109 protein-coding genes, 7 tRNA genes and 2 pseudogenes (2 of these 118 only partly in view) are annotated in these 113989 nt (G+C 59.7%); 70 read left to right on the top strand and 48 right to left on the bottom strand.

Going from position 1 to position 113989, the window contains the following annotated elements; translation table 11 throughout:
• Positions 1-188, bottom strand: partial view of a transglycosylase family protein gene (locus ACLI1O_RS07430; RefSeq protein ID WP_370657795.1) — the 5' portion only. The gene continues 142 nt to the left of window position 1, outside the view; 188 of the gene's 330 nt are visible here — the first part of the coding sequence; it begins with the start codon at positions 186-188; its stop codon lies off the left edge, out of view.
• Between the two features lie 178 nt (positions 189-366).
• Complete coding sequence (locus tag ACLI1O_RS07425) at positions 367-1215, bottom strand: DUF4439 domain-containing protein (RefSeq protein ID WP_239269499.1); 849 nt, start codon at positions 1213-1215, stop codon at positions 367-369.
• 38 nt (positions 1216-1253) lie between these two features.
• Here ACLI1O_RS07425 and rimP point away from each other — a divergent pair, with 38 nt between their 5' ends.
• From rimP to ACLI1O_RS07380, 9 genes are all read left to right on the top strand, one after another.
• Positions 1254-1793, top strand: a complete 540-nt coding sequence (gene rimP, locus ACLI1O_RS07420) for a ribosome maturation factor RimP (RefSeq protein WP_239269500.1) — start codon at positions 1254-1256, stop codon at positions 1791-1793.
• Positions 1794-1816: 23 nt separating this feature from the next.
• Positions 1817-2833, top strand: coding sequence for a transcription termination factor NusA (nusA, locus tag ACLI1O_RS07415; protein WP_239269501.1), 1017 nt, complete (start codon positions 1817-1819; stop codon positions 2831-2833).
• A gap of 84 nt (positions 2834-2917) precedes the next feature.
• Positions 2918-3280 carry a YlxR family protein gene (locus ACLI1O_RS07410; protein ID WP_239269502.1) on the top strand — a complete coding sequence of 121 codons (363 nt, stop codon included), beginning with the start codon at positions 2918-2920 and terminating at the stop codon, positions 3278-3280.
• 107 nt (positions 3281-3387) lie between these two features.
• The gene (infB, locus tag ACLI1O_RS07405; RefSeq protein WP_239269503.1) at positions 3388-6255 is read left to right on the top strand and encodes a translation initiation factor IF-2; all 2868 of its coding nucleotides are present in this window, start codon (positions 3388-3390) and stop codon (positions 6253-6255) included.
• A 219-nt stretch (positions 6256-6474) separates the two neighbouring features.
• Positions 6475-6918: a 30S ribosome-binding factor RbfA gene (gene rbfA, locus ACLI1O_RS07400; RefSeq protein ID WP_005278773.1), complete on the top strand. Its 444-nt coding sequence runs from the start codon at positions 6475-6477 to the stop codon at positions 6916-6918.
• The gene (locus tag ACLI1O_RS07395) at positions 6919-7887 is read left to right on the top strand and encodes a DHH family phosphoesterase (protein WP_239269504.1); all 969 of its coding nucleotides are present in this window, start codon (positions 6919-6921) and stop codon (positions 7885-7887) included. It abuts the gene before it with no gap.
• Positions 7877-9187, top strand: coding sequence for an MATE family efflux transporter (locus tag ACLI1O_RS07390; protein ID WP_239269505.1), 1311 nt, complete (start codon positions 7877-7879; stop codon positions 9185-9187). Before ACLI1O_RS07395 ends, ACLI1O_RS07390 begins: the two co-directional genes overlap by 11 nt.
• Before the next feature lie 100 nt (positions 9188-9287).
• Positions 9288-10094, top strand: coding sequence for a metallophosphoesterase family protein (locus ACLI1O_RS07385; protein WP_239269506.1), 807 nt, complete (start codon positions 9288-9290; stop codon positions 10092-10094).
• Positions 10094-10768 (top strand): 4'-phosphopantetheinyl transferase, encoded by a 675-nt coding sequence (locus tag ACLI1O_RS07380; RefSeq protein WP_239269507.1) that lies wholly within the window; start codon positions 10094-10096, stop codon positions 10766-10768. The genes ACLI1O_RS07385 and ACLI1O_RS07380 overlap by 1 nt, the downstream gene beginning before the upstream one ends.
• 47 nt (positions 10769-10815) lie before the next feature.
• Here the strand turns inward: ACLI1O_RS07380 and truB are convergent, their stop codons facing one another.
• Positions 10816-11709 (bottom strand): tRNA pseudouridine(55) synthase TruB, encoded by an 894-nt coding sequence (truB, locus tag ACLI1O_RS07375; protein ID WP_239269508.1) that lies wholly within the window; start codon positions 11707-11709, stop codon positions 10816-10818.
• A gap of 23 nt (positions 11710-11732) precedes the next feature.
• Between truB and ACLI1O_RS07370 the strand changes: the two genes are divergently transcribed.
• The 4 genes from ACLI1O_RS07370 to ACLI1O_RS07355 all read left to right on the top strand — a co-directional run bounded on the left by ACLI1O_RS07370 (position 11733) and on the right by ACLI1O_RS07355 (position 16575).
• On the top strand, positions 11733-12755 hold the full coding sequence (locus ACLI1O_RS07370; RefSeq protein ID WP_239269509.1) for a bifunctional riboflavin kinase/FAD synthetase: 1023 nt from the start codon (positions 11733-11735) through the stop codon (positions 12753-12755).
• Positions 12756-13697 (top strand): nucleoside hydrolase, encoded by a 942-nt coding sequence (locus ACLI1O_RS07365; protein ID WP_239269510.1) that lies wholly within the window; start codon positions 12756-12758, stop codon positions 13695-13697.
• A 149-nt stretch (positions 13698-13846) separates the two neighbouring features.
• Positions 13847-14116, top strand: a complete 270-nt coding sequence (gene rpsO / locus ACLI1O_RS07360) for a 30S ribosomal protein S15 (RefSeq protein WP_005278802.1) — start codon at positions 13847-13849, stop codon at positions 14114-14116.
• 212 nt (positions 14117-14328) lie between these two features.
• Positions 14329-16575, top strand: coding sequence for a polyribonucleotide nucleotidyltransferase (locus ACLI1O_RS07355; protein ID WP_239269511.1), 2247 nt, complete (start codon positions 14329-14331; stop codon positions 16573-16575).
• 86 nt (positions 16576-16661) lie between these two features.
• Here the strand turns inward: ACLI1O_RS07355 and ACLI1O_RS07350 are convergent, their stop codons facing one another.
• Positions 16662-17393, bottom strand: a complete 732-nt coding sequence (locus ACLI1O_RS07350) for an AMIN domain-containing protein (RefSeq protein ID WP_239269512.1) — start codon at positions 17391-17393, stop codon at positions 16662-16664.
• A gap of 118 nt (positions 17394-17511) precedes the next feature.
• Positions 17512-17901 carry a VOC family protein gene (locus tag ACLI1O_RS07345; RefSeq protein WP_239269513.1) on the bottom strand — a complete coding sequence of 130 codons (390 nt, stop codon included), beginning with the start codon at positions 17899-17901 and terminating at the stop codon, positions 17512-17514.
• A 124-nt stretch (positions 17902-18025) separates the two neighbouring features.
• On the opposite strand from ACLI1O_RS07345, the gene dapB reads away from it, so the two are divergent.
• From dapB to ACLI1O_RS07310, 7 genes are all read left to right on the top strand, one after another.
• Positions 18026-18772 carry a 4-hydroxy-tetrahydrodipicolinate reductase gene (dapB, locus tag ACLI1O_RS07340; protein WP_239269514.1) on the top strand — a complete coding sequence of 249 codons (747 nt, stop codon included), beginning with the start codon at positions 18026-18028 and terminating at the stop codon, positions 18770-18772.
• A 4-nt stretch (positions 18773-18776) separates the two neighbouring features.
• Entirely contained in the window at positions 18777-19523 is a 747-nt protein-coding gene (thyX, locus tag ACLI1O_RS07335; RefSeq protein ID WP_239269515.1) for an FAD-dependent thymidylate synthase, read from the top strand.
• A gap of 54 nt (positions 19524-19577) precedes the next feature.
• Complete coding sequence (gene dapA / locus ACLI1O_RS07330) at positions 19578-20486, top strand: 4-hydroxy-tetrahydrodipicolinate synthase (RefSeq protein WP_239269516.1); 909 nt, start codon at positions 19578-19580, stop codon at positions 20484-20486.
• Between the two features lie 2 nt (positions 20487-20488).
• The gene (locus ACLI1O_RS07325) at positions 20489-22645 is read left to right on the top strand and encodes a ribonuclease J (protein WP_239275485.1); all 2157 of its coding nucleotides are present in this window, start codon (positions 20489-20491) and stop codon (positions 22643-22645) included.
• 65 nt (positions 22646-22710) lie between these two features.
• Complete coding sequence (locus tag ACLI1O_RS07320; RefSeq protein ID WP_239269545.1) at positions 22711-23349, top strand: TIGR03085 family metal-binding protein; 639 nt, start codon at positions 22711-22713, stop codon at positions 23347-23349.
• Between the two features lie 272 nt (positions 23350-23621).
• On the top strand, positions 23622-26843 hold the full coding sequence (locus ACLI1O_RS07315; RefSeq protein WP_239275498.1) for an FtsK/SpoIIIE family DNA translocase: 3222 nt from the start codon (positions 23622-23624) through the stop codon (positions 26841-26843).
• A 169-nt stretch (positions 26844-27012) separates the two neighbouring features.
• Positions 27013-28134 (top strand): TerC family protein, encoded by a 1122-nt coding sequence (locus ACLI1O_RS07310; protein ID WP_023017338.1) that lies wholly within the window; start codon positions 27013-27015, stop codon positions 28132-28134.
• Positions 28135-28144: 10 nt separating this feature from the next.
• Here the strand turns inward: ACLI1O_RS07310 and ACLI1O_RS07305 are convergent, their stop codons facing one another.
• Entirely contained in the window at positions 28145-28435 is a 291-nt protein-coding gene (locus tag ACLI1O_RS07305) for a YciI family protein (protein ID WP_239269518.1), read from the bottom strand.
• A 59-nt stretch (positions 28436-28494) separates the two neighbouring features.
• Between ACLI1O_RS07305 and pgsA (ACLI1O_RS07300) the strand changes: the two genes are divergently transcribed.
• The 4 genes from pgsA (ACLI1O_RS07300) (at position 28495) to ACLI1O_RS07285 (ending at position 30975) form a co-directional block, all read left to right on the top strand.
• Complete coding sequence (gene pgsA / locus ACLI1O_RS07300; RefSeq protein WP_239269519.1) at positions 28495-29079, top strand: CDP-diacylglycerol--glycerol-3-phosphate 3-phosphatidyltransferase; 585 nt, start codon at positions 28495-28497, stop codon at positions 29077-29079.
• Between the two features lie 3 nt (positions 29080-29082).
• The gene (locus tag ACLI1O_RS07295) at positions 29083-29598 is read left to right on the top strand and encodes a CinA family protein (protein WP_239269520.1); all 516 of its coding nucleotides are present in this window, start codon (positions 29083-29085) and stop codon (positions 29596-29598) included.
• A gap of 8 nt (positions 29599-29606) precedes the next feature.
• Positions 29607-29984 carry a helix-turn-helix domain-containing protein gene (locus ACLI1O_RS07290; RefSeq protein WP_005278839.1) on the top strand — a complete coding sequence of 126 codons (378 nt, stop codon included), beginning with the start codon at positions 29607-29609 and terminating at the stop codon, positions 29982-29984.
• Positions 29985-30117: 133 nt separating this feature from the next.
• On the top strand, positions 30118-30975 hold the full coding sequence (locus ACLI1O_RS07285) for a PspA/IM30 family protein (RefSeq protein WP_126319241.1): 858 nt from the start codon (positions 30118-30120) through the stop codon (positions 30973-30975).
• Positions 30976-31099: 124 nt separating this feature from the next.
• Here ACLI1O_RS07285 and ACLI1O_RS07280 read toward each other — a convergent pair whose 3' ends face one another.
• Genes ACLI1O_RS07280 through ACLI1O_RS07270 form a run of 3 tightly spaced genes read right to left on the bottom strand, consistent with a single transcriptional unit; the run spans position 31100 to position 32992 of the window.
• Positions 31100-31723: an energy-coupling factor transporter transmembrane component T family protein gene (locus ACLI1O_RS07280; RefSeq protein ID WP_255716860.1), complete on the bottom strand. Its 624-nt coding sequence runs from the start codon at positions 31721-31723 to the stop codon at positions 31100-31102.
• 13 nt (positions 31724-31736) lie between these two features.
• Positions 31737-32429 (bottom strand): energy-coupling factor ABC transporter ATP-binding protein, encoded by a 693-nt coding sequence (locus ACLI1O_RS07275; RefSeq protein WP_284771450.1) that lies wholly within the window; start codon positions 32427-32429, stop codon positions 31737-31739.
• The gene (locus ACLI1O_RS07270; RefSeq protein WP_239269522.1) at positions 32429-32992 is read right to left on the bottom strand and encodes a biotin transporter BioY; all 564 of its coding nucleotides are present in this window, start codon (positions 32990-32992) and stop codon (positions 32429-32431) included. The genes ACLI1O_RS07275 and ACLI1O_RS07270 overlap by 1 nt, the downstream gene beginning before the upstream one ends.
• 130 nt (positions 32993-33122) lie before the next feature.
• Between ACLI1O_RS07270 and ACLI1O_RS07265 the strand changes: the two genes are divergently transcribed.
• The 5 genes from ACLI1O_RS07265 (at position 33123) to ACLI1O_RS07245 (ending at position 37654) form a co-directional block, all read left to right on the top strand.
• Entirely contained in the window at positions 33123-33338 is a 216-nt protein-coding gene (locus ACLI1O_RS07265; RefSeq protein WP_023017347.1) for a DUF3046 domain-containing protein, read from the top strand.
• Between the two features lie 181 nt (positions 33339-33519).
• The gene (gene recA / locus ACLI1O_RS07260) at positions 33520-34656 is read left to right on the top strand and encodes a recombinase RecA (protein WP_023030598.1); all 1137 of its coding nucleotides are present in this window, start codon (positions 33520-33522) and stop codon (positions 34654-34656) included.
• Between the two features lie 39 nt (positions 34657-34695).
• A complete protein-coding gene (gene recX / locus ACLI1O_RS07255) occupies positions 34696-35295 on the top strand; it encodes a recombination regulator RecX (protein WP_239275489.1) in 600 nt (199 codons plus the stop codon).
• A gap of 183 nt (positions 35296-35478) precedes the next feature.
• On the top strand, positions 35479-37005 hold the full coding sequence (gene miaB / locus ACLI1O_RS07250) for a tRNA (N6-isopentenyl adenosine(37)-C2)-methylthiotransferase MiaB (protein WP_284771451.1): 1527 nt from the start codon (positions 35479-35481) through the stop codon (positions 37003-37005).
• Positions 37006-37027: 22 nt separating this feature from the next.
• Positions 37028-37654 carry a hypothetical protein gene (locus ACLI1O_RS07245; protein ID WP_239269524.1) on the top strand — a complete coding sequence of 209 codons (627 nt, stop codon included), beginning with the start codon at positions 37028-37030 and terminating at the stop codon, positions 37652-37654.
• On the opposite strand, the gene ACLI1O_RS07240 is transcribed toward ACLI1O_RS07245, so the two are convergent.
• Together ACLI1O_RS07240 and ACLI1O_RS07235 are read right to left on the bottom strand one after the other, a co-directional pair.
• A complete protein-coding gene (locus ACLI1O_RS07240) occupies positions 37651-38751 on the bottom strand; it encodes a GNAT family N-acetyltransferase (RefSeq protein WP_239275492.1) in 1101 nt (366 codons plus the stop codon). The genes ACLI1O_RS07245 and ACLI1O_RS07240 overlap by 4 nt on opposite strands.
• Positions 38751-40055 (bottom strand): DUF349 domain-containing protein, encoded by a 1305-nt coding sequence (locus ACLI1O_RS07235; RefSeq protein WP_239275494.1) that lies wholly within the window; start codon positions 40053-40055, stop codon positions 38751-38753. The genes ACLI1O_RS07240 and ACLI1O_RS07235 overlap by 1 nt, the downstream gene beginning before the upstream one ends.
• Before the next feature lie 136 nt (positions 40056-40191).
• Between ACLI1O_RS07235 and ACLI1O_RS07230 the strand changes: the two genes are divergently transcribed.
• From ACLI1O_RS07230 to dapF, 3 genes are read left to right on the top strand one after another with little or no spacing between them, the layout of a single operon-like run.
• The gene (locus ACLI1O_RS07230; protein WP_239269527.1) at positions 40192-40812 is read left to right on the top strand and encodes a hypothetical protein; all 621 of its coding nucleotides are present in this window, start codon (positions 40192-40194) and stop codon (positions 40810-40812) included.
• Entirely contained in the window at positions 40794-41693 is a 900-nt protein-coding gene (gene miaA / locus ACLI1O_RS07225) for a tRNA (adenosine(37)-N6)-dimethylallyltransferase MiaA (RefSeq protein WP_239269528.1), read from the top strand. The genes ACLI1O_RS07230 and miaA overlap by 19 nt, the downstream gene beginning before the upstream one ends.
• 10 nt (positions 41694-41703) lie before the next feature.
• A complete protein-coding gene (dapF, locus tag ACLI1O_RS07220; protein WP_239269529.1) occupies positions 41704-42549 on the top strand; it encodes a diaminopimelate epimerase in 846 nt (281 codons plus the stop codon).
• A gap of 5 nt (positions 42550-42554) precedes the next feature.
• On the opposite strand, the gene ACLI1O_RS07215 is transcribed toward dapF, so the two are convergent.
• Together ACLI1O_RS07215 and ACLI1O_RS07210 are read right to left on the bottom strand one after the other, a co-directional pair.
• Positions 42555-43103, bottom strand: a complete 549-nt coding sequence (locus tag ACLI1O_RS07215; RefSeq protein WP_284771454.1) for a hypothetical protein — start codon at positions 43101-43103, stop codon at positions 42555-42557.
• 11 nt (positions 43104-43114) lie between these two features.
• Positions 43115-43924 (bottom strand): hypothetical protein, encoded by an 810-nt coding sequence (locus tag ACLI1O_RS07210; protein WP_239269531.1) that lies wholly within the window; start codon positions 43922-43924, stop codon positions 43115-43117.
• A gap of 75 nt (positions 43925-43999) precedes the next feature.
• On the opposite strand from ACLI1O_RS07210, the gene hflX reads away from it, so the two are divergent.
• From hflX to ACLI1O_RS07195, 3 genes are all read left to right on the top strand, one after another.
• Positions 44000-45508 (top strand): GTPase HflX, encoded by a 1509-nt coding sequence (hflX, locus tag ACLI1O_RS07205; protein ID WP_023030607.1) that lies wholly within the window; start codon positions 44000-44002, stop codon positions 45506-45508.
• Between the two features lie 32 nt (positions 45509-45540).
• Positions 45541-46821, top strand: coding sequence for a uracil-xanthine permease family protein (locus ACLI1O_RS07200; protein ID WP_239269532.1), 1281 nt, complete (start codon positions 45541-45543; stop codon positions 46819-46821).
• A gap of 126 nt (positions 46822-46947) precedes the next feature.
• Positions 46948-47667 carry an HNH endonuclease gene (locus ACLI1O_RS07195; protein WP_411706791.1) on the top strand — a complete coding sequence of 240 codons (720 nt, stop codon included), beginning with the start codon at positions 46948-46950 and terminating at the stop codon, positions 47665-47667.
• A gap of 438 nt (positions 47668-48105) precedes the next feature.
• On the opposite strand, the gene ACLI1O_RS07190 is transcribed toward ACLI1O_RS07195, so the two are convergent.
• The 5 genes from ACLI1O_RS07190 to ACLI1O_RS07170 form a co-directional block, all read right to left on the bottom strand.
• Entirely contained in the window at positions 48106-48393 is a 288-nt protein-coding gene (locus tag ACLI1O_RS07190; protein ID WP_239269534.1) for a hypothetical protein, read from the bottom strand.
• Positions 48394-48428: 35 nt separating this feature from the next.
• A complete protein-coding gene (locus tag ACLI1O_RS07185; RefSeq protein WP_239269535.1) occupies positions 48429-48947 on the bottom strand; it encodes a hypothetical protein in 519 nt (172 codons plus the stop codon).
• A gap of 157 nt (positions 48948-49104) precedes the next feature.
• A complete protein-coding gene (locus tag ACLI1O_RS07180) occupies positions 49105-49443 on the bottom strand; it encodes a hypothetical protein (RefSeq protein WP_239275891.1) in 339 nt (112 codons plus the stop codon).
• Between the two features lie 497 nt (positions 49444-49940).
• Positions 49941-50315: an excalibur calcium-binding domain-containing protein gene (locus tag ACLI1O_RS07175; protein WP_239269536.1), complete on the bottom strand. Its 375-nt coding sequence runs from the start codon at positions 50313-50315 to the stop codon at positions 49941-49943.
• A 124-nt stretch (positions 50316-50439) separates the two neighbouring features.
• The gene (locus ACLI1O_RS07170) at positions 50440-50712 is read right to left on the bottom strand and encodes a hypothetical protein (RefSeq protein ID WP_239269537.1); all 273 of its coding nucleotides are present in this window, start codon (positions 50710-50712) and stop codon (positions 50440-50442) included.
• 221 nt (positions 50713-50933) lie between these two features.
• On the opposite strand from ACLI1O_RS07170, the pseudogene ACLI1O_RS07165 reads away from it, so the two are divergent.
• Positions 50934-51341: pseudogene (locus tag ACLI1O_RS07165) on the top strand (solute carrier family 23 protein); the annotation flags it as partial.
• 126 nt (positions 51342-51467) lie between these two features.
• Positions 51468-52499, top strand: a complete 1032-nt coding sequence (locus tag ACLI1O_RS07160) for an HNH endonuclease signature motif containing protein (protein ID WP_302519308.1) — start codon at positions 51468-51470, stop codon at positions 52497-52499.
• 221 nt (positions 52500-52720) lie between these two features.
• On the opposite strand, the gene ACLI1O_RS07155 is transcribed toward ACLI1O_RS07160, so the two are convergent.
• From ACLI1O_RS07155 to ACLI1O_RS07145, 3 genes are read right to left on the bottom strand one after another with little or no spacing between them, the layout of a single operon-like run.
• A complete protein-coding gene (locus ACLI1O_RS07155) occupies positions 52721-52990 on the bottom strand; it encodes an HPr family phosphocarrier protein (protein ID WP_239269539.1) in 270 nt (89 codons plus the stop codon).
• A 55-nt stretch (positions 52991-53045) separates the two neighbouring features.
• Positions 53046-55142 (bottom strand): fructose-specific PTS transporter subunit EIIC, encoded by a 2097-nt coding sequence (locus tag ACLI1O_RS07150; RefSeq protein ID WP_284771456.1) that lies wholly within the window; start codon positions 55140-55142, stop codon positions 53046-53048.
• Positions 55143-55160: 18 nt separating this feature from the next.
• Entirely contained in the window at positions 55161-56123 is a 963-nt protein-coding gene (locus ACLI1O_RS07145) for a 1-phosphofructokinase family hexose kinase (RefSeq protein ID WP_239269845.1), read from the bottom strand.
• A 209-nt stretch (positions 56124-56332) separates the two neighbouring features.
• Here ACLI1O_RS07145 and ptsP point away from each other — a divergent pair, with 209 nt between their 5' ends.
• The gene (ptsP, locus tag ACLI1O_RS07140) at positions 56333-58021 is read left to right on the top strand and encodes a phosphoenolpyruvate--protein phosphotransferase (protein ID WP_239269844.1); all 1689 of its coding nucleotides are present in this window, start codon (positions 56333-56335) and stop codon (positions 58019-58021) included.
• Between the two features lie 79 nt (positions 58022-58100).
• Here ptsP and ACLI1O_RS07135 read toward each other — a convergent pair whose 3' ends face one another.
• Together ACLI1O_RS07135 and lexA are read right to left on the bottom strand one after the other, a co-directional pair.
• The gene (locus ACLI1O_RS07135) at positions 58101-58883 is read right to left on the bottom strand and encodes a DeoR/GlpR family DNA-binding transcription regulator (protein ID WP_239269843.1); all 783 of its coding nucleotides are present in this window, start codon (positions 58881-58883) and stop codon (positions 58101-58103) included.
• Positions 58884-59366: 483 nt separating this feature from the next.
• Complete coding sequence (gene lexA, locus ACLI1O_RS07130) at positions 59367-60077, bottom strand: transcriptional repressor LexA (RefSeq protein ID WP_239269842.1); 711 nt, start codon at positions 60075-60077, stop codon at positions 59367-59369.
• 254 nt (positions 60078-60331) lie between these two features.
• Here lexA and ACLI1O_RS07125 point away from each other — a divergent pair, with 254 nt between their 5' ends.
• Together ACLI1O_RS07125 and nrdR are read left to right on the top strand one after the other, a co-directional pair.
• Positions 60332-60736 carry a hypothetical protein gene (locus ACLI1O_RS07125; RefSeq protein WP_239269841.1) on the top strand — a complete coding sequence of 135 codons (405 nt, stop codon included), beginning with the start codon at positions 60332-60334 and terminating at the stop codon, positions 60734-60736.
• 219 nt (positions 60737-60955) lie between these two features.
• Positions 60956-61414 (top strand): transcriptional regulator NrdR, encoded by a 459-nt coding sequence (gene nrdR / locus ACLI1O_RS07120; RefSeq protein ID WP_023017363.1) that lies wholly within the window; start codon positions 60956-60958, stop codon positions 61412-61414.
• A 281-nt stretch (positions 61415-61695) separates the two neighbouring features.
• Here the strand turns inward: nrdR and hrpA are convergent, their stop codons facing one another.
• A complete protein-coding gene (hrpA, locus tag ACLI1O_RS07115) occupies positions 61696-65598 on the bottom strand; it encodes an ATP-dependent RNA helicase HrpA (RefSeq protein WP_284771457.1) in 3903 nt (1300 codons plus the stop codon).
• Between the two features lie 121 nt (positions 65599-65719).
• On the opposite strand from hrpA, the gene ACLI1O_RS07110 reads away from it, so the two are divergent.
• The gene (locus tag ACLI1O_RS07110; RefSeq protein ID WP_239269839.1) at positions 65720-66652 is read left to right on the top strand and encodes a hypothetical protein; all 933 of its coding nucleotides are present in this window, start codon (positions 65720-65722) and stop codon (positions 66650-66652) included.
• Positions 66653-66716: 64 nt separating this feature from the next.
• On the opposite strand, the gene ACLI1O_RS07105 is transcribed toward ACLI1O_RS07110, so the two are convergent.
• Entirely contained in the window at positions 66717-67664 is a 948-nt protein-coding gene (locus tag ACLI1O_RS07105) for a LysR substrate-binding domain-containing protein (protein WP_411706790.1), read from the bottom strand.
• Between the two features lie 162 nt (positions 67665-67826).
• On the opposite strand from ACLI1O_RS07105, the gene ACLI1O_RS07100 reads away from it, so the two are divergent.
• On the top strand, positions 67827-68420 hold the full coding sequence (locus tag ACLI1O_RS07100; RefSeq protein ID WP_023017366.1) for a peroxiredoxin: 594 nt from the start codon (positions 67827-67829) through the stop codon (positions 68418-68420).
• A gap of 104 nt (positions 68421-68524) precedes the next feature.
• Positions 68525-69049, top strand: a complete 525-nt coding sequence (locus tag ACLI1O_RS07095; RefSeq protein WP_239269837.1) for a carboxymuconolactone decarboxylase family protein — start codon at positions 68525-68527, stop codon at positions 69047-69049.
• Positions 69050-69169: 120 nt separating this feature from the next.
• On the opposite strand, the gene ACLI1O_RS07090 is transcribed toward ACLI1O_RS07095, so the two are convergent.
• Both ACLI1O_RS07090 and ACLI1O_RS07085 read right to left on the bottom strand, forming a co-directional pair.
• Complete coding sequence (locus ACLI1O_RS07090; RefSeq protein ID WP_284771459.1) at positions 69170-71713, bottom strand: DEAD/DEAH box helicase; 2544 nt, start codon at positions 71711-71713, stop codon at positions 69170-69172.
• 34 nt (positions 71714-71747) lie between these two features.
• Positions 71748-72767 (bottom strand): PAC2 family protein, encoded by a 1020-nt coding sequence (locus ACLI1O_RS07085; protein WP_284771460.1) that lies wholly within the window; start codon positions 72765-72767, stop codon positions 71748-71750.
• 260 nt (positions 72768-73027) lie between these two features.
• Between ACLI1O_RS07085 and ACLI1O_RS07080 the strand changes: the two genes are divergently transcribed.
• On the top strand, positions 73028-74113 hold the full coding sequence (locus ACLI1O_RS07080; protein ID WP_284771461.1) for a DUF4192 domain-containing protein: 1086 nt from the start codon (positions 73028-73030) through the stop codon (positions 74111-74113).
• Positions 74114-74122: 9 nt separating this feature from the next.
• Here ACLI1O_RS07080 and galE read toward each other — a convergent pair whose 3' ends face one another.
• The 9 genes and pseudogenes from galE to ACLI1O_RS07035 form a co-directional block, all read right to left on the bottom strand.
• Entirely contained in the window at positions 74123-75106 is a 984-nt protein-coding gene (galE, locus tag ACLI1O_RS07075; RefSeq protein ID WP_411706789.1) for a UDP-glucose 4-epimerase GalE, read from the bottom strand.
• A 3-nt stretch (positions 75107-75109) separates the two neighbouring features.
• Positions 75110-75787 (bottom strand): metal-dependent transcriptional regulator, encoded by a 678-nt coding sequence (locus ACLI1O_RS07070; protein WP_023017369.1) that lies wholly within the window; start codon positions 75785-75787, stop codon positions 75110-75112.
• A gap of 234 nt (positions 75788-76021) precedes the next feature.
• On the bottom strand, positions 76022-77035 hold the full coding sequence (locus ACLI1O_RS07065; protein ID WP_005278926.1) for a sigma-70 family RNA polymerase sigma factor: 1014 nt from the start codon (positions 77033-77035) through the stop codon (positions 76022-76024).
• A gap of 193 nt (positions 77036-77228) precedes the next feature.
• Positions 77229-77993: a transcriptional regulator gene (locus ACLI1O_RS07060; RefSeq protein WP_023022681.1), complete on the bottom strand. Its 765-nt coding sequence runs from the start codon at positions 77991-77993 to the stop codon at positions 77229-77231.
• 128 nt (positions 77994-78121) lie between these two features.
• Positions 78122-79495, bottom strand: coding sequence for an L-serine ammonia-lyase (locus ACLI1O_RS07055; RefSeq protein ID WP_284771463.1), 1374 nt, complete (start codon positions 79493-79495; stop codon positions 78122-78124).
• A gap of 37 nt (positions 79496-79532) precedes the next feature.
• The gene (locus ACLI1O_RS07050) at positions 79533-80927 is read right to left on the bottom strand and encodes an HAAAP family serine/threonine permease (RefSeq protein ID WP_411706788.1); all 1395 of its coding nucleotides are present in this window, start codon (positions 80925-80927) and stop codon (positions 79533-79535) included.
• A gap of 360 nt (positions 80928-81287) precedes the next feature.
• The gene (gene dtd, locus ACLI1O_RS07045) at positions 81288-81731 is read right to left on the bottom strand and encodes a D-aminoacyl-tRNA deacylase (RefSeq protein ID WP_126319197.1); all 444 of its coding nucleotides are present in this window, start codon (positions 81729-81731) and stop codon (positions 81288-81290) included.
• A 51-nt stretch (positions 81732-81782) separates the two neighbouring features.
• A pseudogene (locus ACLI1O_RS07040) lies at positions 81783-83359 on the bottom strand (methyltransferase).
• A 48-nt stretch (positions 83360-83407) separates the two neighbouring features.
• Positions 83408-83791, bottom strand: a complete 384-nt coding sequence (locus ACLI1O_RS07035; RefSeq protein WP_023028868.1) for a DUF3099 domain-containing protein — start codon at positions 83789-83791, stop codon at positions 83408-83410.
• A gap of 138 nt (positions 83792-83929) precedes the next feature.
• On the opposite strand from ACLI1O_RS07035, the gene ACLI1O_RS07030 reads away from it, so the two are divergent.
• Both ACLI1O_RS07030 and ACLI1O_RS07025 read left to right on the top strand, forming a co-directional pair.
• Positions 83930-84181, top strand: coding sequence for a DUF3039 domain-containing protein (locus ACLI1O_RS07030; RefSeq protein ID WP_005278940.1), 252 nt, complete (start codon positions 83930-83932; stop codon positions 84179-84181).
• Positions 84178-85941: a DEAD/DEAH box helicase gene (locus tag ACLI1O_RS07025; RefSeq protein WP_239269828.1), complete on the top strand. Its 1764-nt coding sequence runs from the start codon at positions 84178-84180 to the stop codon at positions 85939-85941. The genes ACLI1O_RS07030 and ACLI1O_RS07025 overlap by 4 nt, the downstream gene beginning before the upstream one ends.
• Positions 85942-86089: 148 nt before the next feature.
• Here the strand turns inward: ACLI1O_RS07025 and ACLI1O_RS07020 are convergent, their stop codons facing one another.
• Together ACLI1O_RS07020 and ppgK are read right to left on the bottom strand one after the other, a co-directional pair.
• Positions 86090-87568, bottom strand: a complete 1479-nt coding sequence (locus tag ACLI1O_RS07020) for an RNA polymerase sigma factor (protein ID WP_239269827.1) — start codon at positions 87566-87568, stop codon at positions 86090-86092.
• Positions 87569-87765: 197 nt separating this feature from the next.
• Complete coding sequence (gene ppgK, locus ACLI1O_RS07015; protein ID WP_239269826.1) at positions 87766-88524, bottom strand: polyphosphate--glucose phosphotransferase; 759 nt, start codon at positions 88522-88524, stop codon at positions 87766-87768.
• Between ppgK and ACLI1O_RS07010 the strand changes: the two genes are divergently transcribed.
• Together ACLI1O_RS07010 and ACLI1O_RS07005 are read left to right on the top strand one after the other, a co-directional pair.
• The gene (locus ACLI1O_RS07010; protein WP_239269825.1) at positions 88523-89410 is read left to right on the top strand and encodes an inositol monophosphatase family protein; all 888 of its coding nucleotides are present in this window, start codon (positions 88523-88525) and stop codon (positions 89408-89410) included. The genes ppgK and ACLI1O_RS07010 overlap by 2 nt on opposite strands.
• Before the next feature lie 111 nt (positions 89411-89521).
• Positions 89522-89812: a DUF4193 domain-containing protein gene (locus ACLI1O_RS07005; RefSeq protein ID WP_005278945.1), complete on the top strand. Its 291-nt coding sequence runs from the start codon at positions 89522-89524 to the stop codon at positions 89810-89812.
• A gap of 190 nt (positions 89813-90002) precedes the next feature.
• On the opposite strand, the gene ACLI1O_RS07000 is transcribed toward ACLI1O_RS07005, so the two are convergent.
• Both ACLI1O_RS07000 and ACLI1O_RS06995 read right to left on the bottom strand, forming a co-directional pair.
• On the bottom strand, positions 90003-90245 hold the full coding sequence (locus tag ACLI1O_RS07000) for a cell division protein FtsW (protein ID WP_239269824.1): 243 nt from the start codon (positions 90243-90245) through the stop codon (positions 90003-90005).
• Between the two features lie 95 nt (positions 90246-90340).
• Complete coding sequence (locus tag ACLI1O_RS06995; RefSeq protein ID WP_005278947.1) at positions 90341-90802, bottom strand: DUF3093 domain-containing protein; 462 nt, start codon at positions 90800-90802, stop codon at positions 90341-90343.
• 103 nt (positions 90803-90905) lie between these two features.
• On the opposite strand from ACLI1O_RS06995, the gene dut reads away from it, so the two are divergent.
• The 5 genes from dut (at position 90906) to dxs (ending at position 96355) form a co-directional block, all read left to right on the top strand.
• A complete protein-coding gene (gene dut / locus ACLI1O_RS06990) occupies positions 90906-91379 on the top strand; it encodes a dUTP diphosphatase (RefSeq protein ID WP_284849651.1) in 474 nt (157 codons plus the stop codon).
• Between the two features lie 13 nt (positions 91380-91392).
• Positions 91393-92364, top strand: a complete 972-nt coding sequence (locus ACLI1O_RS06985; protein WP_284849652.1) for a DUF3710 domain-containing protein — start codon at positions 91393-91395, stop codon at positions 92362-92364.
• 29 nt (positions 92365-92393) lie between these two features.
• Positions 92394-93101 (top strand): DUF3159 domain-containing protein, encoded by a 708-nt coding sequence (locus ACLI1O_RS06980; protein ID WP_284849661.1) that lies wholly within the window; start codon positions 92394-92396, stop codon positions 93099-93101.
• Positions 93094-94350, top strand: a complete 1257-nt coding sequence (locus ACLI1O_RS06975; protein ID WP_284849653.1) for a class I SAM-dependent RNA methyltransferase — start codon at positions 93094-93096, stop codon at positions 94348-94350. Before ACLI1O_RS06980 ends, ACLI1O_RS06975 begins: the two co-directional genes overlap by 8 nt.
• Positions 94351-94456: 106 nt before the next feature.
• Complete coding sequence (dxs, locus tag ACLI1O_RS06970) at positions 94457-96355, top strand: 1-deoxy-D-xylulose-5-phosphate synthase (protein ID WP_284849654.1); 1899 nt, start codon at positions 94457-94459, stop codon at positions 96353-96355.
• Here dxs and ACLI1O_RS06965 read toward each other — a convergent pair.
• Entirely contained in the window at positions 96352-97572 is a 1221-nt protein-coding gene (locus ACLI1O_RS06965) for an HRDC domain-containing protein (RefSeq protein WP_411706787.1), read from the bottom strand. The genes dxs and ACLI1O_RS06965 overlap by 4 nt on opposite strands.
• Position 97573: 1 nt before the next feature.
• On the bottom strand, positions 97574-98248 hold the full coding sequence (locus ACLI1O_RS06960; protein ID WP_284771470.1) for a DUF3000 domain-containing protein: 675 nt from the start codon (positions 98246-98248) through the stop codon (positions 97574-97576).
• 150 nt (positions 98249-98398) lie between these two features.
• Here ACLI1O_RS06960 and hemQ point away from each other — a divergent pair, with 150 nt between their 5' ends.
• Entirely contained in the window at positions 98399-99100 is a 702-nt protein-coding gene (gene hemQ / locus ACLI1O_RS06955; protein ID WP_284771471.1) for a hydrogen peroxide-dependent heme synthase, read from the top strand.
• 86 nt (positions 99101-99186) lie between these two features.
• Here hemQ and msrB read toward each other — a convergent pair whose 3' ends face one another.
• From msrB to ACLI1O_RS06930, 5 genes are all read right to left on the bottom strand, one after another.
• Entirely contained in the window at positions 99187-99603 is a 417-nt protein-coding gene (gene msrB / locus ACLI1O_RS06950; RefSeq protein WP_005278963.1) for a peptide-methionine (R)-S-oxide reductase MsrB, read from the bottom strand.
• A gap of 10 nt (positions 99604-99613) precedes the next feature.
• On the bottom strand, positions 99614-100765 hold the full coding sequence (locus ACLI1O_RS06945) for a glycosyltransferase family 87 protein (protein WP_284771472.1): 1152 nt from the start codon (positions 100763-100765) through the stop codon (positions 99614-99616).
• A 6-nt stretch (positions 100766-100771) separates the two neighbouring features.
• Complete coding sequence (locus ACLI1O_RS06940) at positions 100772-101470, bottom strand: pyrimidine reductase family protein (protein WP_284771473.1); 699 nt, start codon at positions 101468-101470, stop codon at positions 100772-100774.
• 45 nt (positions 101471-101515) lie between these two features.
• Positions 101516-102418, bottom strand: coding sequence for a DMT family transporter (locus tag ACLI1O_RS06935; RefSeq protein ID WP_411706786.1), 903 nt, complete (start codon positions 102416-102418; stop codon positions 101516-101518).
• 87 nt (positions 102419-102505) lie between these two features.
• Positions 102506-102580: transfer RNA gene (locus ACLI1O_RS06930), tRNA-Val, on the bottom strand.
• 257 nt (positions 102581-102837) lie between these two features.
• Here ACLI1O_RS06930 and ACLI1O_RS06925 point away from each other — a divergent pair.
• The 15 genes from ACLI1O_RS06925 (at position 102838) to ACLI1O_RS06855 (ending at position 112010) form a co-directional block, all read left to right on the top strand.
• Positions 102838-102913, top strand: a tRNA-Gly gene (locus ACLI1O_RS06925).
• Positions 102914-102966: 53 nt separating this feature from the next.
• Positions 102967-103038, top strand: a tRNA-Val gene (locus ACLI1O_RS06920).
• Positions 103039-103076: 38 nt separating this feature from the next.
• Positions 103077-103152: transfer RNA gene (locus tag ACLI1O_RS06915), tRNA-Gly, on the top strand.
• 30 nt (positions 103153-103182) lie between these two features.
• Positions 103183-103253: transfer RNA gene (locus ACLI1O_RS06910), tRNA-Cys, on the top strand.
• A gap of 26 nt (positions 103254-103279) precedes the next feature.
• A tRNA-Val gene (locus ACLI1O_RS06905) sits at positions 103280-103351 on the top strand.
• A gap of 38 nt (positions 103352-103389) precedes the next feature.
• A tRNA-Gly gene (locus ACLI1O_RS06900) sits at positions 103390-103465 on the top strand.
• 223 nt (positions 103466-103688) lie between these two features.
• Positions 103689-104261, top strand: coding sequence for a copper resistance protein CopC (locus ACLI1O_RS06895; protein ID WP_239268297.1), 573 nt, complete (start codon positions 103689-103691; stop codon positions 104259-104261).
• On the top strand, positions 104261-104932 hold the full coding sequence (locus ACLI1O_RS06890) for a copper chaperone PCu(A)C (RefSeq protein ID WP_239268296.1): 672 nt from the start codon (positions 104261-104263) through the stop codon (positions 104930-104932). Before ACLI1O_RS06895 ends, ACLI1O_RS06890 begins: the two co-directional genes overlap by 1 nt.
• Before the next feature lie 2 nt (positions 104933-104934).
• Complete coding sequence (locus ACLI1O_RS06885) at positions 104935-106161, top strand: Dyp-type peroxidase (protein WP_239268293.1); 1227 nt, start codon at positions 104935-104937, stop codon at positions 106159-106161.
• Between the two features lie 77 nt (positions 106162-106238).
• On the top strand, positions 106239-108302 hold the full coding sequence (gene thrS / locus ACLI1O_RS06880; RefSeq protein ID WP_239275209.1) for a threonine--tRNA ligase: 2064 nt from the start codon (positions 106239-106241) through the stop codon (positions 108300-108302).
• Positions 108289-108858: an HIT family protein gene (locus tag ACLI1O_RS06875; protein WP_005283324.1), complete on the top strand. Its 570-nt coding sequence runs from the start codon at positions 108289-108291 to the stop codon at positions 108856-108858. The genes thrS and ACLI1O_RS06875 overlap by 14 nt, the downstream gene beginning before the upstream one ends.
• A complete protein-coding gene (gene pgsA, locus ACLI1O_RS06870; protein ID WP_239268287.1) occupies positions 108851-109459 on the top strand; it encodes a phosphatidylinositol phosphate synthase in 609 nt (202 codons plus the stop codon). Before ACLI1O_RS06875 ends, pgsA (ACLI1O_RS06870) begins: the two co-directional genes overlap by 8 nt.
• Positions 109460-109543: 84 nt before the next feature.
• Positions 109544-110446, top strand: coding sequence for a phosphatidylinositol mannoside acyltransferase (locus tag ACLI1O_RS06865; RefSeq protein ID WP_239268284.1), 903 nt, complete (start codon positions 109544-109546; stop codon positions 110444-110446).
• Positions 110446-111549 (top strand): glycosyltransferase family 4 protein, encoded by a 1104-nt coding sequence (locus ACLI1O_RS06860; RefSeq protein WP_239268282.1) that lies wholly within the window; start codon positions 110446-110448, stop codon positions 111547-111549. The genes ACLI1O_RS06865 and ACLI1O_RS06860 overlap by 1 nt, the downstream gene beginning before the upstream one ends.
• Positions 111549-112010, top strand: a complete 462-nt coding sequence (locus ACLI1O_RS06855) for a hypothetical protein (protein WP_239268307.1) — start codon at positions 111549-111551, stop codon at positions 112008-112010. Before ACLI1O_RS06860 ends, ACLI1O_RS06855 begins: the two co-directional genes overlap by 1 nt.
• A 4-nt stretch (positions 112011-112014) precedes the next feature.
• Here the strand turns inward: ACLI1O_RS06855 and ACLI1O_RS06850 are convergent, their stop codons facing one another.
• The gene (locus tag ACLI1O_RS06850) at positions 112015-113409 is read right to left on the bottom strand and encodes a DUF2029 domain-containing protein (RefSeq protein WP_411706785.1); all 1395 of its coding nucleotides are present in this window, start codon (positions 113407-113409) and stop codon (positions 112015-112017) included.
• Between the two features lie 143 nt (positions 113410-113552).
• On the opposite strand from ACLI1O_RS06850, the gene ACLI1O_RS06845 reads away from it, so the two are divergent.
• Positions 113553-113989, top strand: the 5' portion of a protein-coding gene (locus tag ACLI1O_RS06845; RefSeq protein ID WP_239268278.1) for an acyl-CoA thioesterase. 442 nt of this gene lie beyond the right edge of the window; 437 of the gene's 879 nt are visible here — the first part of the coding sequence; it begins with the start codon at positions 113553-113555; its stop codon lies beyond the right edge, outside the window.

Genomic DNA, 113989 nt, shown 5'->3' with positions numbered 1-113989 from the left:
GTTTGCTGGGAGAACTGCAGTCCGCCGTGGTAGCCGTTGCCGGTGTTGATGTGCCAGTCACCGCCGGACTCGCACGCGGCGACTTGGTCCCAGGCGCTCGCCGGGGCTGCATTGGCGGCTGGTGCGGCAATGCCGGCGATGCCCAACGTAGCTGCGGCCATAGTAAGCAAGGTCTTCTTAGTACGCATTGAGAAAGCACTCCTTCTCATTGTGTTTTGGGCTTGTGGAATCTCCATCAAGCACGTAATCCACCAAGTTACGTAGGGGTTGGACGAATTATCAATGAATATCGGCCTATAATTCGCTGATTTTTCGCTGCCCACCGGACAGTGAATGTTCAGGTAGGCGCGGTGGGAAAAACGGGAACTATGCGGCCTTGGCTTCGGCGGCGGTGCCGATTAACCAGTTCAGCCACTCCTGGTTTGGGCTTTCTTGTTGTGCGGCAGCCACCGCGGCCGCGTGCCATTTGTCGGCGTCTCGTTCAACCAAGGTATCGAGGAAGGTGGCAGCGGAGTCCGCATCGCTGGGAAGCGTGGCTGCGCCGGAGGAATAGGCAGGCTCCGGCTGGGGAGCCTCGCCATTTTGGCTAAGCGCCTCTTGCAGTTGGTCGATGCGGCGATGATGGAGGCTTAAAAGCGTATCGATGCGCCCCTCGGCAGCAGGTTCGCTATAAGCCCGAGCGAAATCCAGGCCAAAGACCTGCTCGTATTCCCACTGCAACAAATCAGCCGCGCTCTCGCGGTGCGGCTGGGAGAGCGTGGGGATATCGGGGGCATCGCCAGGCAGCCAAGCATTAAGCGTGATGGCCTGTTGGGTAACTATCGGCCGCGACTCAGAGCTGACTTCATCGGCGGCTTCCGTGGTGGCCGAGGCGGCTTCTTCTAGTACCTGGGAGGAATCTGGGGCCGGCGGTGCCTGCGTGGGCCGTTCCACCTCACAGCTGTGCGGGAGGTTTCCTTGGTCATCGGTGCCGCAGAGGCGCGCGATCTCCTCATACAGCGCATCGGCTTGGGAGCTGCGCATATCCGCGGCCGCATCATCGACGCCCTGGAGGGCGAGGCTATCGCTAGCGGCGGCCACGGCAAGGCGCTCGAGTGCGTCTTCTGGGCGCGGGCCAAAATAGTCGACGACGGAATCGACCGCGGAACAGCCCGCGAGTGCGGGCAGGGCGGCAGTCGAGGCTACACAGGTTAAAGCAATACGTCGGCGGTTCACCCAAAAGACTGTACCTTGAAGGACGTAGGCTAGTGGGCATGGCTTTCCCAGATGCACAACAATTAACTGATTTGCTCCAACCTCGCCTAGAAGCCCGCGGGCTCGACGTGGAGGATATTAAAACCACCAAGGCGGGAAAGAAATCACAGGTCATCATCCGCATCGATGGCGATAGGCGTCCCAGCTCCGACGTATTAGAGGAAGTCTCCGACGATATTTCGGCCTTCTTCGATGAACTAGAGGCTGTGGGCGAGCTGAATTTTGGTGCTGGATATACCTTGGAGGTCTCCACCCCCGGTGTGGATTTGCCGTTGACTGCACCGCGCCACTGGCGCCGCAACAAGGGGAGGAAGGTGACCTTTAATCGCGGCGACGACAAGAGCCATACCGCGCGCATCGGCGCACTCAACGCGGACGAAGATGCCGTTGTCCTTATCACCTCTGAGAAAAACGAGGTTCATACAGAAGTGGAGCGATTGGAAAACATTGCCCACGCAGTGGTAGAAATTGAGTTTGCACAGCCATCACAACGTGAGCTAGACGCCGTGCACCAGCCATTTGCAGAAGCCGAGAGCTAACCGGCAATCGAGAGGATAGACAAGTGAATATTGATCTTGAGGCACTTCGCACCATCGAATCCGAACGGCAGGTCCCAGTCAATGACCTGTTGGAGTCGATTGCAAGTGCCTTGTTGTATTCCTACCTGGATTACCGCGAATCCACCGCGGAGGGCAAGGCCGAAGGCGCCAAGTCCCGGGTAGACATCGATACCACTACCGGTGCCGTCAGCGTCATCGTTACCGAGCGCGACCCCGAAACCGGGGAAGTAACCAGTGAGTACGATGACACCCCGGATAACTTTGGCCGCGTGGGTGCACGTGCCGTGCGCGAAGCCATTTTACGCAAGCTGCGCGAGGCCGAAGCTGAGCGCACTTTTGATTCCTATTCGGAGCTGAGCGGGCGCGTTGTCAGTGGCATCGTCCAGCGCGATGCGCATGCCAATGCCCGCGGCATCGTCGTGGTCCAGCTCGGCTCCGAGCTGGAATCGCAGGACGGCATCCTGCTTCCCGCAGAACAAATCCCCGGGGAAAAGCTGCAGCACGGTGACCGCATCAAGGCTTATGTGGTGGGAGTAAACCGCAATGGTGCCAATGTGCAGATCAACTTGTCCAGGACCCACCCGGAGCTGGTGCGCGGGCTTTTTGAACTGGAGGTTCCGGAAGTTGCGGATGGCAGCGTGGAAATGATCGCCATCGCCCGCGAAGCTGGGCACCGCTCGAAGGTCGCCGTCATCGGCCACGCGAAGGGCCTGAACGCCAAGGGTGCGTGCATCGGCCCGCGCGGCCAGCGCGTGAATAACATCATGCGTCAGCTGGGTGGCGAAAAGATCGACATCATCGATTACAGCGAAGATCCCACCGTGTATGTGGGCAATGCCCTGGCTCCTTCAAAGGTGATCAAGGTGACCGTGCTCGATAGCGAGGAGCAGGTGGCGCGCGTCATCGTCCCTGACTACCAGCTGTCCCTTGCCATTGGTAAAGAAGGCCAGAACGCGCGCCTAGCCGCCCGTTTGACCGGATGGAAGATCGATATTCATTCAGACGCGGACGCGAATTAAGGGAATGCGGATATATAGCGTAGGCTAGTAAACGGCCCAGATGCAGAAAGGGACATGTAGACGCAGCGAAAGTTAAGGAGTTGGATGTCGCAGACTCAACGGCTTCGTACTTGCATCGCTACGCGTCGCCGCATGCCCGATACGGAGCTGCTGCGGGTGGTCATTGATGCCAATGATCCTCACGGCAGCCGCGCGGTGGCGGATCCATTCCGGCGGCTTCCTGGCCGTGGCGCATGGATTAGCCCCACGCTTTCTGCACTCGAGCTAGCTGAGCGCAAACATGCTTTCAAGCGCGCGCTCCGCACGTCCGCATCCGTGGACACAGGTCAGGTACGTAGGTACTTGGAAGCACAGTGCGAAAATGTACAGGGCGAAAAAGTACCGTGTGCGGAACAAGCTGCACAAGATTCGTACACACCAGAGTTAAAAAGGAAGACCGAACACTGATGAGCGCACAACGATGAAGCATCAGCGATGAAAGTCCAGAACGTTTAACTAGGAGTCAGGCCAGTTTTTCGCGGCCTTGGCTCCTAGGCGATACCAAGAGGAGACAAGTGCCCGGAAAGCTACGTGTTCACGAGTTGGCAAAACAGCTCGGAGTAACCAGCAAGGAACTGCTCGCCACCCTGAAGGAACAAGGCGAGTTCGTCAAAACCGCATCCTCGACCATCGAACCACCGGTGGTCAAGAAGATGCGTGCTCACTATGAAGCACAGTCCGGTGGCGATGCCACCGAAGGCAAGGCAGACAAGACTGAGAAGGCTGCCAAGCCCGCTAAGCCCGGCCAGGGCAACGCCAAGAAGCCGGCATCGCCTGCGCCGAAGCCAGGTCAAGGTGCACAGGGCGGCGCGAAATCCGCTGCGCCAAAGCCCGGCGCCCCTAAGCCAGGTGCACAGGCACCGAAGCCATCCGACGCTGCGCCGAAGCCAGGTGCAGGGTCCGCTAAGGCTGCCCCCAAGCCAGGTCAGGCAGCACCAAAGCCAGGCGCCGCTGCTTCCAAGCCAGCACCTAAGCCCGGCCAAGGTGCACCGAAGCCAGGCCAGAACGCAGGTCAAGGCGATGCCAAGAAGTCGGGCGAGCGCCCGACCCCAGGCAACGCCATGCCGCGACCGATGCCTAAGCCCGGCGGATCCCGCCGCGTGGCCAATAACCCATTTTCCACGGGTGGGGGAGACAACCGCCCAGGCCCACGCCCCGGTGGCTCTAAGGGCCAGCGCGGCAACCGCCCCGGCGATAACCGCGGTGGAAAGCGCGGCGGCCGCAATGAAGGTGGCAATAACCGTCAGGGCCAGGATCAGAACCAAGGCCAGGGTGGCGGCGGACGTCGTCCATCGCCTGCCATGATGCCTTCGCATCCAAACCCAGCCTCGATGCCGTCCAAGGCACCGAGCGGTGGGGGACGCGGTGGCCGCGGTCGCGGTGGCCACGGTGGACCAGGAGGCCCAGGTGGCCCAGGCGGCGGTCGTCCCGGCGGCTTCCGCGGTGGACGCGGTGGACGTCGCGGCGGTACCGCTGGCGCATTCGGCCGTCCAGGTGGCGCACCACGCAAGGGCAAGAAGTCGAAGCGACAAAAGCGCCATGAGTTTGAAGAGCAGCAGAAGCACGTCGTAGGCGGCGTCCGCTTGCCAGATGGCAAGGGGCAGACCGTCCGCCTGCGCCGCGGCGCTTCGCTGTCTGACTTCGCGGAGAAGATCGGTGCCGATCCAGCAGCATTGGTGCAGGCACTGTTCAACCTTGGTGAAATGGTCACCGCAACCGCATCCGTATCGGAAGATACGCTGCAGCTGCTCGGTGACGAGATCAACTACAAGGTAGAAGTCGTCTCCCCAGAAGACGAGGACCGCGAGCTGCTCGAGTCCTTCGACCTGCAATTCGGCGAGGACGAAGGCGGCGAAGAAGCCCTCGAACACCGCCCTCCAGTCGTCTCCGTCATGGGTCACGTTGACCACGGTAAGACCCGCCTGTTGGATACCATCCGTAAGACCAATGAGGCAGCCGGCGAGGCCGGCGGTATTACCCAGGGAATCGGCGCTTACCAGACCACGGTTGACGTGGATGGCGAACGCACCATTACCTTCCTGGATACCCCTGGCCACGAGGCGTTTACCGCCATGCGTGCCCGTGGTGCGAAGTCCACCGACCTGGCCATCTTGGTTGTCGCCGCCGATGACGGCGTCATGCCACAGACGGTTGAGGCCATCAACCACGCCAAGGCTGCCGATATCCCGGTTGTCGTGGCTGTGAACAAGGTGGATAAGCCGGAGGCCCAGCCGGAGAAGATCCGTGGCCAGCTCACGGAGTACGGCCTGGTGCCTGAAGAGTACGGCGGCGACACGATGTTCGTTGATATCTCTGCTAAGCAGGGCCAGAACATCGACCAGTTGCTGGAGTCTGTCATCCTGACTGCCGATGCCGCCCTTGAGCTCACGGCTAACCCAGAGATGGATGCCCAGGGTGTGGCCATCGAAGCCCACCTGGACCGCGGTCGCGGCCCTGTGGCTACGGTCATCGTCCAGCGCGGTACGCTGCACGTCGGCGATTCCATCGTGGTAGGCGATGCGCACGGTCGCGTGCGCCGCATGCTCGATGAATTTGGCGAGGACGTTAAGGAAGCCGGTCCTTCCCGCCCGGTACAGGTACAAGGCCTGTCCGGCGTGCCGGGTGCTGGCGATAACCTGCTCGTGGTCGATGATGACCGCGTGGCCCGCCAGATTGCCAACCAGCGCGATGCTCGTAAGCGTTCTGCCTTGCAGGCAAAGCAGCGCAAGCGCGTGTCCTTGGAGGATCTGGACAAGGTATTGCAGGAGACTTCGACTCTCAACCTCATCCTCAAGGGCGACAACGCCGGCTCCGTCGAGGCGCTGGAAGATGCCCTGCTGGATATCAAGACCGAGGACGAAGTCGAGCTCAACATCATCGACCGCGGTGTTGGTGCCGTAACGGAGACCAATATTTCCTTGGCCGCCGCTTCCGATGCCGTCATCATTGCGTTCAATGTGCGCTCGGAAGGCAAGGCCACGGAGATTGCTACCCAAGAGGGCGTGGATATCCGCTACTACACGGTTATCTACAAGGCCATCGAGGAAGTCGAGGCCGCTCTCAAGGGCATGCTCAAGCCGATCTACGAGGAACGCGACACCGGTGCGGCCGAAATCCGCGCCCTGTTCAAGTCCTCCTCGGTGGGTACTATCGCAGGCTGTATGGTCACCGATGGCAAGGTTGTCCGCAACGGCAAGGTTCGCTTGCTCCGCGATAACAACGTCATTACTACCGATGCCAAGATCGAGTCCCTGCGTCACGAGAAGGACGACGCGACCGAGATCAAGGCCGGCTATGAGTGCGGTATGGTGCTGTCCTACCCGGATATCCAGGTAGGCGATATCATCCAGGCTTATGAAGAAGTCGAGGTACCGCGCGACTAGTCGCTGCTAGTGTCGGCCCGCTGTACGTGCCCACCTTGAGGGCCTTTCTCCTTGGAGTTAGGCCACGAGGTGCGGCAGGTAGAGCGGGCCGTTTAGCGTTTTCGCGGTGAGGTTTTCAAGCGGTTTCCATTGGGTGCGGTGAGTAACTAAACTGGTAGTTTCTGATACCGCGACACGGTAATTTAGGAATAAATTTTCCCCTTTAGCTTGGAGGTTCTCATGGTCGATCACGCACGCGCGGCGCGGCTAGCAAAACGAATTCAGGAAATCGTGGCTAGTGCCATTGAGCTGCAGATTAAGGATCGCCGCCTGGAGATGGTCACCGTGACCGATGCTCGCGTCACCGGTGATTTGCATGACGCTACCGTCTTTTACACGGTGCGTGGCCACGATATCGAGGCAGAACCCGATTATGACCAGGCTGAGGAAGCACTCAAGCGCGCGAAGGGGCAGTTGCGCAAGATCGTTGGCGATCAGCTCTCCGTCCGCTTTACCCCAACCCTGACGTTTGAGCTCGATACTGTCCCAGAGGCCTCCGCGCACATGGAAGAACTCTTGGCGCGCGCTCGTGCTCGCGATGAAGAGCTAGCAAAGTTGAAGGAAAACGCTCAGCCCGCGGGCGAGGCGAATCCGTATAAGACCTCCGATGAAGACGAGGCTTAAGTGACCCGCAAGGAATATCAGGGCGCCGTCGACGCCATTTCTGGCGCGCAGAGCATCTGTATTATTACCCACTTGCGCCCGGATGCCGATGCCATTGGGTCGGCCACGGCTTTGCTCTTAGCCGTACAACAAAGTGGGAAAGAAGCCTGCGCGGTCATCGGCCAGGATAGGGACTTTGCGCCTAATCTTTACTCCATTCCCGGCGCAGACCAGGTTAAGGTCATGCGGGAGTTACCGCAGGGCTATGACCTTTATGTCACCGTGGATTGCGGGTCGATCGATCGCACCGGTCTATTTTCCGCAGATATCGCCCAACTGGTGACGGCAGGGCGCGTGCTGTGCATCGACCACCACTCGTCCAATCTCGGATTTGGCTCAGTAAACTTGGTTGACTCAGAGTGCGAGTCCACCACGGTGGCCATATTGACCATCCTGGATATGCTGTCGGTGCAAATCGAAAGCAGCATCGCACACTGCCTGTACGCTGGGCTTTTGACCGATACGGGTAGCTTTCGTTGGGGCAGGCCCGCCATGCACGATGTGGCTACGCGCTTGATGCGCTATGGCCTGGATACCAAGCAGATTGCCACGGACTTACTCGATGCCACGACTCCCGATGATCTACAGATGGTTGGCCGCGTGCTCGCAGGGCTGCGCATTGAACATGCTGGTGAAATGGGCGTGGGCATCCTCGTCGCGGGCTTGGCCGATATCGAAGGTCATTCGGACTCTGCAGTGGAATCCCTGGTGGATTTCGTGCGCGCCCTTGAGGGCACGCAGTTGGGTGTGGTCTTTAAGGAACAGTCGCCCGGGATCTGGGCGGTATCGCTGCGTTCGACCACGATCAATTGCGCGGCCCTGGCAGCCCAATTCGGCGGCGGCGGGCATATTCCCGCTGCCGGGTACATGACACAAGGAAGCGAAGAAAGCATCGTCGCGGAGCTGGTGAGTGCCATCCATGAGCACTAGGCAGTCAACCCCCACGACAGTAAGCGCACGCGAGGTCTTTGGCCTCGCGTTTCCTGCGCTTGGCGTCCTGGCCGCGATGCCGCTCTACCTCCTGCTCGATACCGCAATGGTGGGGCGCTTGGGTGCCCAGGAATTGGCTTCGCTCGCCGCGGCAACCACGATCCATACCGTGGTGACCACGCAGCTGACCTTCTTGTCCTACGGCACCACGGCCCGCTCGTCCCGCCTGTTTGGCGCTGGAAAGCGCGCCGAGGCCGTAGCAGAAGGCGTGCAAGCAACCTATGTGGCTGTAGGCGTCGGCGGGCTTTTGGCCATTATTATGTGGATCTTCGGCGGCGTATTTGCCCGGTGGCTTACCGGAGATCCCACCACGGCGGCCGGCACCGCGCTGTGGCTGCGGATCGCCGCGCTGGCCATTCCCGTAACACTCGTGGAAATGGCCGGAAATGGCTGGATGCGCGGCGTACAAAATACCAAGAAGCCGCTCTATTTCACCCTCGCCGGAATGATTCCCGGCGCCATTGCCGTGCCTGCATTCGTGTACTGGTGGGGCCTTGCCGGGTCTGCCATTGCCACCGTCTTGGGAATGAGCATTATCGCAAGTCTTTTCGTGCGCGAGCTGTATAAACAGCACGAAGGTTCGTGGAAGTTCCGGTGGGACATCGTGCGTAAACAGCTGATCTTGGGACGTGACCTTATCTTGCGCTCCGCTAGCTTTCAGGTGGCCTTTCTTACCGCAACGGCCGTGGTGTCCCGCGTGGGCACGGCCGCGTTGGGCGGCCACCAAATCATGATGCAGCTGTGGAACTTCATGTCGCTGATTTTGGATTCCTTGGCCATTGCTGCTCAGGCCTTGACCGGAGCGGCCTTGGGCGCCGGCTCGGCCCGCCACGCGCGCAGCGTGGGAAGCAAGGTAGTGATGTATTCCACCATCTTCTCAGCCTTCCTCGCCTTGGTTTTCGCCGCCGGGGTCGGGGTTATCCCGCGCGTCTTTACATCCTCGCAGGAGGTCATCGATGCCATGAGCCAACCGTGGTGGATCCTGGTCGGCATGGTCATCGCCGGCGGCGTGGTCTTTGCCCTTGACGGCGTCCTATTGGGGGCAGGGGATGCGGCATTCTTGCGCAGCCTGACCATTGCCTCTGTGCTTTTGGGATTTTTGCCCGGCGTGCTCCTCGCACATGCCATGGGCACGGGCCTTACCGGTGTGTGGTGCGGCTTGGCCGCATTCATTACTTTCCGCCTCATCGGCGTGGTCTACCGCTTCTATTCCATGAAATGGGCCGTAGTAGCAGAGTAATAGCTGCGCTACAGTGACTATGACGAGTAGCAACAGCACTACAGATTTAACTACAGCGGAAACTCCGTAACGATGATGAGCAAGGCGGGTGGGAGCGGTAATGCCAACGTTATGGGCAGTTGCAGACTTGCACGGCGCGATCCGTGAAAATTTTGCGCGCATTGCAGAGCTAGCCCCACCAGATCCCGCCGATTGGCTCATTGTGGCAGGCGATGTCGCAGAGCGCAGCGAGCTCATCGTGCGCATCTTGCGCGATTTGGCCGCGCGCTATGACACCGTTATTTGGGCGCCGGGCAATCACGAGTTATTTTCCCGTTCCCAAGACCAGTACAAGGGGCGCGAAAAATACGACCACCTGGTTGCCGCCTGCCGGGAAATCGGCGTTATCACCCCGGAGGACCCTTACCCGGTCTTTAACGGGATAACGATCGTGCCGCTTTTTACCCTGTATGACTACAGCTTCCGCCCACCGGGGACCTCGGTGGAAGAAGCGGTGCAACAGGCGCGCGCCAAAAAGCTTGTCATGACCGATGAGGTAGCTATCGCACCTTTTGTAGATGTGCGCGCCTGGTGTTGGGACCGCTTGGCGTATTCCATTAAGCGTTTATCCCGAGTGCAGGGCCCAACCATCTTGATCAACCACTGGCCGCTGGTGCAAGAGCCCACGATGGTGCTGCGCTTCCCGGAAATCGCCCTGTGGAGCGGCTCGCGGCATACGCGCTCGTGGCCGCGGCGGTACAAGGCAGAAGCGGTCATCTACGGACACCTGCACACGCCCTCCAAGATGAATGTGGATGGGGTAGACCATATCGAAGTCTCTTTGGGCTATCCGCGCGAGTGGCGTAACCAGCCCCACCGTATCCCGTGGCCATACCCAGTTACCTCGACGTTTGGTGAGGTGGACTAATGCTGTATCCCGACCTATTCCCAGAAACTACCCGGTATTGCTATGTGCGCACGGATGCTCGCGAGTCCGACCTGCTCAATTATGAGCAGCTCGACCCAAAAGAACAGTCCATAGTCTCGCAGGCGGTCGATATCCGGAAGTCCGAATTTGGCGATGCCCGCTGGTGTGCGCACCAGGCCCTGCGCGAGCTGGGCTTTACAGGTACTAACCCGATTATGCGCGGCGAGCGGGGCATGCCGCTGTGGCCCGAAGGATTTATTGGATCCATGACCCATACGGAGGGCATGCGCGCAGCAGTGGTAGCCTCCACTACGGATTTTCGCTCCATTGGCCTTGATGCGGAGCCGGCGCAGCGCCTGCCCGAACACGTGTTGACCATGATCGCCCGAGCCGGGGAAATGCAGCAGCTGCCCCGCCTAGAAAAGGCGGGGGTGCACTGCCCAGACCGCCTGCTATTTTGCGCCAAGGAGGCTACCTATAAGGCGTGGTTTCCCATGACGCATCGGTGGCTGGATTTCGATCAAGCGGAGATCGATATCCGCGAGGATGGCACCTTCATTTCCTATATCCTGGCCCGCCCCACGCCAGTGCCGTTTATCACCGGCAAGTGGATCCTAGAAGGCGGTTATGTCGTGGTTTCCACGCTGGTTCCGGCCCTTGATTTTTCAGCCTGACCGGAAACCCGCTCAGATCGCCTCGATCAATGCCCTCAGCCACTGACTTAGAGGGTGGACGGCCGTGCCACAAAGACCGTAGCCAACCTTTTTCCCTTCTCCTTAATGAGCGCGATGGCCTGGCCATTGGGGGCTACCGCCGCATGAACCCCGGACAGCCCGCGCGGCTCTAACCATTTGCCCATCGCTAAGGCGGCGGCCTCGTCCTCGGTGACGGGCAGGACGGGGAAACTGCGCTTGAGCGCCTCATCGAGGCTTAAGGAGAGGCGGGGGTTTTCGGCAAGATCGGCGAGCAGGTGGGCATCGGCAAGCGCGAAGGGCCCCACCGTTGTGCGGCGCAGGGCGGTTAAATGCCCGCCGACGCCCAAGGCTTCGCCCATATCGCGCGCCAAGGAGCGGATATAGGTGCCGGAGGAACACTCCACGGATACATCGAGGTCAACAAAATCGCCCTCGGTGCGCAGGTCATGAATGTCAAAGCTGTGGATGGTGACCGGGCGGGCGGGAATATCTACCTCTTTGCCCTCGCGCACCAATTCATGCGCCCTTTTGCCCTTGATCTTGATGGCGGAAACCGCGGCGGGCTTTTGCATAATATCGCCGGTTAACGCGGCAACTTCGGCCTCGATGGCGGAACGGTGCAGCGCGGCCGCAGGCTTGCCCCAGCGAAATTCGCCCTCAGCATCATCGGTGGTGGTAGAAGCGCCGAGGCGGATGGTGGCTGAATAGGACTTGGTGGAGGCGACCATGTGCGCGAGGAATTTGGTGCCGCGTTCGATGCCGAGGACTAGCACCCCTGTCGCCATGGGATCCAGGGTGCCGGCATGGCCGACCTTTTTGGTGTGGAAATACCTGCGTAGGCGGCTAACAACATCGTGGGAGGTCATGCCGGCAGGCTTATCAACGATGACAAGTCCGGAATGTGCGAGCGCATCAGTCATAGGGTACAAGTCTATGCTCTACGATGGATTCCGTGGATATTTGTTACGGAATCGATGACATCCCCGCGGATGTGGGGCCGACCTCGGTAACCATTGGCGTCTTCGATGGCTTGCACCGCGGCCATCAGCAGCTCGTTTCTGCCTGCGTGGAGCATGCGCGGGCGAATAATCAGGTCCCCGTCATGGTGACTTTTGACCCGCACCCGGTCTCCGTTTTCTTGCCGGAGCGCGCCCCGCTATCCGTGGTGAGCTTCGAGCGCAGGCTAGAGCTCGCGGAAGAAATGGGCATTGAGATGGTACTTGTCATTGACTTCACCAAGGAACTCGATGGCGTGGAGCCACGGCCTTATGTGCGCGACCTCTTGGTGGGAAAACTCCATGCACAGCACGTGGTGGTGGGGGAGAACTTCACCTTCGGCGCAGGGGCCAGCGGCACCGCGGAAGCCATGCGGCAGCTGGGCGAGGAGTTTGGGTTTAGCGTCGATATCATCCCGCTGCTGGATGAAGACGGCGTGCAGATTTGTTCCACCTACATTCGCCAGAGCCTGTCCCGGGGCAATATAGAATCGGCGAATTGGGCGCTTGGCCGGCACTTTACCGTGACCGGACCCGTGGTGCGCGGCGCGGGGCGCGGCGGCAAGGAGCTGGGTTTTCCCACGGCCAACCAGTACTTTCCAGATACCGTAGCCATTCCCGCGGATGGGGTGTATGCGGGGTGGTTCATTGTGCATTCCGAATCGCCCCTCGACGGGGACATGCAACCTGAAGTGGCCTACGCCGCGGCGATTTCCGTGGGCACGAATCCCACCTTTGGTGATGAAGAGCGCTCCGTGGAGTCCTTTGTCTTGGATCGCGATGCCGATCTTTATGGCTATGAGGCAACCGTGAAATTCGTGGGCCACCTGCGGGATATGGTGAAGTTTCACTCCGTCGATGAGCTTTTGGAGGCCATGGCCCAGGACGTCGCTGCCGCCCGCACGGTGCTGGCTGCCGATGCCCGCGCGCAGGGCTGCAATAGCGAAGACTATTTCTTAAAGGAGAAGTAAATGAAGGCGATCCTCGATCTTGATACCGGTATTGATGATGCCCTGGCCTTGGCGTATGCCCTAGCCCACCCAGAGCTTGAGCTCATTGGGGTGACCTGCACGTATGGCAATGTCACCGTCCCACTGGCGGTGCGCAATACCCTGGCGCTGCTGGAGCTGCTGGATAGGCCCGATATCCCGGTCTTTGCTGGCCCCAGCCCGGACGGTTTCCAGCCCAGCGAGATTTCGGCCTTCATCCACGGCCAGAATGGCGTGGGTGAGGTCGCGCTTAGCCCGTCCGATAAGACCGAGGACACGCAGCCGGCCGCGGATTTCCTCGTGCAGGCCGTGCGCGATTACGGCGATGAACTCGTCATTATCCCCACCGGCCCGTCCACGACCATCGCCCAGGCCATGCTTGCCGATGCCTCCTTTGCCACCAACGCCCACATTGTCATGATGGGCGGGGCGCTGACCGTTCCCGGCAATGTTTCCGCGTGGGCAGAGGCCAATATTTCCCAGGACCCGGATGCCACCGATTACCTCTTCCGCCACAGCCAAGATGTCACCATGGTGGGCCTTGATGTCACCCTGCGCACCCTCTTGACGGAAAAGGAAACCGCGCGCTGGCGGGCAACCGGAACGGCCGCGGGCGAGATTTTCGCCGATATGGTGGATTACTATATCCGCGCTTATGCCACCACGGCTCCTCACCTGGCCGGCTGCGGTCTGCACGATCCGCTGGCCGTGGCGGTAGCCGCAGATCCTTCCTTGGTGGAAGTCATCGAGACCAATATGAAAACCGATACCGAAGGCCCCACCCGCGGGCGCACCATCGCGGATGAAACTAGGCTGAGCCAGGAACCGACCGCGAAGGTCGCCGTGGGCGTGGATAACGAGCGGTTTGTCAGTGAATTTGTAGACCGCCTCGAAGAACTTTTCCGCACGGTGGGCGCCAAGTAGCGCAGCGTTTTGATTTGCCGTGCTAATTGGCTGTAAGATGACCAGTTGGCTTAGCGACTGTGGTTCACGACAGTTGCGGCACGCGGAGCTCGCAACGGCGGCGCTGCGCGTTGAAGAATAGTGTGGACTGAAATAAAGGAGAAATACTCATGGCATTGACCACTGAGAAGAAGGCCGAAATCCTCAAGGAGTACGGCCTGCACGAGACCGACACCGGTTCCCCCGAGGCACAGGTTGCCCTGCTGACCTCCCGCATCAACACTTTGACGGAGCACCTGAAGTTCCACAAGCACGATCACCACTCCCGTCGTGGTCTGCTGCTGATGGTTGGTCGTCGTCGTGGCCTGCTGAAGTACTTGGCAGAAAACAACGTGGATCGTTACCGTGACCTGATTTCCCGCCTGGGCCTGCGCCGCTAATTGCGACGCGGCTGCGGCCGAATTTTTCCCCTTGCCCTGTGGCAAGGGGAATTAGTGGTTTTATACCCTCTTAAACCTTGTAGGGAGCAGGGGCGATTGCGGTCGCCGTAGCTCAAAAGTGCGGAATCTCTGTTAGAATTTTCACCGTTGTCAAAACAATGTGGAAAAGGCGGCACCGACGATCGCCTAAAGCACTCAAGGAGAATTACTAGATGAGCGTTCAGAACTCCGTAGAGTTCAATATCGATGAAGAATTCGGTATTACCGAAGCTATCGCTGTCCTCGACAACGGGGACTTTGGCACCCGCACGGTACGTTTCGAAACCGGCCAGTTGGCCCGCCAGGCAGATGGTTCCGTAACCACGTACCTCGACGATGACACGATGCTGCTGGCCACCACGACCGCCTCGAACCAGCCGCGCGAGAACTTTGACTTCTTCCCGCTCACTGTGGACGTGGAAGAGCGCATGTACGCAGCCGGCAAGATCCCCGGCTCCTTCTTCCGCCGCGAGGGGCGTCCCTCCACCGAGGCCATCTTGGCCTGCCGCCTCATCGACCGCCCGCTGCGCCCCACCTTTGTCAAGGGCCTGCGCAATGAAGTGCAGGTGGTCATCACCGTCCTGTCGCAGGACCCGGAAGAGTACTACGACGTCGTAGCCATCAACGGCGCGTCTGCGGCAACCCAGCTTTCCGGTCTGCCGGTCTCCGGCGCCGTCGGCGGCGTGCGCATGGCGCTCATCGCCGATGACAAGCACCCTGGTGGCCAGTGGGTGGCGTTCCCGAACCACGAGCAGCACGAGCGCGCGCTCTTTGAGATGGTCGTGGCCGGCCGCATCGTTTCCAAGGGGCGTAAAGAAGACGTCGCCATCATGATGGTGGAAGCTGGCGCCGGCACCAACGTTGCAGAGCGCATTGCCGATGGCGCCCCGGCACCGCAAGAAGCCGCCGTCGCCGAAGGACTTGAGGCAGCCAAGCCGTTCATTAAGACCCTGTGTGAAGCCCAGAACGGCCTGGCAGAGCGCACCGCCAAGGAGACCCAGGAGTTCCCGCTCTTCCCGGCGTATGAAGACGATGTCTTCGCCGCCGTGGAAAAGGCCGCTTCCAAGAAGCTGGAGAGCTTGCTGACCATTCCGGGCAAGCAGGAGCGCGACGAGGCCACGAACGAACACATGGAGCAGGTCGAACAAGATCTGCTGCCGCAATTTGCTGACCTGGAAGAGGCAGTGGCTTCCAAGCAGATTCGCGCTGCGTATAACGAGGTCATGAAGAAGATCGTGCGCCGCAAGATCTTGACCGATGGTTTCCGCATCGATGGCCGCGGCCTGACCGATATCCGCGATCTGTCCGTCGAAGTTGACTTGGTTCCACGCGCACATGGTTCTTCCTTGTTCGAGCGCGGCGAGACGCAGATCCTCGGTGTCACCACCCTGGATATGTTGAAGATGGAGCAGCAGATCGACTCGCTTACTCCGATTGAGTCCAAGCGCTATATGCACCACTACAACTTCCCGCCATTTTCTACCGGTGAGACCGGCCGCGTCGGCTCGCCCAAGCGCCGCGAAATCGGCCACGGTGCGCTCGCCGAGCGCGCCCTGCTTCCGGTCATCCCGTCGCGCGAGGATTTCCCGTATGCCATCCGTCAGGTCTCTGAGGCGCTCGGTTCCAATGGTTCTACCTCCATGGGCTCTGTCTGTGCGTCCACCCTGTCCCTCTACAACGCGGGCGTTCCGCTCAAGGCGCCGGTAGCCGGCATCGCCATGGGCTTGGTCTCCGGTGAGGTCAAGGGCAAGGAAAAGTTCGTCGCACTGACCGATATCCTCGGTGCCGAGGACGCCTTCGGCGACATGGACTTCAAGGTTGCGGGCACCTCCGAATTCATCACCGCGCTGCAGCTGGACACGAAGCTCGATGGCATTCCGTCTAAGGTCTTGGCCCAGGCACTCGAGCAGGCCCGCGATGCCCGCGCCACCATTCTGGAAACCATGGCAGAGGTCATCGATTCCCCAGATGAGATGTCTGGCCTGGCCCCGAAGATCACCTCGGTGAAGATTCCGGTCAACAAGATCGGTGAGCTCATCGGCCCTAAGGGCAAGACCATCAACCAGATCACCGAAGATACCGGTGCTGATGTCTCGATCGAAGACGATGGCACGGTCTACATCTCTGCGGTCACCGGCGAAGCCGCAGACGCTGCGATTGAAAAGGTTAACTCCATTGCCAACCCACAGTTGCCCAAGGTGGGCGAGCGCTTCCTCGGCACGGTAGTCAAGACCGTTCCATTCGGCGCCTTCGTTTCCTTGACCCCTGGCCGCGATGGATTGATCCACATCTCCAACCTGGGTGGGGACGAACGCATTGAGAAGGTCGAAGATGTCGTTAACGTTGGCGATAAGGTACAGGTAGAAATCGCGGATATTGATAACCGCGGCAAGATCTCCCTAGTGCCCGTTGAGGACTAATCCCTCAGGCGCCCTTTAGAGCAGTGGCCCTGTTTCCCGAATATGGTGGGAAACAGGGCCATTTTCTATGCCTGCGCCGTGATCACTCAGTTCTGGAAATCAAGCACAAGGCGTTTGGGGTTTTGCAGGAAGGTCACGGAATAAGGCGTTTGCTTCTTTAGCCCGATGACCAACTGCGTTTGCGCCTCGAAGGTGGTGGTGTAGTTGATCTCTTGCACGACACCGGCACCTGGTGTGATGCCAGTATCCATAAACCTTTGTTCTAACTCCGGCGTCGATGGCCACGGGGTGCCCTCGATACCAAGGTTGAGGAAAGTGGCGCCTTTGACCTCGACCGGAAGCCCCGATGCTTGGTGGGCGGGCTGATCCGTATAGGTAGTAAACCACCCTGCTTCTCCGTCGCCTTCAAGATCAACCACGACGCGGGTAAAAGAGTCATGCGCGGCTACTCGGATCCCGGTGGGGACGAGGCCACCCAATCCAGGAGGTAGGTGGCGCTGATCCTCGAGGGAGGGCGTGCCCATACCGCCAAAAGCAGGTTTTGGATCATTGCCCTGCGCTTGTTGCTGATGATGGCTTAACGGGGCGGTGTCTTCTACCGTCTTGGTTGGGTCATCGGCAGTGGTCGTGGTGGTAGGCTCTGATTTCTTTGCCGCAGACGTGGTCGACTCAGCGGTGGAACTGGTTGATTCCTCCTGCGTGGCAAATGAGGCATCGGCGGCCTCGTCATCGCTGGGGCTAGCGCAAGCAGCCAGCGAGAGCATGCAGCTTATACCGGCGCCAGCAGCGATAGCGCGGGTGAGAGTAGATCGAGACATTCTGACCACTTCCTAGGTTGTCTACCTTGTTGTCTCTTCCAATTCTACCGGTACACAAGTGGCCTAACTGGGGAAGTGATGCAATTGTTGTATAAGGGAAAGTAGCGAAGGCGTGGGCCTAGCGCTTCAACTGGACGAGCTGGATGAGGTTACCCACGGTATCGTCAAAGACTGCGGTAATGGAGGGGCCAACGTCGGTGGGCTCCATGGTAAAGTCCACGCCCTTGTCCTTGAGTTCGGCGTATTCTTTCTCCACATCCTGCGACAAGAATTGGGTGACCGGGATATTATCCGCCTTCAGCGCCTCGGTGTACGTTTTGGCGGCTGGGTGACCCTTGGGTTCAAGCAGCAATTCAACGCTGCCGTCGCCGTCCGCGTTGGTGACCGTTAGCCACCGGAAATCGCCGTGCGTGACGTCATCTTTTACCCGGAAACCTAGGACATCGACATAAAAATCGTGGGCGCGAGCAACGTCATCTACTGGAACGGACGCAATATAAATCTGCATGACGCCCAGTCTAGCAGTGGTATTTTTGCCGTTCGGAGGCCCGCCCGCCGCGGATGGGCGAGCGCGATAGGATGGGAAAGAAACAAAGGTTTAACTCAAAGTTGTTAAGAAAGTGAGGCCCGCAATGGCGATCAAAGTAGGAGTCTTGGGAGCGCAGGGGCGCGTCGGCAAAGCGATTGTTGAAGGCGTTCATGCCGAAGATGATCTAGAGCTCGTAGCGGAAATTAGCCGCGGGGATGACCTGCAGCACTTGGTTGATAATCACGCAGAGGTCATCGTGGACTTCACCCAGCCTGATTCGGTGATGGGAAACCTGGAGTTTTGCATCGCGAACGGCATTCACTGCGTGGTGGGCACCACTGGCTTTGATAAAGAGCGCCTGGACCAGGTGGAGCAGTGGACCCGCCAAGAAGGTGCTGGCAACGTGCTGATCGCACCGAATTTCGCCATCTCTGCCGTGATGACCATGGTGCTTGCCAAGCAGGCGGCGAAGTTTTTCGAGACCGCAGAGGTCGTTGAATTTCACCACCCCACCAAGCTGGATGCGCCTTCCGGCACCGCCATCCACACCGCAGAGGCCATTGCCCAGGCGCGCCGCGATGCCGAATTGGGCGAGATGCCGGATGCGACGGAAAAGTCCCTCGAGGGCGCGCGCGGTGCGAATGTAGACGGAATCCCGGTGCATGCCGTGCGTACCCGCGGCATGGTGGCCCACGAAGAGGTCATTTTCGGTGCGCAGGGGCAATCCCTGACCATCCGCCAGGATTCCTACGATCGTTCCTCCTTTACCCCTGGCGTTTTGGTCGGCGTGCGCGAGATTGCGCAGCACCCGGGATTGGTTGTCGGGCTAGACAAGTACCTGGGGCTGTAGCGGTATGGCCACTGCGAGTGAGCTAAATATCCAGCTCATTGCCGCCACCGAGTTTCACCCGCCACAGGGAACGCAGTGGCGTGCCGATGAGACGGCGACCGATGGCGAGGCCCTCGTCGAATTCGCAGGACGGGCGTGTTATGAGTCTTTTGACAAACCCAACCCGCGCACCGCGACGAACTCCGCCTACCTGCACCACATCATGGAGGTAGGCCATACGGCGCTATTGGAACACGCCACGGCCACGATGTACATCACGGGGCTCTCGCGCTCAGCCAGCCATGAATTGGTTCGCCACCGGCATTTTTCCTTTTCGCAGCTATCCCAGCGCTTTGTGCACCCTAATGAGATGCACGTAGCGCTGCCCAAGCTGGTGGAAGAAGATGAGCAATTACGCCGATTGGTCATGCAAGCCGTGGATGAAACCCGTTTTGTCTACGATGAGCTGCTAGAGGCCTTGGAAGAAAAGCTGGATGAGCCGAATGCGCTGCTGCGAAAGAAGCAGGCGCGGCAGGCGGCGCGCGCAGTATTGCCCAATGCGACGGAAACCAGGCTCGTCGTTACCGGCAATTACCGCGCGTGGCGCCACTTCATTGGGGCGCGGGCGGCTGAGCATGCTGATACGGAATTGCGCGAAGTGGCGGTGGAGTGCTTGAAGCATTTGCAGGAGCAAGCACCAGCGCTTTTCGATGACTTCCATATCACCACGTTGGCCGATGGAACGCAGATGGCCGCAAGCCCTTACGCTTAACACGCGCCACCCCGATGCGGCCAAAAGGTGCACTAGCGGGTAACCTTGACGGCTATGAGCACAGGTATGACAGCAAAGACTGGCGTTGACACCTTCGGTCGCATTGGCGTCGCCATGGTCACTCCGTTTGATCGTGACGGTGCGCTGGATGTAGAAGCGGGTCGCCGCCTGGCAGCTCATCTCGTAGACAACGGCGTGGATTCACTCATCTTGGGTGGAACGACGGGCGAGTCTCCTACCACGTCCTTGGACGAAAAGTTGGAGCTGCTCAAGGCCGTAAAAGAGGAAGTGGGAGACCGCGTCCGGATCTGTGCGGGCGCCGGAACGAATAACACCGCAACCTCGATTGAGGTTGCCCAAGCTTCCGCCGCCGCAGGAGCCGATAGCTTGCTCGTTGTGACTCCGTATTACTCCAAGCCCTCCCAAAAGGGCGTCTACGAGCATTTTGCCGCAGTTGCTGATTCTACGGATCTGCCGATTTGCGTCTATGACATCCCTGGCCGCTCGGGCATCCCAGTGGCGTCGGATACGCTCCGCCGCCTTACGGAATTGCCGACTATCCAAGCCGTGAAGGACGCTAAGGGCGATCTTTCCGCGGCCGCAGAACTCATCCAAGAAACCGACTTGGCGTGGTACTCCGGTGACGATCCGATTAACCTGCCGTGGCTATCCCTCGGTGCTTCGGGTTTCATCTCCGTCATCGGGCACGCTGCGCCGCGTGCCTTGGTAGAACTCTATGAAGCTTTCGATGCGGGCGATTTGGCCCGCGCGCAAGAAATAAATTACTCAACGCTTCTTCCACTGACCCGCGCTCAGGCGCGGTTGGGCGGAGCGACATTTGCAAAGGAAGCTCTGCGCCTGCAGGGCTTTGAAGTTGGCGATCCCCGCCTTCCTGTTACCGCCGCGAGCGAGGAGGAACGCGAGGTACTTCGCCGTGATTTGGAACAATCTGGAGTCCTTTAAGAATGACTGAACCCCGTAACCGTTCCCGCAAGGTCACCCGCAAGGCGGGTCCACCTTCGGAAACTGAGACCGCCTCCAATGAGGCGGCTTCGCCCGTATTTCAGGCCCCTGCAAATAACGCCGGCACTGCCGGAAATGAAGACCAGGGCAACTCTGGCAAGAATAACTCTGCCGATAACAAGAACGACGGCGATAACAACGGCCGCCGCTCGCGTTCCCGTGGCGGCCGCGGCCGTGGCCGTGGTGGAAACGGCAATAATGGCAATGGCCAGGGAAATAACCACGGCGGCAATGGCCACGGTGGCAATAATAAGAACAACAACGGTGGCAACGGAAAGAACGGCAACGGCAAGGGCCGTGGCCGCAATAACAATAACCGCGGCCGCCGCAACGTGCCGAAGTCCATGCAGGGTGCTGATTTGACCAAGCGCCTGCCGGAACCGCCAAAGCAGGCGAAGGATACGCTGCGCATCTACGCCTTGGGCGGTATCTCCGAAATCGGCCGCAACATGACCGTCTTTGAGTACGGCGATGAGCTGCTCATCATTGACTGCGGCGTGCTCTTCCCATCGTCTGGCGAGCCTGGCGTGGACCTCATCCTGCCGGACTTCGGGCCGATTGAGAAGAAGATCGACAAGGTCAAGGCCCTCGTGGTCACCCACGCCCACGAAGACCACATCGGTGCCATCCCGTGGCTGCTGAAGCTGCGCCCGGATATCCCCATCGTGGCTTCCCGTTTCACCATCGCGCTTATTGCGGCCAAGTGTAAGGAACACCGCCAGAAGCCGAAGTTCGTCGAGGTCAACGAGAAGTCTGACGTGACCTACGGTTGCTTCCGCGTTCGCTTCTGGGCGGTCAACCACTCCGTGCCGGATGCGCTCGGCATCATGCTGGGCACCCCGGCAGGCAATATCATCCACACCGGTGATATCAAGCTTGACCAGACCCCGTTGGATAATCGCCCGACCGACCTTCCGGCGCTGTCTCGTTACGGCGACGAGGGCGTCGACCTCATGCTGTGCGATTCCACCAACGCCACCGTGCCGGGTGTATCCGCCTCCGAGGGCGATATCCCGGCCAACTTCAAGCGCTTGGTGGCTAATGCGAAGCAGCGCGTCATCTTGGCTTCCTTCGCCTCGAACGTCTACCGCGTGCAGGCCGCCATCGACGCTGCCGTGGCCAATGGCCGCAAGGTGGCCTTCAATGGCCGTTCGATGATGCGCAATATGGAAATCGCGGAAAAGATGGGCTTTTTGAAGGTCCCGCGCGGTACCATCATCCCCATCGACGAGGCCGCGAAGATGGCTCCGCACAAGACCATGCTCATTACCACTGGTACGCAGGGTGAGCCGATGGCCGCGCTGTCCCGCATGGCCCGCCGCGAGCACCGCCAGATCACGGTGCGCGATGGCGATACCATCATCTTCTCCTCCTCGCTCATCCCGGGCAACGAAGAGGCCGTATTCGGCGTTATCAATATGCTGTCCCAGATCGGTGCCAACGTCATTACCAACCAGGACGTCAAGGTCCACGCTTCCGGCCACGGCTACTCCGGCGAGCTGCTCTTCCTGTACAACGCGGCGCGCCCGCGCAATGCCATGCCGGTCCACGGCGAGTGGCGCCACCTGCGTGCCAATAAGGAATTGGCGATTTCCACCGGTGTGGCCCGCGACCGGACGGTCTTGGCGCAAAACGGTGTCGTGGTAGATCTGCGCAAGGGCCGCGCGGAGGTTGTCGGCCAGCTGCAGGTTGGCCACCTCTACGTCGATGGAGTGTCCATGGGCGATGTCGATGCCGATACCTTGGCAGACCGCACCAACCTGGGCGCCGGCGGCGTGGTATCCATTACCTGCGTGATTGATAACCGCACCTCCCGCCTGCTCGAGCACCCAACCGTGGCAACCACCGGTTTCTCCGATGATGACCGCGGCGTTGTGCCCGAGGTTGCGGAGATGGTGGAAAACACCATGAACGATCTCGCCGCAGAGGGCGAGAATGACACCTACCGGATGGTGCAAAAGCTGCGCCGCAAGGTCTCCAAGCTCATGGATTCCAAGTACAAGCGCGAGCCGGTTATTTTGCCCACCATCGTGCCGACGAATTCAGGCACGCTGCTTGCCGATGACGCCGATGTCGACGCCAGCCGCGAGTCCCTGTAGGTTCTCCTACAAAAGGATTTAATTCCGGCATAGTTTCTGTGCCCCAGCATTTCGATGACCTCGGTATGCTGGGGCACATGTCGTTTTCATCTTCCGAACGCGCCAAGATGGTCGCGCTTTTGCATCAGCTAGGTCCAGACGCCCCCACGCTGTGTGAAGGCTGGACCACGCGCGACTTAGTTGCCCACCTGTGGGTGCGCGAAAACCGTCCCGATGCCGCAGCGGGCATGTTCCTTTCGGTCCTGCAGCCCCACCTGGAAAAGGAATCCGCCAAGGTTGCCCGCCGCGATTTCGATGAGCTTGTCGATGCCTGGGGGAGGGGACCAGCAAAGTTCAACCCCGCACGTTTTCTCGATGCCCAGCAAAATTTGGGCGAACATTTTATCCACCACGAGGATATCCGTCGCGCCAATGGCCAGACCGAACCCCGCGATTTCTCTGTCGCCGTGCAGAAGAAGCTGCACCGTTTTTTGAAGATCTGGGCCAAATTGAGCCTGCGTAAATCCACCCAGCCGGTGATCCTGCAGCCGGACGGGATGCCGCGCATCGTCGTGGCAGATAAGCACGGGGTAGCCGATCGCGGCGATCGCGTGGTCCGCGTAAGCGGGGAGGTCGGCGAACTCCTGCTGTGGGCGTACGGGCGCGATGTCGTGCAGGTCACCATCAATGGCGACGAGTCAGCCATCAAGATGTCAACCCTGTAGGCTAGATAAAGTCGATTTTGTGGCCCATGCTGCGCCTTTTTGGTCCGGACGCGGGATAATTTCCGGCCAACTAGCACTGCCAAGCGTGTGGCGTATGTGATTTGTGGGGTTTTCCGGTTAAGGTAAATGACATGTCTGCCAAAAATGCCTCCTCTCGCGGATCGCGCCGGAACCAGACGCGAGCATCGAAAAGCGCGCCTGGCCGGAAAGCGAACAGGTCGCGGCCATCTGGTCGCAGCCAGTCCAGCGCCGGTGTGCCAGAGACGCTGGAGATGACCTCGTCTGGGCGCGCGGCAGGAACGACGCAAGAGCGTACGGGGAGTGCATTTAGGGCCGTCGGCAAGGGGCTTGGCTCCGCTTTTGGTGCCACCGCGCGCGGAATGGGCAATGTTGCCCGCGGCCTAGGCAATGGCCTTGCGGGCCTGAAGCCGAGCCAGGATGTAACTGCTGACGGCACGGAGGATTTCGAGAGAGCAAGGGAGCCACAGGAAATTTCTGATAGCGCCGGAAAAAAGAAGAAAAGCAAGGTAACTCGCGCGCGCGATATCGCAGCCGAAGAGGAGGCACAGGCTGCCGAGGAGGAGGCGGCTTCCCCGCAGGGCGGGTTGCGAGTCAATAATCCGGATGCGGTTGCCCTGGTGCTCATCGGCGTATCCATCGTCCTCGCCGCCACCGTGTGGTTTGGCGTTGCCGGCCAGGTGGGCGCCTGGGTAGGCAACCTGGTGCGCTACGTCATCGGCGCCGGCGCGTGGGTACTTCCCATTGCGCTCGTCGCGCTGGCCATTTCGCTCATGATGGAAATGGATGGTCCATCCGGGCGCATTAATCCGCGTATTGCGGGCGGCACGACGATTATCGTGCTGGCGATGCTGAGCCTCATCCACATCTTTGCCGGCAATCCGCCGCTTGGGTTTACCACCGATACCGCGGGCGGGGCCGGCGGTATTGTTGGCTTTGCCATCGGCGGGATTCTCGATGCCGCGTTTACCTCGTATGTTGCAGTACCCTTGCTCTTCCTCGTCATCATTTACGGCGCGCTGCTGGTCACCGGTATCACCATCCGCGAGGCCTATGAGCTCGTGGCGGATTCGCTGCGCTCGGCCTTTTCCCGCTTTGGCGGCAGCGATGCAGATTACGATGATGCGGACGAGGATGACGATCTCTACGGCCACGTGTCTGGCGATATCGACGATATTGCGCACGGCCGCGAGCGTTCCGAGCGCCCCGCCCCGAAGCGCCGCAGCACGTCCACTCCGCGCAAGACTGGCAGCCCCTATCCGGTGCAATCGCTTGCCGATGCCCCCGAGGACGACCACACCGTCGCCTTCAACACCCCGGTCCGCGCGGGCTATGAGCCGGTGGACCGCAACGACGAAGAGTTGAGCTACGGCTCGGACTCCCAAATGGGGGATACCGATGCCTTCCCGGCAGTAGACGACGCTGACTACGCAGAGGCTTCCGAATCCACCCAACAGGCCCTGCCAGAAAGCGAGCCCACCCGCGTCTTGGGTTCTGCCACCGGTGGTTCTTCCACCGGCCGCAAGTCGCGGGCTGGCCGCGGCGCTGGTGCTGGAGCCGCTGGGGCCGCTGGCGCCGGTGCTGCCGCTGCTTCTGGTGTGGCTGGTGCCGCAGGTGCAGCCGGCAAGGCCAAGGGCGCTGGTGCTGGAGCTGCCGCCGGAGCCGCTGCCGCTGGTGCCGCCAAGGCCGGTTCCGATGCTGTCTCTTCGGCGCACGAGGAGGCCCGGCGCCTATTCCGCGAGCGTTCTGGGCGCGATGCGGCCACCGGCGCACAGGTGGAATCCACCGCGGGGGCGGAACAGCCTGCCGCACAGCCCCAAGCCCCCGCGCCTGCGCAATTTGGCAACGACAACTATGCGGTGCCCTCTACCGATCTGCTGACCCCAGGCACGCCTGCGAAGGAACGCACCGAGATCAATGACCGCATCATCGAGGCCATTACCGATGTCTTCGAAGAGTTCAACGTCAATGCTCAAGTGACGGGCTTTAGCCGTGGCCCCACGGTGACACGCTATGAGATTGAGCTTGGACCAGGCGTGAAGGTTTCGAAGATTACGAACCTGCAGTCCAACCTGGCCTATGCCGTGGCTACCGATAACCTGCGTTTGCTCACGCCGATTCCGGGCAAGTCCGCGGTGGGTATTGAGGTGCCTAACCCGGACCGCGAAATGGTCCACCTGCGCGAGGTCTTGGACGCGCCCAGCATGACGTCTTCCCCGGACCCAATGTTGATTGGCCTGGGCAAGGATATCGAGGGCGAATATACGTCCTTTTCCGTGCAGAAGATGCCGCACTTGCTGGTTGCCGGCGCTACCGGTTCCGGTAAGTCCGCGTTCGTGAACTCCATGCTGGTCTCGCTGCTTACCCGCGCCACCCCGGAGCAGGTACGCCTGATCCTCGTCGACCCAAAGATGGTCGAGCTCACGCCGTATGAGGGCATCCCGCACCTGATTACGCCCATCATTACCCAGCCGAAGAAGGCCGCCGCGGCCCTACAGTGGCTGGTAGAAGAGATGGAGCAGCGGTACATGGATATGAAGGCCGCGCGCGTGCGCAAGATCGAGGACTATAACCGCAAGGTTGTCTCCGGCGAGTACCAGGCACCGGCAGGTTCCGAGCGCGAGGTTCGTCCGTATCCTTATATCGTCTGCGTCGTCGACGAGCTGGCGGACTTGATGATGACCGCCCCGAAGGAGATCGAGGACTCCATCGTCCGCATCACCCAGAAGGCCCGCGCCGCCGGCATCCACTTGGTGCTTGCTACTCAGCGCCCGTCCGTCGATGTGGTTACCGGCCTTATCAAGACCAACGTGCCTTCCCGCTTGGCCTTTGCCACCTCGTCCTTGACCGACTCCCGCGTTATCTTGGACCAAGGCGGTGCGGAAAAGCTCATTGGCATGGGTGATGGTCTATTTATCCCGCAGGGCAAGCGCCCAGTGCGCATGCAAGGTGCCTTCGTTTCCGATGACGAGGTCATGGATGTGGTTGAGGCCGCTAAATCCCAGGCCGCCCCGAACTATACCGAGGGCGTGACCGAGGAAAAGCAGTCCGAGGCGAAGAAGGAGATCGACGATGACATTGGCAAGGACATGGATGATCTCCTCGAGGCCGTCGAGCTGGTGGTCACCGCTCAGCTGGGTTCCACCTCAATGCTGCAGCGTAAGCTGCGCATCGGTTTTGCCAAGGCGGGCCGCCTGATGGACCTGATGGAATCGCGCGGCGTCGTCGGGCCATCGGAAGGCTCCAAGGCGCGCGAGGTGCTGGTCAAGCCGGAAGAGCTCGATACCATCCTGTGGATGATTAAGGGCGCCGACCCTGCCGATGCCCCCAAGGAAATCCAGGACGAGATGAACCAGGAAGAAGACGATGATGGCGGCGATTCCGCAGATTCCGCTCTTTCCGATGCCCCCGACTCCCCCGATTCCGATACGCGGACGGTGCAAGCGACCTATAACCCATCATCCGGGGCCTTCTAAGTAGTGTAAGATGGTTACGGTCTTGGAGGGGAGTACCCCACATTCGGCATAGATCGTCAACACGGTAGCTGTGCGCTCCCGGTCGTGTCGGCCCAGCGAGGAATATCCGCTGGGCGGGGGAGACCTCCGGTCACTTTCTTAAAGTAAATTCGACCGGAGGGATCTCGCGATGAACGTTCCATTGTGGGTGTGGCTGGTCACCGGTGCGGTGATTCTAGCCTTTTTTATATTCGACTTTTATTCTCACGTGCGCAGTCCACATGAGCCCACCCTGAAAGAGTCGGGCCTGTGGACCTTGTTCTACATTGCCGTCGCCTTAGTTTTTGGCGGCGTTGTCTGGGCCGTATGGGGCCATGAGCACGGCATCCAATTCTTTACCGGTTATGTCACAGAGCAGGCGCTTTCCGTGGATAACCTCTTCGTATTTGCGCTTATCATGGGATCCTTTAAAATCCCGCGCAAGTACCAGCAAAAGGTGCTGCTCATCGGTATCATCATCGCCCTCGTCTTCCGCCTCGTATTCATTTTGCTGGGTGCGGCGGTCATCGCGGCGTGGTCTGATATCTTCTACCTCTTTGCCATCTTCCTGCTGTATACCGCCATCAAGTTGGTCATCGATGAGATTCGGGATGCGCCGGAGACCAACCCGAACGATATGGCCATCATCAAGCTCGTGCGCAAGGCGGTAGATGTCACCCCGCAGTACCACGGGGATAAGCTCACCCACCGCGTGGACGATGGCTCGAAGAAGGGCAAGTTCGCCTTCACGCCGCTATTCGTCGCGCTGGTATCCATTGGGCTTATCGATGTCATGTTTGCCTTCGATTCCATTCCGGCAATCTACGGCATTACCTCAGAGGCGTTTTTGGTCTTTACCACCAACGCATTCGCGCTGATGGGCCTGCGCCAAATGTACTTTCTTATCGATGGCCTCTTGGACCGCCTCGTCTACCTGCCTTACGGCCTGGGCATCATCCTGGGCTTCATCGGTGTCAAGCTGCTCTTCCACGCGTTGCACGAGAATAACCTGCCGTTTATCAATGGCGGCGACAATATCGAATCCGTGCCGGAAATCTCCACCATCGGCTCGCTGGTGGTCATTGTTGGAGTCTTGGTCATCACGGTTCTTGCATCGGTTATTAAGAACATGCGCGATAAAACCCAAGGCGTAGTGGCCGTATCCCACAACCACTACGACTGGGATGAGGAAGGAAATAAGATCGTACGCAATACGCGCGGCGATTACCTGGGCAGGGCCGAGGATCTGTCCAAGGAAGACCTACCCAACTAGGGGGGAGAGCCTAGAAGCGGGCTTTAACCGGGTTCCACTCGCGGAAGCTGCGGCCCTGGAGGCAGCCTTCTTGATAGAAGGGATCATCGTTCATCAGCTGGATGACATCGGCGACCTCGGTGCCATCATCGTCAAAGCGCACGACGATGAGCGCGCCTCCTTGGGAATCCGTGAACGGTCCCGAGGCCACGATGGTGCCCTCATCAAATAGTTTCCCGGTGAACTCGCGGTGGGCCGGGCGGACCTTCGCTATCTCTGGGTTGGCCGGGTTATATTCATAGTTGACTGCAAAATATTTCATACCGGACAGTATAAATTTTCGGGGGAGTGTGCCGCGAGACCATAACCCAAGCGGGTAGTATGTATAGGGTGAATCAACCCGGAGCACAGTCAGCGCAGTCCTCGGATGTGAATCCGCAGGTCTCTAATTGGAATCTGCCAAATGTCCTTACCTGCCTGCGTATCGTTTTCATTCCGGTCTTTGCATGGCTGGTCATCGGCGGCCACCAGTGGTGGTCTTTTGGCGTCTTCGCCGCCTTAATGCTCACGGATAAGCTCGATGGCGATATTGCTCGCGCCCGCGGGTTGATTACCGATTTTGGCAAGATCGCCGACCCCATTGCTGATAAAGCGCTCATGACCACAGCGCTTGTCTGTCTCAATATCGTCGATCAGCTTTCGGTTTGGGTTACCGTCATTATTCTGATCCGGGAATTCGGCATTACCATCTGGCGCATGGCCTTGCTGCGCCGCGGAAAAGTCGTCCCAGCCTCTAAAGGCGGCAAGTTGAAGACCGTCCTGCAGTCCTTTGCCGTAGGCCTATATTTGTGGCCGCTTCCCTCGTGGATGGATATTCCTACCTCCTTCATCATGTGGATGGCCGTCGTGGTAACGGTCATTACCGGCGTGCAGTATCTCATCGATGGACAAAAGCAAAATAGTTAAACAATGGCTTTCACAAAATCTGACCTCGTTGCCTTATTAACAGAGCGCCACGAGACCGTGGCTTTTTGCGAGTCGCTGACTGCCGGCCTAGCCAGCGCTACCATCGCTTCGGTGCCTGGAGCATCGGCCGTCTTGCGCGGCGGCCTTATTACCTATGCCACAGAGGTAAAGTCCCACTTCTTGGATAAACCAGTCTCTGAGATCGAACGCGTAGGCGTCGTCTCTGGCGAAACCGCAGTCGATATGGCCCGCGCCGCAGTTGCGGAAACGGGGGCGGATTGGGGCTTAGGGCTTACCGGCGTTGCCGGGCCAGATAAACAAGAAGGAAAAGATCCCGGCACGGTATTTTTAGGAATCTATTCCGCGGGCCGCATAGCGCAGTCTTATTGTTTGCGCGACTTGGGCACTGAACGCAACGACATCAGAAAGGCCACGGTAGGAGCAGCAATCGCCCAACTTGGTGCGATCATCAAAAATTTTCCTAGCAGTGGGGAACAAATTTCATCGAAGGAGCGTTAAAACGTACGATGAACATTTCTACAGCAGTCCTAGACCACTCGGCGCAGACTGCCGCGGAACCTGCGGCAGCGGCACCATCGGCGCCACAACCTGCCCGCGCCCCAGAACCACTCCTGCGTGAAGCATTGGGCCTGACCCTGCGTGCATTCCGCGCGGACAAGTCGGTTACCCTGCGCGAATTGGCTAGCGTTGCCCGCGTGTCACCGGGCTACTTGTCGGAGCTCGAGCGGGGCCGCAAGGAAGTTTCTTCTGAGTTACTGGCCTCCGTGTGCCACGCGCTCGACGCATCGGTGTCGGACGTCCTGATCGAGGCTGCCGGTTATATGGCGCTGCCCTCGATGGATGAAGAGCTCGCGCATACCGCGCCGGCTGCTTCTGAGCTTTAACGCGTGCGCGATTCTGAAAAGAATTGCCGCGGTGGATACCTTCGATTAGTAGCGGCAGAGCCCTAGGCGTTGGGTTACTATGAACACGACAACGCGACGCATTACCACATTCCTTAGAAAGGTCTAGAGCATAATGGCGAATCCATTTGTTAAGGGTTGGAAGTACCTGATGGCACTGTTCGATAATAAAATCGAAGAGAATGCCGATCCGAAAATTCAGATTGAGCAGGCCATCGAAGATGCCCAACGTCAGCACCAAGAGCTTTCGCAGCAAGCTGCGGCGGTCATTGGCAATCAGCGCCAGCTGGAGATGCAACTTAACCGTCGCCTAGCCGAGGTCGAAAAGCTGCAGGGCAATACCCGCCAGGCGCTCGAGCTTGCGGATAAGGCGCGCGCCAATGGTGATGAAAACAAGGCCGTGGAGTACGAGAACGCCGCCGAGGCCTTTGCCGCTCAGTTGGTGACCGCAGAGGAGTCTGTGGAGGACACGAAGAAGCTCCACGACCAGGCATTGCAACAGGCTGAGCAGGCTAAGCGCGCTGTAGAACGCAATAATGCAGCCCTGCGCCAGAAGGTTGATGAGCGTTCGAAGCTGCTATCGCAGCTGGAGCAGGCAAAGATGCAGGAAAAGGTTTCCGAGTCTTTGAACTCCATGAACGAGCTTTCTGCAGGCGGCAACACGCCTTCGCTCGATGCCGTGCGCGATAAGATTGAGCGCCGTTACTCCAAGGCTCTGGGCCAAGCGGAGTTGGCGGAAAATTCCGTCGAAAACCGTATGGCCGAGGTGCAGCAGGCGGGCATCCAGATGGCCGGCCACTCCCGCTTGGAGCAGATCCGTAGCGAGATGAACTCCACGAAGTCCGTAGAATCTAACCGCACCCAGGCCATCGAGGGCAATAAGGCCTCTGGCTCTGCTGCGGATCAGGCAGCGCAGCCGACCTCGAATGATGATGCCGTCCAGGCTCGCTTGCGAGAGCTGCGCGGAGAGTAACTTCCTCATCCCGCGCTTGTCGTAGCGCTAATTGAAAAATAGCCTCCGATCTTTCCTTTGCCGCGTTGAGCGGTGGGGAAGTCGGAGGCTTTGTCGCGCTATCAGTGTATGTGCCTAAGTTTTCTTAGTCACCGACGCCGCGGGCCTGAAGGGCTTCGCCAATGGCCCGAGCGCGCCGAATGGAGCGAATGATGACGGGCGTGACAAAGGCCGAGGGGGAGAACCCAGCGCCGCGAGCCTTGCGGGCATCGAGAACCTCGTAGATCGTTTCGAACATGAGGGGGATGAGGCGGATAGTCAGGGACATCGCCAAGCTAATGTTTTCTACCGGGACGCCGAAACGATTCAGCGGCTGGAGGGATTCTTCCAGCGACTCCATGATGGCGTCGACCGTCGAAGTGAGCGTTAGCAAAAAGGCCAGAATCATGGCCGCCAAAATATTGAGGAACATCACCGCGGCGTAGTCAAAATCCTTCGCCCACCATTGGAAACCGGCAAGGGGAATGAGGATGACCAGGGGCGGCCAGAGTTGGCTCCAGGCAATTCGTAGGGGGATGCGGGCGATGACATAGGTTAGCGCTGCGGCGATCACCGCACCGCCTGCCCACGGCAGAGTATTGAAAAAGATGCTGGTAACCAGGATAAATACCAGCAAGATGAGTATCTTCCAGCTGGGCTTCATCCGGTGGATTACCGTCGTGCCCGGAACATATACGGATAGCGGAATATTGGTTCTGCGTCGGGTCATTAGAGGTGGCTTTCTAGAGTGGCCGCCGCGCCATGAGATCTCTGTAAAAATCGATGACCTCCTGGGGAGCGCCATCGGCGGCAACCTTGTGGTCATCGATACAAATGACACGGTCAAAATCCGTGAGGAATTCCAGATCGTGAGTAACGACGATGAGCTGCTGGTCAAGCTGCGCGAACTCGCGCTTGATGCGGTCGCGATTGCGGAGATCAAGCAGCGTCGTTGGTTCATCGGCGATGATGAGCACTGGGTCGATGACCAGCACTGCGGCTAAGGCGAGCAATTGCTTTTGTCCACCAGAAAGAGTGTGCGGGGAGCGCTCGGCAAATTCTAAGAGCCCGAACCGTTCCAAGGCGGCGTCTACTCGGGCATTGCGCTCATCCTTCGATAGCTTGAAGCGGCGCAGGGAAAAAGCGATGTCATCGCGTACATTGGGCATGACGATCTGATTTTCGGCATCGGAAAAGACAAAACCCACCTTTTCGCGCACTTTCTTGCCCTGCTCGCTGGGATTGATGCCGTCGACGGTGACGGTACCCGCGGTGGGCTCACCCAGGCCATTAATAAGCCGGGTCAGTGTGGACTTTCCGCCGCCATTTTGACCGATGACGCCGATCCGCTGCTCGCTTAAAGTGAGGTTGATGTCATTGAGGACCACCGTCTCATCAAAAGCTACCGTGACCGAGGAAAAGTCGATGGTGGGCACTAGGAGGCCTTCCTACCCATCAGGTCGGGGAATGCGGAGTGAACACCAACGGCAATGATAACGGCCACGACGAGCTTTGCGGTGTCAACGAGGACGAATGGGCCTTGCGCTGCGATGGCCGGGCCGACGTCCAATCCGGAGCGAAGCATCAGGCCGATCGCGCCACAGGTGTATTGCACGAGAAGGCCAACGATGGCTGCGATAGCGAGTACCACGGTCATCCCGCCCTTCCCGCGTGGGGCGCGGTAAGCAATGGCGCCGGCGGCGATAGGGGAGAGTACGTAACCGATGATGTATCCCACGGTAGGGCCGGCAAGCGCGCGGAGCGTGGTGCCACCGCCTGCCAAAACGGGCAATGCCAAACCGATAAAGAGGAATAGCAAGCCAACGTAGCCCCCGCGCTTTCCGCCCAAGATGAGGCCGGACAAAATGAGCGCGGCGTTTTGCAAGACGATGGGCACGCCGGCGGTGCCTACGGGGATAGAAACGAAGGCTAAAACGATAACGAGGGCGGTAAATACCGCTACATAGGCAATGGTGGTTGCCACGGAGTTCTTTTGCATGGACAAAGATTAGCACCTTGGAGAAAAACGCTGTAGACACACCAATTTGAACGTCGTTCAAGGAAGCTAATTCTGGGGTCCTGGTAAAAGTTTTGGAAATATTTCCATGGTGGTGGGTAGGATTGCGCGCATGCGATTGACGGAGTACCACCAACTGGTTGTGGATGAATTTGGCGAATCAAAAGGGGCGTGGATTAGCCATTCGCATGTTTTATCAGAGCTTAATGGAACGCCGGATGAGCTTATCGAACGTGGCGTCGATCCCCGCCGTGTCTGGATAGGGCTGTGCAATGACTTCGATGTTCCCCAAGAGCGCCGTCTCGGCGTAGATTACCCATCCTTATAGGGTCTCAGAAAAGCCGAAAAGGTGTGTCTATTTTCGATATTCGAACAGATGTATGTACTCTAGTTGGGGTGTCGGTGTGGGCGACTACAGTGGGATCGCAATGAGGGCGGAACCATTTAGGGTTCTGCAGCAGTCTAATTAAGTGTTCACGCAGCGTCGTACGAGATAAGGATTTATAACAATGGCAACGAAAAAGAAATCATCCTCAGCCGCAACCAAGGGAGATGACCGCAAGAAGGCGCTAGATGCCGCTATGGCCATGATCGAAAAGGATTATGGCAAGGGCGCCGTTATGCGCTTGGGTGATGATGATCGCCCGCCCATCAAGGCCATTTCTTCCGGCAACACGGCAATCGACGTGGCGCTGGGCATCGGTGGCTTCCCGCGCGGGCGAATTGTGGAAATCTATGGCCCAGAGTCTTCCGGTAAGACGACGGTGGCGTTGCATGCCATTGCCTCGGCGCAAAAAGACGGCGGCATTGCAGCGTTTATCGATGCCGAGCACGCCCTCGACCCCCAATATGCACGCCTGCTAGGCGTCGACACCGATAACCTCCTCGTGTCCCAGCCCGATACCGGTGAGCAGGCTCTGGAAATCGCGGACATGCTGGTGCGCTCCGGCGCCATCGACATTATCGTCGTGGACTCCGTGGCGGCGCTGACCCCTAAGGCGGAAATCGAAGGCGAGATGGGCGATAGCCACGTCGGCCTGCAAGCCCGCCTGATGTCCCAGGCCTTGCGCAAGATGACCGGTGCGCTATATAACTCCGGCACCACCGCAATCTTCATCAACCAGCTGCGCGAGAAGATTGGTGTGATGTTCGGCTCCCCGGAGACCACCACCGGTGGTAAAGCGCTGAAGTTCTACTCCTCCGTGCGCTGCGATATCCGCCGTATCCAGACGCTGAAGGATGGCCAAGACGCCATCGGTAACCGCACGAAGCTCAAGGTGGTAAAGAATAAGGTTTCCCCGCCGTTCAAGATCGCCGAGTTCGACATCATGTACGGCGAGGGCATTTCTCGCGAGTCCTCCATCATCGATCTCGGCGTAGAAAACGGTTTCATCCGCAAGTCCGGTTCTTGGTTTACCTACGAAGGCGATCAGCTGGGCCAAGGTAAGGAAAAGGCGCGTTCCTTCTTGAAGGACAACCCCGACCTTGCCAATGAGATCGAAAAGAAGATCTTCCAGAAGCTCGGCATTGGGGAAGAGGCGGCAAATGGTGAAGAAGCTACCGCCATGGATGTCCCCGGCTCCGATGACCCATTGACGGATGAATCCGTAGATTTGGTCCCAAACGTCGACTTCGATGACGACTAAGCCTGTCCACCAACACTCCCACCGCTTAACACCCGCGCTATGAATCAACCCGCCCCTGACAAGCTAGAGCAACTCCGCCAGGCCCTTGAAGCCTATGAAAAAGGAGAAGCCGGGGGCGGGCTTTTTGATCGGGAGGCCGAAGAGGCAAAATCAAAGGTGCGGTCCCGCGCATTGGGCCTGCTCGACCAGCGTTCGCGGTCCCGTCAGGAATTGTACGACCGCTTAGTACAGGCCGAATTCGACCCTGAGGTGGTTGACGAGGTCCTCGATGACTTGGCCCATGCCGGCTTAATTGACGATGCCGCCTTTGCCGCCGAATGGGTGCGGCAGCGGCATAAGCGGAGGGGGAAATCGCGCAGCGTCCTCGACCGCGAGCTCTGGGAGAAGGGCGTAAGTCAAGAAGACCGAGACGAAGCCCTCACCCAAATTGACGCGGCCGATGAAGAAGCGATGGCCCGAGCCTTGGCGGAAAAGAAGGCGCGCAGCGTGAAATCCGTTCCTGCAGATAGGAAGGAACGGGAAAAGGCGCTACGCAGGATCGTGGGAGTATTGGCGCGCCGCGGGTTCAACGAGGGGATGTCTTTAAACATCGCCATTAGCGCCCTTGATGAACGGTGCGAGGAGCTGTCTTCTCCTTAAATCCGGCGGATGGGGCTTAGTGCCTTGTTGGCTCCAACCTAGTGACTCGCACACGCGCCCCACCCATCGCGGGCCCGTGCCCCAACGCGCCTCACGGCGTGCCCGATCCCACCCACGTGCCTGCACGGGTGCCGAGTTGCGACGGTTATGAGTTGTTCTGGGTGATGGCTAAACTATGCCGACGTGGAGCAGACAATTCCTGAAACCCGTACCTATGAAGTCCGAACCTTCGGCTGCCAGATGAATGTGCACGATTCCGAGCGCATTTCCGGTTTGCTGGAGGAAGCTGGCTACGCGGCCGCAGACGAGGCCACGGAGCCGGATCTCATCGTCTTTAACACGTGCGCTGTCCGCGAAAATGCCGACAAGCGCCTCTACGGCACGCTGGGCGCATTGAAGAAGACGAAGGAGAACCATCCTGGCATGCAAATCGCCGTGGGCGGTTGCCTTGCACAAAAGGATAAGGACACCGTCCTCGACAATGTGCCGTGGGTGGATGCGGTCTTCGGAACCCACAATATGGCAGCGTTGCCCACCCTTCTCGAGCGCGCCCGCCATAACGAGGAAGCCCAGGTCGAGATCGTCGATTCGCTAGAGGCGTTCCCCTCCATATTGCCTGCTAAGCGCGAATCCGCCTACGCGGGTTGGGTATCGGTGTCCGTGGGCTGCAATAACACCTGCACTTTCTGCATCGTTCCCTCCCTGCGCGGTAAGGAAGAGGACCGCCGGCCAGGCGATATTCTGGCCGAGGTACAGGCGCTGGTGGATCAGGGCGTCTCTGAGGTCACCCTCTTGGGCCAAAACGTCAACGCCTATGGCGTGAATTTCGCCGATCCAGAAATGCCGCGCGATCGCTTTGCTTTCTCGAAGCTGCTGCGCGAAGTGGGCAAGATCGACGGCCTCGAACGCCTGCGGTTTACCTCCCCGCACCCGGCGGAATTCACCTCGGATGTCATCGACGCCATGGCGGAAACCCCGGCGGTGTGCCCACAGTTGCACATGCCGCTGCAATCTGGCTCGGATAAGGTTTTGAAGGACATGCGTCGTTCCTACCGCACGAAGAAGTTCCTGCGCATCCTCGATGAGGTGCGGGAGAAGATTCCGAACGCGGCGATTACCACGGATATCATCGTTGGTTTCCCGGGCGAGACCGAAGAGGATTTCCAGGCCACCATGGACTTGGTCCGCCGCGCCCGCTTCGCCTCGGCATTTACCTTCCAGTATTCCCCGCGCCCTGGCACCCCTGCGGCGGAGATGGACAACCAAGTCCCCAAGGAAGTCGTCCAGGATCGCTTCGAGCGGCTCGTTGCGCTGCAAGATAGCATCCAGGCAGAAGAGAACCAGAAGCTCGTGGGCACTGAGGTGGAGCTCTTGGTCCAAGCTGAGGGCGGACGCAAGAACGATGAGACCCACCGCATGTCGGGTCGAGCTCGGGATGGGCGCCTCGTGCACTTTAGCCCTATTGATGACAACGGCGCGGATATCTCCGCCGAGATTCGCCCCGGCGACGTCGTGCGCACCAAAGTCACGGGCGCAGGCTCGTTCTTCTTGCTTGCCGATGCCGCAGTAAGCGTCCACACCCGCACCAAGGCCGGCGACATGTCGGCAGCGGGCCAAACCCCCACTACCGCTCCGATTGGGGTGGGCTTGGGGCTGCCGGGCATCGGCAAGCCTGCTGGCGCTGCCGCAGCGGATTCTTGCGGCTGCTAACCGGGGAGTAGGCTAGGGTGCCATGAGAGAGCGAAATACCACCACCGCCGCCCAGGAAGCGGCACAGGCGGAGCGCCGAGCAGCACAAACCATGGATCTGCGTGGGCAAAAGGTGACGCTGTGGATCGCTGTGGCGGCCTATATTGTCTACCTCATCGTTCCTTATGCCGGCTCCGCCCACGGGTGGCAGGCCTTAAGTTTTGGCACCACCGAGGACGGGGTGAAGATCTCGCTGATGGAGACCATCTCCGCGTGGCTCGCGCTACTTGGCGTGGGCGTGCTGACGACGGCAACCCTGCTGACCCGCCGCGCCACCTTCGGGCTGATTGCGTGGATGATGGTGACGGTTTCTTTCTTCGTTAACCTGTGGGGCTTTTGGTACCGCGGCTCTACTGCGGACGGCCCGGCCATTGGCATGTGGGTGGGCATGCTGGCAACCTTCCTGGCCTTCTTGGGCTTTAGCCTCGTCGCCCTGCGGCGTAGCCCAGAGCAGCGCGCGGCAGAAGAAAAGGTTCGTGCCTCGGCAGGCCAGCTGGATGAGGTAGGCAAATTCCAATCCAATATTGCGTCCCCGCAGCCGCAGGAGATGCTTGTCGATGACCGCCGGAAAAAGGCCGCCGAGCGCCACCGCCACCAGCACGAGGGCTAAAGGTGGAGCTCCCAGGCAGAAGACTGGGAGATTTCCCGCGCCCCGAGCCGCGCATACAGCGCGTTCATGGCGGCGTCGCCGGCTGCGACGGAACAATAGCAGCGGCGCACCTGTGGCCACGCTTGGTTGACCTCGTGCAGGGCGGTGAGTTTTGCCAATTGCGCCAGTCCTTGCCGGCGGTGGTCGCGGTCGGTGACGGTGAGGGTCCATTCGCAGACCTCCGGATCTGCGGCCTCGTGCCGTGCTAGCTCCGTGAGCGCTACGATGCCCCCAGCATCATCGATGAGCGCCACGAGCAGCGTATGTCCGCGCCGCGAGCGCAGGCGTTGATGCGCTTCTTCCAACCGCTGCCGGGACCAGACGATGGGCTCGGTGGATAAGGTGCCGGTATCGGCATCCGCGGAGGCAACCGTTAAAAGGCGCATGACATCGTCGATATGTTCTTCCGGAATGGCATAGTCCTGCCATATCGCGGCCGAAAGCCCGGGCGGAAAGAGGGCGGCAGCCGGGTGCTCTGGAATATCGATGGCTAGTTGCCGCTCGCTATGGCGCTGCGTAAAGCCCAGGGATTGGTAGACCGCCGCCATTGCGTCATATTCCGGCGCCGTCTCCGGCGGGTGCAGCAGGCCCACGTGCGCGACGCTGCGGCCGAGCTGCTGGGTGATTTTTAAGGCGGTATCTCCCATCCAGGTAGCCACCTTGTGCCCCTCGGCATCAAGGGGTTCACCGGGCAGCGGTAGATCGCACAGGACGCACTCGATTTCCGCGGCATTGCGCTCTTCTAAAAGCGGCAGGCTGATGTGGATAAATCCCACGTAGTCCAGCTCGGGGCTCGGTGCGGTGGCGGGGATCTGGGGCAGACCGAGCTCGGAGACGGGCCCGAGCGTCGCCGGCCCATCGACCACCGCGAAAAGGTAGGTCTGCGATTCGCCCGAACCCTGCAGGCGGTGCACCACGCGGCTAGGCGAAGTCGAGGCCGCCGCATCGCCGCTTGCTTCCTGCGCCGCCAGGTTTGCCCAGAAAACAAAGGAACGGATGCAATCCGCCGGTTCAGCCTCGGCTACCTGGGTTGGGCGCGCAATCTGAACGAGGTGCACTATTTATCGTTGACGGCATTGGCAGCGGCATCGGCAAATTCCTGCCATTGCTCCGCCTGCGCGCGCAGCTCCGCGGCCTTCTTCTCCTTGCCTTTAGCCTCTGCGGCCGCGGACTGGGCCTTGAAGTCTTCCACCTTCGCCTGGAATTGGGCCACGCGAGCCTGCGCTTCAGGGTCGGTGCGCCGCCATTCGGATTCTTCTGCTTGGGTGACGCGCTTTTCTAGCTGCTCAATTTTGGATTCGTACTCGCGCACCTGGTTGCGGGGCACGAAGCCGATTTCCTCCCACTTTTCCTGCAGCTCACGCAGCTTAGCCTTGGCCTTGTCCATGCTTTGCGATGGGTCGATTTGGCTGTCGTATTCCGCAAGCAGCGCATCCTTCGCCTTGGCGTTTTCGGCGAACTCGCGGTCCCGCTCGTCGTTGACCGCATTGCGGGCATCAAAAAAGCGGTCCTGCGCTGCGCGGAACTTCGCCCACAGCTGGTCATCGACCTCGCGCGGGGCGCGGCCGGCCGCCTTCCACTCCGCCATTAGATCGCGGTAGGCGCGGGCGGTGGGGCCCCAATCGGTGGAGTCCTGGATGGCCTCGGCGCGCTCGACGAGTTCTTCCTTCTTCTTTCGCGCCGCCGCGCGGGCACGATCGAGATCCGCAAAGTGCGAACCGCGGCGCCTATTAAAGGAATCGCGGGCGCGAGAGTAGCGCTTCCACAGGCCGTCATCGGTCTTCTTATCGATACCCTTAATCTGCTTCCACTCTTCCAAAATGGCGCGGATGCGGTCGCCGGCGGCCTTCCATTCCGTAGAGTTTTCGGCAATCTCTTCGGCCTCGGCGGCGAGCTTTTCCTTCGCCGCAATCGCGTCCTGACGGCGCTTTTCCCGCTCCGCCTGCGCCTGCTCACCGGCCACAACGGAGTGATCAATAACCGCAGCGAGGCGGCGATCCAGCGCCGCGATATCGCCAATGACCGCAGCGGTAGGCAGGGTCTCGCGGAGTTCGGCGGCGGTTTGCTTGATTCCTGCGGCCTCGCCTGGGTTGGCGCGCAGGCGAGCCTCTAGGAGCTCGATCTCGGTGGCTAGGTCATCATACCGGGCGCCGAAGTGCTCGAGGCCCTCCTGCGCAGAGCCTGCCTGCCATTCTCCAATCTTGCGCTCGCCCTCGGGGGCGGAAACGAAGACGGACCCATCGGCATCGACGCGCCCCCACTTGGCCGGATCGTTCTTGCTCGGTGATTGCACGGGCACGGGCTTGGCTGTGGGGCGGGGGCCCTTCTTGGGCATGGAACCTGGGGTAGGGGTGGGAGACATGGAAAGCCCTCCTAGACATATATCGCCGCGCGTCACGGCTGCCGGATGAAATCACTGGTTACATTACCGCGAAAAATCGCCGTGTGCCTAGAATCTATTTAATTACCTCCTCTTGGGTAGATAGTATGGAGGAATAATGTTCAATCTCATGGTTATGGCCGCCTCGCCGGCGCTGGCAGTCGAGCTAGCCCCCAACGATGCCGCCTCGCGGGCGCTGCTGGCAGCGGCGCGCACGCTGGCGGTCGAAGCCGCAGCCGCCGGCATTGGCGAAGCAGAAATTATCGGATCCCGCTCCTCGCGGTGGCATACCCGCCACGCGGGAAGCCTACGCGCCTGGGGAGCCGACCAGGTGCACGTGGGCGCCGGAAACTACCTGCCAGAAATCATGGCCCGCTACGTCCTTTCCACGGTCCCACAGATAACGGTGCGCGATAGCCGCGACCGCCTGGGCACGCCAGACCCAAAGGTCCTTAGCATCGTGGTCGCAGACGGCAGCGCGGGGCTTACCGAGAGAGCACCGCTGGCCCTTATCCCCGGCGCGCAGGAGGCGCACCGGTGGTGCGAGGAGGTGTTGATGGGGGCATCGGCAAGCAGCGAGGCCGAATGGCTGAAGCAACGCGGCGTGGAAGAGCCAGCGCTCTGGCTCGAGCTTGCCGCCTGCACGCCCAAGCGCGCGCAGGTCCGGGCGACGGACGCCACCCTCGGGGTAGGCCGCTACGTGGCAGGTTGGGAGGTAACATGCGCCCCATCGCAGTAGTTGGCCCCACCGCGTCCGGCAAATCCGCGCTCGGGCTGGCCCTTGCCCATGAACTGGGTGGGGAAGTGGTCAATGTCGATTCCATGCAGTTATACCGCGGCATGGATATCGGGACCGCGAAGCTTTCCCCCGCAGAGCGCGAAGGCATCCCGCATCACCAACTCGATGTCTGGGACGTGACGGAGACTGCTTCCGTGGCGCGCTATCAGCAGGCGGCCTTGCGCGATATCGAGGACATCATGTCCCGCGACAAGACGCCCATCCTCGTCGGCGGATCCATGCTCTATGCCCAGGCGTTGGTGGATGACTGGCAATTCCCGCCCACCGATCCGCAGGTGCGGGCCAAATACGAGGCCCGCCGCGCCGATATCGGAACGGATGCACTCCACGCCGAGCTCGCACGCGTCGATCCGGCCGCCGCCGCCATCATCGAGGACAAAGACCCCCGCCGCACCGTCCGGGCGCTCGAGGTCATCGAGCTGACCGGCAAGTCCTTTAAGGCCAGCCAGCCGCCGAAGAACGGCCCGCCCCGGTGGGGGACGAAGCTGCTGGGGCTGCGGACTGATAGCGAGTGGTTGAACCCGCGCATCGAAAAGCGCACGCACCTCATGTTTGAGCAAGGCCTCGTCGAGGAAGTCGAGCGCCTGCAGGATAAGGGGCTTGTGGCCGATTCCACCGCGGGTCGCGCCATTGGCTATGCGCAGGTTCTACAAGCCCAGCGCGGCGAGCTGACCTGGGAGAATGTCGTGGAGCGCACGATTACTGGCACCCGCCGGTACGTGCGCCGCCAGCGTTCCTGGTTTAACCGCGATAAGCGCATTACCTGGCTCGATGCCGAGGGCGATACTATGGCCCAGGCTTTGTATGCGCTTCGGCGCTAGGGTAGAAGGCATGAAATTTGCCAAAGGCCATGGAACCGAAAATGACTTCGTCATCGTAGAAGACTTCGACGCCGAGGCGCCGCTCTCACCGGAGCGCGTAGCGGCGCTGTGTGACCGCCGGGCGGGAATCGGCGGCGATGGCCTGTTGCGCGTAGTGCGCGCCGGCGCCCTCGTGGACGCAGGAGAGCTGGCGGCACTTCCGGACGGGGTGGATTCCGCCGACTGGTTTATGGATTACCGCAACGCCGATGGGTCCGTGGCGGAAATGTGCGGCAATGGCACCCGCGTCTTTGCCCACTGGCTGCGTTCGCACGACTTGGTGGGCGAGGACGCATTCACCATCGGTACCCGGGCGGGCGCCAAGCAGGTGACGGTGCATTCCTGTGACGCTACCGACGCGAGCGTCACCGTGGAGATGGGCCCCGCGCGCGTGACCGGGGTATCTACCGCGTCCGTGGGCGGTGAGTCCTACGCCGGCCTCGGGGTGGATATGGGCAACCCGCACCTCGCGGCCGTCATTCCGGGCTTGGAGCCAGCAGCTTTGGCCGCCAAGGACCTAACGGCGCCGGTCTACGATGAGTCCTTCTTCCCGGGCGGGGTGAATTTTGAGCTGGTCACCCCGCTGCGCGAGGGGCACGTGCATATGCGCGTCTTTGAGCGCGGGGTTGGGGAGACGCAGTCGTGCGGTACGGGCACGGTCGCGGCAGCTACCGCCGCGCTTGCCGATGCCGCCCAAGCCCTCGGCACCGTCCACGTCCACGTTCCTGGCGGCGAGGTCACCGTTGAGGTCTATGAGAACGGCACGCGCTTGACGGGACCGTCCGCCATCGTCGCGACGGGCGAAACGAGCCTGTAAAAGCCTTAGTCTTCGTCGTCGAACTGCCGGGTGCGGTAATCCGGGCCGAGCCGGAAGGCCGCGCGGCGGGCCGCCAACCACGATTCTTTCAGCTCGCGGGCGCGCTCATCGGTGACGCGGAGGAGGGCTTCCAAGTCCTGTGTGCGCATGCCGTGGGAGTGGATGCGGATATTGAGCCGGCGGAGAAAGCGGCGTGCCCCAGCCAATTCGTAGTGGAACGCATCGATGGCGGGGTGGGAACAGTCGAGGTCCAGCAGTGCAGGCCGGTACAGCGTGCGATCCGCCAGCGGCTCGGCCTCTGTGGACGTTTCGAATTCCTCGAATTCGGCGATGACGTCCTGGATATCGTCCGCCGAAAGCGAAATGGAGCTGCGCAGGGCCTTTCTTTCCGCGGTATCGGGGCGCGTGCGCAGCATGAACCAGCCCGCGCCCACCAGCATGGCGGCGATGATGAGGCCGGGCAGTTTTAGCGTTACAACGATCGCGATCGCGCAAAGGACCAAGAGGACAAAGACAAGTGTCCTCCGGTTTTGCGGATCGCTAAGGAAAGGCATGGCCTAAAAATCTAGTGCCCGCCGCAGCCGCAACCGCCGGATCCACAACCGCATCCGCCATCGCCGCAGCCGCCGGACGGCATGTCAATAGCGGCGGTGAGCAGGGCCGTACCGGAGATCACGGAATCCTTGACCGGCAATTCGCCACGGTCCGCCGGCAGGCAGAGATCGAAGGGGAATAGCCCATCCATGACGAGGTGCGCGAATTTCTCACCGGTGAGTTCATTGGTACGCCATTCGGCTTCCATCACCCGGGCGGCGAAGGTAGCCGCCGGCGTGGGGGCCTGCGCGCCGGAGCCAGAGGCGATGACGCGGGCGCCCTCGGATTCAAAGAGGGCGGGGTATTCGCCGTTTTCGGCCTCGTAGGCGGCCGGGGACTCGTAGGTGGTGATATCGAGCCCCATGGCGGTCAGCGATACCTGCTGCCATTCCTGCCGCGGTTCTTCTGCCAACAGCGGCCCCTGCGCGAGGTTCGCCGTGACCTGGGCCAGCGGCGTGCCGAAGGGATCGATGATGTCCATGATCGCTAGCACGTCATTAAACATCTCCACGTGGGCGAAACCCTGCGTGACCGCGTCGAAGCCGATAAAGGTGGCGTAGGGTTCGACCGCCAAGATATTAAGCTGGGCGCCCGAGGGGTCGCCGTATTGAATGAGCTGGCCACCGCGGACCTCGCCGGTAACGGCAAGGCGGTTCGTGGCGATGGCTGCTTCGACCGCGTCCTGCCAGCGTTCGAAATCCAGGCCGATCGCCTGCATCTCGGTATTCTTCTTCTGGGTAGTAGTCGTTGGCCTAGGCTGCGTCGTTTCCATAGGCACCATTGTATCGCTTTGTCCAGTAAGCCCGGAAACCGCAATTCCCGTTTTGCGGTCTAACGTGCCAAAATAGATAGCAATATGAACAAATTTTCCCCGCAGAATTCTGATAGCTCGGCGAGCAAGGACGAACTTCTCGCCCAGGCCTTCCGCGACCACGCGGACACCCCGCAGGAAACCACGCCCACCAGCGGCGATCTAGATTTGGCCGAGCGCAATGCCTTCCGCCGCGTTACCCGCGAGACCTCCATCCGCGCCGAGGACACCACCGATGGCTACGAGGTGGAATACCGAAAACTGCGCCTCGAGCGCGTCATCCTCGTGGGCGTGTGGACCGAAGGCACCGTAGCGGAGGTCGAGGCCACGATGGATGAGCTGGCCGCCCTGACCGAAACCGCCGGCGCGGACGTGGTCGAAATGATCTACCAAAAGCGCGATAAACCGGACCCAGGCACCTTCATCGGCTCGGGCAAGGTCAAAGAGCTCCACGATATCGTCGAGGCCACCGGCGCCGATACCGTCGTGTGCGATGGTGAGCTGAACCCCGGCCAGCTCACGGCATTAGAGCGCGCGCTCAATACCAAGGTCATCGACCGCACCATGCTCATCTTGGACATCTTTGCCCAACACGCAAAGTCCAAGGAGGGCAAGGCGCAGGTCTCGCTGGCGCAGCTGGAATACCTCTATACCCACACCCGCGGTTGGGGCGGCAATCTCTCGCGCCAGGCCGGCGGCCGCGCCGGTTCCAATGGTGGCGTCGGCCTGCGCGGGCCCGGTGAAACCAAGATCGAGACCGACCGCCGGCGCATTCGCACCGAAATGGCGCGCCTGCGCAAGGAACTGCGCGGGATGAAGACCGCCCGCGAGGTCAAGCGTTCCCGGCGCCAGTCCTCCACGATCGCCCAGATCGCCATCGCCGGCTACACCAACGCCGGCAAATCCTCGCTCATTAATGCCATGACGAACGCGGGCGTGCTTGTGGAAGACGCCCTATTTGCCACCCTGGATCCCACCACGCGGCGGGCCTCGCTTGCCGATGGCCGCCAGGTCGTCTTCACCGATACCGTCGGCTTCGTTCGCCACCTGCCTACCCAGCTGGTGGAGGCTTTCAAATCCACCCTGGAAGAAGTACTCGCCGCCGATATTATGCTGCACGTCGTGGACGGATCGGACCCGTTCCCGCTCAAGCAAATCGAGGCGGTCAATAAGGTCATCTACGATATCGTCAGCGAGACTGGTGAGCAGGCCCCGCCGGAAATCATCGTGATCAACAAGATTGACCAGGCCGACCCGCTCGTGCTCGCGGAGCTGCGCCACGTCCTGGATCATGAGGACGTCGTCTATGTTTCGGCGCGCACGGGGGAGGGCATCGACGAGCTGAGCGCGCGCGTGGAGCTCTTCCTCAACTCCCGCGATAGCCACGTTAAGCTGCAGGTTCCCTTCACCCGCGGCGATGTCGTCTCGCGCGTGCACGCCGAGGGCACCGTGCGCAGCGAGGAATACACCGAGGACGGCACGCTTGTCGATGTCCGCCTGCCCGCCACCACCGCCCGCGAGCTCGCCGAATTCATCGTGGAGGAAGATTCCTAAAACTCGTGCTCCATGGGCCATAATGGTGGTTCGTGAGCATACTAGGTTGGACCGTCCACGGCGACGGTAAGAAAATTGCACCAGGCGCCGTGGTCGCGCCCGAGGAACGACTAAGTTGGGGCCGAACCATTGGCATCGGCATGCAGCACGTGGTGGCGATGTTTGGTGCCACGCTGCTGGTGCCCACCCTGACCGGATTTCCGGTCAATACCACGCTGCTGTTTTCCGGCATCGGCACCATCCTCTTCCTGCTGATTACGCGCAATCGCCTGCCGTCCTACCTGGGTTCGTCGTTTGCCTTCATCGCCCCGCTGACCGCCTCGCAGCAATACGGGATTGCGGCGCAGGCCGGATCCATTCTGGTGACCGGTTTGGTGCTGGTGGCGGTCGGTTTTGTGGTCAAGGCTGCCGGCAAGCGGGTGCTCGATGCTGTGATGCCGCCGGCGGTTACCGGCGCCATCGTCGCGCTCATCGGGCTTAATTTGGCGCCGAATGCGGCCGAGAACTTCGCCTCGCAGCCCTTGGTCGCAGGCATCACGCTGCTGGTTATTCTCCTAGCCACGGTTGCCGGGCGCGGCATGGTTTCGCGCCTGTCCATCCTCATCGGCGTGGTCGTCGGCTGGGTTTTCGCCGCCCTGACCGGTAATTTAGGCGAGGATGCCAGGGCTGCCATCGATGCCGCGCCGTGGGTAGGCCTGCCCGAATTTCACGCCCCAGAGTTCCATCTTTCCGCCATCGCCGTGGCCTTGCCGGTGCTCGTGGTGCTGATTGCGGAAAACGTCGGCCACGTCAAGGCCGTTTCTGAGATGACCAACCGCGACTTGGACGACCTTGCCGGCGATGCCCTGATTGCCGATGGCCTCGCTTCCTCCCTCGCCGGTGGTTTCGGCGGCTCCGGTACCACGACCTATGCCGAGAATATCGGCGTTATGGCCGCCACGCGCGTCTATTCCACGGCCGCGTATTGGGTTGCGGCCCTGACCGCTATTTTGCTGGCGTTCGTCCCGAAGTTCGGTGCGCTGATTTTCACCATCCCCACCGGCGTGCTTGGCGGGGCCACCCTCGTGCTCTATGGGCTTATCGGCATGCTGGGCGTGCGGATCTGGATGGATAATGAGGTCAACTTCAATAACCCGGTGAACCTGACGGCGGCCGCGGTGGCCTTGATCGCGGGCATCGGCAACCTGACCCTGACCGTGGGTGGGGTGAGCTTGGAGGGCATCGCCTGGGGCTCTGTCGGCATCATCATTGCGTATCCCATCATGCGGCGGCTGTACGAAACCGTGGGCGAAGGCCACGACGCTAAATACTAAATTCTGTGGATAACTTTGTTGACCCCGCCGCGAAATAGCGCCGTGGCGGTACGGTTCGCGGCCTAATCCACAGGCCTTCGTGCGTGCGGTCGCGGCCGCGCCGGATTGTGCGTTGTACTAGGCGGCATGAACGCACTCGACCGTTATTTAACCGCGCTGGGCCAAGGGATGGATATCATCGCCGCCGCCCGGGGCTTAAGCGAGCGTGATGTGGTGCAGCGCGGCGCCAGCGACATCGCCGCGCGCGAGGTGGTGCATCTTTGCGATGTCTATTTTGGCCGCTGTGCCTTTAGCGCCAAGCAACGCACGGCGCGCTCGACGACGCACCCGCTCGACGTGCTCAGCCTCATCGAAAAGTTCGCGCTGCGCGCTCGCACTCAGCGCGATGCTTGGGCCATACGCTCCGAGTTATGTGAGTTCCGCGGAAGCGCCACTGCCTTGCGTAAGCGGGCGCGCGACCTCTTGCGGGAGCTACAGCCGCCCCGCACTCCGAAGAAAGGGGTGCGGATCACCCGCCGGCCGCGCGGACCGTGGTCGTTGACCATCACCGGGGAATCCGCCGACGTCGCCGATATGCACTCTGCCCTTGATACCGAGCGCCCATTGGAATCGGTCAAATCCATCTTCTTCGGCAGGAAGTCTGGGGCGCGCACCACCGTCACTACGCAGGTGGTCATCACCTTGGACGAGCTCGACCGCATCGTCGATGGCGATGGCGAGGAAATAACCCTGCAGCTTACCAATGGCTCGCGCATCAGCGGTGCCGACCTCGCGAGCCGCGTCTTAAGCGATCACGGGTACATCACGCTGGTACACCCTGTAGAGGCCAGGGGCCAAGGTTGTTGATGGTGATCCGGTAGAGGTCTCGGGTGGTCTTGCGCACGGCCCGGGCGGCCCAGGCTTCCATGATCTGCTGGACGGTGCGCTTGCGGGCTGGGGTCGATCCACTCCTCGCGGTGAAGCGCGCGCACTTGCTCCTGGAGCCAGGCTTTGGCCTGCTTCTCGGTGTCGAAGGTCTTGGAGTGCTCCCGGTCGATGTTGTTCCGGTAGCGGGCTACCCAGCGGGTGCGGCCTTTGGTGTAGGTGCTGTCGGCCTTCTTGCGGGGTTTGGTGACGCGGCGTTGGATAGCCGTGCTATACTCCTTGGAGGTGTTTGATCCTCGTGGTGGGGGACAGGCCCGTTGTTTCCCCGGTGGTGCGCAGGCCATCGGGGGTTTTCTCATTGGGATCCAAGCATAGCAAGGAGGGCCACGGGTGATGTTCCCGTGTCCCACTGTGCTGGGTTTATCCTTTTGGTATGGGAGCGAAGGTTCCGTCTAGCACTATTTTTGCTGGACTCATTTTCGCTTCAACTGCTATGGATACGGCTTCGTCAAGATGTACAGCCATGAGAGAGATTGGATGGTTGTCATCCCTAGCGCATCTCTCAAAGTAGCCTATCCACTCTGAATCGGTTAGTGCTATCGGAATGGAACTGACTACGTTCTTGGCGTGACCTCGGACTATATTGACCCTTAACCCATCGTCATCTTCCATAAGATGGAGCCGCTTGTGGTTAGCAAAGTATGCCACGAGTTGCTCCTTGATGGAGTTGGCCTGGGGTGACATCAGTTGCACCCGTCATCCGTCGGAAAAGTGGTGAGCACTTCATGCTTGTCGGTCAGGATCGTCTTTGTTCGCTTTGTCTTGACGACTTCTCCAGAGTCCTTGTTGACGAGATAGATCTCTGAGCTGACACACCATTTGCCACCATCTTGCGGGGCAGTTTGATCGGGATTAGTGATGTTCTTGGTGAGCGCCATGTCTGCGATGTCGCGCCAGTTACGTCCCTCGATGTCGGCGAGTGTTTGCCACTGCGGGCCGTGGCGGTTGACAATGTGGCGGAATCCGACGTTCTCAGTTCCGCATTTCAGGGTGATGTCGCCAGCGCCAAGCTGGTTTTCTGGCGGCCCGTAGGGGCCACCGTGCCATGTGCGGATCACCTTGCCAATGTCTTTTGCTCCGTCTTGTGGGCAAGCGCCCCAAACCGCAGGATCTGGCATGTCAACAGCCTGCGCGGGGATCGTAGTGAGTGGGCCGAATACCGCTGCGCTAAGGCTGACCGCAAGTAGTTTTTTGATTCTCATGTCCCCTCCTTAACTAGTGGGACTGGGATATCAATCATGGTAGGGTAGTGCCGCAGGTTTCACAACCGAGAAGAAGAGATTCCCCTCACGTCAGATACGTACGAAAGCGCCCCTGGCTTGCATGAGGTCAGGGGCAGGTAAGGAGTTTTGCAGGGGGCTACAGGGCGGCGTCGAACTCCGCTGCGCACTGTTTCGTCCATCCGGTGGTGCCGTCGGTGAATACCGTGGTGCCACGCTGGTAAAGGGTGTGGTCGGTGAGGCAGTGGGAGGTGGTCTGCCCGGTGTCCTGTACAGGCGGGGCAGGCGGTGCCGTGGCGTCATCGACCAGCTGGGCGGGTTGCGCGGGTAGCTCTGAGGTGTTGTCATCACCTTGAGCAGGGGCCGGAGCCCCTGGAAGATCCAGTACCCAAGCCTTCGTCGCACCTCTCGGGGTGAGATGATGAGCTTTTCCGCGTTCGCAGGTACCGCGTAGACGTTCTGCGTGCGCTGTTTTCACCCACGCGGGTGAGGCTATCCCCTGTGGGGGACAAAGATTCGCAATCGAATGCGATGCCCAGCGGCTCCGAATATCCGTCCTTCGTGAGCACTTTCGCGTCGCCGGTGGTGAAGGAGAAGTTATCCGACCAGGAGTACTCATTGACGGCGATCTCCGCGTCAAAGGTGAGATAGGTCTGCTCCTCGGTGGGGCGTCTACGTAGCTGGCGACTCGGGGACACTGGTCATGTAGAGCCACGTTGCTGATAGTGACGTCAATGTCGCAGGTCCGATCACCATCGCAGGTGATGGTGAAAGGCTCTCCTTCATTGATGGTGTCCAGTGTGGGGTCCGAGGACGCAGCCACCTCGGTGGAAGGAGCGGCTTCCGCAGTCGTGGTGATGTCCTCCTTGGCCTCATTAGCGCTGCTGCACGCGGACAGGAGCAGGGCAGCGGGGATCAAGACGCCCATGGGCCGGATAGTGGTGCACTGCATGATGGGTTCCTTTCTAGGTGGGGCTACTCGCAGGCCACGCCGTCGCCGTCTTTGTCGAGATCGCGGCTGTTACCGGAGCTGTCTGTGTAGAGCGGAGCAGCACCGGCAGCACGCACGGCTGCGCAGTTCTTGTAGTAGGTGGATGCTTCACGGGCGGGGGCGACAGGAGCTTCATAGGCGGGAGCAGGATCCGCCACAGGGGCCGGAGCGTTAGCCTCCTCCACGTCCCCCGCAGCGGTGTCGTTGCTCTCCTCGACAGCGGTTTCCACCGGCTCCTCAACCTGCTCTGGCTCCTCCTCCTGGGTGACCACCTCGGTCAGGGTGACCTCTGCGGTCACAGCCCCCTCTGAGGTCACCTCCACAACGCAGGTCTGCATCGCCGTAGGAGTCTCCACCACAGGCTCCTTCTCGGGTACGTCGCTCTCTGTCGCCGGGACAATCGCAGACCCCACAACCAGCCCCACGATGGACCCGATGGCAATGACAGGCCACCGCCGGTTGACCTTCTCAGCGGCGGGCGGCTTACCAAGCAGGTACGATCCGCTTCGGACAAGAACGTGTAATTCTCAACCCCCTTCGCGGCTTCCGCAGAGCGTCCCTGTCGTGCTTCTCACAGTACATCCACCAGCCGCCAGGCAAGATGATCGCGACCCCCATGATGACCGCACCGATGAAGGCTCCAACACCGCCCTTCTCGATGCTGAGGAGACCTCCGAGCACCACCAGCACCCCGAGGATGGTGGAGGCCCAGGCCAGGACGGCTTTCCAGGTTGGCGGTTTATGCTGCTCAGCCATAATTCAACTCCCAGTATCTCGTGTCACAGGGGGTACGAAAGTATCCTAAGCCGCCCAGCTCGCAAGGCAGAACACAACGCGGGTAGCGGGGGACACCTCCAGGATCCCGCAAAAATCCCGCAAGCCACGCCGGAACCCCCGGAATGGCCGGAATAACCTGAATGCTCGGACGGTTCTGACCTGCGGAACTGTGAAACCACTGGTAGTGGAATCGGGTTGCAACGTTTGCAGAGAATATCGGCGTTATGGCCGCCACGCGCGTCTATTCCACGGCCGCGTATTGGGTTGCGGCCCTGACCGCTATTTTGCTGGCGTTCGTCCCGAAGTTCGGTGCGCTGATTTTCACCATCCCCACCGGCGTGCTTGGCGGGGCCACCCTCGTGCTCTATGGGCTTATCGGCATGCTGGGCGTGCGGATCTGGATGGATAATGAGGTCAACTTCAATAACCCGGTGAACCTGACGGCGGCCGCGGTGGCCTTGATCGCGGGCATCGGCAACCTGACCCTGACCGTGGGTGGGGTGAGCTTGGAGGGCATCGCCTGGGGCTCTGTCGGCATCATCATTGCGTATCCCATCATGCGGCGGCTGTACGAAACCGTGGGCGAAGGCCACGACGCTAAATACTAAATTCTGTGGATAACTTTGTTGACCCCGCCGCGAAATAGCGCCGTGGCGGTACGGTTCGCGGCCTAATCCACAGGCCTTCGTGCGTGCGGTCGCGGCCGCGCCGGATTGTGCGTTGTACTAGGCGGCATGAACGCACTCGACCGTTATTTAACCGCGCTGGGCCAAGGGATGGATATCATCGCCGCCGCCCGGGGCTTAAGCGAGCGTGATGTGGTGCAGCGCGGCGCCAGCGACATCGCCGCGCGCGAGGTGGTGCATCTTTGCGATGTCTATTTTGGCCGCTGTGCCTTTAGCGCCAAGCAACGCACGGCGCGCTCGACGACGCACCCGCTCGACGTGCTCAGCCTCATCGAAAAGTTCGCGCTGCGCGCTCGCACTCAGCGCGATGCTTGGGCCATACGCTCCGAGTTATGTGAGTTCCGCGGAAGCGCCACTGCCTTGCGTAAGCGGGCGCGCGACCTCTTGCGGGAGCTACAGCCGCCCCGCACTCCGAAGAAAGGGGTGCGGATCACCCGCCGGCCGCGCGGACCGTGGTCGTTGACCATCACCGGGGAATCCGCCGACGTCGCCGATATGCACTCTGCCCTTGATACCGAGCGCCCATTGGAATCGGTCAAATCCATCTTCTTCGGCGGGAAGTCTGGGGCGCGCACCACCGTCACTACGCAGGTGGTCATCACCTTGGACGAGCTCGACCGCATCGTCGATGGCGATGGCGAGGAAATAACCCTGCAGCTTACCAATGGCTCGCGCATCAGCGGTGCCGACCTCGCGAGCCGCGTCTTAAGCGATCACGGGTACATCACGCTTGTGCATCCCGTTGAAGGGCCGGTCAACTTGTACCGCACGTCCCGGTTTGCCAACGCGAAGCAGCGCTTGATGGCGGCCGCCTTCAATCCCGTATGCCCCTGGGAAAAATGCAATTATCCTGCCGATGAGTGCCAGATCCACCACCTAGAAAGCTGGCAGCACGGTGGCAATACCAATGCCGCTAACCTCGCTACTTGTTGCCCGTACCATAACGGCGTCAACGATGATGACCCGCAGGCCCCGCCGCGGCGCGGGAGATTGGCCCGAATACAAGGAAAGGTCCGCTGGCTTCCGCCGTGGGCCACGAACCCCGGCAGCCCGAACGAAAACGACAGGCCGCCATCCTAAGAATCCGGGACAAGAGGATTAGCACAAAAAGATCCGCACCCCGCACGGATTTACAGGTTCAGGGTCAAAATCCTAGCGACCGTGCTTATGCGCCGCGCGAGCGAGCTGAATAGCCGGCGCAATGGGCACTGGGAAACCCGCCGATGGATCGCAAAAGCTCCCCGCCGTCAAGGCGAGGAGCGTACGAGTCGTGTTTAAACGCTAGTTATGAGCAGCAGCGCTTAGGAAGCGTCGAGATCCTGCTCGATGAGGCCGGCGATCTTCTCAACGGCTTCTTCGTTGTCAGAGGTAACGGTGACCTCGTCGCCCTGCTCGGCACCGAGGGCCATGATCATCAGGGAAGAAGCCGCGTCGGTTTCGTTATCGTCATCTTCACCGACGAGGTTCAGGAAGATGTCCTCGTCGTATTCGCCGGCGGCGTCAGCGATGATGGAGGCAGGACGTGCGTGCAGTCCTACAGAGGAGCCCACCTTTACAGTCTTGGAAGCCATGGAAATTATCCTTTCTGTAGTTAATTTATCGTGATCCAGTGTACGAGCGTTTGGTTTATGCCGCCACGTTCTGGGAACCGGTTTTGGTCTCTGGAGCAGCCTTTTGCGCAGCTTGCTGGACGGTCTTATTGGGCCAGAATTGCTTCATGGCCAAGACCGCGACGGTGGATACCGTCACGCCGGCAAGGATGGCTACCAGGTAGGCCCAGAATGGGTCGATAGCGAAGGCAACGAAGATACCACCGTGCGGGGCGCGCGACTCGACCGACAGCGCCATGGAAATAGCACCCGTCACGGCGCCACCAGCCATCATGGAAGGGATGACGCGGAACGGATCGGCCGCGGCGAAGGGGATGGCGCCTTCGGAGACGAAGGATAGGCCGAGCAACCAGGCGGACTTACCGTTTTCCTGCTCGGCAGGGGTAAATAGCGACTTGCGGATGAAGGTTGCCAAGGACAGAGCGATGGGCGGCACCATGCCGGCAGCCATGACAGCGGCCATGATTTGCATGGAGGCTGCATCGCCGGTGGACAACCCTGCGGTGGCAAAGAGGTATGCGGCCTTGTTGACCGGGCCACCCAGGTCGACGCACATCATCAGGCCCAAGATGATGCCGAGCACTACGGCAGAAGACCCAGACATGGAAGACAGCCAATCTTGCAGGCCCTCCATCAGCGCGGCCAGTGGGGCGCCCAGCAAAAGGTACATCGACAGGCCAACGACGAGGGAAGTCAGCAGCGGAATGATGACCACCGGCATGAGGGAACCGAGCCAGCGCGGGACTTTCCAATTGCCAATCCACAGGGCGATAAAGCCGGCCAACAAACCGGTGACCAGGCCACCGATAAAGCCCGCGTCGAGGGTCACGGCGATAGCACCGCCGACAAAGCCCGGCGCAATACCAGGGCGCCCGGCCAAGGCGTAGGCGATATAGCCAGAAAGTGCGGCGACAATAAAGCCCATCGCGGCCTGGCCAATGGCAAAGAGAACCGCGCCTATATAGAGCCCGAACCCGGAGTTCTCGAACGACATGGTCTCGCCGTCGACGGTAATCTCATTGCCCGGCAGGTTGGACAGGGAATAATCCGTGGAAAGCGCCTGCCAGCCATTGGCCATATCGGCGCCGCCGAAGAGGAATCCGAGGGCCAAGAGAAGGCCGCCGGCGGCGACGAACGGCACCATGTAGGACACGCCGGTCATAATCGCCTGCTGGATGCGCTTGCCCCAACCCAGCGATTTTCCTTCTTCTTCTGCGGAGGAGGAAGAGGCGGTGCCAGAGACCTTTCGGGCATTTGGGTTCTTCGCCGCCGCGATGGCCTCGTCGAGCATCTTGCCGGGCTCGTTGATGGCCCGCTTGACGCCGGCTTCGATGACGGGCTTGCCCGCGAAGCGCTCGCGGTCGCGCACGCCAACGTCTGTGGCGAAGATGACCGCGTCGGCAGCGTCGATGGTGGACTGCGAGACCGATTCATTATTGGACGAGCCCTGGGTTTCGACGGTGAGATCGACGTCGTCGCGCTCGCCGGCGGTTTGGGTGAGGGCATCGGCAGCCATGTAGGTGTGTGCGATTCCGGTTGGGCAGGCCGTGATGGCAACGATGCGGGTAGCTTGCGCCGAAGCACCCGCGCTTGCCGATGCCCCTTCCGCAGCCCCAGCTGCAGCCTCCGCGGCGTCCTGCTTTTTCTTCTTCGGCTTTTCCGCGTTGACGACGGCTAAGATTTCCTTGACGATTTCCTCCTTCGTCGACGCGGTGCGCAGGGCCTCTAAAAAGTCCTTGCGCACGAGGGCGCGGGCGAGCTTAGAAAGAATCTGCAGGTGGGCCTTGCCACCGCCGGCGGGTGCCGCGATGAGGAAGACCAACTGGGCATCGCCGTCGGGGCCGGAAAAATCCACGCCGCGGGTAAGGCGGGCGAAAGCCAGGGTCGGCTCGGTGACGGCCTCGGAACGGCAGTGGGGGATGGCCACGCCGCCTGGCACGCCGGTGCCGGCCTTGGCCTCGCGGTCTATGGCGGGCTGGGCGAGGCCTGTGACCTCGGTTGCGCGCCCGGTATCGTGCACCAAGGTGGCGAGGTTGGTGATAACGGAGTCGACGCTATCGCCAAAGTCGGCGTCAAGCGCGACCAGTTCTGTGGTGATGAGATCGGATGCCATGATGGAAGGCTCCCTTAGTTATAGAGCGGAGATGGAGGTATGGGCGGTATCGAGTTCTTCGGGACGGGGGAATTGGGTGCCGGGTTTGGCGGCCGCGGCGGTGCCATAAGTCACCGAGAGCGCGAGGGAGAATGCCGGTCCTTGCCCCTGCGTGCGCCCCAGGAGGTATCCGGCCAATGCAGCATCACCTGCGCCAACGGTCGATTTCACCGTGACGGGAGGCGGGGTGGCAGCCCATGCGCCTTCTGCGTTTACCAGTACGGCACCGGCGCCGCCGAGGGTGACGAGCACTTCCTTGATGCCGCGACCCACGACATCCCTTGCAGCCTCCACGACCGGGCTGTAGTCCCCGGCCGCAGCGGCGCGCTCGAGGGCGAGGCCATCCTGGCCGGTTAGCTGCCCTAATTCGAAGCCGTTGGGTTTGATGAGATCCGGGGCGGTGGTAGCGAGCTGCATGGCGATGGCCCTCATCGGGGCATCAGAGGTATCCACGGCGATGCGCGCCTGCGGGGCGGCATTGCGGATCTCCTTGATGAGGTCGGTATACCAGCCGGCGTCAACGCCCTTGGGCAGCGATCCGGCAAGGGCTACCCAATCAGCGGATTGGGCATGGTGGGTAAGGATGGAAATGAGGTGGTTTTGGGTGGCATCGGAAAGCAGCGGGCCAGGGCCGTTGACCTTGGTGGTCGTGCCATCTGGCTCGGTGATGGTGGTATTGACGCGCACGCCGCCATCCATGTCCACGTGGGCATAGGGGAGGTGGACCTCCTGGATGAGGTTGATGAATGGATCGGCCGCGCGGGCGGGGAAGAGGGCGAGGGTTTCTTTCCCGGCGAGGTGCACGGCGTGGGCGACGTTGACGCCTTTGCCGCCGGCAACCTGGGTAACACTGGCGGCGCGGTGGACATCGCCTGAGGTTAGTGGCTGATTGAGCGCCAGGGTGGCGTCAATACTTGGGTTTGGGGTGAGCGTGAGGATCATCGAGAACTTATCCCTTTCGCAGAGTGCGTATATTGGGGGCCACACGCAGTCGGTCCGGTTAGAACTCGCGGTTAAGCCCGCCGTTAATGTTTATTCTTGCCCGATTGTGTTGGAAAGTCAATAGAAACCGTGTGGCATACATTGCATTTCTGTTGGATTTGTGATGATCTGGAAATAAATAAGCCGCTATCTTCGAAGGAAGTATCGCCATGGAAAATACGCTTCAGTCCACTGTTAAAGGAACCGGCGTTGTCGCTGGAGTTGCCTATGCAGAAGCCGTATGGGTGCGCCCCCGCCCGGAGCTGCCTACTGAAGGAAGTATTGACCAAGAGGCCAGCAGCGAAGCCGAATACGATCGCTTCCTCGAGGCAGTCGATGTCGTCGCCAGCCGCTTGGAAAACCGCGCCGCAGCCGCCGAGGGTCAAGCCTCGGAAGTACTGACGGCGACCGCCGGCATGGTCAAGGACCGCGGGTGGCACAAGGCCGTGCGCAAGAACATTCGCTCGGGCAAGAATGCCGAGTTCGCCACGGTGGGAGCCACGGATAAGTTCGTCACCATGTTTGAGGCGGCCGGCGGCGTCATGGCCGAGCGCACCACCGACCTGAAGGACGTGCGCGACCGCGTCATCGCCCAGCTGCGCGGCGAGCAGGAGCCCGGTTTGCCCATGGTGGAGGGCCAAGCGGTGCTTTTTGCCGATGACCTCGCGCCCGCCGATACCGCCACCCTGGATACCGCGCATATTCGCGCGCTCGTCACCGAACTGGGCGGGCCCACCAGCCACACCGCGATCATCGCACGCCAGCTCGATATTCCGTGCATCGTCGCCGTGGGAAATAAGCTGCGGGAGATTGAAAGCGGCACGCTCGTCTTCGTCGACGGTGCCCTAGGAACCGTGACGCTGGGCGCGGACGAGGAAGAATCCACTAAGGCGGTCGAGGAATACCGCGAGCGCGCCGCCCGCGTGGCCGAATGGACTGGGCCGACGCAAACCAAGGATGGCCGCCGCGTGCAGCTTTTGGCCAACGTGGCTGATGGCAACGCCGCCCGCATCGCCTCCGACTCGCAGGCAGAGGGCATTGGCCTCTACCGCACGGAGCTGTCGTTCCTGTCCGCGAGCGAGGAGCCTTCCGTTGACGAGCAGGCAAAAATCTACAAGAAGGTCTTTAACGCCTACCCCAATTCCAAGGTCGTGGTGCGCACCTTGGACGCTGGTTCCGATAAGCCGATTTCTTATGCCACGTTGTCCTCGGAAGAGAACCCGGCGTTGGGTGTGCGCGGTCTGCGCATTGCCCGCGATAACGAGTCCCTGTTGACGCGCCAGTTGGACGCCATCGCCCAGGCCGCGGAGTCCCGCGGCGACGATGCCGAAACCTGGGTCATGGCACCGATGGTGGCGACGTCGAAGGAAGCCCAGTGGTTTGCGGAGCTGTGCCGGGAGCGCGGACTGACCGCGGGCGCGATGATTGAGGTGCCCGCAGCAGCGCTGATGGCGGATAAGATCATGCCGCATCTGGACTTCGTATCCATCGGCACCAATGACCTCACCCAGTACACGATGGCCGCTGACCGCCTGTCGCCTCAGCTTGCGTACCTCACCGACCCGTGGCAGCCGGCCGTGCTGAGGCTTATCCAGCACACCTGCATTGCAGGGCACGAATACAACGTACCGGTTGGCGTGTGCGGCGAGGCTGCAGCCGATCCGCTATTGGCCTGCGTATTGACCGGCCTTGGCGTCAATTCCTTGTCGGCTGCGTCGACCGCAGTCGCCGGCGTTGGCGCCCAATTGGCCGAGCTGACCTTTGACCAGTGCCAACAGCTTGCCGATGCCGCCCTCAACTCCGAAGGCCCCTCCGCCGCCCGCGCCGCAGCGATGGAGCAGATAGAAAAGTTCAACTAACGGCCAAAGGTTTCGCCCTCCCTACCTCGGTGAGAAATGGCACCGGAGTAGGGAGGGCGAAGTCGTGCGCGTGTTGGAGCTATTCGCTGGCGAGCACGACATCGATCTCTCGCTCGCGCAGGGCGTCAACGAAGGATTCCGGTGCGCCGGAATCGGTGATGACGACATCGATATCGGCAATGGAAGCGAAGCTCACCAGATAGTCGTTGCCCAATTTGCTGGAATCAAACATGACCACGACCTTGTGGGCATTCGTGACGAAGGCAGATTTGATGGCTGCTTCTTGGGAATCGGCCGTCGACAAGCCGTGGTCGAGGGTCAGGGCATTAGTGCCGATGAAGGCGACATCGGCACGCATGAGCGCCATGGTGCGCAAGGCGGTATCGCCGACGACGGCTTGGGTGATAGCGCGTACGGTGCCGCCGAGGAGCTGGACATCGGGAACGCCGCTATTGGCTAGCGACAGCGCGATGGGCAGGCTATTGGAGACGATATTGAACTGCGCCTGCGGGTATTGCTGGCTGATGAGCTCGGCAAAGGTATTAATCGTGGTGCCGGCGTCCAAGAAGATGCTGCCGCCGCCAGGGGGAAGGAAATCGAGCGCGGCGTGCGCGATGGCAGCCTTGGCCCCAGATGCGGAACGCTGGCGGGTATCGAGGGTGAGCTCCGCGGTCTGGAACGCCTGCGAAGCCACGGCGCCACCGTGAACGCGGTGGACAACGCCCTCACGATCTAGCACGGCTAGGTCGCGGCGAATGGTTTCAGCAGTCACGTCGAAACGCTCCGATAATTCGGTGACGTTCACGCGACCCTCGACGGCAGTTTGGGACGCGATCTGGCGGCGTCGCTCCTCTGCGTACACAGACCCTCCTTGCTCCTTGCCTTCGTCCGGGCGGTTACTCCATCTGCGAATGCAGGCGTTCGGTGAAAGCTAACTGATGTGGGATTTCTCCCTCCATTGTGTCAAAATTCGGCGGTAATCGGACGAAAACAAAAATTAGGGTGTGCGCCGTTGTCTGGTTTGGGATGAAAGCCGCAGGTCAGTCAGCTATATTTGCCCTAGTTGAAAGCCAACCCTAGTAGCGCTTAACTTACAGATCCGTTATTTCGGGGGTGCTTTTTCAATAAGTCCCGCGCGCTTAAGTTGGCTTTTGGGGCGCGATTGCGAGGCAGAAAGGCATGGAATGTGTTAAAACTCGTAGGCCCTGCTCCCCAAGCAGGGGAAACAGGGCAGCGTACTAAGTGCAAAGAGCGGGTTTCAAGAAAGCGGGCGCAGAGTGCAGGCGGCGACAACAGCCGCAGGCGAAAACTCGCGTGCGGCTTGGTTAACGTAGCTTGCCGGGGCTTAGAGTTTGCGGAAGACGGATACTACCTTGCCCATAATTTCCGCATCATCGCCGTTGATGGGCGGGTAGGCATCGTTGTGCGGAAGGAGCCATACGCCAGAGGAATCGCGGTGGAATTCCTTGACGGTGGCCTCGGAGCCATCGAGAAGCGCGGCGACAAACTCGCCTTCCTCAGCCACCGATTGCGACCGAATGATGACCCAGTCGCCGTTGAGGATGCCGGCATCCTGCATGGAATCGCCCACGACCTGCAGCATATAGAGCTCGCCCCCGCCGACGACCTCGTCTGGCATGGGGAAATACGTGTCGATATTTTCCTCTGCGGTGATTGGTGCACCGGCGGCGATGCGGCCAACGACGGGAATATAAGCTACGGCGGCAGACTCTTCAGGGCCGCGGGCAGAGGTATCGGGGATCTCCTTAGACTTGCGGCCCGGCTTCTTTTCGGCGTCGTCAGTGTTGAGGTGGCGTACGTCGACCGCGCGGGGCTTATTGGGATCGCGGCGCAAGAAGCCCTTTTCCTCAAGCTGCTTGAGCTGATAGGCCACGGATGAGGTGGATTGCAGGCCGGCGGCGTCACCAATTTCGCGGATGCTGGGCGGGTAACCGCGGAGCATCACTGCATCGCTGATGACGTTAAGGATGCGGCGTTGCCTTTCGGAAAGGGAGGCGTAATCGTTCTTTGCGGTGCTTGCTTTCTTGCGGCCCATGTGCGGCTCCTAGCTAGGGGGTCTGAGGTTTCTGCGTTCGTAGCTTGAAAAGGGACTGGGTGACACCTGCGTGCCATAACTCATTTGTAGCACGAAAAGTACAAGCGTTCGAGATTTACGCGAAAAACTGGACAGGTTTTCGAAGGGGTGCTATAAATCGAACATAGAAACAGTCTCGAACACAGGGGCGACATTGAGCTCTTGCTGTGTCAAGGGGCCGCTTTAGACTTACGGCGGTCGTCGAAAGGAAAGCAATGTCTCAACTACTTAACTCTCGCAATAACATGGTTAAACAACGCGCGGCACGTCCACAGATCGTCCCTTCAGCCGCCATTTGGGATATTGATGATCAAAGCTGGGGCGTGCAGCATTCTCCTTCCGAAAAGAGGGAAATCAGGACCTTAAATTCCGTATATCGAACGAATCGTGAAGGTTATTCGAATACGTGGACTGATGAAAGTTTCTTACCTGATTTCGCGAACAGGCCGATGAAAGAAGACGATGCGCAAAGTTCGCGCAAGAATTACCTCCTTGGTGCAGTATTTGGCGCTGCCGTATTTTTCGGCACGATTGCCGGCGGGCTGATGGGTACGAATGCTGAAACGCCGACTGATCCTGGCGCTTCGGTACAGCAAGTAGAAGCAGCGATCGGTCAGTAGCGCTGCGTGTACTAAAGCAGGCCACTAAAGCAGGCACTTCGGGGTTTAAGGCTTGGAGCCTTGTTAGGCAGCAGCTTGTTTACCAGCGGCAGATAGGGCCTGCTTGCTTCACGGAGACCGGCACGCGAGCAGGAGAGGTCTTTCGCAATGATGTCAGGTTTTTGGCTTGGCCTTGGGAGGTAAACTAAACCGAGAAGCTAAATTAGCGAAAGGACTAGTGTGTACTGCCCGTTTTGCCATAACGAACAATCCCGCGTTATTGACTCGCGCGTGGTTGATGCTGGCGCATCGATACGGCGCCGGCGGGAGTGTGCTTCCTGCAAGGGGCGCTTCACCACTGTGGAAAAGGCCGTACTGCTGGTTGTTAAGAGAAATGGCCTTGCTGAGCCATTTAGCCGGGATAAACTCATTCGGGGCGTTAGGCGCGCGTGCCAGGGTCGTGACGTTAGCGATGATGCCTTAAAAAAGTTGGCCCAAGAGGTTGAGGAAACGGTGCGGGGGCATGGTTCCTCGCAGGTGAATGCCAACGAAATCGGGCTAGCGATTCTCGAGCCGCTGCGTGACCTAGACGAGGTTGCATATCTGCGCTTTGCCTCGGTGTATAAATCATTCGAGAGCGCGGATGACTTTGAATCGGAGATTCGTTTGATGCGGCGCCGCGATCGCGGGGACCTTTAAACTGCGCAGTGTAGGACGATTTCTCAGCCGTGATACGGCCGTTCCTGCGCAGGATCGAAGCAGTCTTAAATGGCATTTTGTGCGCATGATTCCGCTAGAGCCTGCCCAATGTTCACGCCGCCGGCGGCCGAGTAAGCAGATTTTTAGCTTAGGTACGGCCGGCCGGGTGGCCAGCCAGCAGACCGAGCGGCCAGCAGGCCGGACGGCTAGCCAGCGGACCGGGCGTCCGTAGCGGGGAGCCGGGGTCCTCGGTCGGCGGTGGGACCGTGACGTTGGGGAGACTAGCGCAGCTTATCCACCGCTTTTTGAATCCTCCGCAGGGATACTGCGTGGGCCGTGCCGAGGCGCTGGGCAAAAAGCGAGACCCGCAATTCCTCAATCATCCAGTGGATGTCCTTGACCTCGCGGGTCTTTTCGCGGCCCGCGGGAAGGTTTCGGAGGCGGTTTGCTAGGTAGGCCTTGGCATTATCGACCTCTGCTTGGCGGTCCGCATCGCGATCCGGATCGAGCGACATGTCCTCCAAGCGGATGCGCATTGCCTGGATGTAGCGGGGAAGGTGGCGCAGGTGCGCGGCTCCGTGCACGGTGATGGCATTCGGCGGAAGAAGGAAATTAAGTTGGTTTTCCATATCGTTGATGGCGGGACCGTCCCACTGGGAAAGCTCGGCGCGGAGGTTGGAGTACTCAGCCAAGCCAGGCGCGATCGAGACGATTGATTGTCGCACGCGGCCGGGGACCTGCGGTTTCACGGTATCCTTGAGCTCGGAAAACGCCTCTGGCGAGCGCACGGGGCCGCCGGCTTCGAGCATGAGGTCGCGGATTGCCGCTACGCGGGCGTCATTCACCAGCCCGTCTGCGCCGCTATGCGGATAAGAATCCACGGCAACGCGTTGCTGCAAGGGAAGCCCCTTGACCATTTGCGCGGTCGAGACGGAAATCTCGCGCATCAAAAGCGTGAGGGTGGTGGTGACCATGGCGGCATCGGCAGCCGCCTTGGTGGGATGAGCCTTAAGCTCGACGCCTTCCTTGGTAGCCACCAATGCTGGGTAGGCGGTGACCTCGTGGCCATCGACGGTGGTGGTGACGGTCTCGTCAACGGTGCCGAGGGTATCGTCGGTCCACTCGCTGACCGCGGTGGATTCGGCGGTGCGGCTTACCCGCGAGACGGACGATTTAATGTGGCCGGCCTGGCGCTCGCGCAGGGCGGCAAGGTCCCTATCGGAATCGATGATGGTGCCACGCTTGTCGATGGCCGCGTAATTCATCCGCAAATGTTCCGGCAGCTTGTCCGGTTGGAAGTCGGAGGCGTTGATGCCGTGGCCGCCGAGCTCGCGCAGGACATCGGCAAGCTGCTGGGTAAGCGGTCCTTCGAAGGGGATGAGGCGTTCCATGGCGCGTTCGGCAAATTCTGGGGCGGGCACGACGGTGCGCCGCAGGGCCTTGGGAAGGGAACGAATAAGCTCGTTGACGAGCTCGAGCCGCAGGCCGGGGACGAGCCAATCGAAGCCTTCGGTATCGAGGCCGGCAAGCATGGGAACGGGAACCATGACGGTGACGCCATCGAGGGGATCGCCGGGCTCGAATTTATAGGTCAGCTCGTAATCGATGGAGCCCTTGCGCCAGTGATCGGGGAAGGAGACTTCGGTGACGTCGTGGGAGTCATCGACAAGCGTGGCTGGGTCGAAATTCAGCAGATCGGGTTTCTGGCGGCGCTTTTTCTTCCACCAGGAATCGAAATGCCGGCCCGTGGTGACCTTGTCTGGAATGCGCTGGTCATAGAAATCAAAGAGGGTATCCTCATCCACGATGAGGCCACGGCGGCGGGCCTTTTCCTCGTACTCGGCGGCCTCATCAAGGGCCTGCGCGTTTGCCTTGAGGAAGTCATGATGCGCATTCCACTCGCCGGCGATAAGCGCATTGCGGATGAACATATCGCGCGCAGCGACGGGATCCACGCGGTGATAGGGCACGGTGCGATCCGCGACGATGGGCACGCCGTAGAGCGTGGACTTCTGGTGTGCGATGGCGGCCGCGCGCTTGCGGGACCACGTGGGATCGGAATAGTTGTGTTTGAGCAGGTCGGCGCCGAGCTTTTCCACCCACGATGGGTCGATAGCGGCGACGTCGCGGGCCCAAAGCCGAGAGGTTTCGACGAGCTCAGCCGCCATGAGGAACTCCGGCGGCTTTTTGGATAAGGCGGAACCTGGAAAGACGAGGAAGCGGGTATTGCGCGCGCCGTGGAACTCCTTGGAATTACCGTCGCGGGCGCCGATATTGGATAGCAGTCCGGATAGCAGCGCGATGTGAATATCGTCGGAGCGGCGCTCGGTGGCTTCTTGGTAATCCCACCCCAGCTGCTTGGAGACGTCTTTGAGCTGGCGGACCAAGTCGAACCACTCGCGGATGCGCATGTAGTGGAGGAACTCCTGCTTCATGCGCTTGCGGAACTTATTGCCCGATTGCTCATTGCGGGTCTGCTTGATGTAATCCCACAACTTCAGCATGGACAAAAAGTCAGAGGTCTTGTCCTTAAAGCGCGCGTGCGCCTGATCGGCTTGCGCTTGGTAGTCCAGCGGGCGTTCGCGCACGTCTTGGATGGTCATGGCGGCAACGATGATGATGACATCGTGGAGGCAGCCGTTGGTATGGGCCTCGATAAGCATGCGCGCCATGCGTGGATCGAGTGGGATGCGGGCCAAGTTGCGGCCGGTTTCGGTCAGCGTGGGCTTCTCGTGCTTATCCTGGAGCGCCCCGAGCTCGTGGAGGAGGTTGAGGCCATCGCGAATGGCCTTGAACTGGGGTGGCTGGAGGAAGGGGAATTGCTCGATATCGCCGAGCTTGAGCGAGACCATCTGCAAAATGACGCTGGCCAGGTTGGTACGCAGGATTTCCGGGTCAGTAAATTCCGGACGGCTTTGAAAGTCCTGCTCGCTATAGAGGCGGATGGCGATGCCATCGGCGACGCGGCCGCACCTACCGGAGCGCTGGTTAGCAGAGGCCTGCGAAATCGGCTCGATGGGCAGGCGTTGCACCTTGGTCCGCGTGGAATAGCGCGAGATGCGCGCAGTGCCGGTATCCACGACGTAGCGGATCCCGGGTACGGTCAGCGAGGTTTCGGCGATATTGGTGGCCAAAACGATGCGCCGCCCGCGGTGATTGCTAAATACGCGGTGTTGTTCCTGGTTGGATAGGCGCCCGAAGAGGGGAGCAACCTCGACGTTTTTCCATTTTTTGGCCTCGATGGCTTCCATGGCATCGCGGATATCGCGCTCGCCGGGGAAAAAGCAGAGGATATCGCCGTCGCCTTCTGCCATGAGCTCCTCGATGGCCTCGGTTAAGCCATCGAGCGGGTCTTGATCCACCAGCTTTCCACCGGCCTCGAATTCGAGGGGACGGTAGCGGATTTCTACCGGGTACGTGCGCCCGGAGACCTCAATGATGGGCGCGGGGGTGCCATTGGGTTGGGCGAAGTGCTCGGCAAAACTTTCCGGATCGATGGTTGCGGAGGTGATGATCACCTTGAGATCGGGCCGCTTGGGAAGCAACCTCTTGAGATACCCCAAGAGGAAATCGATATTCAGCGAGCGCTCGTGCGCCTCATCGATAATGATGGTGTCGTATTTATTAAGGAAGCGATCGCGCTGCATTTCCGCTAGCAGGATGCCGTCCGTCATGAGTTTTACGGCGGTGTTATCAGAGACCTGGTCATCGAAGCGGATGGCGTAGCCCACCGACTCCCCAATGTCTTGGTCGAGCTCGGAGGCGATGCGCTCGGCGACGGTCCGCGCGGCGATGCGGCGCGGCTGCGTATGGCCGATAAGGCCGCGGCGGCCCCGGCCGATGTCGAGGCAGATCTTGGGGATCTGCGTGGTCTTACCAGAACCGGTTTCGCCAGCGATGATGACGACTTGGTTTTCTTCAATCGCTGCGGCGATATCGTCCTTGCGGGCGCTGACTGGCAGGGAATCGGGGTAGGTGAGTTGGGGGACGGCGGCATCGACAAGCGCGAGGCGATCTGCGGCAGCCTGGATATCCTGGCCGATTTCGCGCAGGGCCTTGGGGGCGCGTGCCTTCGACAGGCGGCGGCGGAAGCTGCGGGCCTCGGCGATGGTGACGTTGTCTAATGCTGCAAAAAGTTCATCGCGGCTAGGAGCCTGCGACGTCGTGGTTTCATGCTGTGTCATGGCTAATCTATGAGCTTACCCCGGTTACGTGGAGTGGAAAAAGTTGCTATTGTGAAAGCACTTATCTCAACGATACTTTTCTCGTTGCGCCCAACCCGAATGCAGAAGGAAGGCACCGCTGATGAACGACGATAAATCCGGTGGAAATGACGATTTTCCGCGCTATGAACCGACTGACCACCCAGAAGATCAGCCGAGCTACGGAAGCCTGCCGTCCTATGGCGGCAGCCACGAGAGTGGCAGCCACGAAAGCTCCGGAAACCAAGGATATGCGGGCTACCAAGCACAGGATAATACCGTAAATTCCGGCGGGTTTACCGGAAAGCCCTCGGCCATTGATTCGATTTCGTGGGCCTTTCGCACGGTATCTAAGAATTGGAAATTGTGGATCCTCGGTGCCTTGCTCGTTGGCGTCATTGTCATCGCTTTTTCCGGCGTAAGCATAGCCGTTGCTCCCGCAGAGGGTGCGGATGCCTCCGGTGCGGGATCCATTGTGCAGATCGTGTCCTACGTGATCATGGCCGTCGTCACCTTGTTGGTGATGCGGCTGGCGCTCTTCCAGATCGATGATCCGCGCACTGGGTGGAGCTATGTGGGCAAGGAAGTGCGGTGGTGGCAGCCGCTGGCGATCATGATCATCATCGGCATTATTACCTCGGTAGTAATGTTCATCTTCGTTGGTGGCTCGATTTTCCTCGGCCCAGACGCGGGCACCAACGCCACCGAGGACGAGGCATTGGAAGCCATGGCGGGATTTTTCGGAGTCATGGCTGTAGTGGCTCTCATCGGCCTATTCATCCAGCCGCTTTATATGCTGATGCAGTGGTTTGCAGCCGACGGTGACGGGGTTGGCCAGGCCATTAAGAACGGGTTTAAGGCCGGTAAAGGAAACTACGGCCAGCTCTTGCTGCTGACGGTGCTCAACGCGCTGATCACGATTGCCGGCGGCATCCTATTACTGGTTGGCTTGATTGTCGCCGTACCGGTTACGGTACTGTCTACGGCTTATCTGTTCCGCCAGTGTGCGGGCCGCGCGACCGGCCAAGCTGCGTAAGCGCTTAACTATTGTTGAAGGCCACCGAGGTATTGCTTCGGTGGCCTTCAACGTGTGTGGCGATTTAGTGCTCGAGCGAGCGGGCGAGGGCATTTTCATAAGCGGCGGTAATCAGGGTACCGAATTCGCGGAACTCTTCACTGCGTGCGGCAGAGGAGCGGAAGACGAGGCCGATTTCGCGCTCGGCGGTGACATCGGGGTCAAAGTAAGCTATGCCGAGGTTCTTGCCGTGGCATTCGGTGGCCAAAGCGGACTTGGGGATAAGGGTGCAGCCGAGCCCGCCCATGACCAACTGCATAATAGTGGTCAGTGATGAGGCGCGCGTGACGGAATTCGTTGCCTCTGCCGGGTTGACGTGGGCGTGCCGGCAGAGATCCACGATTTGGTCGCGGAGACAGTGGCCATCGTCAAGCAGCAGCAAATCCAAGTCCCGCAACTCCGCAACCTGGACGTCCGTACGCCCGGCGATGGGGTGATCGGGTGGGCTGACGAGGGCGAAGTCCTCGGTGTACAGAGGGCTGTCGACCATGCCCGTGGCCTCTGAAGGCAAGGCGAGGACGGCTAAATCGAGTTTGCCGTTGCGCAGGCGCGCGATGAGGTGCTGGGTTTGCTCCTCCACAAAGCGCGGCTCAAGTTCTGGGTAGGTCTCCGTAATCATCGCCAGCAAGTCCGGGAGGATATACGGGGCGATGGTTGGGATGACGCCGATGGTCAGCGGGCCGGACAGCGTGCCATGGGCGCCGCGGGCGTGCGCGAGGAAGGTATCGGCGGCCTCGAGGGTGGACTTGGCATAGGGCAATAGCGTTTCGCCGGCCGAGGTTACGATGACCTTGCGGGTGGAGCGCTCGATGAGTTGCACGCCGAGCCCCTGCTCGAGCGCTACCAGGCCCTGGGAGAGGGAAGGCTGAGAGATCTCCAGCTTCGCGGCAGCGGTGCCGAAGTGCTTATTTTCCGCCACGGTGACAAACGTGCGCAGCTGGGCAAGTGTTGGTCGATACTCTTTATTATGCATGCCTATCACTCTAACATTTATCTATAGGATTAGCTATTGACGTGACCGGAATTAATGGTATTGTCTTTGGTGTTGGGCCGGAGAGGGTCCGGCCCGTGGTCCTTGGCACAGGACTGTCGGAAACTTAAAAAAGATTACCCTTTTAAGAAGGAGTTGAAGAACATGCCTATCATGACCGTTGGCGAAAAGTTCCCAGAATTCGACCTCACCGCCCTAACCGGCGGCGACCTGCACAACGTTAACGCTAGCCAGCCAGAGGACTACTTCGAGCAGGTTTCTCTGGACAAGTACGAGGGCAAGTGGAAGGTCGTCTTCTTCTACCCCAAGGACTTCACCTTCGTGTGCCCGACCGAGATCGCTGCCTTTGGCAAGCTGGACGAAGAGTTCCAGGACCGCGACACCCAGGTGCTGGGCGGCTCCACCGATAACGAGTTCGCTCACTTCAACTGGCGCGCAACCCACCCGGACCTGAAGGACGTTCCGTTCCCGATGTTCTCCGACGTGCGCCACGACCTGATTCGCGCACTGGGCGTAGAAAACGCTGACGGCGTTGCTGACCGCGCAACCTTCATCATCGACCCAGATGGTGTCATCCAGTTCGTCTCCGTTACCCCGGACGCTGTGGGCCGTAACGTTGACGAGGTCCTGCGCGTCCTCGACGCACTGCAGTCCGAAGAGGTCTGCGCCTGCAACTGGGAGAAGAATGACCCAACGAAGAACATCGACAAGATGGACGTCGTTCAGTCCCAGCTTTAAGCATTAGTTACGCGTGAGCGCTGTCCCCGCCCCATGAGGCGGGGAGGGCCCGCACCCGACTTGCAATTTAAGTTACTGAGAAAAGATTGAGAAGGAGAAAGACTGTGTCTATCGAGAACTTGAAGTCAGCACTGCCTGAGTACGCCAAGGATCAGAAGCTCAACCTCGGCGCGTTGACCCGCACCACCGAGCTGGATGAAGAGCAGCTGTGGGGCACCCTGCTGGCCTCGGCGGCAGCTACCCGCAATGACACCGTGATTTCTGAAATCGCGGAAGAGGCGCAAGAGCACCTCTCTGAGGAAGCCATCAACGCCGCTTACGGCGCTGCCACCGTGATGGCAATGAACAACGTTGCCTACCGCGCCAAGAGCTGGTTGGGCGATGACTACGCACAGGTTAAGTTCGGCCTGCGGATGAACTTCATCTCCAAGCCGGGCGTGGAAGACGCTAACTTCGAGCTGTGGAATATCGCCGTGTCCGCTATCAACGGCTGTGAGCACTGCTTGGGCGCCCACACCCAGAAGATCAACGATGCTGGCGCGACCAAGGAGCAGGTCTGGGAGGCCATCAAGGTTGCTTCTGTCATTCAGGCAGTCGCACAGGCCGTCCAGATTGAGGCTGCACGCTAAAAGCGCTGCTTAATTAGCCTTGAGAATAAGCCACCCCCGCGCGCTGCTTTCGGTTTCCCATAGGATTCCGGGTGCAGCGCAGGGGGGTGGCTTTTATCGTTTTAGCTAACCCGCGTGTGATTAATACTCGACGCGCAACTCCGACAGGCGGACTTCACCGGCTTCATCGGAGGCATCCAGATCGACCGTGGCGACGAATTGATAGGCGCGATCTCCTGCCGGGTCCTTGATAATTTGCCGCACGGGCCAGCTGCGGGAGCTGGATTCTTCCAACCGGAAGTACTCCGGGCCGCGCGCCTCAGGGCCGGTATCAATATCGTCGTATTCGTCAAAGTAGTCATCCAAGACGGCGCCAAAATCGGGGACCTCGTCCAGATAATCCAATACCTCGGCCAGGCGGTCTTCTTCCTCCAGCGCGAAGAGTTGCGCGAGGCGGAACATGTAATTGCGCACCATGATGCCAAAGGCGCGTCGGTTAGCGGTAAGCGCAGTAGGATCTTCGACGCCGAAGGCCAGCTCGCGGTCGAGCGTATCTTGATCGATGGGGGAGTCCTCGCCGACCATCTGCGCCCATTCATCGACAAGCGAGGAATCCACCTGGCGGATAAGCTCGCCCAACCAGATAATGATGTCTTCAATTTGGGGCGTCGTATATTCATCGGGGATGGACTGTTTGAGGGTGCGCCAGGCATCGGTGAGGTAGCGGAGAATAACGCCCTCAGACCGGGCTAAGCCGTAAGTGGCCACCAAGTCTGAGAAGGTCATGGCGTTTTCCACCATGTCGCGCACCACGGATTTGGGCCGCAGCTCGAATTCCTTCACCCACGCATTGGTCTCCGCAAAGGTATCGTAGGCCTGCTCGAGCAGCTCCTCTAGGGGCTTGGGCCAGGTAATATCCTCCACGATATTCATGCGGTCGGTGTAGTCCACCCCGTCCGCCTTGAGGGCGGCAATTTCCTCCCCGCGCCGCTTCTTCTGCTGGGCCTGCAGCACCTGCCGGGGATCATCGAGGATCGCCTCAAAGACCGAGATCACATCAAGGTGATAGCTTTCCGCCTCCGGGTCCAACAGGGAGAGCGCGGCCAAGGCAAAGGGGCCGAGGGGCTGGTTCAGGGCAAAGTCGCGCGGCAACTCCCGCACGAGGTGGTAGGGGCGGCCGTAGATATCCAGCCCCTTGGTGGATTTTTGGACCACCCCGGAATCCACCAATCCACGGAAGAGGTCGAGGGCGGTGAGGATATCTTTATTCTGCTTGCTGCGGGGATCGTGATTATCGCGCAAGAGGTGGCGCATATGCGCATAACCATCGCCGTGGCGGGCTAAGACATTGAGCAGCATCGAATTCGAGACCCGGAATTGCGAGGTCAACTGCTCTGGTTCTGCTTCCGTCAGCCGCGCAAAGGTCTTCTCGGACCAAGAGACTTCGCCCTCGCGTGCGGACTTTTTCTTAAGCTTCTTGAGCCGCTTCGGGTCATCGCCAATGCGCCTGCGGGCCTTGGCATTTTCAATCTCATGTTCGGGGGCCTCGACGACGACGGTGCCTTCCGTGTCGTAGCCCGCACGCCCAGCGCGCCCCGCAATCTGGTGGAATTCGCGGGATTTCAAGATGCGCTGGCGTTGCCCATCAAATTTGGCCAGGCCGGTCATCAATACGGTGCGGATGGGCACATTGATGCCCACTCCCAGGGTATCGGTACCGCAAATGACCTTGAGAAGGCCGCGTTGCGCGAGGCGCTCCACAAGCCGCCGGTACTTGGGCAGCATTCCCGCGTGGTGGATGCCAATGCCCTTGCGAAGCAACTTTGAGAGGTCTTTGCCAAAGGCAGTGGTAAAGCGGAACCCGCCGATTTCTTCAGCGATGTTTTCCTTTTCCTCTTTGCTAATGATGCCAGACAGCGAGGTCAGGGCTTGGGCCCGTTCGGCGGCCTCGCGCTGGGAAAAGTGCACAACGTAAATGGGCGCCTTATTATGAGCGAGTAGCTCTTCGATGGTTTCGTGCACCGCGCTAAAAACATACGAGAAATCCAGCGGCACCGGGCGGGTGGACCCAGCCACCAGATTGGTCTCGCGCCCTGTGCGGCGGGTGAGATCTTCCTGCAGCCAGTCGGTATCACCTAGCGTGGCCGACATTAAGAGGAATTGCGCCTTGGGCAGTTCTAGGAGCGGCACCTGCCATGCCCAGCCGCGATCAGGATCGGAGTAGTAGTGGAATTCATCCATCACCACCTGGTCGATGTTGGCCTCGGCGCCATCGCGAAGCGCGATATTCGCAACGATCTCGGCGGTGGCGGCGATGATGGGGGCGTTGCCGTTTACGGTGGCATCGCCAGTCATCATGCCCACGTTCTCCGCGCCGAAGATTTCACACAGCGCAAAGAACTTCTCGCTTACCAGCGCCTTAATGGGCGCGGTATAAAAGCTCCGCTGCCGGCGGGCGAGGGCGATGAAGTGGGCGGCGTTGGCCACCATGGACTTTCCCGAACCCGTTGGGGTCGCGAGGATAACGTTATCTCTGGCCAGGATACCGAGCAAGGCCTCCTCCTGCGCGGGATATAGATTGATTCCCTTGCTGGTGGTCCACGAGTTAAAAGTATCCCAAATGGCCTCATCGATGAGGGACTCGGGGACTTCCGTTAAATCTGGCAGCTGTTGAGATAAGTTCACCCCCACCACCTTAGCGGCGATGGGGGCGGGTTCGTTAGATATCGTCGCCTAAGTCTCTGTCATCGTCATCGTCGGCAGAGTCTTCGCGGTCATCGATATCCGTGTGAATAATCTCCTCGCTATCGTCTTCATCGAGCGAGGCGAGGAAGGCTTCGAATTCTTCGCTGATTTCCTCAGCGCTGGGCACGGCTTCCTCGCCCGGCATGATGGCTTGCGGGTGCTCCTGGCGGTAGCGTTCCATGAAGGCATCGTACTGCTGCTCCAATTGCTGGACCACGCCCTCAATCTCTTCGGAGCCATTGACCTGCTCATCCAGCTGGCCCTCGACGCGGGAAATATCCGCCTCGATGCTGCCCAGCGGGATATTGAGTTGGGCGGCCTTAGCCACAGAGCCAAGGAGCTCCAGGGTCGCCTGCGGGTAGGGGGACGCGGCCAAGTAGTGCGGCACGTGCGCGGTATAGCCCGCCACCGTCCGGCCCTTATCCGCTAGGGCCTTTTCTATATAGAGCGCCGCGGCGCCCGGAACCATCATGGTCGAATCCATCTTGACCATGCTGTCCGTCAGGCGGGAGGCAGTACCGTGCGCGGTGACCACGGTGGGGCGGGTGTGCGGTACGGGCATCGGCGCAGCGTAGAGCATGATGGTGTCTTCAATATCGAATTTCTCCACCAGCTTGACCACCGCCGTGGTAAATGCGTCCCAGCGCATATCCGGCTCGGGGCCAGACAGAAGGAGGAAGGACTTGCCGGAATTATCCCGGAGCACCTTCAAGCCCAAATCCATGGGTTCTACCTCGAGTGCCCGGTCATTATCGATGGTGACGGCGGGGCGGCGGGAGCGATAATCGATGAGCTCATCAGAGTTAAAGGAGGCTAGCTGGCGGTTTTCCAGCGCGGCCTTGAGGTGATCGGCGCTCGACTCAACGGCCTGGCCCGCATCGGCATAGCCGTGCATGGCAACAATCATGGTGGGGCCTTTTCCTTCACCGGAATTGTCCTTGACCACCGGAGCGGGGTACTCCAATTCGTACATGCTGCGCTCTTCTTCGTGCATGATGTGTTACCTCCTTGGTCTCTTAATCTAGATCAACGACCGCCAGGACCGCACTATTCCCACACGCACTCAGTTCAGTGTTCGCGGAGTAGTTAAATAACCCATTATGCCCTAACGAGGCAACCGGCGCTAGGGCCGGTGCGGCGGGCCTGTGCATAACTGCTTGCCGATGCCCCCTTCCACCCACCTTATCCACAGATTTCGGCCCTCTGCCCGCGCTGGGCTTTCGGCAGTTGCCGCGGGCCCCGAAGCTAGAAGCCATGAAGATCACAACACCACTACAGCCCATCCGTACACCCGGCGATATCCTTGCCAATATTCCAGGAATCCTCGGATTCTTCCCAGCAGAGTCCATCGTGCTCATCTCCATCGAACCAACCCCAGCAGGCCGCACCATGGGTCCTGTCGCGCGCATAGACTTGTCCGATGTCCCCGCCGCCCTGCCAGAAATCATGAGCGCCTTTCACTGCGGCAACCCGGAAGTAGTCCTAGGCTTTATCATTTCCCAGCGCGAGGAAGTAGAGCTCTGGGAGATGATCGAATCGCTCTACCACTTCGAAGATGACGAGGGCACCGGAATCGATGCCTGCTGGCTGGTAGAAGAAATTGCAACGTCCACCGCCTACGACCTCGTCTTTGGCTTTAGCACCGGAAATGGCAAGGGCCCTATGCAGGCGTGGACTGAGGGAACCATTCCCGCTATTTCCACCAGTTCCTCTATGCGCGCCTGCGTAGAAAACGGCACCTTGCCGGAGCTTTCCCGCGACGAGCTTGTCCAACAATTCGCCCCGCACAACCCTTACTTCGGGCACGAAGAAATCGGGTCCATGCAGCGCTGCGCTGAGGAATTGTCGCGGCAGATGCGCGCCGGCCACGGCTACGGCACAACGGATCCAACGCGGGTGGTCCAACACCTCATCGCGGATGTGCAGTATGTATTAAGCGAGGTAGAGACGCTGGAAGAGACCCTAGACAACGAAGAATTACTCTGCGTGGGAGCGATGTGGATGTCGACGACGTGGATGCGCGACTTGGTCATCCGGGACCTCGTCGAATCCCCGCACGCGGCCGGTACCTTGCTCCTCGCCACGGCGCGCACCTTTGGCGGCACCATCCGCTTTAACGCGCTGGCGCTATTTGCCGCGACCCAGGTGGCGCAGAAATTCGGGCTCTATGCCGGCCCGGCGCTTACCGTCGCCATCGATGAGGCACCGGGGCACAATTTAAGCCAGCTCATCGCCCAGGCCTATCGCAGCGGAATGGGAGAACGCCTCATTACCAGCCTGAGCCGCGGTTGTGACGCGGCGCGGGAGGCAGCAGGTATTGATGCCGATGGCTTTGTGTAGCCCCGCGCTTTAGCGCCGCGCCGAATGCGCCCGATCGCCCAGCTGGCGCGTGAAATTCCACGCGTCGGTCACGATGGTTTCCAGGTCGGTGCGCTGGGGATTCCAGTCCAGCTCCCGCTTGATCTTATCTGAGGAGGCAATCAGCGTGGCTGGGTCTCCGGCACGGCGCGGGGCGATCTCCGCCGGGATCTCGTGGCCGGTGACTTTCCGGCACATCTCGATGACCTGCTTGACGGAGTATCCCTCCCCGGAACCCAAGTTATAGGTCCGGTGGGTGCCAGGGGCATTGCTGTGGAGGGCAAGCACGTGGGCATCGGCAAGATCGCGGATGTGGATGTAGTCGCGCACCGGCGTTCCATCCGGGGTATCCCAATCCGTGCCAAACATGAAAATCTTATCGCGGTGCCCCAGAGCAACCTGCAGGACAATGGGGATGAGGTGGGTTTCAATCTCGCGGTTTTCGCCGATAGAGCCGTAGGCGCCAGCGACGTTGAAATAGCGCAGGGACGTTGCCGCGAGCCCAAAGGCCTGTGCAAAAGAGGTAATCATGTAGTCGATAGCCAATTTGCTAGCGCCATAGGGGTTCGTGGGCTGGGTCGGCATGTCCTCAGTAATAGGGACCTGCTCCGGTTCGCCGTAGGTGGCTGCGGTGGAAGAAAAGACGAGGCTTTTGACATCGTTATCGCGCATGGCGTTGAGCAAGCGCAACGTGGTTACGACGTTGTGCTGCCAATATTCGTCCGGCTTTTCCACGGATTCACCGACGAGCGAGCGGGCGGCGAAGTGGAGGACGCCCTCGAAGCCACCCTCACCCAGTACCTCTGCGGCTTTGTCGGCCACATCGCCTTCTACCACGCGGGCCGAGGGCGGCACGGCATCCCTATTGCCCGTAGAAAAGTTATCGATAATGGTGACGTCGTGGCCTTGCTCAACGAGGACTGCGGAACACACGCTTCCGACATAGCCAGCACCGCCGGTAACCAAAAGCTTCATGGCCTAGACCTCCACGCGCACGGCGTGTGCGAGATCATCTGCCAAGGTGATGACCTTACCCGAGGGAGTGGTAAGCGAAATCGTGCCGCCATTATTGACCACGGTGACCTCGGTACCGATGCGGATGCCAGCCTCTGCGAGTTCCCGGAAGGTGGCCTCATCCACCTGCAAGATCTCGTTAATCTGGATAATCTTGGCGGACTTCTCTTCGCCATCGGGGAGATCGATAGCCCTCGTCCCGATCGATGGCTCGGGGACCTGGAAGCCCAGTTCTGCCAGCGCCGGAATGGGGTTGCCAAAAGGCGAGCGGCTGGGGTCATCGAGGACCGATACCATGCGCTTTTCCACCTCCTCGCTCATCACGTGCTCCCAGCGGCAGGCCTCATCGTGGACCTTGCTGATATCGAGTCCGAGGACATCAGTAAGCAAACGCTCCGCGAGTCGGTGCTTGCGCATCACTGCCGTAGCCAGTTCGCGTCCCTTTTCGGTTAGATCCAAGCTCCTGTCCGAACGAACGTGGAGGAGGCCATCGCGCTCCATGCGAGCAACGGTTTGGGATACGGTAGGTCCGGATTGCTCTAGGCGTTCCGCAATCCGGGCGCGCAGGGGAGTGATGCCTTCTTCTTCCAATTCATAAATGGTTCGAAGGTACATCTCAGTAGTATCAACGAGGTCCCTCACGTGGGCATCCCTTTCTTTGAAAACAGTAATGCGTGCCGTGCGCAAAGCAGACAGCGCTTTTTACATTCTGTATCCAGACTAGCTTAAGTCGCCCTAAGTTTGCTGGAGAGATTTTAAGGAGACGAGTTTTCGCTCGCCGCTTGCATAGAGAACGCGACCTCGAAAGCGCACTGGGAAATTTCTCGGCGGCACAGTCGAGGTCGCGATTAAATAAGGTTCAGAAGGCGAAAAGTTCTATAGCGCGTACTCGCGCAGGCGGTCGGCGCGGTTGCCATCGCGCAACTTTGCCATGACCTCACGCTCGATTTGGCGTACGCGTTCGCGGGAGAGCCCGAACCGGCGACCAATCTGGTCAAGGGTGCGTGGCACGCCGTCATCCAAGCCGTAGCGCAGGCGAATGACGTCCTGCTCGCGCTTTTCTAGGGTGTCGATGACGCCGCGGATATCGGAGTGGCGCATGGAGGCCACGACGGCGGTCTCAGCATCGGTGGCCTCAGCATCCTCGATGAAGTCACCCAATGGGGCTTCCTCATCGGTGCCGACGGGCATATCGAGCGAGACGGGATCGCGGGACTGGCGCAGCAGCATCTCGATCTTGTTCTCATCGATGCCGGATTCTTCAGACAGCTCCTCATTGGTCGCCTCGCGGCCCAAGGACTGATACATCTCACGCTTGATGCGGGAAAGCTTATTCACCTGTTCCACCAGGTGGACTGGCAGGCGGATGGTGCGCGATTGGTCGGCCATGCCGCGGGTAATGGCCTGACGGATCCACCACGTGGCGTAGGTGGAGAACTTAAAGCCCTTGGCGTAATCGAACTTTTCCATGGCGCGGATGAGGCCCAGGTTTCCCTCTTGGATGAGGTCCAATAGCGGCATTCCGCGGCCGGTGTAACGCTTGGCCAGGGAGACTACGAGGCGAAGGTTTGCCTCCAGCAGGTGGGAGCGGGCCTTCTTGCCTTCGCGGGCCAAGATCTTCAGGTCGCGCTTTTCTGCGCGCGTCAGCTTCTCTGCATTATTGAGCTTGTATTCTGCGTACAGGCCTACCTCGATGGTTTGCGCGAGTTCAACCTCGTCCTCGGCACTGAGCAGGTCGGTCTTACCGATTCCGTTGAGGTAGACGCGTACCAAGTCCGCGGAGGGATTGTCATTGGTTTGATTGCGGCGAGACCCGCGGTCTACTTCCTGTTCTTCATCAGTAGTGGCAGTCGAAGTGCCATTGGCGGTGTTGGCAGATGGATTCGTCATCTTTTCAGCCTCCTGAAATTGTCGCCTGTTTCAAAAAGTACAACGGTGTGAGGACGCATTTAGTTCCCACCCATCCTGAAATGTTTAAAACAGCGACGTGCCGGGCGGTGTGCCCCACCTTTTTGGGGGCGTCGGCAAGCGCATGCGCCACGTGAATGCAGTAAAAATGCTACATCCACGTGGCGGGGTAGTCTTAGCCGCGGACCTGTACGAGGTAGCGATAGACCGTGGGTTCAGATACGCCGAGCCGGGTGGCCGCCGCGGCGATGCCGCCTTTGAGGAGGAAGAAGCCAGCATCCTCGAGGGAAGCGATGACCTCTAGCCGTTCGTGGCGCTGCATCGACTCGACCGGGGTGGAGTGCGTAGAAATCGCGGAATCCAGCATGGAGTCCAAGAGATGCTCGACGTTGGAGCGCAGCGATTCGCTGTAAGGTGCCTCCGGCTTTTTCTGCGCGGGTGCTTCCGGGGCGGGAGTGCGCTGCGGTGCGGTGGTGCCGGGGTAGCCGCCGAAGGCCTTCGCCTTATCGATGGCCGGCTCGGTACCGCCTATCAACGCGTTAGCCGCATCGCGGATCTGGATAAGCTCGGATAATTCCACATTGATGCAAAGCATGCCGCGCATATGGCCGGTGGCATCGCGCAGGAAATAGCTCGAGGAGCGGCAGACTTTTCCCTCGCTATTGACCGCGCGGTACCCCGTCATCATAGGAACGGCCGCGGCGTCGCCCTGTTTCATGAACCAGAGCGCAAAGTCTGTGACCGGGCCGCCTAGTTCGCGGCCGGAAATGTGCCCATTGGCAATGGCGATGATGGATTTATCGGGTACATCGAGATCATGGAGCACGATTTCGGTGTTGGGGCCCATGGCCTGACCGAGGAAATCGACGAGTGGTATGTACTGCTCGAGGAAGTTTTCTTCGGGGGCATGGCTGCTAGAAAGATTCATCAGCTGAAGCATGTCCTTATAATTCCTGTCAGATTATTGATAAGGTACCACAAAGTAACGACAAAGGAGGCGAGTACCCGGCCGTGCCCAAGTACTCGCCTCCTTTTAGGGCGCTCTTTCCGGAGCCTAGGTTGCCGGCATTAACCACATACCGGGATAGGTGGGTGGACGGCAAGGGCGAGGCCGCCTTGTGAGGTTTCCCTGTACTTGGCGTTGATATCCTTGCCGGTGTTGTACATAGTCCAGATGACCTCATCGAGGCTGACACACGGCTTGCTTTCGCGGTCCAGGGCCATGCGTGCGCTGGTGATGGCGTCTACCGCCGCTACGGCATTGCGCTCGATGCAAGGGACTTGCACCTGGCCGAGGACCGGGTCACAGGTCAGGCCCAATTTGTGTTCCATGCCGATTTCGGCCGCCACGCAGACCTGTTCCGGCGTTGCCCCCATCAGTTGGGCCAACCCGGCCGCGGCCATGGAACAAGCGACGCCGATTTCTCCTTGGCAGCCTACTTCCGCACCGGAAATGGAGGCATTCATCTTGTAGAGCGCGGCGATGTGGTTGCAGGCGAAGATATAATCCGCGAACATGCTCGGGGTAACCGGCTCGACGAATTCATCGAAATAGGCCAGCACCGCAGGCACGACGCCGCATGCGCCGTTGGTGGGTGCGGTGACGACGCGGCCACACGCGGCATTTTCCTCCGAAATGGCCAGGGCAAACATATTCACCCAGCTCAAAATGTTGAGGCCATCGTGCGGGTCGGATTGTTCCAGCCTGCGCTTCAGGGCGGCGGCGCGGCGCGGTACGAGCAGGGCACCGGGGAGCGGGCCATCGGTGGTGGAGCCGCGCTTGATGCCGGTGTACATGACATCGCGGACCTTGCGCAGGTGCTCGTCGATGTCCTCGTCGCTGTGCAGCGCCCGTTCGTTGGCCCGACCGAGCTCCGGCAGCGTCATATTATTGGTTTCGCACAGCGCCAGTAGTTCTTCCGCGCTGGAATAAGCGAATGGAACGTCGACGGTATCTTGGCCGCGCATGGCGAAGTCTTCTTGCTTGACGATGAACCCGCCGCCTACCGAGTAGTAGGTCTTGTGCAGGATGTCTTCCTCGCCGGCAAAGGCGATAAGGCACATGCCGTTTTCGTGCATGGGGAGGTATTCATCGTGGAAGTAAAAGCCGCCGTCCTTGGGGAAGCTCACCGTGTGCGTGCCACCGAGCAGGAGCGTTTCGCTCTGGTTGACCTCTTTCATGAAGGCGGAGATGCCGTCGATATCGACGCTTTCTGGTTCTTCGCCGGCCAGGCCCAACAGGATGGCCTTATCGGTGGAGTGGCCCACACCAGTCAAGGACAGGGAGCCGTAGACGTTAGCCTGGACGCGGGTGACCTTATCCATGAGGCCTTTTTCTTTGAGCTCATCGACGAAGGCCTTGCCGGCTTTCATTGGCCCAAGCGTGTGTGAGCTTGAGGGGCCGATACCAATCTTGAACATATCGAAGATGCTGATGAACATGGTTTTCTCCTGGAAAATCCTGAGAAGCGGGTGCTGCTTAGAAAGCCTGCACGATGGAGTAGATGATGGTGGCGAGGGCAACGAGGCCCATGATGAAGACGAAGTAGTTGGAGGCCTTGCCCTTGAAGCGGGCGAGCGCTGGGACCTTGTGGATGGCGACCATCGGGATAAGGAACAGCATGATGGCGATGGTCGGGCCGCATAGGGTCTCAATCATGCCGAGGATGGAAGGATCCGCCCAGGCAACGAGCCATGCGGTAACCAGCATGAAGACGAGCGTGATGGTGTCGAGCTTGTGGCTGGATTCTGCATCATCTTTATTAGCATTCTTGCTGCCTTTGACAAGGAGGCCTTCGAAGCCTTCTGCAGCGCCCAAGTAGTGGCCCAAGAAGGACTTGGCTACGGCAATCATGGCGATGATGGGGGCAATCCACTGGATGACGGGGTTGTCAAAGTGGTTGGCCAGGTAAGACAAGATGGTGATGTTTTGTTCCTTGGCCTCGGCCATATCCGCAGGCGATAGGCTCAGCGCGCAGGAGAAGACGAAGAACATCACGACGACGACCATGAGGATTTCCGCGCGGAGCAAGATCTTGCGGGACTTGTATTCCGCGTACTTGCCGTAGGTCTGGCGGCGGTCGACGGCGAAGGAAGAAATCATGGGCGAGTGGTTGAAGGAAAAGACCATGACTGGGACCAAGAGCATCAAGGTAATGCCCATGCTGTGTCCAGAGGCTTCGCGTGCGACGCTGAGGTCGAAGCTGTCAAAGAGTGCGGTATTCCACTTGGGGATGAGGTACAGCGAGAGCAGCACCAAGATGCCGATGAACGGGTAGACCAAGTAGGACATGACGTGGACGACCACGTTTTTGCCCATGCGCACAACGAGGATGAGGCCGCCTACGAGGACAAGCGAGGTAAGCCAGCGATCTGGAGGGGTGATACCTAGCTGGTGTTCCAGGAAGGAGTTCACCGTGTTGGTGATGGTTACCGAGTACACCAACAGGATGGGGTAGACGGAGAGGAAGTAGAGGATATTCATCAACACGCCGGCTTTAACGCCGAAGTGTTCCTCCACGACGTCGGTGAGATTGCCGTCTGGCTTTGAGCTGGAGAGGACCAGGCGGGTCATGCCGCGGTGGGCCCAATAGGTCATCGGCAAGGCGACGACGGTCATGATAAGAAGCGGGATGATGCCGCCGATGCCCGCGTTGATGGGAAGGAAGAGCACGCCGGCACCAATGGCGGTGCCGAATAGGGAGAGCATCCATACGGTGTCTTCCTTATTCCACGCTGGGGCGCCTTCTTGCCCCGCAAAGGGGGTCTCTATGCCGTCAGCGGGTGGCTTTTCTTCTGCGGGTAGTTGTTCCGGAATCTGCGCGTCGTGTTCCGGGTGCTCGACTTGTCCGTGGCGCAAGAGCTTGTGGGACATTTTCTTTCCTCCTCTGCATGGGGTTGACCGAAGCTTGAGGGCTCCTGTCACCCTGGAGTGAGAAAATATTTTCTCTCACCAGCGTGCGCGGGCAAGGGCCTGAAATTAATCTTTCAGCTTGTATCCAGCCCATTCGCTTCGTTACACGTTAAGTATAAGCCCACGGTAATGCTGTTTGATAATAAATTATTACATTTTGAGTAGGTTAATTATCACTCTAAAAAAGCTTGCGCGGCACCCAGAGATATGCATTGTTGAACAAAGTGGGCGGTTGTGCGATCTGGCTCATAGATAGCCGCGGGCGTGGGCGGGCACTCGTGCAGGTAGGCGCCGGATAAAGAGAAAATGCGGGAGAAGAAATTAGGTCTCGACCAAAACCGTGAAGGGCCCCTCGTTGACGGACGATACGCGCATCATAGCCCCGAATTGGCCTGATTCGACCGCGATATTACGCTCGCGGAGTCGCTCGATGATGTACTCGATGACCGGCTCGGCCTCTTCTCCCGGGGCCGCATCGGCCCATGATGGGCGCCTCCCTTTGGCGGTGCGGCCATACAGCGTGAACTGACTGACCACCAAGACTGGGGCTCCGGCATCGGCAACCGATACTTCACCGTCTAGGATGCGCAGCTCCGCTATCTTGCGGGCCATCTTTTCTGCACGCGGTTTCCAATCGGCTAAATCCTCTCGGGAGACACCGACGAGGGCTAAAAGCCCACCCGTCTCAGGGCAGTCGATGGCGCCGACGGTCTCGCCCGCAACGGTGACGGCTGCTTCGGATACGCGGGTTAGGACTGCGCGCATGCTTGTATCTTCCTTTCCTGGCTATTCAGTGCTCTTCAGTGTTATTCGGCGCTAATCGGTGTAGGCAGCCGGGGAAGCGTCATCCTCGAGCAACAGATCGGCGGGGATGAGCAGGCCATGGCGAACCATATCGATGATGGCGGGAAGCGCGGCCGCGGTCAGTTCTGTCTCATCGAAGCCGTGCGCCACCGCATACAGGCCAACGGTCTCTCCAAGGTTGAGCCCGTGGGGAGAAAGGCCAGCTACGATTGCTGCCAAGTGTTCATCGACTTCGTGGCTCCACCGGGACCATCGGTACGCGTCAGGCGGATAACCGCCCGGCTAAATCCTTGTTTATTATCGGTATCGGCCACACTGACTTCTTCTTTCGCCACCTGTGGGCGCACCTGGAAGTGCTTTCCCTCCAGCTCACCAGGAACCAAGTCGCGCAGCCATGCCACGCGGGCGAAGTATTCCTCCACCTCGGGTCCCAATGGGTCGCTAAAGTACTGCGGCATTTCTTCAGCCAAGATATCGGAGGGTGCGGCTTCGGCAATTTTTTGGATGGCGACGAACCCAAACCCGATACCCGTGACATCGTGATGGTGGAAATGATCCAGCCAGGCCTTAGAGCGCGCCTTGCCCTCGTCGCTGCGCACATCCAACGATTCATCCTTCAGCCACGTGGATACGTAGAGGGAAGGATCGGCGACATCCCGCTGAATGATCCAGGCAGCCACACCCTTATCCGGCAGCCACGAGGCCACGCGCTGCTGCCAAGTCTGCCCACCGGTATGCACCCAGGCGGCGAGCAAATGCGCGGTTCCGCCCGGGGCGAGGTGGTCAACGGCCTGAGAAACAACCAATTCGCTTGCCCCATCCAAGTTCAAGCCAGAATCGCGATAGACATGGCCCACCTCGGGAAGGCCAACGACGAACGGGGGATTGGCCACGATGCGGTCAAAGGTGCGCCCCGCAACGGGCTCGAACCACGAGCCCTCTACAAGCTCTACCTCTGTACTAGCCCCCGCGGCAGCGACGGTGGCGCCGGCCAAATCAAGCGCGCGCCGGTGGACATCTGTCGCGGTAATGCTGCGCGCGCACTCGAGCTGACCCAACAATTGCACTCCCGAACCGGTGCCCAGATCGAGCACCGTTGATACCGGGCTTACCGGCGTCGATTGCAAGAGTGAGAGGCTTGCCGCCCCGACACCCAAGACGTGATCCGCGCCGGGGACGTGGCTCACCAGCGAGGCATCGACATCGGAAAAGACGAGGCGGTTGGAGCCGACGATGATATGGGGCCGGATATCGAGGGCAATGTAGATGCTGCCGCAATCATCGGAAAGCGCCACGCCGGCATCTAGGAGCTTGGCGGCAAGGCGGGCCCCGAGGGCATCGGCAAGCAGCGTGGCAGGCAGATGCTCATGCAGCAGGAAGAAGCGGATGAGCGTATCCAGCTTGGTATTGCCGGCGGTGCCGCGCACCACCGCGGCAGGCTCACCGCGGTAGAGGGCCTCCGTAAGCTCCGGGCCCAAATGCCCCGCTAAACCATCGGTAGTAAAACCGGCCTGCGAAAAAGCCTCCGCTAGCTCTGGGGCAAGATCGCGCACCGCGGCGGCATCGAAATGAGGGCCAAAGGACGTCATGCTGGGAGAAGATCCTTTCCAGTCGTGCTATTCATGCGGGTTATGCGCCTAATCGGAGGCAGTATCGTCATGGTCAATAACGGAATGCTGAGATTCGATTGCCTTGGAGCCGCCGCGGGAAATCTGTTGGTTCTGATACTGCGAATATAGCTGACGATTCATCGCGGGTTTATAGACATTTTTATCGCGCTTGTCCTTCTTCTCCCCGCGGCTATTGCCAATGACCACGGCAATCCACGGCAAAGGAAAGGTCACGCCCACGATAATCGCCGCGAGCAGCCACCAATGCAGGTATAAAAAGACCCCGGCAATGAGCAGGGACGGCACGCGCAGGAATTGGAAAAATCCGTACCACAGCTCCCGGCGCCTGCGATCTTGTGCGGGCGAGAGCTTGGCATCCGTGATGAGAAAACGTTCCTTTTTGCCAAACACTTAAATTACGCACCTCCCTGGAGCGCGGCGCGTAACCCTACAAGAGGGGAGAGGAGAGCCGGCAATGGAGTGCGTAGAGTGTGCATATTCTCCAAGAGTAGACGCATGACTCGCAAAGTTCGATGCAGATGCGGCAAAATGGGGTGCGTGACTACGACTACGAAGACAATTGAACGGCCAGATATTCGTGAAGACACTTCGACGACGGATAATGACACGCCGAAGTTCTTCCACTACGTCAAAAAGGATCAGATACTCGATTCCGCGGTCAACGGCAAGTACGTCGTTGCCCTGTGCGGTGAGACCTTCCCGGTAACCAAACAAGCAAAGCCGGGCTCGCCGGTATGCCCCGATTGCGAACGCGTTTTTAAGGGTCTCCGCCGCAAGTGAGGACGTTTAAGAAGACGAACCTCCGCGCGTGGCAGCAATCAGCCCTCGATAAATTCCTCGCCACCAAGCCACAAGACTTTATGGCCGTGGCGACCCCAGGTGCGGGTAAGACCACCTTTGCTCTGCGCATCGCGACGGAACTCATGGAAGATCGCACGGTAGAGCGCGTCATCGTTGTGGTGCCGACCGAGCACCTGAAGACGCAGTGGTCTGCCGCCGCCGCGCGGGTGGGCTTGGCCTTGGATCCTGCCTTCACGAATTCCTCTGCGGTCAACCCCAGCATGGATGGCATCGTGGTGACCTATGCCCAAGTGGGCATGCACCCATTCAAGCACCGCGCCGTTGCCTCCGCGCGGCGCACCTTGGTGATCTTGGACGAGATCCACCACGCCGGTGATGCCAAAAGCTGGGGCGATGGCGTCAAGGAGGCCTACGACGACGTCAACCACCGCCTCGCGCTGACCGGTACGCCGTTTCGCTCCGATGAATCACCCATCCCCTTTGTGCGCTATGAGGACGATGGGGAAGGCCACAAGGTCTCGCGCGCCGACCACACTTACGATTACGGCGATGCGCTTGCCGATGGCGTCGTGCGCCCCGTCGTCTTCTTGTCCTACTCCGGCGAGGCGCGCTGGCGGGACTCCGCCGGGGAGGAGCACTCCGCGCGCCTGGGTGACATCATGAACGTGGAACAAACCGCGCGCGCCTGGCGCACCGCGCTCGATCCCAAGGGCGAATGGATCCCCGCCGTGCTGCAGGCGGCGCACACCCGCCTCATGCAGATGCGGCGCAATATGCCGGATGCCGGCGGGCTCGTGCTCGCTTCCGATACCACCACCGCCCGCGCCTACGCGAAAATCCTCAAGCAACTCTCCAATACCCCAGTCTCGGTCATTTTGTCCGATGACCCAGGCTCCTCGGACCGCATTCAAGAATTTGCGGACTCCACCGATGAATGGATGGTTGCCGTACGCATGGTGTCCGAGGGCGTTGACGTGCCCCGCCTCGCGGTGGGCGTTTACGCCACCTCCGCGTCAACCCCCTTGTTCTTCGCCCAGGCAATCGGCCGCTTCGTGCGCTCCCGCATGCCGGGTGAAACCGCCTCGGTATTCCTGCCCTCCGTCCCCGTGCTGCTCGGCCTTGCAGAGCACATGGAAAAATCCCGCGACCACGTCCTGGGCAAAGAAAAGACCGAGAAAGAAGGCTGGGACGACGAGCTACTCGAGCAGGCAAACCAGAAAAAGACCGAACCGGACATGCTGGAAAAGTCCTACGAGTCCTTAGGCGCCGAAGCCGAATTCTCTGGCCTGCTCTATAACGGATCGCAGTTTAATACCGGCGATATGACCTCTGATGAAGAAGCCGATTTCCTTGGCATCCCCGGGCTCCTCGATGCCGACCAGGTCAAAGACCTACTGCGCAAGAAGCAATCCGAGGAAATGGACCGTCGCGAGGCTGAGGAAAAAGCGCGCCGGGCAGCCGAGGCAGAAGAGGCCCACCGCCGCAAGATTTACGGCATGGGTCATGCGCCCGCCGCGAAGCAGCAAGAGTCCGATTCCGCAGAGGAAACCGGTGTGGTGGATGAGCTCGGCGCGCTGCGCAAGGAGCTCAACACGGTGGTCTCCATCGCTGCGCAAAGCTCTGGCCGGCCGCACGGTGCCATCCATACCGAGGTCCGCAAGGCCTGCGGTGGGCCGCCCACCGCGTTATGCAGCGCGGACCAACTGCGCGAGCGCATCAATTACTTGCGCAAGTGGTAGCGTGCCTCCTTGTGGCTGGTTGGCTGCTGGCCGGCTAGCTGGCGGCGCGCCGCTGTCGCCGCGCCAGCCCCGCAGGAGGGTAGTAGGCACATTAAAAGGCCGCACCACGGTGGTGCGGCCTTAATGCTGTGCGGGGCGGGCGATCTAGTTAGTCGAGATAATCGCGCAATACCTGCGAACGAGAGGGGTGGCGCAGCTTCGACATCGTCTTGGACTCGATCTGACGGATGCGCTCGCGGGTAACGCCGTAGACCTGGCCGATCTCGTCTAAAGTGCGCGGCATGCCATCGGTAAGCCCGAAGCGCAGGCGCACGACGCCAGCTTCGCGCTCAGACAACGTGGTCAGCACGTCCTGGAGCTGGTCCTGCAGCAACGTGAAGGACACGGCATCGACGGCGATGACGGCCTCAGAGTCCTCGATGAAGTCACCCAACTGAGAATCGCCCTCATCACCGATGGTCTGGTCCAGCGAGATGGGCTCACGCGCATACTGCTGAATTTCCATCACCTTTTCTTCGGTGATGTCCATTTCCTTTGCCAGCTCCTGCGGGGTGGGCTCGCGGCCCAAGTCCTGCAGCAGCTCGCGCTGGATGCGGCCCAGCTTGTTGATGACCTCCACCATGTGAACCGGGATGCGGATGGTGCGGGCCTGGTCAGCCATTGCGCGGGTAATGGCCTGGCGGATCCACCACGTGGCGTAGGTAGAGAACTTATAGCCCTTGGTGTAGTCGAACTTTTCCACCGCACGGATAAGGCCCAAGTTGCCTTCCTGGATAAGGTCCAAGAAAGCCATGCCGCGGCCGGTATAGCGCTTGGCTAAGGAGACCACAAGGCGAAGGTTGGCTTCCAACAGGTGGTTCTTAGCCTTGCGCCCGTCCCTTGCGATGCTGCGCAGGTCGCGCTTTTCCATGGGGGAGAGCTTGGCAGCCTTATCGCCCTCCGCGCGAGCCTTTTCCATCTCGTCCATGCGGTGCTGCGCGTACAGGCCAGCCTCGATGCGCTTTGCCAAAGAGACCTCCTGCTCAGCATTCAGCAGGGCAACCTTACCGATCTGCTTGAGGTACGCACGCACGGAGTCGGCGGAGGCGGTCAGCTGAGCATCCTTGCGTGCCTGGCGCAGGGCGACGGATTCTTCCTCATCCCAGACCGAGGATGTATCTTCTACTTCGTCCTCGTCTTCTTCTTCGCCCAACTCTTCCTGAATATCGTCTTCATCGAGGTCAGTGGGGGCATCGAATTCGTCCTCTTCGATGTCCTCATGGGTGGGGTCGAAGTCGACGTCTTCCGCAGGGGTGTCTTGCTCAACGGCGTCGAGCTGATCCTCTGCGTCCTCAGCTTCCGACGGTGCTTTCTCCGCGGAGTTTGCGGGGGAGTCTTGCGGTTCCGCCGCAGAGGCTCGCACGGTCTTTTTGACAGCTTTCTTGGCTGATTTCTTCGCTGACTTCTTGGCGGTCTTCTTAGCCGTTTTCTTGGCAGTCTTTTTCGCCGTCTTTTTAGCTGTCTTCTTGGCGGTTTTCTTCGCCGTTTTCTTTGCCGTCTTTTTGGCGGTCTTCTTTGCAGGAGTAGATGCCTCGACAGACTTATCGTCCTCGCCGAGTGCCTGGTCTGAAGAATCAGTGGCTGCCACGTACGCCCTTTCGACTTACTACTTGATGGGAATAGCTCACCGCACCCGCACAGGGTGGCAATAGCATTAAGAAATGCTAGCGGGTGTAGGCCTTATGCAGGTCAGACACGCCCGAGAGCCATGCAATTTTGGATCGACCGCCCAGTATAGGCGATTTTTGCACAATGCCGGTAGATAGGGTTACTGCAACGGCGATTTTATGGCTCTAGGCCTTCTAATACCGCCATCGCTGCACCTACAATACCCGCACGATTTTGCAACTGTGCAGGCATTACGGGGGTATCAATAGTTAAGTGGGGGCCCCATTTGTGGAATTTGCGAGATATGCCACCCCCGATGAGGAAAGCCTGGGGATTAAATAATTTCTCGTATTCCTGCAGCACACGATTGAGCCGAGGCGCCCACTCCTTGTACTTCAGTCCTTCGCGTTCCTTGGCGGCGGAGGACGCAATCGCCTCGGCCTCGTCAGTTCCCACCATGAGGTGGCCAAGCTCAGTATTGGGGAAGAGCTGACCGTTGAGGAAGAAGGCTGACCCGATGCCGGTTCCCAGCGTCAAAAAGATGACGGATCCGGTTTTGGCCAACTCGTTTCCATACGCGACTTCCGCAAGGCCTGCGGCATCGGCATCATTTAAGACCACAAAGTCAACGTCTAGATAACGCGAAAACAACTCGGTGGTATCCACGCCTATCCACTCAGGTGAGATATTGGCAGCGGAGTGCACCGTGTGGTTCGACACCACCGAGGGCAAGGTGATGCCGACGGGCTTGTCCCACTCTTTTTCGCGCACAATTTGGGCGACCACCGTGGCTACCTCATGTGGTGTGGATGGCTGTGGGGTAGGGATCTTCAGCCGCGGGCCCACGAATTCACCGTTTTTGAGGTCGACTTCTGCGCCCTTAATGCCTGAGCCGCCGATATCGATGCCAAATGAGTGGCCAGTATGAGTAGTCATGCTCGCAAGTGTAGAAGAAGGCACAATGGTTGGCATGGATCATGACATAGATTTTCTGCAGCTGCGAGATTTTGCGGAATCTACCGCCGTGCGCGCGGCCGCACTTATCCGCACGCACCGCGCCGACTTGGTTGCTGGAGACGGTATTGCGGCACATACCCAGACAAAATCGAGCGCCGTCGACCCGGTGACGGAGGTCGATACCGCCACCGAGGAGTTTATTACGCGCACGATTAAGGAAAGCCGCCCTGGCGATGGCCTATTAGGTGAGGAAGGCGCGAGCTTCGACGGGACGACCGGGGTCAGGTGGATTGTGGACCCCATCGACGGCACGGTCAATTTCCTTTACGGCATTCCGGACTACGCGGTCTCCATCGGCGCGGAATACGATGGCCGCCTGGTAGCAGGCGCTGTGGTCAATGTGGCGCGGGGGCAGGTGTATTCCGCAGCGGCCGGCGAAGGTGCCACGGTTGCCACTGCGGATGGCACGCGGTCTTCGCTACGGTGCGGTGAACAAGATGACCCCGCGCTTTCCTTGGTTGCGACGGGATTTGGCTATGGCGCACAGCGGCGCAAGCAACAGGCGGAGCTGCTGACCAAGTTGCTGCCGCAGGTCCGCGATATCCGCCGCATTGGAGCAGCCGCCCTCGATCTGTGCCGCGTGGCCGAGGGGAGCGTAGATGCCTATTTTGAGCACGGCATTAACGCTTGGGATTTTGCCGCCGGTGCTCTCATTGCCCGCGAGGCGGGTGCGAAGGTCCATCACCCAGGGCTGGACAAGGGGTCCGCTGATGGTGAATTAACCTGGGCCGCGGGGGTGAATTTGGCACCCGCATTTGAGGATCTTTTGGCAGGACATGGCGCTAAGGAAGCGATGCGGGGGTGAAGGATCTTAGAATTTCTTAGCAGCGGGATGACATATCGGTGTTTGTCCTTTACTATGCGCGATCGATAAACAACTATTCCTAAAGCAAATCGACTTATAGGGGCGTGCAGTATGGCCACCGATTATGACGCACCGCGCCGCGGTGCAGAAGACGAACTTGAAACTGACTCTTTAGAGGGACTGAAAGCAGCTGAACCCGAAAGCAACGGCATGGATGACGATGGCGAAATCGTCGAAGCATTCCAACCGCCATCAGTTGACCTCACCGGCGAAGAGCTCAACGTACAGGTCGTTCCCCGTCAAGAAGACGAATTTACCTGCGGCTCCTGCTTTTTGGTCCAGTCCAATAAGCGTTATTCGCACGAAGAAGATGGCATGCCCATCTGTAAGGATTGTGCCTAAGCAGCCAGTATTGGCCTAGCTAGCCGTTACTGCGCACAACCCAAATAAAGATTCACCCCCGCCGCAGTTTGCACAGGCAAACGCGGCGGGGGTGAAGTTTTCCTTTTTAGCAGACACCCAATGTGCGCGGGACCTAACTCCCTGGGACTTCTCTTTTCGGGGGCAGGCCCCCTCAGCTATCCTGTTCTATCTAAGGCTGCTCGTCATTGCTCTTCTTATCCGGTGTGCTCCCTTGCTTTCGTCGCTTCTCCCATAGATATCGACGAACCAAGAAGATGGGCAGCACTAGAACGAAGTAAAAAGCCATGTATCCCACTACATGAAGGACGATGCCGTCAGAGCTCACTTCGCTCCAAGAGACTCCTTCCACGTTGGAGGAGGACACTCCCCGCCAACCGGTTACTTGACTGACGTAGAATTCAGCGATGACCATGAGCGGCAGTATCACGAAGGAAAACCACCACGGAGGTATCCAGGGTTTCCCATCTTTCTGAGTTCTGCCTAAAGCTCCTCCGAAACCCATGAAGCTTAAGCGTGCTGCTCCGGTAGGAAGGCGCGGAGCAGTTGGTCTGGATCTTTCGAGGCAATGAGCCAATATGGGGTGTCATCCTCAGGATCATTGAGGACCATCATGGCGTGCTCGTCAATCCAGGCATGAGAGACCAAGAATGCGGCCGGATCGAATTGCGGGCCCAGCGCGTTATGGCGAGCAGACTTTGGAACGGTAATCGAACGAGAGACAACCTCATTGGGTAGCTGTGCGTCTTTGACGAGCAGCCACCGCGTTCCATCTTCATCTTGTTCTACTTGAACAACGGTCCCAGACCACGTGATGAGCACCCAGATAGCGATGGCGCCGAGCAGGACTGCGGGAATGATGGTCCACCACACAGAGCGGTTGAGACCTGCCGTAGCTGAGGTTAAAGCCACAACGATGGCTGCAAAAATCCAGAAGTACCACGGCACCCATTGGCGTTCGCGATACAACACTTTCGGGGCAGCGGGTTGAGGAGCAGAAATATCAGACACGCCTAGGCATTCTAGTCCACTCCACGCACAGAATGAACCGACTGGGGCAGGTAGGATTGGCTAAGTGACTGATTCGAATTCGCTACCGCAGGAACAAACGCCAGTAGGAGACGTCAAAATTAAGCGCCTCGATAAAGAGCTGCCGATGCCATTTCGGGCGCATCGGGGTGACGCCGGCGCCGATCTTTACGCTGCCGAGGCGCTTACCCTCCAACCTGGCGAACGCGCCCTCGTCGGCACCGGTATTGCCATGGCCTTGCCGCTGGGCACCGTGGGATTAATTCACCCGCGATCCGGACTGGCAGCTAAACATGGGCTGTCCATTGTCAATACGCCGGGTACCGTGGATGCTGACTACCGCGGGGAGATCAAGGTGTGCCTGATTAACCACGATCCCCACACCCCGATCGAGATCGAGCGCGGCATGCGCATCGCTCAACTCGTGGTACAGCGCGTAGAACTAATGGATTTTAGCGAAGTAGAAGACTTGGATGAGACCGTCCGCGGTACCGGCGGCTACGGATCAACCGGCGTATAGGAAGGATTACAAAATGGGCATTTGGCCATTTGGCAAAAAGAAAAACGATGACGGCCGGAAAGAAGAGCCGGAAAACCCTCAACAATCGCAGCCACAAGAGCCTGCCGCTGATTCCGCAGGATCGGCTTCGGCTGAATCGAGTTCCTTTGCATCCGTAAAAGATACGGCTGCCGACGCCGCCGCAGCCTCGGGACAGGTGCCAACGGAGTTTGCCCACGACGCCGTAAATGGCGAAACCGGCCCCTTTGATGGCGATTCCGTCAATATCGAAGACTTTGACTTCTCTGATTCTTCCATCGGAATCTTGGACCTTGGCTCGATGCGCATCCCGCTGCCAAAGGATTCCCAAGTCCAGGTAGAAATGGGCGAACAAGGCCCGAAGATGCTGCACATTGTCACGAAGGCGGGCCGTATTACTCCCGTTGCCTTCGCAGCGCCGCGAAAGCCTGGCCAGTGGGCAGAATCCGTGGAAGAAATCAAGGAAGGCATGAGCCGCGATGGGCTATCCGTCACCACGGAGCAAGGCCCTTGGGGGCTGGAGATCGTCGGCAAGAATGACAACGGTCAGCTCCGCGTCATTGGCGCCGAAGGCCCGCGGTGGATGATGCGCTTGACTCTTGCGGCACCTACCGGCCTTGAAGAGGATTTGGCGCAGATCGCGCGCGATGTAGCATCGCGCACCTTTGTCTACCGCGGTGAGGATCCTATTTTGGCGGGCAACGCACTGCCGGTCATCATGCCCAAGCAGCTGGTGGAGCAGGTCAAACAAGCCATGGAAAAGCGCCAGCAGGAACAAGCAGGCGCAAATTCCCAGGCGCAGGCGGCCCAAGGCCACCCAGAAAACGGGGTAGGCGGCCCCGATCCCGCAGCTGAGGCGGAAGCCGAAAAGCAGCTGCGCGATTTGGGCGCGCAGCCACGCAAGGGGGAGAATGAATCTCCTACACATGACAAAGACAAGGGGTCTAACCCCGATTCCGATAAGTAAGTAAAGCAGAACGCTACGTGAGTAACTCTTTGCCGGAGCCGCAGGCTCCTCAGCTAGGCGACGACCAGGACCGCGATAATGAGCCAACTCTGTTGGAACAAATGGGAGGCCTTCCCGGCCTGGTTGCGGCCACGTTGCCCATTGTCGTCCTTATTCCAGTTAATAGCCTTTACGGCCTTACCCCAGCGCTCATCTCCGCGCTGGGTGTGGCGGTAGTGATCGCGATCTGGCGCATTGTTCGCAAACAGACCATCCAGCCGGCCATTTCTGGCCTTATCGGGGTGGCCATTTGCGCCGCCATCGCCTGGTTTACCGGCGATGCCAAAGGCTACTTCTTATACGGCATTTGGATGTCGCTGGCCCTGTTTATCGCCGCGGCGCTATCCATCCTTTTCCGGTGGCCGGCCGTTGGCGTTATCTGGAAGGGCTTGAACGGCGATGATATGGCCTGGCAAAAGGTAAAGCTTGCGCGCAGGGCGTATTCCATCGCCACCGCTGGGTGGGCCGTCATCTTCTTGGCGCGGTTTATCATCCAGCGGGCGATTTATGATGCTGGGGAGACGACCGCCTTGGGCATTACCAGGATCGTCATGGGCTGGCCCTTGACACTGTTGGTGACCGCATTAACCGTGTGGATGGTGCGCCGCGCAGATGCCGCAGTAGAAGCGGCAGAAAATGCCGGGCTTGCCACAAGTTCAGATCGCAGTACACAAGAGTTCGAGGCAGAAAATGAATGAGCCAGCACTATCTCGCGGAGACACCCTGGAAGTCACCATCGACCGCATGGCGCATGGTGGACTTGGCATTGGCCACGCCCCGGACGGGCGCGTCGTCTTTGTCCCTCGGGCTTTTCCGGGGGACACGGTCCGCGCAACCGCGGGTAAGGTGAAAAAGTCCTTTATCAAGGGCGAGCTCGATAGCATAGTTGCTGCGGGTGAGCTGCGCGTACCCAGTAGCTGTCCCGCAGCAGAGCTAGGCGCCGGGTGCTGCGATTTTGCCGAGTTGGATCCCGCAGCGGAACCAGCCATCGAGATGGGCGTTCTCCGCGAACAGTTGCGCCGCAGCGGCATAGAAGGGCTCGAATCCCTCGCTATTGAACAACACGACCTGCCGCCGGTACGAGGCTGGCGGACGAGGGTCCGGTTGGGCGTCGACAAGCAAGGCCGCGCCGGATTGCGGAAGTACCGCTCGAATGAGCTGGTGACTTCTGTCGGTTGTACCCAATTAGCAGATGGCTTGATTGATGGTTTGGTAGGCGACGGTGCGCGGCGTTTTACCCCGGGGGCTGAAATTGTCGCGGTTCTCGATGGCGCGGGTAACCGGCATGTGGTGGAAACACGTAAGGCCCCGCGGGGCAGGCGCGTGGAGACCATTCGCGAGGTCATCGAGGGCTCTGGCACCGTGGTCGAACACGTCAATGGCCGCGTGTTTTCCTTTCCTGCCACGGCCTTTTGGCAAGCGCATGTGGCGGCGCCGGAACTCTATAGCGCTGTGGCGGGGCAGTGGCTGGCCGGCCGGGATTACCAGCACAAGACCGCCTGGGACTTGTACGGCGGGGTCGGATTATTCGCGCCCGCGTTGTCTGATGCCACCGGTGGAAAAGTCATTTCCGTGGACTATTCGCCCGCGGCAACGGCGTCTACACAGCCGGGGCTGCGCGATATCGATATCGCAGTAAAATCCGCCAGGGTAGAACAAGTTGCAGCGCAATTGCCCCAACCTGGTGCCGTGGTGCTCGATCCGCCGCGAACTGGGGCGGGCGAGCAGGTTATCCGCGCCGTGGCGGGGGCAAAGCCGCAGGCCGTGGTGCATGTGGGATGCGATCCTGCCACCTTTGCCCGCGATCTATCCCTGTGGCACCGCGCTGGGTACAAGCCTGAGAAAATGGCGCTAATCAATGCCTTTCCTGGCACCCATCACTTTGAGGTTATCGCTCTTATTACCCCAGATAAGGAAGCGAATAAGTCGGCGCAGGACGCCGTTTAACGCGAAAATACCTCGCCTGAAGTATAGAGCCGATATAAAAGAAAATACGGACCACGGGTACGGTGGATAGGAAGAACTAAGCACAGAAGGAGTTGAAGGCCGCTCCATGACTATCTTGGATACCATAAACTCGCCGCAAGACCTGAAGGCACTGCCTGCAGATAAGTTGGAGGAACTTGCGGCGGATATTCGCCAGCGCCTCATCGATAAGGTATCGGTGACCGGTGGGCACTTGGGGCCCAATTTGGGCGTGGTGGAATTGACCATTGCGCTGCACCGGGTCTTTGATTCCCCGCGCGAGCCCATCATCTTCGATACCTCCCACCAGTCTTATGTGCACAAGATGCTCACTGGCCGCACGGCCCAATTCGATACCCTGCGCCAAAAGGGCGGCCTGTCCGGTTATACGGACCGCGGTGAGTCCGAGCACGACTGGACAGAATCCTCGCATGCTTCCGCCTCGCTATCGACGGTGGATGGACTCTCTAAGGCCTTCAAGATTCGCGGGGAAGGCCACCGCAACGTCATCGGCATCGTCGGCGATGGCGCCTTGACCGGCGGCATGTGCTGGGAAGCGCTCAATAATATCTCTGAAGATAAAAAGCGCAATGCGGTCATCGTGGTCAACGACAACGGCCGCAGCTATTCGCCCACGATTGGCGGCATTTCTGAAAACCTGGGGCGCATTCGTTCCCAGCACGGCTACGACGAGCTCATGGAGCAGGGCAAGCGCCGCCTGAAGTCCATGGGGTGGGTAGGCGAGCGTGCCTTTGATGCACTCCACGCCATGAAGGAAGGCGTCAAGTCCACCGTCTTGCCCACGGAGATTTTCCCTGAGCTGGGCATTAAATACATTGGTCCCATTTACGGCCATGACATCGATGGTTTGGTGCATGCGCTTTCCTATGCCCGCGATTATGAGGGCCCCATCATCGTGCATGTGGTCACGGAAAAAGGCCACGGGTTCGCGCCTGCGGTCAATGAGCCGAAGGATCAGATGCACTCGACGGGCGCTATCGACCCAGTGACCGGCGTTGCCAAGGGCACCAAGCAGCCGGGGTGGACGGCCGCATTTTCTGAAGAATTGATTGCGGCGGCGGAAAAGCGCGATGACATCGTTGCAATCACCGCAGCCATGGCGGGTCCTACGGGGCTGGCCCCCTTCCAGGAGCGCTTCCCGGATCGGTTCTTTGACGTGGGCATCGCCGAGCAGCATGCGATGGCCTCTGCCTCCGGTTTGGCTTTGGGTGGGATGCACCCCGTGGTGGCTGTGTATTCCACGTTCCTCAACCGGGCCGTGGATCAAGTCATCATGGATATTGCCTTGCTCAAGCTGCCGGTGACCATCGTGCTCGACCGCGCCGGTGTGACGGGCTCTGATGGCGCCTCCCACAACGGCATTTGGGATATGTCCTTAATGAGCATCGTCCCAGGTATGCACATCGCCGCCCCGCGCGATGGTGCGCGCCTGCGCGAGCTCTTCCACGAGTCGCTGGACATTGATTCTGGGCCCTCGGTTGTCCGGTTCCCCAAGGGAAACTTGCTGCCCGATATGGAAGCCGTGGATACGCTTGCCGATGGCGTCGATATCCTCTACTACGGCGAGGCCGACGCGGGCGAAGATATCCCCGAGGTCCTCATCGTTTCTATCGGTGCGATGTCCGCGCGCAGCATCAAGGCAGCGCAAGAGCTGGAGAAGCAGGGTCTTAACGTCACGGTTATTGACCCACGGTGGGTCGCCCCGGTGGCTAGTTCCGTTATCGCTATGGCGGCAGATCACGATCTGGTGGTGACGGTAGAAGACGGCCTCATTCGCGGCGGCATCGGGTCCATGATTGCTGAGGCTCTTGGCGCGGCCGAGGTGGATACCCCAGTCCGCCGCCTCGGCGTTCCTGGGTATTTCCCCAAGCACGGCTCCCGCGGCGAGGTATTGGAAGAGTTCGGCCTAAGCCCAGAGCTCATTTCTGCATCGATTACCGAGTGGGTAGAAAACCTGACCGCTTAATGCGGCTGGGAAAATAGGCTCGCGATCAACGCTGGTGCAACGAGGTTCACCTGCCACGACCGCGCGCCTTCGTGCTCTAGGAAGGCGGGCACGTCGCCTGGCTGGCTGATGGTTCCGCTCCCGCCAATGGCCGCCCACACGGTGGCGCGGAGGATAGCGGGGCGAAGCAGCAGCTCCGATGGCAACCCGAGTTCTTCGGCGATATTCCCAACGGCGGCGCGGATCTGCTGATACTCCTCCCACAGTTCTGGATACTCCCTGGACCACACCGATTTTGAAGGAACGGTTCTTTCCTCATGAAGCGGGCCCGGGCGCCCGCGCGGTGGAATATTCTGGGACTTCTGCACGGCCAGCAACCAGCGGTGCGCGACGCCTTTGCTCCGCCGCGGAAACCCCTTGATGCGGGTGAGCTGCGGCTGCGTGCTGGGCTGGATCCGGGCTATCTCTACCAGTACCTTATTGGGCAGCACGCGCCCCGGCGCGGTATCGGTTCGCCGGCTAATATCATCGCGCAGTTTCCACAAAGACTGAGCCGCGGCGCGCTGCTTCCCATTCTTTAAGCTCGATACTCCCTTGATATCGCGCCAAGAGCCTGGCTGCGGGGCGGTGTCGTGTGCATGCTTGGCGACGATCGCCGCGCACTCCTCCAGCATCCACTCCAGCTTTTCTTGTTCAGCCAAGATATCGCGCAGCGTCGTGGCTAGTTCCAGCAGGAGCTCGACATCGAGCGCGGCATAAGCGCGCATTTCTTCACTCAACCGCGGGATGGACCAGTCATCGTCGCCGTGGCCTTTCTCCAGCTGGACATCGAAAAGCTCCGCGATAATGGCGCCCAAATTGGTGCGGTGAAAGCCGGCAAACCGGGCGGCTAATTCCGTATCGAAGATGGTGCCGGGGAAAAGCCCCAACCACCCAAGAGAGGGGAGATCCGAGGGGGCGGCGTGAATGATCCAGTGCTGCCCATTGAGCACTGGGGCCAGCGCCTGGGTTAACTCCGCGCGGTGGCCTTCTGGGGCGAAGAGCATCGTCCCAGCGCCGCGCCGACGTATCTGGATGAGAAAGGCGCGGTCATCATATCGGTAGCCTGAGGCGCGCTCGGTATCGATGGCAAAGGCCCCGGTACCCGCCTGCAACCGCGCGGCGGCCTCGGCAAATTCCGCCGGGGTGGATAAAACCTTCGGAATACCCTCTTTCGGACGCTCCCGAAATTCCACCATCTTAGCGGCCGAGCTCAGTAACGCCTTCAGGCGGCAGGCCCGCGACGTTGGCTAATACTTGTGCAAAGGCCTGCACGTGCGGTGCTAAATCTAGTCCCTCCGCTGTCCACGAAGCGCGCATTTCAATCTGATAAGCGCGCGGGGGACCGCCGATCTCCCCGAAGCGGACCGAGGCGGTGGAGGTGACGGTGCCGCCGAGGTTGGTAAGCTCTGCACCCTCTTTTTCTAAGCCTTCATTGAGCCACTGCCAGGCGACGTCCGGCAGCAGCGGATCTCCTGCAACCGAATCATCCATATCGGCCTGGATATACGCCACCAAGCGCATAGCGCCCTCCCAGGCCTCTTCTGCACCCGGGTCATGGAGGAGGATGAGGCGTCCGAAGGCATCGCCCTCTGAATCGGTGGCAATTATATCGGGCTCCTCTTCCGTGCCCACCTCGAGGCCAATGGCGTGGCTAAAGGGGGCTAGCCGCTGCGGTGGGCGAATGGACCCGAGGCTAATCTCAGGGCGAAGAGTGGCCGCGTGCATGGACTCTACCGCCTGAGTAAAAGCCGGTGGCGTCGTCGGCTCTTGTGCCTCATCGTTGCGGCGTAGGGAGGTAAAGGTTGCGCCATCTCCGGAGTTGCCTCCGGCATTCTTACCGGCGCTGGGCGTGGTCGATTCGGAATTACTCACCTTGATAAAGCTATAGTTTCGCTACCTTGAGCTGGCGGAGGCGCGCCGATAGTGGGAGGCACACAGGGGAGAGGGATGACAATCGGTGTAACTCCAACTTATGATGGATTTGTCCGAATATTCGAATAAGCTTCTGCAAAGGAGAAGGCAATGGCGAAGCTCGATTTCAAGGAACTCAACGAGGTACAGCAGTACTCCCAACACGCCGTTTTTAAGGTGATCCCAGGCGGCCTGGGCACCGAGCGCGAGGAGATCATCTCCCAAGCCCAAGAATTCTTTGCGGAGCTAGAAAAGGACAATAAGGTCACCGTTCGCGGCGTCTACGATCTGACCGCGATGCGCGATTCCGCAGACTTCATGATCTGGTGGCACGCCGAGGAATTTTCCGATATCCAAAAGGCCTTTGGCGATTTCCGCCGAGAGACCACTTTGGGCCAGGTAAGCGAGGTGACCTGGATTGGAAACGCCTTGCACCGGCCGGCCGAGTTCAATAAATCCCACCTGCCTTCCTTCATCATGGGGGAAGAGCCCAAGGAGTGGATTTCCGTCTACCCATTCGTGCGTTCGTATGACTGGTACACGATGGAAGAAGAAAAGCGTCGCCGCATCCTGATGGAACACGGCATGCAGGCACGCGACTACCCCGACGTGCGCGCCAATACGGTGCCGGCATTCGCGCTCGGTGACTACGAGTGGGTGCTAGCCTTCGAGGCCGACGAGCTGCACCGCATCGTGGACCTGATGTACAAGATGCGCTATACCGAAGCCCGCCACCACGTTCGCGAGGAAATTCCTTTCCACACCGGACGCCGCGTAAAAGACATCGCGGAACTCATCAAGGTTCTGCCTTAAGTCTTGATACAAAACAGCGCTGGGGGCAGCCTTTATAGGTGCTCCCAGCGCTGTCATTTCATCTCACTGCGCGGAGTAGTGAAATCCTAGTTTTCCTCGACGGGCTTTTCTTCCAAGTTCAAGGAAATTGAGTTGATGCAGTAGCGCAGGTCGGTCGGGGTATCGTAGCCTTCGCCTTCGAAAACGTGACCCAAGTGGGACTCGCAGTTGGCGCACAGAACCTCGATGCGGCGCATGCCCAGGGAGTTATCTTCTCGCTCGATAATCTTGTCACCGGCTAGCGGGGAGAAGAAGGACGGCCAACCGCAGTGGGAATCAAACTTCTCGGTGGAACGGAATAGCTCCTCGCCGCAGGCCTTGCAGGAGTAGACACCTTCCGTGGTGGTGTCGGTGTATTTGCCCACGTGCGGTGGCTCCGTGCCAGCTTCGCGCAATACGTAATATTCTTCGGGGCTAAGGCGCTTTTGCCAGTCGGCATCAGCAATGAGCTTAAAATCAGTCATGACTTTAAGTTTAATCCTTTATTTGCGTGGCACGCCACCATCCGGCAACGCAGGCGAAGGTGATGACGATGAGCAGGCTCCACCCCACGGTGCCGGAGAAGAAGTTCATCCACCGCCCAGCATCCGGGTGCGCGTGCGACGTCCACGACACAGGCGCCAAGAACAGGAACGCGGCCACCCATGCGCCCACTGAGTGAAAGACGGAGCGCGGCAGGACCACGGTGAATATTAGCGGGAATAGCCACATTGAATAATATTGCTGTCCTAGCGAGGACAAGAAGAAGATCCCCACCATAATCGCGCCACTCGTCGTCAGCGCCCAAAACACCGGTTCGGATTGTCGCCACCGCAGTAGCCCAAGCACCGCGCAGCCGACCAAAGCGGCAAAGATTATCCACACCACCCAGTAGAGGACGGGGCTAAATTCCACATAGGCGCGTAATCCCGCCCAGGAGGAATTGGCATAATCGCGGGTCGTGGACAGATAGGGCACAAGCTTGTCCAGGTAACCGCTTGCACCGGGCACCAGCGGCCACGCGAGGACGTTAAGCACCACCGGAATCCCCAGCCCCGCGAGGAGGTTGCGCCACTGCAGTTTGACTAGGGGTAAGAAGAGGAGGGGCGCGAATTGGGGCTTAATCAAAATGGCTAGCCCAATGGCTATACCGGAAACCCACGCGAGCTGCGGGGTGCGTTCTGCTTCTATAAAAGCCCACAGGAAAAACGCCATGCAAAATAAGAGCACACCGTTGATATTGGTAAACGCCAAAGTATTGGTGACAGATTCCGTGGCGAAGGCTAAAGCAATTGAGACCGGAAAGATCGGTGAGGTGAGCTTTCTACCTACCACGTGGGTCAGTAGCGCCAGTGCGGCGATAATGGCAACCGCGTTGACCACGATGAAAAGGCCGCGCGCTGGGCCGAAATCGAGCCACGCTAAAGGCGATAAGAAGAGCGTGGCGCCCGGGGTGTAGAGATACAACGGATCCACATGGTTATAGGCCTGCTCATACACCGGAATACCGTCAACCATGCGCCTTAGCGCGCTATAGACCGTCGTGAAATCATCAGTCAGCGTCCCATTGCGCGCGACGATGAAAACGCGCTGAATGACGAGGAGAACGGCAATAGGCCATGCGGCGGCGTTTATTCGAGCAGACACGACCTTTTAGTCTACGGGTTCAGACGCGCGCGAGTATCGCAGAAACACCGTGCTATCAGTATCTGCAGCAATATTTTCTAGGTGCATTCGGCGGTGGGAGTGCGTGCCATGAAAGGTAGCCACGGGCTTTTCCACGCCGGTGGACAGGTGGGGATCCAAGGTGAGATACATCTGGTCGATGGCATCGACATGCACCAGCTGGCCGAGCATTCCTGGCCCACCCTCGCAGAGGATGCGTTGAAATCCACGCTCCCGCAATACGCGGAGATAGTCCTGCATGGTGCCTTCACCTGCATCGATTACCTCTGCGCCTGCCGCCTCAAGGGGGCCTTGCCTTGTGGAGACCTCCGGGTTCTGCAGCGCCGCGTGGGGGACAAGGAAGATCGGGGCGGTGGTGAAGTAGGTTAAGAATTTCGAGTTCGGATCAAACTTCAAGCTTTGCGTGGGTACGGCAATGGGGGCGGGAGGCGAATCGGGAGAGTGTTGCTCTACTCCCGAATAATCTTCTGACCTGACCGTTTGCCCACCCACAAAAACAACGTCCGCCCAGCCACGCAGGGCCTGGAAAAGCTTTCCATCGGTGTCATTGCCCATGGCCTCAGAAAGGTCGTTGATGGTGGCAGACCCGGTGAGGGTAGAAACCATATTGGCCCGGAGGGCGGGTAGGTCAGTGGGCTCGGGCCCTAAAAGCGAAGCTATGTCCATGTCCTGCCAGTGTAATGGTTGTGCGAGCCTGAAGGGTCCCGTTAATTACACCAGCCGAATGAGTACAACACCGGTTAAGAGGAGGGCAATGCCAAGGACCTGGCGGGATTTAATGGGGGCGCCGCTTACGTGGTCAATGATGAGCGAGCCCAACATCGAGCCAAGCAGGCCGGCGACGACGGTGAGGCCAGTACCAATCTGCGGAACGAGGGCGGCGTTGCCGAAGATGAAAAGCGCGCCCAATACACCGCCTATCCACATCCACCACGGGTTGGGTTTTCCTTCTGGGCGCTCGATGCGGGGGCGCCAACGCAACACGATATTGACGATGACCAGGGCGGTAACGCCGACGGCGAAAGATACCAGCGCAGCGCTGACCGGAGAGCCCGTGACCTGGCCCAGATGTCCGTTGATAGCGGATTGGCTGGCGGTAAAACAGCCAAAGATAAACCCGGCAAGCCGCCAGAGCCACAGGGCGGTCGCGGAATCCTCACTACTTGTTGCCGCGCTCGGGGTAGCTACCACTGCAATCACGCCGACAAGCACGATAATGGCACCGATGGCGCGCACTGCCGTGAGGGAAGATTGAGGGGACTCGAAGAGTCCGAAGTGGTCAACTATAAGGCCCATGATGACTTGCCCAGCAATGGGTAAGACCACAGTCTGTACCGCGCCTAAGTGTGGAAAGAGAAGAATATTTCCGGTCAGAGCCACAACTCCCAGCAAACCGCCGAACCAAATCCAGAGTGGTTCATCAAAAGCCTGCGCAATGCCGTAATCCCCGCCGGTAATGGCCGTGGCCACGATAAGCAGGGTGACCGTTCCCACGGCGAAGGAAATCATCGAGGAGGAAAACGGGGTACCGGTGGAGGCGCGAAGGCGGGTATTGACCAGCGTTTGTATCGGTAAGACCAGACCAGCAAGAATTCCCAAAAGTATCCACAACACGAGTGGACACTTTACTCAGATAAGACAAAAAGCCCACTTGAATGGGAAAGCCCACCTAAGCGAAGAAAATTAAGCTTAAGTGGGCGGTGGTGGTCCTAACTGGGATTGAACCAGTGACCTTTCCGGTGTGAACGGAACGCTCTCCCACTGAGCTATAGGACCTTGCGGGGGATAAATTTACACCCGGTGCGTTCCATTTTCCTAATTGGCTGGATGGAGGGCGTGGAAGATGGGGGTTAAAGATGAAAGGCCTAGTAAGGCTGACGCGCGGGTTAAATGACACCTCTGCAATTCACAGCGCCGATAAGTGAGTGATTTACGCCGCGCAATAGGTGTGCTGGGCTGGGGATTTGGAAACTGGCAGGGAGCACGATAATGTTTGTTCACGCACCGCAAAGCATGAAGCACTGCGGCGCGATGCGGATGTAGCGCAGTTGGTAGCGCATCACCTTGCCAAGGTGAGGGTCGCGAGTTCGAGTCTCGTCATCCGCTCCACACTTTTCTAGAGGGTATTATGCCACCGAGGAAAGTGGAACTAAATGAATAGCGCGCGATTAGCTCAGTGGGAGAGCGCTTCCCTGACACGGAAGAGGTCACTGGTTCAATCCCAGTATCGCGCACAAGGACTTTGTCCTAGAAACCGGGCCTGGTTTCGCATGCGGATGTAGCGCAGTTGGTAGCGCATCACCTTGCCAAGGTGAGGGTCGCGAGTTCGAGTCTCGTCATCCGCTCCAGCACTGTATTGTGTGAGGCGGTATCGCCACGGTGGAATGGCCGAGTGGTGAGGCAACGGTCTGCAAAACCGTGCACACGGGTTCGATTCCCGTTTCCACCTCAACTTAATGCCTCTTTGGGCATTGGGCGCGATTAGCTCAGTGGGAGAGCGCTTCCCTGACACGGAAGAGGTCACTGGTTCAATCCCAGTATCGCGCACAAGGACTTTGTCCTAGAAACCGGGCCTGGTTTCGCATGCGGATGTAGCGCAGTTGGTAGCGCATCACCTTGCCAAGGTGAGGGTCGCGAGTTCGAGTCTCGTCATCCGCTCCATTCAAGCCGCCTTGTTAGCAAGGCGGCTTTTTTGTATCTGGCACACCCCACTCTTCTGAAGTGATGGAGATCGCAGACTTTTTCGCTTCGGTGCGGAACTATAGAGATACTGTTACCGACTATTGAAGAGACACACTGATGACCACGATTGTCACCAAGCCATTCGGTGGGATTAGGATGTCTTTGCATGCACACGCAAAATTCAGAACTGAAGGAGCTGAAAATGAGCCATCGCGTACCTTGGTTGCGCCGCACGGCAGTGGCAGTGGGAGCTACCGCGCTTATCGTCGGCGGATCCGCACCCGTAGCACTGGCGCACGATTCCGTCGTGGGCGGAACTGTGAAGGAGGGCGACCAGCTCGAGGAGTTTCCTGAGGAAATCACCTTGGAGTTCTCCGGCATTCCAAAGGACCAGTTCAACACCTTTGCGGTAACCAATAAGGACACTGGGGAACAGATCTTTAGCCAGGAGCCGGAGCTAGATGAACGCGATCTGACGATCACGACTCCAGATGATGTCGATCCCGGCCCAGGTAACTACCAGGTGGGTTACAACATCACCTCCTCGGATGGACACGCCACGCGCGGTGGGGTCTCATTTACGGTCACAGGTGGGGATAGCGATGACGCTTCCTCCACCGACGCTGCAGATGCAGATGGAGCTGCAGATTCTTCGAGCGATATGCCCACCTCGGTGAAAATCATCCTGGGAGTGGGCGGTGTGCTGGCCATAGCGGCCGTTCTGGCTTTGTTGATCGCAAAAACCCGTCGAAACGACTCGAAAGGTCACAAATAATGACGAAGAAAATTTCCCGCCTGATTGCCGGCGTATCCCTCAGTGCCGTGGTTCTTGCCGGTTGCTCCCCAGATAACGAGAACGATTCCAGCAACTCGGACTCGACTTCAGCTGCATCTTCGACTGCAGAAGCCAGCGAATCCACTGCGGCAGCGGATAAGGACCTGACCTTCGAGGACGCCGTTGTCCGCGCCAACGAAGACAAGGATATGACCGCCATCTTCGGTACGTTGGTCAACCACTCGGATAAAGACATCGAGATCGCCGGTTTCTCCACGAGCCTGGACGCAGAGATGAACCAGATTCACGAGACCGTCGATGGCCAGATGCGCGAAAAGTCCAGCCCCTTGGTTGTCAAGGCCGGCGAGAGCCACGAGCTTGCTCCTGGCGGCGACCACTTCATGCTGATGGGCATGAAGGAGGGCATCATGCCTGGTGATTCCCTCGAGATGACGGTCACCCTGTCTGACGGCGAGGAGCTTGACCTGGGCACCATCCAGGCCCGCACCATGGGCGCTGGCGATGAGGACTACGGCGACATGGAGGGCATGGACCACGGTCACGCGGGCCACGATCACTCCGATCACGCCGGCCATGACCACTCCGGTCACGATCACTCTGGCCACGACCACTCCAGCAAGGACGACGAGAAAGAAAACCACAAGCACTAATTATGACGGGATTCAGCAGAAGGGGATTTCTCACCGGCGCTGCAGTGTCTACCAGCGCCATTGCGCTGGTGGGATGCAACTCGGATAAATCAACACCACACGCTCAAGCGGAGGAGCAGCCCCCGCTTGCCGATGCCACCGTGGCTTTCGACGGCCCACACCAGGCCGGCATTGACACGCCGGAGCAAGCGCACCTGAACTTGGTGGGCTTTGATCTTAAAGAGGGCATCGGCAAGCAGGGCTTTGCCCGGCTGATGAAGCTGTGGACTGAGGACGCGCGAGCGCTGTGCACGGGCCAGCCGCCGTTGGGGACCTTGGAACCGGAAATGGTGCGCCAGCCTGCGAACCTCACCATTACGTGTGGGCTGGGCGAGCGCATTTTCTCCCTGCTGGGCGTGGATAAGCCGGAGTGGCTTGGCGATGTCCGTGCCTATTCCCGCGACCAATTAGAAGACAAGTGGGGCCAAACTGACATCGTCCTGCAAATCTGCAGCGATGACCCGCTGATGAATACTTATGCGCTCCGGCACATGGTGCGCTCAGGCGAGCACTATGCCGAAGTTAGCTGGCTGCAGCAGGGCTTTATCAACGCCTACGGCAGCCACGAAAAGGGTGCGACCGCGCGCAATATGTTTGGCCAAAAAGATGGCACCGTAAACCCGCGCGGCGATGAACAATTCGCGGAGCAGGTCTGGATCGAGGATGGCCCGAAGTGGCAGCAGGGTGGTGCGGCCATGGTGGTGCGCCGCATCCGCATGAACCTCGATACCTGGGAAAAGCTGGACCGCTCCTCCCGCGAAAATGCGGTGGGGCGCAAGCTGGAAAATGGGGCACCGCTTACGGGTGATAAGGAATTCGATGAGGCGGACTTTAAGGCCACGGATGAGTATGGCCTGCCCGTCATTGATAAGAACTCCCACATGGCGCGCGCGACTGCGCCCAAGGACCACCCGGAGCAAAAGATCTTGCGCCGCCCCTATAATTACGAGCTGCCGCCGGATGACAAGGATGGCCAACTATCCAATATTGGCCAGATTTTCATCTGTTACCAGCAGGATCCCACCAAGCAATTCGAACCCATCCAGGCGCGCCTTGATGAGGCGGACCTGTTGAATGAGTGGCTTACCCACATCGGTTCGGCGATGTATTTCTGCCCTCCGGGAACTAAAGGCAGCGATGGCAAAGAAACGTGGTGGGCGGAATCGCTTTGCACGCATGCTGGCCTGTAGAATGACGATCCGTAAATTTAACTAGTGGATGCGGCCAGGTATGCCGTATCTGCGTGAGCGCAAAAAGGAGCGCGAATATGGCGGAACTTATTCCCGCAGCACCGGTAAATTACGAATCCTTCACCGTGCCAGCCGGGCAAGCGGTTGGTGCGGCCCTCCGCGAGCTGAACCTGCCCAATAAGGGCCCAGAGGCGGTCGTGGTAGTCCGCGGCGTGGACGGTACCTTGTATGACCTTTCGCATACCCCGGATGAGGAATCGACATTTGTCCCGGTAGCCGCCTGTGAGGAAGATGGCCGCGCCGTCATTCGCCACTCCTGCGCCCACGTCATGGCCCAGGCCGTGCAGGCCGAGTTCCCCGGCACCAAGCTGGGCATTGGCCCGTCCATTGAGAACGGCTTCTACTTCGATTTCCAGACCGCCGAGCCCTTCACCCCGGAGGATCTCAAGAACCTGGAAAAACGGATGAAGAAGATCATCAAGGGCGGCCAGCGCTTCGAGCGCCACACCTATGCCTCCACGGCAGAGGCGGAACAGGCCTTGCAGGATGAGCCCTTCAAGCTGGAGCTTATCCAGGACAAGGGCAATGTGGACCCGGACTCCGACGAGGCCGCCGAGGTGGGCGCTGGCGATCTGACGCACTATGACAATGTGAACCCGCGCACCAATGAGGTGGAATGGTTCGACCTGTGCCGCGGCCCGCACGTTCCCACCACGAAATACATTCCGGCCTTTGCCCTGACTCGCTCGTCTGCCGCCTACTGGCGCGGCGATCAGGCCAACGCCGGCCTGCAGCGAATCTACGGCACCGCCTTTGAGTCCAAGGATGCACTGGCTGCCTACCAGACCATGGTGGAAGAGGCAGAAAAGCGCGACCACCGCCGCTTGGGCCAAGAACTGGATCTCTTCTCCTTCCCGGATGAAATCGGTTCCGGTTTCCCCGTATTCCACCCCAATGGCGCGACCGTGCGCATGGAGATGGAAAACCACTCCCGCAACCGCCACGTGCAGGCGGGATACTCCTTTGTCAATACCCCGCACATCACAAAGGGCGACCTCTTCCGTAAATCCGGCCACCTTGATTTCTACTCCGATGGCATGTTCCCGCCGATGCAGCTCGATGGCGAGTACGACGCCGAGGGAAATACCGTCAAGGAGCCGCAGGACTACTATGCCAAGCCGATGAACTGCCCGATGCACAACCTGATCTTTGCATCCCGCGGCCGTTCTTACCGCGAGCTGCCGTTGCGCCTGTTTGAATTCGGCACGGTCTACCGCTACGAAAAGTCCGGCGTGGTGCATGGCCTGACGCGTGCGCGCGGCTTTACCCAGGACGATGCCCACATTTACTGCACCGAAGAGCAGTTGGAAGAAGAACTCACCCAGGTCCTGGACTTCATCATCTCGCTGCTTGAGGATTACGGCCTGTCCGATTTCTATCTGGAGCTTTCCACCAAGGATCCCAATAAGTTCGTCGGCTCCGATGAGATTTGGGAGCGTTCGACCGCCATCTTGCAGTCCGTGGCAGAAAAGTCCGGGCTCGAGCTCGTTCCTGACCCTGAGGGTGCCGCGTTCTACGGGCCGAAGATCTCCGTCCAAGCCCGCGATGCCATCGGCCGCACCTGGCAGATGTCCACGGTGCAGCTGGACTTCAACCTGCCCGAGCGCTTCGAGCTGGAATATACCGCATCCGATGGCACGAAGAAGCGCCCGATCATGATCCACCGGGCCCTCTTCGGCTCCATCGAGCGCTTCTTCGGAGTGCTTCTTGAGCACTACGCGGGCGCATTCCCAGCGTGGTTGGCACCGCATCAGGTCATGGGCATTCCCGTGGCGGATGACTTCGTCCCGCATCTGGAGGACGTCGCCGCCAAGCTGCGCCGCAAGGGCATTCGCGCGGATGTAGATACCTCCGATGACCGCATGCAGAAGAAGATCCGCAACCACACGACGGGCAAGGTTCCCTTCATGCTGGTCGCCGGCGCCCGCGACGTGGAAGCCGGTGCGGTCTCCTTCCGCTTCTTGGATGGCACGCAGGTCAACGGCGTGCCAGTTGATGAAGCCGTTGAGCTCATTACCACCTGGGTGGCAGAGCGCACCAACGAGCAGCCGACAGAAGAGCTCATTCGTGCCCGGCGCTAATCCGCAGAAGGGCCAAAGCGAGGAAACATTCGTCGATACCGGTGCCGGTGAGCCGGACCGGTTGGAGCGACTGTGGGCGCCGTACCGGATGGCCTATATTGCGCAGCGGTCCGAAGATCCCTTTGTGGAAGCCCCGAAGGGCAGCGATGAGGATGGGCTTATCATCGCGCGCGGTGAAACGGTATATGCGCTGCTCAACTTGTTTCCCTATAATGCCGGCCACCTCATGGTGGTGCCGTACCGCAAGGAATCCGAGCTGGAAAACCTCACCGAGGAAGAATCCCACGAGCTCATGGCCTTTGCCCAAAAGGCGGTGCGGGTGCTCAAGCGCGTGTCACGCCCAGAGGCCATTAACGTGGGCTTTAACCTGGGGCGCGCGTCCGGCGGCTCGGTGGGAGACCACCTGCATTTGCATGTGGTGCCAAGGTGGCCCGGGGATAGTAACTTTATGACTGTCCTCGATGGGACTAAGGTATTACCGCAACTACTGCAAGACACCCGTCGTGTCCTGGCAGAGGGTTGGCGTGACATGGAAGAGGAGGACTCGCGTGCTTAGCGTGCATGGGCGAAAGCCCGCCGCCGTGGTGGTGGAACCTATAGCCAAGACCTTTTTAAAATTGGGATTGACTCCCAACGTGGTCACGGTTGTGGGCACTATTGTGACCATCGCCATTTCGGTGATCCTCATTCCTACCGGCCACCTCTTTATAGCCGCCGTATTATCCGGCCTCTTTGCCGCCTTTGACATGCTCGATGGCACGATGGCGCGGCTGACCGGTAAATCGAGCGCTTTCGGCGCCACGCTGGATGCAAGCTGTGACCGCATTACCGATGGCGCGTTATTCTGCGCCATCGTCTGGTGGCTGGTGTATACCGCAGACGCGTCCAAATGGACCGTGGCGGCCTGCCTCATAACCTTGGTCTGCTCCCAGGTCATTTCCTATATCAAGGCTAGGGGAGAGGCCTCTGGTTTCACCATGGTGGGCGGACTGATTGAGCGCCCAGAACGCCTCATCCTCGCGTTAGGCGGAATCGGCCTGGAGGGCTTGGGCGTAGAGTATGCTGCGGCGGTATCGCTGTGGATCTTGGCGGTAGGCTCAATCTTTACCGTGTACCAGCGCATTGCCATTGCAGCGCGCCAAGACGCCGAGATGTAAATCAAGCGAACATGGGCGCAGCAGGGGCTATCGTTCCGGCTAGTTCGTGGTTTGCGCACTAACTTTTCTGGAGGATCCGGCACCATGTGGGATAAAGAAGATGTAGCAGCGGCCGGGTATTTGGCGGGCTGGAAGGTAGTTCGCCGGTTGCCCGACCCGGTAGCGCGCACCATCTTCCGGTGGGTAGCGGATTTCGCGAGCGACCGCGGGCGCGGCATGGATGGCCTGCGAAGAAACCTCACCCGCGTGGTGGGGGCAGAAAACGTCACCCGTCAGCTGGTGCGCGATTCCATGCGCTCCTATATGCGCTATTGGATGGAGGCGTTTCGCCTTCCCGCGATTCATGCGGATCCCCAGCTGCACGAGCGCCTCATGAAGGGCTTGGAAGGGCTCGAGCACTTTGATGCCTCGGCGCAGTCTGGCCGCGGCGTCATCTTGGCGCTGCCGCACTCCGGCAACTGGGATATGGCCGGGGTTTTCTTGGTGGGCCATTACGGGCAATTTACCACCGTGGCAGAGCGGTTGAAGCCGGAGGTGCTTTTTGATGCCTTCGTGGATTACCGCGAGGAATTAGGCTTTGAGGTCCTGCCGCTTACCGGTGGGGCGGTCCCTCCCTTTGCGCGGCTGAAGGAGGCCCTTGAGGAGGGAGGGGTAGTGTGCCTATTGGCAGAACGCGATATCACCCGCAGCGGCGTCACGGTAGATTTCATGGGCGAGGAAGCCAATATGGCGGCAGGTCCCGCACAGCTAGCCATTGAAACCGGCGCAGCGCTCCACGTGGTGCACTCCTGGTTTGAAGGCGATGGCTGGGGGTTGTCGGTGTCTCCAGAAGTAGAGGTCACCGATGTGCAGGAGACCACCCAGCGCATGGCGGATGGGTTTGCGGCCAACATTCGGCGCCACCCCGCAGACTGGCACATGCTGCAGCCGCAATGGAACGAGGATGTGGAGCGGCGCCGGCAAGCGCGAAAGGAACGTTCCCGTTAATGCGCATCGGTATCATTTGCCCGTATTCTTTTGATGAACCCGGTGGCGTGCAGGCCCATATCCTTGACCTGGCCACCGTTTTCATAGAACAGGGCCACTTTGTTCAGGTCCTTGGGCCCGCCGCGAAGTCCACACCGCTGCCGGATTTCGTGGTCAAGGGCGGCCCTGCCTTCCCGATTGCGTATAACGGTTCGGTTGCGCGCCTGTCGGTGGGGCCGAAGGTAACGCGCAAGGTCAAGCGCTTCATTCGGGACGGCGATTTTGACGTTTTGCATATCCACGAGCCCAATTCCCCGAGCTTTTCCATGACCGCCTTGGCCGTGGCACACGGCCCCATGGTGGCGACGTACCACGCCTCGGCGGCCAATTCCCTCATTCTTACCTTGGCAAAGCCGCTGCTCGTACCCTTTTTGGAAAAGATTCGCGGTGGCATTGCGGTATCGGATATGGCGCGGCGCTGGCAGGTGGAGCAATTGGGTGGCGATCCTGTCCTGATTCCCAACGGCGTCGATACCTCCGTCTATGCGCTTGCGCGCAAGAAAAGCCAGCCCGCGCTTGCCGATGCCCCACTCGAGGTCGTCTTCCTCGGCCGCCTCGATGAGCCGCGGAAGGGCCTGGATATCCTTTTAGCCGCATTGCACCAGGTCAACAAGAATATCCGCGTGACCATTATGGGCGGCGGCCGCGCCCGCGAGGTCGAGGGCGTGGATTTTGTTGGGCGCGTTAGCGATGCAGAAAAGGCACAGATCTTGGGCCGGGCCGATGTTTACGTGGCGCCCAATACGGGCGGGGAAAGCTTTGGCATCGTGCTGGTAGAGGCAATGGCCGCCGGTGCGGCCGTCGTGGCTTCGGATTTGGAGGCGTTCCAGGCGGTCTGCAACGCAGAATCGGAAGAGCCAGCGGGAGCGCTCTTCCGCACTGGCGATGCCTCTGACTTGGCACGCGTGCTCAACCAGGTCCTGGATGATGCCGATTACCGGCGGCACCTGGTGCGCAATGGCGTCCAACGCGCCCAGATGTATGACTGGGACCATGTTGCCGCGGCGGTCATTCAAGTTTATGAAACGGTGCAAGATGGCACGAAGGTGAGGGTGAAGCGATGATGGCGATAGAAATAACCATCGTGCTGCTTATTCTCATTCTTGTGGGATCGTGGGCCATTTTCACCGCGCAGCGGTTAAACTTCCTGCACATCCGAACCGACGCTGCGCTGGCGCAGCTGCAGGCGGCGCTGGACCGCCGGGCAGCGGTAACTGCGGCTGTGTCCCCAGATCTTGCCGCCTTGGCGCAAAAGGCCGAATCCACGGAGCTTTCGCATGGGCATTTTCAAGCCCGCACCATGGTAGAACGCGAGCTTTCGGCGGCCATCGTGCGCGATTTTCCGGTAGGCCAGCGCCCGGCCGCCTTGGCGGATGCAGAAGGCCGCATCCAGTTGGCGCATCGCTTTTATAACGAGGCGGTCAGCGATACGCGCGCGCTGCGCCTGCGCCCAGCGGTGCGTTTTTTCCACCTCGGCGGAACCGCTAAATTGCCCGAGTACTTCGACTACATGCTGGCGGATTGAAAATTTAGCCGCGCGTTACCTCCCTAGTGTCATCGGTGCTCGCGTCAGGCTCGGAGGCGTCCGCGTCGGCGGTGTCGGAGCCCGGCACATTGATTCGCCCGGTATCTGGTGAGGGCGCGGCCTCTGCGGCGGCTTCTTGGGCTTGCTCCGGGTCGCTTGCTGCCACGATGGCCTTTTCTATGCGGCGCGACAGGCTTATCTCAAGGATGAACCAAATGAGCGCGATGAAGACCATGACGAGGATGAGCACGTTGCGGGCGACGAGCACGTAGACCGGAGTCAGGTTTTCGCCTACATACTTCCACACGTAGTCATAGTGGAAAGGGTAGATGTAGGTGCCGAGCGCGGCCGCTGCAACTGCGCATACAGCGAGGAAACCCTGACAGATTTTGATGGGCACAAACCCGGCGGGGAGCTGTTGGCGTACGACCACCGCGAATAGGGGTCCGAGCCAAATGATGTACTGGGGCGAAAATACTTTATTGGTGGCTATGAGTAGAAGCACCATGAGCGTGAAAAAGGCGACCGTCGTTCGCGAGGTCCAGCCTCCGGCGAAGAAGCGGTATAGCGCCCAGCTCAGGGCGAAGACCAGCATCCCGGCCGTCGCGATGGTGCTCCACATGATGGCGGCATCGACGCCCGGGCCAGAAATCTCGAAGCTCTTTGACGGAGCATAACCTAAACGCCATTTACCCGGTGTGAGGTGTGCCTGCAATAGCAAGTATGTCGCCGGAACGGATTCGAGTTGGAGCCCGCGCACCCCCTGATAATTCAGTGGGGAAAGAAGTCGGTCCATACCGGAGGTAAAAACTGTCAACGCCGAAAGAGCAGCAACGGAGCCGAAAAAGGACGCCAATCGCAGCCAGGAATTAGAACTATTAAAACGCCCTACCAGTCCAGCTGCGAGGACGCCTGGCCAGAGCTTCATGGTGGTAGCGAAGCCTAATAGGGCGGCGCCTGTCTTGGGATGAGAAATAAGCAGCGCTGCGGCACCTGCGACGGCGACGGCAGGAAAAATATCGAGGCGCCACACAAAGACGTGTCCTGCAGCCGTGCCAAAAAAGACCCAGAACCAGCCGGCGAGAAAAACGCGCTTATTGCGTTCGTGGTGGCGAAGTAGGAGGGCGAGGAAGGCGGCATCGACAAGCAGCGTCATGATGGTAAAGCCGATATAGAATACGCCGCGGTCTCCACCGGTGAACCAGCTTAAGATGATGGTGGGCCACGTGCCCGCGTGGGGATACTCGGTCATCTGCGTGGGATCGGTGCCAAAAAGGCCGGCGAAATAATAGGCAACATCGCCGCGTGCGCTGTGGTCGAGCTTCAAAAAATAGACCAATATCAAGCGGGCGAGAGCCCACCCCACCCATACCGCAGGAACTGTCACGAATCTTTTCACCCAAAAGATTGTAGGGAATATTTTGGCCGTTGCGTAGTTCGAATCAGGTTCCTCGTCATCCGGGTTGGGCTGCCCCGGGGAGTAAGGTGGCAAGACAGACGAAGACTTACGTGATGTAGCGCATAGTAGGCGCACAAGAAAGGATGACTGTGGGCACCATTTCTGAGGTTTTGGCGTTAGAAAGCACCCAAGATGCGGATGTCTTTGCTGGCCCGGCGATTCCCTCGCAGATTGAACGCACCTTCGGTGGCCAAGTTGCAGCGCAGGCCCTTACCGCGGCGCAAAGGACGGTGGAGGATAAGCAGGTGCATTCCCTCCATGGCTATTTCGTTGGCCCAGGTGATACGAAAAACCCGCTGGAGTTGCAGGTAGAAAGGCTGCGTGATGGCCGTTCCTTTGCCAGCCGCGAGGTTCGGGTCGTCCAAGATGGCCGCCTCGTCTTTATTATGCTGGCTAGTTTCCACCGCGATGGTGATGCAGGTCCCGAACATCAGGATGTGGCACCGCAGGTATTAAGCCCCGATGAAGCCGCTCGCCGCGGTGGCGGGGCGCCCTATTCCACCCGAATCATCTTGAAGGA

This window comes from Corynebacterium sp. LaCa78, from assembly GCF_046717505.1.
Classification (GTDB): Bacteria; Actinomycetota; Actinomycetes; order Mycobacteriales; family Mycobacteriaceae; genus Corynebacterium.
Note: the sequence above shows the minus strand (reverse complement) of the source record. Positions and strands in the feature narration are given on the sequence as shown.

Bases quoted from the DNA above. Each gene is read 5' to 3' on its own strand.
- dxs (WP_284849654.1), top strand. From the start codon at position 94,457: ATGACTATCTTGGATACCATAAACTCGCCGCAAGACCTGAAGGCACTG.
- pgsA (WP_239269519.1), top strand. From the start codon at position 28,495: ATGTATAGGGTGAATCAACCCGGAGCACAGTCAGCGCAGTCCTCGGAT.
- ACLI1O_RS07150 (WP_284771456.1), bottom strand. From the start codon at position 55,142: ATGGCATCCGATCTCATCACCACAGAACTGGTCGCGCTTGACGCCGAC.
- ACLI1O_RS07385 (WP_239269506.1), top strand. From the start codon at position 9,288: ATGCCAACGTTATGGGCAGTTGCAGACTTGCACGGCGCGATCCGTGAA.
- ACLI1O_RS07195 (WP_411706791.1), top strand. From the start codon at position 46,948: ATGAACGCACTCGACCGTTATTTAACCGCGCTGGGCCAAGGGATGGAT.
- ACLI1O_RS06855 (WP_239268307.1), top strand. From the start codon at position 111,549: ATGGCGATAGAAATAACCATCGTGCTGCTTATTCTCATTCTTGTGGGA.
- ACLI1O_RS07235 (WP_239275494.1), bottom strand. From the start codon at position 40,055: ATGTCTCCCACCCCTACCCCAGGTTCCATGCCCAAGAAGGGCCCCCGC.
- ACLI1O_RS07105 (WP_411706790.1), bottom strand. From the start codon at position 67,664: ATGCATAATAAAGAGTATCGACCAACACTTGCCCAGCTGCGCACGTTT.
- ACLI1O_RS07305 (WP_239269518.1), bottom strand. From the start codon at position 28,435: ATGAAATATTTTGCAGTCAACTATGAATATAACCCGGCCAACCCAGAG.
- ACLI1O_RS07390 (WP_239269505.1), top strand. From the start codon at position 7,877: ATGAGCACTAGGCAGTCAACCCCCACGACAGTAAGCGCACGCGAGGTC.
- dtd (WP_126319197.1), bottom strand. From the start codon at position 81,731: ATGCGCGCAGTCCTAACCCGCGTATCCGAAGCAGCCGTCACCGTTGCG.
- ACLI1O_RS07380 (WP_239269507.1), top strand. From the start codon at position 10,094: ATGCTGTATCCCGACCTATTCCCAGAAACTACCCGGTATTGCTATGTG.
- rbfA (WP_005278773.1), top strand. From the start codon at position 6,475: ATGGTCGATCACGCACGCGCGGCGCGGCTAGCAAAACGAATTCAGGAA.
- ACLI1O_RS06865 (WP_239268284.1), top strand. From the start codon at position 109,544: ATGTGGGATAAAGAAGATGTAGCAGCGGCCGGGTATTTGGCGGGCTGG.
- ACLI1O_RS07230 (WP_239269527.1), top strand. From the start codon at position 40,192: ATGTTCAATCTCATGGTTATGGCCGCCTCGCCGGCGCTGGCAGTCGAG.
- ppgK (WP_239269826.1), bottom strand. From the start codon at position 88,524: ATGACTACTCATACTGGCCACTCATTTGGCATCGATATCGGCGGCTCA.
- hemQ (WP_284771471.1), top strand. From the start codon at position 98,399: ATGGCGAAGCTCGATTTCAAGGAACTCAACGAGGTACAGCAGTACTCC.
- ACLI1O_RS07290 (WP_005278839.1), top strand. From the start codon at position 29,607: ATGAACATTTCTACAGCAGTCCTAGACCACTCGGCGCAGACTGCCGCG.
- ACLI1O_RS07170 (WP_239269537.1), bottom strand. From the start codon at position 50,712: ATGGCTGAGCAGCATAAACCGCCAACCTGGAAAGCCGTCCTGGCCTGG.
- ACLI1O_RS07080 (WP_284771461.1), top strand. From the start codon at position 73,028: ATGAAGATCACAACACCACTACAGCCCATCCGTACACCCGGCGATATC.
- ACLI1O_RS07030 (WP_005278940.1), top strand. From the start codon at position 83,930: ATGGGGTGCGTGACTACGACTACGAAGACAATTGAACGGCCAGATATT.
- ACLI1O_RS07365 (WP_239269510.1), top strand. From the start codon at position 12,756: ATGAAGGCGATCCTCGATCTTGATACCGGTATTGATGATGCCCTGGCC.
- hrpA (WP_284771457.1), bottom strand. From the start codon at position 65,598: ATGACACAGCATGAAACCACGACGTCGCAGGCTCCTAGCCGCGATGAA.
- ACLI1O_RS06965 (WP_411706787.1), bottom strand. From the start codon at position 97,572: ATGGTGGAATTTCGGGAGCGTCCGAAAGAGGGTATTCCGAAGGTTTTA.
- recA (WP_023030598.1), top strand. From the start codon at position 33,520: ATGGCAACGAAAAAGAAATCATCCTCAGCCGCAACCAAGGGAGATGAC.
- rimP (WP_239269500.1), top strand. From the start codon at position 1,254: ATGGCTTTCCCAGATGCACAACAATTAACTGATTTGCTCCAACCTCGC.
- ACLI1O_RS07050 (WP_411706788.1), bottom strand. From the start codon at position 80,927: ATGTCCCACAAGCTCTTGCGCCACGGACAAGTCGAGCACCCGGAACAC.
- ACLI1O_RS07005 (WP_005278945.1), top strand. From the start codon at position 89,522: ATGGCCACCGATTATGACGCACCGCGCCGCGGTGCAGAAGACGAACTT.
- ACLI1O_RS06975 (WP_284849653.1), top strand. From the start codon at position 93,094: ATGAATGAGCCAGCACTATCTCGCGGAGACACCCTGGAAGTCACCATC.
- ACLI1O_RS06890 (WP_239268296.1), top strand. From the start codon at position 104,261: ATGACGAAGAAAATTTCCCGCCTGATTGCCGGCGTATCCCTCAGTGCC.
- ACLI1O_RS06885 (WP_239268293.1), top strand. From the start codon at position 104,935: ATGACGGGATTCAGCAGAAGGGGATTTCTCACCGGCGCTGCAGTGTCT.
- rpsO (WP_005278802.1), top strand. From the start codon at position 13,847: ATGGCATTGACCACTGAGAAGAAGGCCGAAATCCTCAAGGAGTACGGC.
- ACLI1O_RS07315 (WP_239275498.1), top strand. From the start codon at position 23,622: ATGACCTCGTCTGGGCGCGCGGCAGGAACGACGCAAGAGCGTACGGGG.
- dapA (WP_239269516.1), top strand. From the start codon at position 19,578: ATGAGCACAGGTATGACAGCAAAGACTGGCGTTGACACCTTCGGTCGC.
- hflX (WP_023030607.1), top strand. From the start codon at position 44,000: ATGAACAAATTTTCCCCGCAGAATTCTGATAGCTCGGCGAGCAAGGAC.
- ACLI1O_RS06985 (WP_284849652.1), top strand. From the start codon at position 91,393: ATGGGCATTTGGCCATTTGGCAAAAAGAAAAACGATGACGGCCGGAAA.
- msrB (WP_005278963.1), bottom strand. From the start codon at position 99,603: ATGACTGATTTTAAGCTCATTGCTGATGCCGACTGGCAAAAGCGCCTT.
- ACLI1O_RS07125 (WP_239269841.1), top strand. From the start codon at position 60,332: ATGTCTCAACTACTTAACTCTCGCAATAACATGGTTAAACAACGCGCG.
- ACLI1O_RS07280 (WP_255716860.1), bottom strand. From the start codon at position 31,723: ATGACCCGACGCAGAACCAATATTCCGCTATCCGTATATGTTCCGGGC.
- ACLI1O_RS07055 (WP_284771463.1), bottom strand. From the start codon at position 79,495: ATGTTCATCAGCATCTTCGATATGTTCAAGATTGGTATCGGCCCCTCA.
- ACLI1O_RS07265 (WP_023017347.1), top strand. From the start codon at position 33,123: ATGCGATTGACGGAGTACCACCAACTGGTTGTGGATGAATTTGGCGAA.
- lexA (WP_239269842.1), bottom strand. From the start codon at position 60,077: ATGGGCCGCAAGAAAGCAAGCACCGCAAAGAACGATTACGCCTCCCTT.
- ACLI1O_RS07110 (WP_239269839.1), top strand. From the start codon at position 65,720: ATGAACGACGATAAATCCGGTGGAAATGACGATTTTCCGCGCTATGAA.
- ACLI1O_RS07295 (WP_239269520.1), top strand. From the start codon at position 29,083: ATGGCTTTCACAAAATCTGACCTCGTTGCCTTATTAACAGAGCGCCAC.
- ACLI1O_RS07350 (WP_239269512.1), bottom strand. From the start codon at position 17,393: ATGTCTCGATCTACTCTCACCCGCGCTATCGCTGCTGGCGCCGGTATA.
- dapB (WP_239269514.1), top strand. From the start codon at position 18,026: ATGGCGATCAAAGTAGGAGTCTTGGGAGCGCAGGGGCGCGTCGGCAAA.
- recX (WP_239275489.1), top strand. From the start codon at position 34,696: ATGAATCAACCCGCCCCTGACAAGCTAGAGCAACTCCGCCAGGCCCTT.
- ACLI1O_RS07185 (WP_239269535.1), bottom strand. From the start codon at position 48,947: ATGAGAATCAAAAAACTACTTGCGGTCAGCCTTAGCGCAGCGGTATTC.
- ACLI1O_RS06940 (WP_284771473.1), bottom strand. From the start codon at position 101,470: ATGGACATAGCTTCGCTTTTAGGGCCCGAGCCCACTGACCTACCCGCC.
- ACLI1O_RS07145 (WP_239269845.1), bottom strand. From the start codon at position 56,123: ATGATCCTCACGCTCACCCCAAACCCAAGTATTGACGCCACCCTGGCG.
- ACLI1O_RS07085 (WP_284771460.1), bottom strand. From the start codon at position 72,767: ATGCACGAAGAAGAGCGCAGCATGTACGAATTGGAGTACCCCGCTCCG.
- ACLI1O_RS07000 (WP_239269824.1), bottom strand. From the start codon at position 90,245: ATGGTCATCGCTGAATTCTACGTCAGTCAAGTAACCGGTTGGCGGGGA.
- ACLI1O_RS07010 (WP_239269825.1), top strand. From the start codon at position 88,523: ATGCTCGCAAGTGTAGAAGAAGGCACAATGGTTGGCATGGATCATGAC.
- miaA (WP_239269528.1), top strand. From the start codon at position 40,794: ATGCGCCCCATCGCAGTAGTTGGCCCCACCGCGTCCGGCAAATCCGCG.
- thrS (WP_239275209.1), top strand. From the start codon at position 106,239: ATGGCGGAACTTATTCCCGCAGCACCGGTAAATTACGAATCCTTCACC.
- ACLI1O_RS07320 (WP_239269545.1), top strand. From the start codon at position 22,711: ATGCTGGGGCACATGTCGTTTTCATCTTCCGAACGCGCCAAGATGGTC.
- ACLI1O_RS07285 (WP_126319241.1), top strand. From the start codon at position 30,118: ATGGCGAATCCATTTGTTAAGGGTTGGAAGTACCTGATGGCACTGTTC.
- ACLI1O_RS07355 (WP_239269511.1), top strand. From the start codon at position 14,329: ATGAGCGTTCAGAACTCCGTAGAGTTCAATATCGATGAAGAATTCGGT.
- ACLI1O_RS07245 (WP_239269524.1), top strand. From the start codon at position 37,028: ATGAGAGAGCGAAATACCACCACCGCCGCCCAGGAAGCGGCACAGGCG.
- truB (WP_239269508.1), bottom strand. From the start codon at position 11,709: ATGACTGATGCGCTCGCACATTCCGGACTTGTCATCGTTGATAAGCCT.
- ACLI1O_RS07410 (WP_239269502.1), top strand. From the start codon at position 2,918: ATGTCGCAGACTCAACGGCTTCGTACTTGCATCGCTACGCGTCGCCGC.
- ACLI1O_RS07345 (WP_239269513.1), bottom strand. From the start codon at position 17,901: ATGCAGATTTATATTGCGTCCGTTCCAGTAGATGACGTTGCTCGCGCC.
- ACLI1O_RS07370 (WP_239269509.1), top strand. From the start codon at position 11,733: ATGGATTCCGTGGATATTTGTTACGGAATCGATGACATCCCCGCGGAT.
- ACLI1O_RS07060 (WP_023022681.1), bottom strand. From the start codon at position 77,993: ATGCTTCAGCTGATGAATCTTTCTAGCAGCCATGCCCCCGAAGAAAAC.
- ptsP (WP_239269844.1), top strand. From the start codon at position 56,333: ATGGAAAATACGCTTCAGTCCACTGTTAAAGGAACCGGCGTTGTCGCT.
- ACLI1O_RS07065 (WP_005278926.1), bottom strand. From the start codon at position 77,035: ATGACGAATCCATCTGCCAACACCGCCAATGGCACTTCGACTGCCACT.
- ACLI1O_RS06860 (WP_239268282.1), top strand. From the start codon at position 110,446: ATGCGCATCGGTATCATTTGCCCGTATTCTTTTGATGAACCCGGTGGC.
- ACLI1O_RS07155 (WP_239269539.1), bottom strand. From the start codon at position 52,990: ATGGCTTCCAAGACTGTAAAGGTGGGCTCCTCTGTAGGACTGCACGCA.
- dapF (WP_239269529.1), top strand. From the start codon at position 41,704: ATGAAATTTGCCAAAGGCCATGGAACCGAAAATGACTTCGTCATCGTA.
- ACLI1O_RS07160 (WP_302519308.1), top strand. From the start codon at position 51,468: ATGAACGCACTCGACCGTTATTTAACCGCGCTGGGCCAAGGGATGGAT.
- ACLI1O_RS07215 (WP_284771454.1), bottom strand. From the start codon at position 43,103: ATGCCTTTCCTTAGCGATCCGCAAAACCGGAGGACACTTGTCTTTGTC.
- ACLI1O_RS07270 (WP_239269522.1), bottom strand. From the start codon at position 32,992: ATGCAAAAGAACTCCGTGGCAACCACCATTGCCTATGTAGCGGTATTT.
- galE (WP_411706789.1), bottom strand. From the start codon at position 75,106: ATGAAGCTTTTGGTTACCGGCGGTGCTGGCTATGTCGGAAGCGTGTGT.
- ACLI1O_RS07100 (WP_023017366.1), top strand. From the start codon at position 67,827: ATGCCTATCATGACCGTTGGCGAAAAGTTCCCAGAATTCGACCTCACC.
- ACLI1O_RS06895 (WP_239268297.1), top strand. From the start codon at position 103,689: ATGAGCCATCGCGTACCTTGGTTGCGCCGCACGGCAGTGGCAGTGGGA.
- ACLI1O_RS07325 (WP_239275485.1), top strand. From the start codon at position 20,489: ATGACTGAACCCCGTAACCGTTCCCGCAAGGTCACCCGCAAGGCGGGT.
- thyX (WP_239269515.1), top strand. From the start codon at position 18,777: ATGGCCACTGCGAGTGAGCTAAATATCCAGCTCATTGCCGCCACCGAG.
- ACLI1O_RS07210 (WP_239269531.1), bottom strand. From the start codon at position 43,924: ATGGTGCCTATGGAAACGACGCAGCCTAGGCCAACGACTACTACCCAG.
- ACLI1O_RS07310 (WP_023017338.1), top strand. From the start codon at position 27,013: ATGAACGTTCCATTGTGGGTGTGGCTGGTCACCGGTGCGGTGATTCTA.